The 86,430-nt window shown below is 36.5% G+C and carries 83 protein-coding genes, 2 tRNA genes, 1 rRNA gene and 8 pseudogenes; 29 read left to right on the top strand and 65 right to left on the bottom strand.

The features are described from left to right. Positions 1 to 1,120: 1,120 nt before the first annotated feature. The gene (locus J2Y03_RS26335) at positions 1,121 to 2,266 is read right to left on the bottom strand and encodes a M20 metallopeptidase family protein (RefSeq protein ID WP_310199971.1); all 1,146 of its coding nucleotides are present in this window, start codon (positions 2,264 to 2,266) and stop codon (positions 1,121 to 1,123) included. Between the two features lie 256 nt (positions 2,267 to 2,522). Here J2Y03_RS26335 and J2Y03_RS26330 point away from each other — a divergent pair. Further along, positions 2,523 to 2,729 (top strand): annotated as a pseudogene (locus tag J2Y03_RS26330) (hypothetical protein); the annotation flags it as partial. A 329-nt stretch (positions 2,730 to 3,058) separates the two neighbouring features. Here the strand turns inward: J2Y03_RS26330 and J2Y03_RS26325 are convergent. Together J2Y03_RS26325 and J2Y03_RS26320 are read right to left on the bottom strand one after the other, a co-directional pair. Beyond that, entirely contained in the window at positions 3,059 to 3,238 is a 180-nt protein-coding gene (locus J2Y03_RS26325; protein ID WP_310199969.1) for a hypothetical protein, read from the bottom strand. 106 nt (positions 3,239 to 3,344) lie between these two features. Further along, positions 3,345 to 4,349, bottom strand: a complete 1,005-nt coding sequence (locus tag J2Y03_RS26320; protein WP_310199968.1) for an NAD-dependent epimerase — start codon at positions 4,347 to 4,349, stop codon at positions 3,345 to 3,347. 250 nt (positions 4,350 to 4,599) lie between these two features. On the opposite strand from J2Y03_RS26320, the gene J2Y03_RS26315 reads away from it, so the two are divergent. Next, a complete protein-coding gene (locus J2Y03_RS26315; protein ID WP_310199967.1) occupies positions 4,600 to 5,067 on the top strand; it encodes an NUDIX hydrolase in 468 nt (155 codons plus the stop codon). Between the two features lie 254 nt (positions 5,068 to 5,321). On the opposite strand, the gene J2Y03_RS26310 is transcribed toward J2Y03_RS26315, so the two are convergent. Then, positions 5,322 to 5,921 carry a serine/threonine protein kinase gene (locus J2Y03_RS26310; RefSeq protein WP_310199965.1) on the bottom strand — a complete coding sequence of 200 codons (600 nt, stop codon included), beginning with the start codon at positions 5,919 to 5,921 and terminating at the stop codon, positions 5,322 to 5,324. Positions 5,922 to 6,235: 314 nt separating this feature from the next. Here J2Y03_RS26310 and J2Y03_RS26305 point away from each other — a divergent pair, with 314 nt between their 5' ends. Genes J2Y03_RS26305 through J2Y03_RS26295 form a run of 3 tightly spaced genes read left to right on the top strand, consistent with a single transcriptional unit; the run spans position 6,236 to position 7,995 of the window. Then, on the top strand, positions 6,236 to 6,838 hold the full coding sequence (locus J2Y03_RS26305; protein ID WP_310199963.1) for an AarF/UbiB family protein: 603 nt from the start codon (positions 6,236 to 6,238) through the stop codon (positions 6,836 to 6,838). Then, complete coding sequence (locus tag J2Y03_RS26300) at positions 6,825 to 7,418, top strand: RIO1 family regulatory kinase/ATPase domain-containing protein (RefSeq protein ID WP_310199961.1); 594 nt, start codon at positions 6,825 to 6,827, stop codon at positions 7,416 to 7,418. The genes J2Y03_RS26305 and J2Y03_RS26300 overlap by 14 nt, the downstream gene beginning before the upstream one ends. After that, a complete protein-coding gene (locus tag J2Y03_RS26295; RefSeq protein ID WP_310199959.1) occupies positions 7,411 to 7,995 on the top strand; it encodes a protein kinase domain-containing protein in 585 nt (194 codons plus the stop codon). The genes J2Y03_RS26300 and J2Y03_RS26295 overlap by 8 nt, the downstream gene beginning before the upstream one ends. Positions 7,996 to 8,024: 29 nt before the next feature. On the opposite strand, the gene J2Y03_RS26290 is transcribed toward J2Y03_RS26295, so the two are convergent. Beyond that, on the bottom strand, positions 8,025 to 8,558 hold the full coding sequence (locus J2Y03_RS26290; protein ID WP_310199957.1) for a 5' nucleotidase, NT5C type: 534 nt from the start codon (positions 8,556 to 8,558) through the stop codon (positions 8,025 to 8,027). 169 nt (positions 8,559 to 8,727) lie between these two features. Between J2Y03_RS26290 and J2Y03_RS26285 the strand changes: the two genes are divergently transcribed. From J2Y03_RS26285 to J2Y03_RS26270, 4 genes are read left to right on the top strand one after another with little or no spacing between them, the layout of a single operon-like run. Then, positions 8,728 to 9,330, top strand: a complete 603-nt coding sequence (locus J2Y03_RS26285) for an AarF/UbiB family protein (RefSeq protein ID WP_310199956.1) — start codon at positions 8,728 to 8,730, stop codon at positions 9,328 to 9,330. After that, positions 9,323 to 10,477, top strand: a complete 1,155-nt coding sequence (locus tag J2Y03_RS26280) for a hypothetical protein (protein WP_310199955.1) — start codon at positions 9,323 to 9,325, stop codon at positions 10,475 to 10,477. Before J2Y03_RS26285 ends, J2Y03_RS26280 begins: the two co-directional genes overlap by 8 nt. A gap of 5 nt (positions 10,478 to 10,482) precedes the next feature. Continuing rightward, positions 10,483 to 11,580, top strand: a complete 1,098-nt coding sequence (locus tag J2Y03_RS26275) for a glycosyltransferase (protein ID WP_310199953.1) — start codon at positions 10,483 to 10,485, stop codon at positions 11,578 to 11,580. Further along, positions 11,577 to 12,665 (top strand): glycosyltransferase, encoded by a 1,089-nt coding sequence (locus J2Y03_RS26270; protein WP_310199951.1) that lies wholly within the window; start codon positions 11,577 to 11,579, stop codon positions 12,663 to 12,665. Before J2Y03_RS26275 ends, J2Y03_RS26270 begins: the two co-directional genes overlap by 4 nt. A 77-nt stretch (positions 12,666 to 12,742) precedes the next feature. On the opposite strand, the gene J2Y03_RS26265 is transcribed toward J2Y03_RS26270, so the two are convergent. Beyond that, positions 12,743 to 13,573: an NAD-dependent epimerase/dehydratase family protein gene (locus J2Y03_RS26265; protein ID WP_310199980.1), complete on the bottom strand. Its 831-nt coding sequence runs from the start codon at positions 13,571 to 13,573 to the stop codon at positions 12,743 to 12,745. A 24-nt stretch (positions 13,574 to 13,597) separates the two neighbouring features. Continuing rightward, a pseudogene (locus tag J2Y03_RS26260) lies at positions 13,598 to 14,362 on the bottom strand (HipA family kinase); the annotation flags it as partial. 839 nt (positions 14,363 to 15,201) lie between these two features. On the opposite strand from J2Y03_RS26260, the gene J2Y03_RS26255 reads away from it, so the two are divergent. After that, positions 15,202 to 16,371: an MFS transporter gene (locus J2Y03_RS26255; protein WP_310199949.1), complete on the top strand. Its 1,170-nt coding sequence runs from the start codon at positions 15,202 to 15,204 to the stop codon at positions 16,369 to 16,371. A gap of 78 nt (positions 16,372 to 16,449) precedes the next feature. On the opposite strand, the gene J2Y03_RS26250 is transcribed toward J2Y03_RS26255, so the two are convergent. After that, the gene (locus tag J2Y03_RS26250) at positions 16,450 to 17,043 is read right to left on the bottom strand and encodes an amidohydrolase family protein (protein WP_310199947.1); all 594 of its coding nucleotides are present in this window, start codon (positions 17,041 to 17,043) and stop codon (positions 16,450 to 16,452) included. Positions 17,044 to 17,129: 86 nt separating this feature from the next. Then, on the bottom strand, positions 17,130 to 17,300 hold the full coding sequence (locus J2Y03_RS26245) for a hypothetical protein (RefSeq protein ID WP_310199945.1): 171 nt from the start codon (positions 17,298 to 17,300) through the stop codon (positions 17,130 to 17,132). Between the two features lie 195 nt (positions 17,301 to 17,495). On the opposite strand from J2Y03_RS26245, the gene brnQ reads away from it, so the two are divergent. Continuing rightward, a complete protein-coding gene (gene brnQ / locus J2Y03_RS26240; RefSeq protein WP_310199943.1) occupies positions 17,496 to 18,839 on the top strand; it encodes a branched-chain amino acid transport system II carrier protein in 1,344 nt (447 codons plus the stop codon). A gap of 551 nt (positions 18,840 to 19,390) precedes the next feature. On the opposite strand, the gene J2Y03_RS26235 is transcribed toward brnQ, so the two are convergent. The 5 genes and pseudogenes from J2Y03_RS26235 to J2Y03_RS26215 form a co-directional block, all read right to left on the bottom strand. Then, positions 19,391 to 19,699 carry a Fic family protein gene (locus tag J2Y03_RS26235; RefSeq protein ID WP_310199941.1) on the bottom strand — a complete coding sequence of 103 codons (309 nt, stop codon included), beginning with the start codon at positions 19,697 to 19,699 and terminating at the stop codon, positions 19,391 to 19,393. 80 nt (positions 19,700 to 19,779) lie between these two features. After that, positions 19,780 to 19,860: pseudogene (locus J2Y03_RS26230) on the bottom strand (Fic family protein); the annotation flags it as partial. Between the two features lie 271 nt (positions 19,861 to 20,131). Then, positions 20,132 to 21,209: pseudogene (locus J2Y03_RS26225) on the bottom strand (alpha/beta fold hydrolase). A 160-nt stretch (positions 21,210 to 21,369) separates the two neighbouring features. Continuing rightward, positions 21,370 to 21,528 (bottom strand): hypothetical protein, encoded by a 159-nt coding sequence (locus J2Y03_RS26220; RefSeq protein WP_310199939.1) that lies wholly within the window; start codon positions 21,526 to 21,528, stop codon positions 21,370 to 21,372. A gap of 239 nt (positions 21,529 to 21,767) precedes the next feature. Further along, on the bottom strand, positions 21,768 to 21,992 hold the full coding sequence (locus tag J2Y03_RS26215) for a hypothetical protein (protein ID WP_310199937.1): 225 nt from the start codon (positions 21,990 to 21,992) through the stop codon (positions 21,768 to 21,770). Here J2Y03_RS26215 and J2Y03_RS29085 point away from each other — a divergent pair. Continuing rightward, entirely contained in the window at positions 21,898 to 22,194 is a 297-nt protein-coding gene (locus J2Y03_RS29085; RefSeq protein ID WP_396954271.1) for an MFS transporter, read from the top strand. The genes J2Y03_RS26215 and J2Y03_RS29085 overlap by 95 nt on opposite strands. Positions 22,195 to 22,937: 743 nt before the next feature. On the opposite strand, the gene J2Y03_RS26205 is transcribed toward J2Y03_RS29085, so the two are convergent. The 5 genes from J2Y03_RS26205 to J2Y03_RS26180 all read right to left on the bottom strand — a co-directional run bounded on the left by J2Y03_RS26205 (position 22,938) and on the right by J2Y03_RS26180 (position 27,048). Then, a complete protein-coding gene (locus J2Y03_RS26205) occupies positions 22,938 to 23,504 on the bottom strand; it encodes an SF0329 family protein (protein ID WP_132096804.1) in 567 nt (188 codons plus the stop codon). Positions 23,505 to 23,829: 325 nt separating this feature from the next. Further along, positions 23,830 to 24,090 carry an SDR family NAD(P)-dependent oxidoreductase gene (locus tag J2Y03_RS26200; protein ID WP_310199935.1) on the bottom strand — a complete coding sequence of 87 codons (261 nt, stop codon included), beginning with the start codon at positions 24,088 to 24,090 and terminating at the stop codon, positions 23,830 to 23,832. A 773-nt stretch (positions 24,091 to 24,863) separates the two neighbouring features. Beyond that, entirely contained in the window at positions 24,864 to 25,766 is a 903-nt protein-coding gene (locus J2Y03_RS26190) for a DsbA family protein (protein WP_310199934.1), read from the bottom strand. A gap of 104 nt (positions 25,767 to 25,870) precedes the next feature. Next, a complete protein-coding gene (locus J2Y03_RS26185; RefSeq protein ID WP_310199933.1) occupies positions 25,871 to 26,614 on the bottom strand; it encodes a pirin family protein in 744 nt (247 codons plus the stop codon). Then, the gene (locus J2Y03_RS26180; RefSeq protein WP_310199931.1) at positions 26,611 to 27,048 is read right to left on the bottom strand and encodes a MarR family winged helix-turn-helix transcriptional regulator; all 438 of its coding nucleotides are present in this window, start codon (positions 27,046 to 27,048) and stop codon (positions 26,611 to 26,613) included. Before J2Y03_RS26180 ends, J2Y03_RS26185 begins: the two co-directional genes overlap by 4 nt. Before the next feature lie 377 nt (positions 27,049 to 27,425). Here J2Y03_RS26180 and J2Y03_RS26175 point away from each other — a divergent pair, with 377 nt between their 5' ends. Continuing rightward, complete coding sequence (locus tag J2Y03_RS26175; protein ID WP_310199929.1) at positions 27,426 to 27,884, top strand: cupin domain-containing protein; 459 nt, start codon at positions 27,426 to 27,428, stop codon at positions 27,882 to 27,884. A gap of 674 nt (positions 27,885 to 28,558) precedes the next feature. Here J2Y03_RS26175 and J2Y03_RS26170 read toward each other — a convergent pair. Then, the gene (locus tag J2Y03_RS26170) at positions 28,559 to 29,347 is read right to left on the bottom strand and encodes a 2-keto-4-pentenoate hydratase (protein WP_310199927.1); all 789 of its coding nucleotides are present in this window, start codon (positions 29,345 to 29,347) and stop codon (positions 28,559 to 28,561) included. Positions 29,348 to 29,519: 172 nt separating this feature from the next. Between J2Y03_RS26170 and J2Y03_RS26165 the strand changes: the two are divergent. The 3 genes and pseudogenes from J2Y03_RS26165 to J2Y03_RS26155 all read left to right on the top strand — a co-directional run bounded on the left by J2Y03_RS26165 (position 29,520) and on the right by J2Y03_RS26155 (position 34,213). Then, positions 29,520 to 30,949: pseudogene (locus tag J2Y03_RS26165) on the top strand (IS6 family transposase). A 643-nt stretch (positions 30,950 to 31,592) separates the two neighbouring features. Beyond that, complete coding sequence (locus J2Y03_RS26160; protein ID WP_310199925.1) at positions 31,593 to 32,660, top strand: dihydrodipicolinate synthase family protein; 1,068 nt, start codon at positions 31,593 to 31,595, stop codon at positions 32,658 to 32,660. A 155-nt stretch (positions 32,661 to 32,815) separates the two neighbouring features. Continuing rightward, the gene (locus J2Y03_RS26155; protein ID WP_310199923.1) at positions 32,816 to 34,213 is read left to right on the top strand and encodes an MFS transporter; all 1,398 of its coding nucleotides are present in this window, start codon (positions 32,816 to 32,818) and stop codon (positions 34,211 to 34,213) included. 95 nt (positions 34,214 to 34,308) lie between these two features. Here J2Y03_RS26155 and tatA read toward each other — a convergent pair whose 3' ends face one another. The 3 genes from tatA to J2Y03_RS26140 all read right to left on the bottom strand — a co-directional run bounded on the left by tatA (position 34,309) and on the right by J2Y03_RS26140 (position 37,067). Further along, positions 34,309 to 34,527 carry a twin-arginine translocase TatA/TatE family subunit gene (gene tatA / locus J2Y03_RS26150; RefSeq protein WP_310199921.1) on the bottom strand — a complete coding sequence of 73 codons (219 nt, stop codon included), beginning with the start codon at positions 34,525 to 34,527 and terminating at the stop codon, positions 34,309 to 34,311. Positions 34,528 to 34,592: 65 nt separating this feature from the next. Then, positions 34,593 to 36,308: a GMC family oxidoreductase gene (locus J2Y03_RS26145; protein ID WP_310199919.1), complete on the bottom strand. Its 1,716-nt coding sequence runs from the start codon at positions 36,306 to 36,308 to the stop codon at positions 34,593 to 34,595. 12 nt (positions 36,309 to 36,320) lie between these two features. Further along, entirely contained in the window at positions 36,321 to 37,067 is a 747-nt protein-coding gene (locus J2Y03_RS26140; RefSeq protein WP_310199917.1) for a gluconate 2-dehydrogenase subunit 3 family protein, read from the bottom strand. Positions 37,068 to 37,595: 528 nt separating this feature from the next. Here J2Y03_RS26140 and J2Y03_RS26135 point away from each other — a divergent pair. Continuing rightward, complete coding sequence (locus J2Y03_RS26135; protein ID WP_310199915.1) at positions 37,596 to 38,282, top strand: Crp/Fnr family transcriptional regulator; 687 nt, start codon at positions 37,596 to 37,598, stop codon at positions 38,280 to 38,282. 84 nt (positions 38,283 to 38,366) lie between these two features. Here J2Y03_RS26135 and J2Y03_RS26130 read toward each other — a convergent pair whose 3' ends face one another. The 11 genes and pseudogenes from J2Y03_RS26130 to J2Y03_RS26080 form a co-directional block, all read right to left on the bottom strand. Beyond that, the gene (locus J2Y03_RS26130) at positions 38,367 to 38,495 is read right to left on the bottom strand and encodes a hypothetical protein (protein WP_310199913.1); all 129 of its coding nucleotides are present in this window, start codon (positions 38,493 to 38,495) and stop codon (positions 38,367 to 38,369) included. A 195-nt stretch (positions 38,496 to 38,690) separates the two neighbouring features. Beyond that, a complete protein-coding gene (locus J2Y03_RS26125) occupies positions 38,691 to 40,145 on the bottom strand; it encodes an aldehyde dehydrogenase family protein (protein WP_310199911.1) in 1,455 nt (484 codons plus the stop codon). A gap of 156 nt (positions 40,146 to 40,301) precedes the next feature. Next, positions 40,302 to 41,231 carry an amidohydrolase family protein gene (locus J2Y03_RS26120; protein WP_310199909.1) on the bottom strand — a complete coding sequence of 310 codons (930 nt, stop codon included), beginning with the start codon at positions 41,229 to 41,231 and terminating at the stop codon, positions 40,302 to 40,304. 71 nt (positions 41,232 to 41,302) lie between these two features. Continuing rightward, the gene (locus J2Y03_RS26115) at positions 41,303 to 41,548 is read right to left on the bottom strand and encodes a hypothetical protein (RefSeq protein ID WP_310199907.1); all 246 of its coding nucleotides are present in this window, start codon (positions 41,546 to 41,548) and stop codon (positions 41,303 to 41,305) included. Between the two features lie 41 nt (positions 41,549 to 41,589). Then, positions 41,590 to 41,736 (bottom strand): annotated as a pseudogene (locus tag J2Y03_RS26110) (IS66 family transposase); the annotation flags it as partial. A gap of 698 nt (positions 41,737 to 42,434) precedes the next feature. Next, entirely contained in the window at positions 42,435 to 42,704 is a 270-nt protein-coding gene (locus tag J2Y03_RS26105; protein WP_310199905.1) for a dihydrodipicolinate synthase family protein, read from the bottom strand. Between the two features lie 205 nt (positions 42,705 to 42,909). After that, on the bottom strand, positions 42,910 to 43,422 hold the full coding sequence (locus J2Y03_RS26100; RefSeq protein WP_310199903.1) for a hypothetical protein: 513 nt from the start codon (positions 43,420 to 43,422) through the stop codon (positions 42,910 to 42,912). A gap of 45 nt (positions 43,423 to 43,467) precedes the next feature. After that, a complete protein-coding gene (locus J2Y03_RS26095) occupies positions 43,468 to 43,938 on the bottom strand; it encodes a flavin reductase family protein (RefSeq protein ID WP_310199901.1) in 471 nt (156 codons plus the stop codon). Positions 43,939 to 44,133: 195 nt separating this feature from the next. Beyond that, positions 44,134 to 45,324, bottom strand: a complete 1,191-nt coding sequence (locus tag J2Y03_RS26090) for an acyl-CoA dehydrogenase family protein (RefSeq protein ID WP_310199899.1) — start codon at positions 45,322 to 45,324, stop codon at positions 44,134 to 44,136. A 45-nt stretch (positions 45,325 to 45,369) separates the two neighbouring features. Continuing rightward, positions 45,370 to 46,197, bottom strand: a complete 828-nt coding sequence (locus tag J2Y03_RS26085; RefSeq protein WP_310199897.1) for an alpha/beta fold hydrolase — start codon at positions 46,195 to 46,197, stop codon at positions 45,370 to 45,372. Positions 46,198 to 46,208: 11 nt separating this feature from the next. After that, on the bottom strand, positions 46,209 to 47,159 hold the full coding sequence (locus tag J2Y03_RS26080) for a VOC family protein (RefSeq protein ID WP_310199895.1): 951 nt from the start codon (positions 47,157 to 47,159) through the stop codon (positions 46,209 to 46,211). Positions 47,160 to 47,418: 259 nt separating this feature from the next. Here J2Y03_RS26080 and J2Y03_RS26075 point away from each other — a divergent pair, with 259 nt between their 5' ends. The 3 genes and pseudogenes from J2Y03_RS26075 to J2Y03_RS26065 all read left to right on the top strand — a co-directional run. Next, positions 47,419 to 49,206 (top strand): XylR N-terminal domain-containing protein, encoded by a 1,788-nt coding sequence (locus J2Y03_RS26075; protein WP_310199978.1) that lies wholly within the window; start codon positions 47,419 to 47,421, stop codon positions 49,204 to 49,206. Positions 49,207 to 49,238: 32 nt separating this feature from the next. Beyond that, a complete protein-coding gene (locus J2Y03_RS26070) occupies positions 49,239 to 49,901 on the top strand; it encodes a YczE/YyaS/YitT family protein (protein ID WP_310199894.1) in 663 nt (220 codons plus the stop codon). Positions 49,902 to 49,993: 92 nt separating this feature from the next. After that, positions 49,994 to 50,191, top strand: a pseudogene (locus tag J2Y03_RS26065) (tyrosine-type recombinase/integrase); the annotation flags it as partial. Between the two features lie 563 nt (positions 50,192 to 50,754). On the opposite strand, the gene J2Y03_RS26060 reads toward J2Y03_RS26065, so the two are convergent. Then, positions 50,755 to 51,516 (bottom strand): 3-hydroxybutyrate dehydrogenase, encoded by a 762-nt coding sequence (locus J2Y03_RS26060; protein ID WP_310199892.1) that lies wholly within the window; start codon positions 51,514 to 51,516, stop codon positions 50,755 to 50,757. Between the two features lie 127 nt (positions 51,517 to 51,643). Beyond that, positions 51,644 to 52,963: a GntP family permease gene (locus J2Y03_RS26055; protein WP_310199890.1), complete on the bottom strand. Its 1,320-nt coding sequence runs from the start codon at positions 52,961 to 52,963 to the stop codon at positions 51,644 to 51,646. A 463-nt stretch (positions 52,964 to 53,426) separates the two neighbouring features. Here J2Y03_RS26055 and J2Y03_RS26050 point away from each other — a divergent pair, with 463 nt between their 5' ends. Continuing rightward, positions 53,427 to 54,338, top strand: a complete 912-nt coding sequence (locus J2Y03_RS26050; RefSeq protein WP_310199888.1) for a LysR family transcriptional regulator — start codon at positions 53,427 to 53,429, stop codon at positions 54,336 to 54,338. 722 nt (positions 54,339 to 55,060) lie between these two features. Here the strand turns inward: J2Y03_RS26050 and J2Y03_RS26045 are convergent. Together J2Y03_RS26045 and J2Y03_RS29080 are read right to left on the bottom strand one after the other, a co-directional pair. Further along, on the bottom strand, positions 55,061 to 56,950 hold the full coding sequence (locus J2Y03_RS26045; protein WP_310199886.1) for a hypothetical protein: 1,890 nt from the start codon (positions 56,948 to 56,950) through the stop codon (positions 55,061 to 55,063). 252 nt (positions 56,951 to 57,202) lie between these two features. Then, positions 57,203 to 57,304 (bottom strand): annotated as a pseudogene (locus J2Y03_RS29080) (hypothetical protein); the annotation flags it as partial. Here J2Y03_RS29080 and J2Y03_RS26040 point away from each other — a divergent pair. Next, the gene (locus tag J2Y03_RS26040) at positions 57,261 to 57,587 is read left to right on the top strand and encodes a restriction endonuclease (RefSeq protein ID WP_310199884.1); all 327 of its coding nucleotides are present in this window, start codon (positions 57,261 to 57,263) and stop codon (positions 57,585 to 57,587) included. The pseudogene J2Y03_RS29080 and the gene J2Y03_RS26040 sit on opposite strands and share 44 nt — an antisense overlap. Here the strand turns inward: J2Y03_RS26040 and J2Y03_RS26035 are convergent. The 10 genes from J2Y03_RS26035 to J2Y03_RS25990 form a co-directional block, all read right to left on the bottom strand. Next, positions 57,584 to 58,045: a hypothetical protein gene (locus tag J2Y03_RS26035; RefSeq protein ID WP_310199882.1), complete on the bottom strand. Its 462-nt coding sequence runs from the start codon at positions 58,043 to 58,045 to the stop codon at positions 57,584 to 57,586. The genes J2Y03_RS26040 and J2Y03_RS26035 overlap by 4 nt on opposite strands. A gap of 66 nt (positions 58,046 to 58,111) precedes the next feature. After that, a complete protein-coding gene (locus J2Y03_RS26030) occupies positions 58,112 to 58,315 on the bottom strand; it encodes a hypothetical protein (RefSeq protein ID WP_310199977.1) in 204 nt (67 codons plus the stop codon). Positions 58,316 to 58,464: 149 nt separating this feature from the next. Further along, positions 58,465 to 58,710 carry a hypothetical protein gene (locus tag J2Y03_RS26025; RefSeq protein ID WP_310199880.1) on the bottom strand — a complete coding sequence of 82 codons (246 nt, stop codon included), beginning with the start codon at positions 58,708 to 58,710 and terminating at the stop codon, positions 58,465 to 58,467. A 135-nt stretch (positions 58,711 to 58,845) separates the two neighbouring features. Beyond that, positions 58,846 to 59,178, bottom strand: coding sequence for a hypothetical protein (locus J2Y03_RS26020; RefSeq protein ID WP_310199878.1), 333 nt, complete (start codon positions 59,176 to 59,178; stop codon positions 58,846 to 58,848). A gap of 22 nt (positions 59,179 to 59,200) precedes the next feature. Further along, positions 59,201 to 59,395 (bottom strand): hypothetical protein, encoded by a 195-nt coding sequence (locus J2Y03_RS26015; protein WP_310199876.1) that lies wholly within the window; start codon positions 59,393 to 59,395, stop codon positions 59,201 to 59,203. 39 nt (positions 59,396 to 59,434) lie between these two features. Beyond that, positions 59,435 to 59,605, bottom strand: coding sequence for a hypothetical protein (locus tag J2Y03_RS26010; RefSeq protein ID WP_310199874.1), 171 nt, complete (start codon positions 59,603 to 59,605; stop codon positions 59,435 to 59,437). 303 nt (positions 59,606 to 59,908) lie between these two features. Beyond that, positions 59,909 to 61,066: a tyrosine-type recombinase/integrase gene (locus J2Y03_RS26005; protein ID WP_310199872.1), complete on the bottom strand. Its 1,158-nt coding sequence runs from the start codon at positions 61,064 to 61,066 to the stop codon at positions 59,909 to 59,911. Between the two features lie 715 nt (positions 61,067 to 61,781). Further along, positions 61,782 to 62,699 (bottom strand): tyrosine-type recombinase/integrase, encoded by a 918-nt coding sequence (locus J2Y03_RS26000; RefSeq protein ID WP_310199870.1) that lies wholly within the window; start codon positions 62,697 to 62,699, stop codon positions 61,782 to 61,784. Next, entirely contained in the window at positions 62,699 to 63,880 is a 1,182-nt protein-coding gene (locus tag J2Y03_RS25995; protein WP_310199868.1) for a tyrosine-type recombinase/integrase, read from the bottom strand. The genes J2Y03_RS26000 and J2Y03_RS25995 overlap by 1 nt, the downstream gene beginning before the upstream one ends. Position 63,881: 1 nt before the next feature. Then, positions 63,882 to 65,567, bottom strand: coding sequence for a tyrosine-type recombinase/integrase (locus tag J2Y03_RS25990; protein WP_310199867.1), 1,686 nt, complete (start codon positions 65,565 to 65,567; stop codon positions 63,882 to 63,884). 653 nt (positions 65,568 to 66,220) lie between these two features. Between J2Y03_RS25990 and J2Y03_RS25985 the strand changes: the two genes are divergently transcribed. From J2Y03_RS25985 to J2Y03_RS25975, 3 genes are all read left to right on the top strand, one after another. Next, positions 66,221 to 66,445 carry an excisionase family DNA-binding protein gene (locus J2Y03_RS25985; protein WP_310199865.1) on the top strand — a complete coding sequence of 75 codons (225 nt, stop codon included), beginning with the start codon at positions 66,221 to 66,223 and terminating at the stop codon, positions 66,443 to 66,445. A gap of 136 nt (positions 66,446 to 66,581) precedes the next feature. Further along, complete coding sequence (locus J2Y03_RS25980; protein WP_310199863.1) at positions 66,582 to 67,718, top strand: site-specific integrase; 1,137 nt, start codon at positions 66,582 to 66,584, stop codon at positions 67,716 to 67,718. A 477-nt stretch (positions 67,719 to 68,195) separates the two neighbouring features. After that, positions 68,196 to 69,236: a site-2 protease family protein gene (locus tag J2Y03_RS25975; protein ID WP_310199861.1), complete on the top strand. Its 1,041-nt coding sequence runs from the start codon at positions 68,196 to 68,198 to the stop codon at positions 69,234 to 69,236. Positions 69,237 to 69,840: 604 nt separating this feature from the next. Here J2Y03_RS25975 and J2Y03_RS25970 read toward each other — a convergent pair. Beyond that, the gene (locus J2Y03_RS25970; RefSeq protein WP_310199859.1) at positions 69,841 to 70,509 is read right to left on the bottom strand and encodes a DNA alkylation repair protein; all 669 of its coding nucleotides are present in this window, start codon (positions 70,507 to 70,509) and stop codon (positions 69,841 to 69,843) included. Between the two features lie 579 nt (positions 70,510 to 71,088). Next, complete coding sequence (locus J2Y03_RS25965; RefSeq protein WP_310199975.1) at positions 71,089 to 71,742, bottom strand: 2OG-Fe(II) oxygenase; 654 nt, start codon at positions 71,740 to 71,742, stop codon at positions 71,089 to 71,091. A 452-nt stretch (positions 71,743 to 72,194) separates the two neighbouring features. Here J2Y03_RS25965 and J2Y03_RS25960 point away from each other — a divergent pair, with 452 nt between their 5' ends. Next, positions 72,195 to 73,406: a site-specific integrase gene (locus J2Y03_RS25960; protein WP_310199857.1), complete on the top strand. Its 1,212-nt coding sequence runs from the start codon at positions 72,195 to 72,197 to the stop codon at positions 73,404 to 73,406. An 82-nt stretch (positions 73,407 to 73,488) separates the two neighbouring features. On the opposite strand, the gene groL is transcribed toward J2Y03_RS25960, so the two are convergent. Then, entirely contained in the window at positions 73,489 to 75,120 is a 1,632-nt protein-coding gene (gene groL / locus J2Y03_RS25955) for a chaperonin GroEL (RefSeq protein ID WP_310199855.1), read from the bottom strand. A gap of 52 nt (positions 75,121 to 75,172) precedes the next feature. Further along, positions 75,173 to 75,460, bottom strand: a complete 288-nt coding sequence (gene groES / locus J2Y03_RS25950) for a co-chaperone GroES (RefSeq protein WP_132096808.1) — start codon at positions 75,458 to 75,460, stop codon at positions 75,173 to 75,175. A 493-nt stretch (positions 75,461 to 75,953) separates the two neighbouring features. Between groES and J2Y03_RS25945 the strand changes: the two genes are divergently transcribed. Then, on the top strand, positions 75,954 to 76,676 hold the full coding sequence (locus J2Y03_RS25945; RefSeq protein WP_310199853.1) for a CPBP family intramembrane glutamic endopeptidase: 723 nt from the start codon (positions 75,954 to 75,956) through the stop codon (positions 76,674 to 76,676). Further along, entirely contained in the window at positions 76,673 to 76,873 is a 201-nt protein-coding gene (locus J2Y03_RS25940; RefSeq protein ID WP_132096810.1) for a YdiK family protein, read from the top strand. The genes J2Y03_RS25945 and J2Y03_RS25940 overlap by 4 nt, the downstream gene beginning before the upstream one ends. Before the next feature lie 40 nt (positions 76,874 to 76,913). On the opposite strand, the gene J2Y03_RS25935 is transcribed toward J2Y03_RS25940, so the two are convergent. From J2Y03_RS25935 to moaC, 5 genes are all read right to left on the bottom strand, one after another. Continuing rightward, on the bottom strand, positions 76,914 to 77,621 hold the full coding sequence (locus J2Y03_RS25935; protein ID WP_310199852.1) for a bactofilin family protein: 708 nt from the start codon (positions 77,619 to 77,621) through the stop codon (positions 76,914 to 76,916). Positions 77,622 to 77,633: 12 nt separating this feature from the next. Beyond that, a complete protein-coding gene (locus J2Y03_RS25930) occupies positions 77,634 to 78,350 on the bottom strand; it encodes a polymer-forming cytoskeletal protein (protein ID WP_310199851.1) in 717 nt (238 codons plus the stop codon). Positions 78,351 to 78,363: 13 nt separating this feature from the next. Further along, the gene (locus J2Y03_RS25925) at positions 78,364 to 78,987 is read right to left on the bottom strand and encodes a YhbD family protein (protein ID WP_310199849.1); all 624 of its coding nucleotides are present in this window, start codon (positions 78,985 to 78,987) and stop codon (positions 78,364 to 78,366) included. 122 nt (positions 78,988 to 79,109) lie between these two features. Then, entirely contained in the window at positions 79,110 to 79,763 is a 654-nt protein-coding gene (locus J2Y03_RS25920) for a redox-sensing transcriptional repressor Rex (RefSeq protein WP_132096814.1), read from the bottom strand. 32 nt (positions 79,764 to 79,795) lie between these two features. Continuing rightward, positions 79,796 to 80,293 (bottom strand): cyclic pyranopterin monophosphate synthase MoaC, encoded by a 498-nt coding sequence (gene moaC / locus J2Y03_RS25915; protein WP_310199847.1) that lies wholly within the window; start codon positions 80,291 to 80,293, stop codon positions 79,796 to 79,798. 188 nt (positions 80,294 to 80,481) lie between these two features. Here moaC and J2Y03_RS25910 point away from each other — a divergent pair, with 188 nt between their 5' ends. Next, positions 80,482 to 82,401 (top strand): ABC-F family ATP-binding cassette domain-containing protein, encoded by a 1,920-nt coding sequence (locus J2Y03_RS25910; RefSeq protein ID WP_310199844.1) that lies wholly within the window; start codon positions 80,482 to 80,484, stop codon positions 82,399 to 82,401. Positions 82,402 to 82,437: 36 nt separating this feature from the next. Here J2Y03_RS25910 and J2Y03_RS25905 read toward each other — a convergent pair whose 3' ends face one another. From J2Y03_RS25905 to rrf, 8 genes are all read right to left on the bottom strand, one after another. Next, complete coding sequence (locus J2Y03_RS25905; protein WP_310199842.1) at positions 82,438 to 82,911, bottom strand: Gmad2 immunoglobulin-like domain-containing protein; 474 nt, start codon at positions 82,909 to 82,911, stop codon at positions 82,438 to 82,440. A 334-nt stretch (positions 82,912 to 83,245) separates the two neighbouring features. After that, positions 83,246 to 84,268: a tRNA (adenosine(37)-N6)-threonylcarbamoyltransferase complex transferase subunit TsaD gene (tsaD, locus tag J2Y03_RS25900; RefSeq protein WP_310199973.1), complete on the bottom strand. Its 1,023-nt coding sequence runs from the start codon at positions 84,266 to 84,268 to the stop codon at positions 83,246 to 83,248. Continuing rightward, positions 84,265 to 84,714 (bottom strand): ribosomal protein S18-alanine N-acetyltransferase, encoded by a 450-nt coding sequence (gene rimI, locus J2Y03_RS25895; protein ID WP_310199840.1) that lies wholly within the window; start codon positions 84,712 to 84,714, stop codon positions 84,265 to 84,267. Before rimI ends, tsaD begins: the two co-directional genes overlap by 4 nt. 12 nt (positions 84,715 to 84,726) lie before the next feature. Beyond that, positions 84,727 to 85,434: a tRNA (adenosine(37)-N6)-threonylcarbamoyltransferase complex dimerization subunit type 1 TsaB gene (gene tsaB / locus J2Y03_RS25890; RefSeq protein WP_310199838.1), complete on the bottom strand. Its 708-nt coding sequence runs from the start codon at positions 85,432 to 85,434 to the stop codon at positions 84,727 to 84,729. Next, positions 85,415 to 85,888 carry a tRNA (adenosine(37)-N6)-threonylcarbamoyltransferase complex ATPase subunit type 1 TsaE gene (gene tsaE / locus J2Y03_RS25885; protein ID WP_310199836.1) on the bottom strand — a complete coding sequence of 158 codons (474 nt, stop codon included), beginning with the start codon at positions 85,886 to 85,888 and terminating at the stop codon, positions 85,415 to 85,417. Before tsaE ends, tsaB begins: the two co-directional genes overlap by 20 nt. 181 nt (positions 85,889 to 86,069) lie before the next feature. Beyond that, positions 86,070 to 86,146 (bottom strand) — tRNA-Asp (locus tag J2Y03_RS25880). A gap of 36 nt (positions 86,147 to 86,182) precedes the next feature. Continuing rightward, a tRNA-Met gene (locus tag J2Y03_RS25875) sits at positions 86,183 to 86,256 on the bottom strand. 82 nt (positions 86,257 to 86,338) lie between these two features. Then, positions 86,339 to 86,430, bottom strand: a 5S ribosomal RNA gene (gene rrf, locus J2Y03_RS25870); the annotation flags it as partial.

Genomic DNA, 86,430 nt, shown 5'->3' with positions numbered 1-86,430 from the left:
TAAGATGGAACGCCTAATGCGGTGAAAATCGCACGTTGGGTGTGGAGCAGGGGAAAAGATGGAGATTACATCAAAATCTTACCTATTGCTATTAAACTAACGGGTGCTTTACTTGAATTAGACGTTTTAAATTTATTGGGGACAGAGAATCCATAATAAATGAAAAAAGCGTGTCAAATCTGTTGTCAGATTACACGCTTTTTTCATTGTCATTTACAGGATATGCACCTGAAAACGGAACGGTTTAAAATTTTGTAGGAAGTGGTTTTTGCTATTGATATAAATTATTTATATGACTATTGCTCAAATGTTTGGCTTAGAAGCCTTACATCTTGCCGCCCGTAAGATGAGAGTGTGTAATATCTTAAACGATATATGCAAAAGGTGCGGTAAATCAAGGTTATGCTAAGTTTCATCTGTAACATCTTTAACGATAGTTTATTGTTTTTCACTAGATTGCGTTAGCAAAATGTTAGCATAAATTCGCCAACATGATTTGACCATGTTAGCAGATACGTATAGATATAGTAGTGTTTGCGTTTGATTTTCAGTATGCAATTTTTTATACACTTTCCACGCTGCATTAACTACTTCAAGTAATACATTGGCTCCAGCTACTAAGTCTGTGGATTATGACTAATACCTTCGATACTTGGAACAAAAATCATAGCTTGTAGGGCAAATATGAGCTGTAAACTAGGTGGGGATTATTCGATACCATCAAAAGCATTCCATCATTATAACTAGATCCTCTTTTCGAAAATTTTCTTTCTACTAAGGAGGAAGAAACTCAGGTTTGACAACATTTATGGCTTTTCTAATCAATCGTTTAGTTAAAACTGATTTAACTAATTAATCATTTGATTAAATAGCGGGTAAACCCTTTAAATAAACGAACTTTTAGATGTTTTCAAGTGAATTAATTGTCGTATAAAAGTTGTGTTTGTTAAGAATTGTCTTCAAAACTGACAATAGAAACTAACGAAATACATATTCTAACAAAAAGAAACAAATATTATACTAACTAAACGTTTGATTGAAAGTGCAGTAAACCCTTTTAAACCTAACTTTTACCCATTTTCCAGAAAATTTTTTTGTCGAAGGAAACTCTTGTATATCCTTAGTAATAATTTTTTATGATTTCGATAAATAGCTTAATAGCATTCGGAAACACATCTTCATCTAAATCGAATTTTGGGTGATGGTGTGGATATTGACTCTTTTCACCGCCCATTCCTACAAAAATAAATGCCCCAGGTTTTTTCTGCAGGTAATAAGAAAAGTCCTCTCCTCCCATTACAGGGTCTACTAATGTAAACACCTCACCATCAAAGCATTGACGGATTACCGATTCAACAAACAATGCTACCTCCCGATCATTGACTAGCGGTGGTGTTCCATAAATGAAGTCAACGTTACCTTTGGCATCGTAAGTCAGGCAAATTCCTTCCGTAAATTTTACCATTTGACGTTGAATTGTTTGAACTGCGTGTGGTGTCAGGGCTCTTATCGTCCCAATTAATTTAGCCTGTTCAGGAATAATGTTATAGCTTGTACCTGCTTCAATTTTTCCAACGGTAATGACTCCCGCATCGATGGGATTTAAATTTCTGCTAATAATACTTTGGAAAGATTGGATGACCTGGGTAGCCACATAGATGGGATCTACTGTTTCATGAGGCATGGATCCATGTCCTCCAGAACCTTGAATCGTAATTTCAAAATCATCAATGGAAGCCATCATTGGTCCGTGTGTTAATCCAATTTTTCCTTTCTCCAGACCCTGCCATAAATGAATACCAAAGATCGCATCTACTTGTTCTAAGACACCTTGTTTTATCAGTTGATCTGCACCACTCGGAGTAATTTCCTCTGCCGATTGAAAAATAAGAACAATATTCGGCCCGACTTCATTTCTATTGTTCGATAACCAATGGGCGACAGCTAATAACACTGCAGTATGACCATCGTGGCCACAGGCATGAGAAACCCCGTGATTTTTGGATATATACGGCTTATCACCTTCTTCCATGATAGGAAGGGCATCGATATCTGCTCGTAAAGCAATGGTCTTACTCCCGTTTGTTCCTTTCACATACCCGACTACACTAGGTGGTTGATAATTTAGAATTTCAATATTTAAAGACTCCAACCGATTTCGAATAAATGTATACGTCTCATATTCTTTCCCAGAAAGCTCCGGATGTTGATGTAGATGGCGTCTATCCTCAATTGCTTGTTTGACTAAGTTGTTATCAATATGCATTGAAAAATCCTCCTATTAAAGTGATCCATACTTGATGAACTGAGCAATAACAAGTACCTTTTTGCGATTTGGTACTTTTATTCTCAATGTGCCCATCCTTTTTTAAATTTACTTTTATTAATTATATTGAATAAAAATAAAAATGAAAAATAGAGTAACTATTTAAAAATTTTTAGATAAAGCAAAAAAGGCAACCTCCTGGTCACCTTTTACAATTCCGTCCATAGCCTTTAAACGGTTCTCCTCTTTTCTATAACTAGGAGTAAAGGAGATTCAACAGCGTTTAGGGCTTACAGACATTGCCACAACAATGAACATTTATGCTCATATGACCTCTAATATGGAAGAAAAGGCCTTCCACCAGTTCAGTGAACTGATGAAAGACCTTCTCCTAATTCGGTGTTTTTTAAAAACAAGGACAAATCCGAGGACAAGAAAATTATATTATCATTTTAGACGTTGATATAACAAGATTTTAAACCCCTTATTACATCATGCCGCCCGTAAGGTGAGAGTGTGAACACCGAGAAAATAGATTAGTAATTCTTCGATTCGTTCCAATGTTTCTAAAGTCATGTTTCATTCCTTATCCTTTATTATGATATTTGCCACTTATTCTCTCGTTCCCTCTATTTTCCTATTTATTATAAGAACTATTTTTTTGCTATTCTATAAAAAAGAAGAAATTGGTTATTTTGTACCGGTCATCCACCAGAATTTATTAAAAATAACGCCTGAAGACCCAGGCGTCATGTTTCCTTCCGTTTATATCATCTTTCTAAAAAAAACGTATTACGACCTTAGAAGTTCTTCAACTTCCCTCTTATTGGGCAGAGCAGAGATAGCTCCTTTTCCTGTTGTAGTGAGAGAGCCGCTAGCATTGGCAATTTGGAGGATAGAGGCCTGGTGGTCTCGCAGCACTTCTTCAATGTTTTCCGGATTGGCATGCCGAATAAAGGTGCCAGGCACCATCCAAAAAGTGGATGGTGCCTGTGTATTGAGCCCATGATAGTAGACACGAATAATTCCGGAAATCTATGCCCATAATTGGCATATAGGAGTAGAAGTCCATATAAGTTCACTCTATTTGATAGAACTCTTTATACCAATCTACGAATTTTCCAAGCCCTACATCAATATTTATTTTCGGCTTAAATCCTATATCTTTTTCTAAATCTTCAACATCTGCATATGTGGCTTGAACATCACCTGGCTGCATTGGCAGAAATTCCATGATTGCTTTTTTCCCAATTTTCTCTTCTATTACTGAAATGAAATGCATCAGTTCTTCCGGTTTATTATTCCCTATATTATATATTTTGTAGGGAGCTTTACTCCAAATAGCAGGTAATTGCATTCGTTCAGGTTTTTTTTCAATTAAACGAGCGATTCCTTCTACAATATCATCGATATAGGTAAAATCTCTCTTCATATTGCCAGAATTAAAAACTGGAATTTTCTCGCCATTCAATATTGCTTTTGTAAATTTAAAATATGACATGTCAGGTCTGCCCAATGGACCATAAACGGTAAAAAATCTTAATCCTGTGGTTGGTAGATTATATAAATGACTATAGGTGTGTGCCATTAATTCATTCACTCGTTTGGTAGCTGCATACAAGCTTATCGGAAAATCAACATTATCATTGGTTGAAAATGGCATTTTTAGATTTGCACCATATACCGAACTTGATGAAGCGTATATTAAATGTTCAATTCGATACCGATGGCAGCATTCCAAAATATTCATAAAACCAAAGACATTTGATTGAATATAAGCATATGGATTTTCTAAGCTATAACGAACCCCTGCTTGTGCAGCTAAATTAATAACAATACCTATATCATTATGAGAGAAGATTTTTTCCATTGCTTCTTTGTCGTCAATAGAAGCAAATACAAAAGTGAAATTTTTATATTTTTTCAGTAAATTTAATCTAGCATGCTTTAAATTCACATCATAATAATTATTCAAATTATCTACTCCAATAATCGAATAACCATCTGCAAGCAAACGCTTAGACAAGTGAAATCCAATAAAACCTGCGCAGCCAGTAATTAAAATAGTTTTTGAGAAAGCCATCTACTATTTGCCTCCTTTCTATTTTTCCACTTAAATAATATGCATTATTAATTTATGTTCTTGCATTTATAAGGAAGCGGCTAATCACTAGTTTTAAAAATTTATAGAATAATTCACCTATTTTCAAAAATACGTAGAAAAATATGTATTTGTCCATGTCAAATCTTGTCGATTTTGAATTTAATATATAGGGAGCTTTAGATTTAATAGTTTCTAAGAAAGGGAGAATGTTATAGAAAGGAGAAATGATATGGGATACATTGAAGAACTACGTGAACTCGTTGGGACAAGACCTTTGATTCTTACAGGTGTCACTGCTTTGGTTATTGATCAACACAGACGCTTTCTAATGGTTCAGTCAGGTAAAATATGGAAAATACCAGGCGGATTTATCGAATTAGGAGAAACCGCGGAAGATGCCTGCAGACGTGAAATATTTGAGGAAACAGGAATTAATATTGGAAACCTTCAACTCATTGGAGTTTTTTCAGGAAGGGACTTTTTTACAAAGCTGCCTAATGGGGATGAATACTATCCAATTACGCTTGCTTATGTCACTGAAGACATTCGCAGCGGGGATATAAAAGCAGATGAAGTCGAAATTCAAAAGGCGCAATTTTTTAAATGGTCTGCTTTTCCAAAGGAATTAACTCCACGAGATCGGCAAATATTCCAAAGCTTTGTTGAAAATTTAATCTTAGAAAGAAGGAGGGGATAAAAACATCGAAGATGATCCCCTTGTTGTGATGTTTGTGGTTAAAAATATTAATAAATAAAAAAGCATCAACCCTGAATGAATCAAGGTTTGATGCTTTTTTTGATATCATTTATGCTGAATGGCACAAAGGAAATTTCATATCCAATAATGCTATTCAGCATATTTTTAACCCCTATCTACTCATTCCTTAGTCTAGGTTCAATTATTCTATGAAAAATAAACCACGTAAAATAGAGTAGCCTTATTTGCTGCGTTTAGTCTTCATATTGGCTCCGTCGGGCATGGACATAGTTTTTCCATTCGGAATAGAATTCCTGGTCCATGTCTTTGACCTGCTGCAAAAAGAGGTCAATTAGTCCAAGTTCGGATAATGTATTTAACAACCGGATCGGTATGGGTTTCTGTTTATATACATTTGCATGATCGACGGTTTTCAAAATCTGCTGATTATCAACAAAAATGTGGCGAGAGACGCAGATATCCAAATTGGTAAAACCCAATCGTTTCATTTCCCTTTTCATAAAAACAATCTGCCGGGTAATCGATTCTGTTATCGTACCATGATCCTGAAGATAATCCCGTAATGAAGGACCGTCGATGTATTCCATGACGATATAGTTGTGGCCGGATTCGAAAAGCTTCGGCATGGAAGGTAATCCTCGCCCTTTTAACATCGCTTCTTTTTCCTGTTTAGCGACCTCCCGTTTAAAAAAAATTTTTACACAGCTGTCATCCGACAGCTTGAATACTGCCCCCTGAAGCCCTTTTCCTATAAAAGGGTACGAAGTCGGATTATGGATAACCAGTTCTTTTTGTTCATTACGGGTGACGGTAATGGAGTGGAAATCTCTCATGCTGTTTTTCTCCTTTTCTATAAAGGTTGTCCTACAATTTAAGATGATTCATTATATGCAGACAAGAGGATAGGAGGAAACGGCGTGTAACCAGTGTAAGTTCATATCCTTTATATAAAAAAAACAAAGCCGTTAGTTAAAGACATCATTCTTTCTGAACAATATGAAGAAAGTAAATTAAAAAATATTAAATTACCACTATTAAACGGGTAGAAGTCTAGAGCATTTTCTATCATTCACCATAAAATATATTAAAGCGGTGAACAACAGCTCATAGAGTCAAAAAACTATAATTCCAAAGGAGGAAAAGACTAGTGAATGATATTAATTCTATACGTGTGATCAGGGAAGGAGAGAATAATATAGAAGTTGTGGACAATCCAACCTCATATCCGCTAATTGGAACGGGTAAGCATGGGGCTGTTTTTAAAATTTCTTCGGATCAGTGCGTAAAAATTTACACAAAACCCAAAAATGTCTTGAGAGAGAGTGAAGCTTTAAAAAACGCACAAGACTCCCCCATTGTTCCAAAACTTTATGAAGTTGGAGACAACTATATCATTATGGAGTTCATTGAGGGTCCTACTTTACTAGAACATCTACAAGCAAAAGGCAATATAACACAAGATATTACCCAAAAAATCCTGTCCTTGATTCTAGAAATGAAGCGATTGAACTTTGTCCGGGTGGATCCGAAGTTAAAGCAGGTCATCGTAACCAAGGAAGAGGAATTTAGAGTAATAGATCATGTTTTCTCATATTCGAAGAAAAAGGCTGACATCCCAGTGGGTTTGTTGGCAGGTCTAAGCAATTTGGGTTTATTATCTACGTTTTTGGAACAGGTAAAGCTTATCGATCCTGAGTCCTATGAAGAATGGAGAAATTTTAAGGAGTTGGAGAAAAATGGAGGATTTTAAAGCTATTCAAGTGAGAAGAGAAGACGACAATGACGTAGAAGTTGTTCATAATCCAACCTCGTATCCGGTCATTGGAAGAGGGCATCATGGCGCCGTTTTTAAAATTTCTTCGGATAAATGTGTGAAAATTTTCGTAAAACAAAAGCACTTTTTGAAAGAGGTCGAATCTTTAAAAATCGCACAAGACTCTCCCGTTTTTCCAAAGCTTTATGAAGTTGGAGAAAACTATATCGTCATGGAGTACATTGAGGGTCCCACATTAGAACACTATCTTGTATCAGAAGGTGAAATTACAGAAACTATAACTCAGAAAATCTTATTCTTGTTACAAGAAATGAAGCGGTTAAACTTTCTCCGATTGGATGCAAGCATATATCACATCTTCGTTACCAATCAAGGGGATCTAAGAGTAATAGACCTTGTGAGTCATATGAAAAAACGGTTTGACCGGCCGGACAAGCTTATGAATGGCCTGATGAAATTGGGGTTATTACCGGCGTTTTTGGAACAGGTAAATAAGTTCGATCCTGAGTCCTATGAAGCATGGAAAGATTTCACGGGGTGGACAAAAAGTGAATGACTTTAAATCTATTACTGTTACTAGGGAAGGCGACAATGAAGTGGAAGTTGTTCATAATCCGACCCCATTTCCGTTAGTCGGAAGAGGGAAGCATGGTGCCGTTTTTAAAATTTCTTCGGATCAATGCGTAAAAATTTACGTAAAACAAAAGAACATCTTGAAAGAGAGCGAAGCTTTAAAAGCTACGCAGGATTCGCCCATTGTTCCAAAGCTTTATGAAGTAGGGGAAAACTATGTCGTTATGGAGTATATTGAGGGTCCTACTTTAGAACAATATCTTGAAGCCAAAGGCATTATAACAGAAGGTATCACTAGCAAAATACTATCTTTGATACAAGAAATGAAGCGGTTAAATTTTGCCCGGCTGGATCCGCGATTACGTAACATCCTGGTAACAAATCAAGAGGAACTTAAAATAATAGACTTGGTGCATTCATTTAAGACGAAGAAAGACCGCCCTGACCGGCCAGAGTACCTCATGGCAGATTTAAAGAATTTGGGAATATTATCTTCGTTTTTGGACCAGGTAAAACATCTCGATCCCGAGTCCTATCAGGAATGGAAAGATTTCATATAGAACACATAAACTCCCTACTTATAGGGAGTTTACGTGCTCTCATTTAAAAAATATGCCCTTACTTCCTTCCAATTATTAACCCTCACATATCCAGTTTCATGGATATTATGCGGAGCGGTAAACAAAATTCCCTGCCCAATAAATCGTTTCAGATTCTTTGGGCTGTCGTCAATGAGATAATCGGCACGGATGATGCTCTTATCACCGCAAAATACAAAATGAGCATCCGACAAAAACGGAAAGTGCTCTTTAAGCCATTCATACTTCGCAGTAAATGACGCAGGGTGTTTCATAGCCGCAGTTGCGATGAAGACTTCATATTGCTTATGCAATTCCCGGATGACTTCCTGGCTATCATCCATAACCCTTAAATCACGGAAAAATGTTGGATCATCCATATAGGCAGAAATTTCTTTTGCGCTATGCGGGCGAAAGTTCCATAATCTTGTTCCCTGTAAATCTGAGATGGATAGAACCTCGTTAAATTTTTCATTATATAATTTCAGGTGTTTAAAAAGAAAATCTGCGATTACTTCGTCCATATCAATTGCAATCCGTTTCATTGTAATCGACCTCCAATGGTTATTGTTACGGTTATTATATGGGGATAAGAGAGTATAAAGAAACGGCGTATAACCAGAGCAAGTCCAGTGGGTTAACATAAAATATATTAGAAAAATGAAACACAGATAATAGATTCATATTACACATTATTAAAGGAGTTGAAGAAACGTGGAGGATTTTAAATCTATTCGTGTGATTAGAGAAGGTGAAAATCAAGTTGAAGTTGTTCATAATCCGACCGTCTACCCATTAATTGGCAAGGGGAAACAAGGTGCCGTTTTTAAAATTGCTCCGGATAAATGCGTAAAAATTTTCGCAGATCCCAATAAGGTCATAAAAGAGAAAGAAGCTTATAAAGCCACAGAGGGATCGTCCATTGTCCCTAAGCTATATGAGGTTGGAGAAAACTATCTTGTTTTGGAATATATTGAAGGTCCTAATTTACAAGAATATCTTGCGTCAGAAGGTACTCTGACAGAAGATTTGACGAAAAAAATCCTGGATTTGCTGCAAGAAATGAAGCGATTAAAATTTATCAGGGTCGATGCGAGGTTAAAGCATATTTACCTTACCAAGGAAGGAGTCCTTAAAGTCATCGATCATGCAAACTCTTTTAAATTAAAAGAACGTCCCAAGCGGCCTGAATTGCTCATGACACGTCTGAATAGATTGGGTTTATTACCTGAGTTTTTGGAACATGTAAAGCATATTGAGCCCGAGTCCTATGAGGAATGGAAGGATTTCATACGGGAGTTGAATCAAAGTGAATGATTTCAAAGCTATTTCCGTTGTCAGAGAAGGTGATAATGAAGTAGAAATTGTTCACAATCCGTGCCTCTATCCGCTAATTGGCAAGGGAAAGCAAGGTGCTGTTTTTAAAATTTCCGCGGATCAATGCGTGAAAATTTACGCAAAACAAGAGCACGCGTTAAGCGAGGGTATAGTTTTAAAAGCTGCACAGGAATCGGGTATTGCAGCTAAACTTTATGAGGTTGGAGAAAAATTTGTCATTATGGAATACATTGAGGGTCATTCTTTAAAGCAATACCTTGAATCAAAAAGCGATATCACAGAAGATCTTGTCTGGAAGATCCTATTTCTCCTGAAAGAAATGAAGCGATTACAGTTTACCCGGTTGGATGCGAGATTAGATCATATCATCATAACGAAGGAAAACGAGCTTAAAGTCATAGATCTTGTGTACTCATTTTCATTGGAAAAACAGTGTTCCCTGCCCGAGAAGCTCCTGAACGGTCTAAGAAAATTGGGTTTATTATCTTTGTTTTTTGAACAGGTAAAAAAGCTCGATCCAGAATTCTATCGGGAATGGAAAGTTTTTGAGGATTATAAATCTATTCGTGTTGCTTCTCTTATCAAAGGGGAGAAAGTAGAAGTACTTCATAATCCAACTTCATTTCCGCTAATTGGAAGAGGGAATCAAGGGGCTGTGTTTAAAATTTCTAAAGATCAATGCGTAAAAATTTACGCAAAACAAATGCACGTCTTGAGCGAGAGCACAGTTTTAAAAGCTGCGCAGGAATCGTCCATTGTTCCAAGACTGTATGAGGTTGGAGAAAACTTTATTGTCATGGAGTATATTGAGGGCCCTTCTCTTAAAGAATATCTTGAGGAAAAAGGCACGATAACAGAAGATGTCACAAAAAAAATTCTTTTCTTGCTAGAAGAAATGAAGCGGTTAAAATTCACCCGGCTGGATTCGAGGTTGAAGGAAATCATCGTAACGAAGCAAGGGGAAATGAAAGTCGTAGACCTTGTAAGTCATTTTACAAAAAACTACGATCGACCTGTGAAACTTATGACAAATCTATATCAGTTGGGTTTATTATCTTCCTTTTTGGATCAGGTAAAACATCTCGACCCCCAATCTTATCTTGAATGGAAAGATTTCTCATGTTAAAACCAATGAAAAACATATGTATGTATCGCCGACTTTACTTGCCTTTAAGTGAAACGTTTATTTACGAGCAAATAACCAATATGACCGAATACTACCCGCATGTTTTTTATCGTGAACTCCTTGCTGAGTCTGCTTCGTTTCCATTTTCAACTCTAATACCTTATCGGGATCTTGAAACCACGATTAAGCATTTCTATGCTCATAATATCAGATTGATTTATGCCCGCTTCGGCACTGGTGGATTGCAAATGCTTCCAGTGAAACAAGCGACAAACCTGCCGATGCTTACCTCATTCCATGGTTACGATGTTTCCAGGAAGGCAGAAACTTTCATAGAGGACTATACCGCGAAATTGCCGGAACTCTTCATGAAAGGCGAGATGTTTACCGTAGTTTGTGAGCATATGCGAAATCGGTTAATGAACCTAGGCTGCCCCAGTCATAAAATTGTAGTGCTCAAATCGGGTATCGATTTGGACAAGTTCCCCTTCCATCCCAAAGCACCCGCAAAGAAGGATGAGATTGACATCCTAAGCGTCGGCCGTTTAACGGAAAAAAAGGGGATGAATATTCTCATTCTAGCCTTTGCCCGGATTGCGGAAAAATATCCGAATTCAAGGCTGACGATTATTGGGGATGGCGAAGAAAGAGTAAATCTTGAGAGCTTAATCGAAAAACTGCAATTACATGGACGCGTAAAGCTAGTAGGAAAAAAGAGTCATTCGGAAGTGAGGGAACATTTGATGAACTGCGATTTGTTCTCTATCGCTTCCCTTACCGGATCGGACGGGAATGAAGAAGGAATTCCAAACGTGCTCATGGAAGCTCTGGCTGTGGGCAGGGTTGTTGTAAGTTCCGCACATGCGGGAATCCCGGAACTGATTCACCACGGTGAAACAGGATATTTGGTTCCGGAAAAGGATGTCGACGCACTTTCCGCAATGCTCATTTATGCTATTGAACATCAAAGTGAATGGATTCAGCTGGCTGAGAAGGGCCGCAGGAAGGTAGAGCAGGAGCACGACATCCGAAAACAAGTCCGAAAGCTGGAACAAGTATTTACCCATCTCATAAATTCTCCACAAAAGGAGGATGAAACATGATCTCATTTGTAGTTGGCAGAAATATGGGGCATCTCAGCAGGTGCGTTAGCATAACGAAAAAATTACTTCAATTAGATCTTCCGGTTCAAGTGTTCGGCTTTGAGGGAACACATGATTATTTATTGGATAATCTGAAGAGCAATGTCTCTTTAAAGGCCTATGAAGAATCAACACAGTTCGAAGAAGGCAGAAAAACCCAGTTATTAATAAATGATTGGCGGTCCGAAGTGGTTAGATTTCGTACAGAGGGTTTGCTCGACATAAACACAAAAATCGTTACGATCTATCATAGTGACTTTTCAATGAGTAGAAATGATTCGATTGAAATGCAGGAATATAAGAAAAAGATCCTAAATATCGCCAATCATTCCGATATCTTTCTGCACATGAACCTTTTCCCGCCCAAGCCGGTTAATCCGGGATTAAACTGTATCTATATCCCTATTCCTATCATCACCAGGGAGATCAGCCAGTCGCCGGAAGAAGTCAAGCGCCAATTGGGGCTTCAGGAGGACGAGCAGTTTATTCTAGTCCAAATGGGAGGCGGACTCGGCATACACCGCTATCAGCAGATTGAGGAGTGGTATAAACATATTAACGGTCTTGCCGGAAGATATCGATTTGTGGTGGCCGGGCAATTGCAAGAAGAAGATTACCAATTTGATAAAAGGATTATCAAAGCCCCTCTTTTCCCTAACGGTAGAAATCTTGTCAATGCGGCCAGTCTGGTCATCAGCAAACCGGGGATGGGCATTTTAGCAGATTGCATATCGACAGGGATCCCATTGCTTTTTCTCCCGGCTGATGATGCGGAACGCGAGCAAAAAATAAGTATGCTTAGAAAGATATTAAATAATGACTTGGGAACAATAAAAAAACCGGAAGAAATCGTAACAAAGATCGAGCAAGCTTTAGAAAATAAACATGAAATTCAAAAAAAATTCAAGCAAATCCCTTCTAATGGCGCTGAGGTGGCAAGCCAAATTATTGAAATGGCCTATCGGACACCATTGTCGGAATTGCCAAATATACGGGAAGATCTCCTGCGCTTGACTCCGTTTAGCTCCTATGGAAATAAGGGCTGATTTGCTGAATTTATCCTTGGAAGCCAACAAGAAGACTCCCTTAAGTAGAGGTTACATTTCTACTTAAGGGAGTCTTCTTACTTTGCCTTACTTCCATCATCGGCACGGCCTGTTATTGCATGCCTTCCGCCTTGAAAGGGTATATTGTTTTGAGGCAGTGTACCGAGACGTATCTCTTCTTCCAACAAAGCTTGAGCGTTGTCCTCCGGTTTATAACCGATCAGATCCTCCAGGTAGCCGATATCATAGTAATTGGATGTGTTCGCAGAGGTTCCATACAGGCTGAGAAAATCGATAGCCGGATCAGCCTCGATGCAGCAAACTGTCAACTGGACCATATCCCGGCCGGAAATCCAGATGCGGGACGCTCGCTCAGAAAGAGGGCGGTCATCTCCAGAAAAGTTGCCTATCCGGATATTAATCGAGGAGATACCGTATTTATCAGCGTAGTACCGTCCGAGCAGCTCAATATAGCTTTTACTGAGACCGTATAAGCTGTCCGGCCGATAAGGGTCTTCCGGCTTAACCTCCTCCCCAACTCGATAAAATCCAGTGACATGGTTCGAGCTGGCAAAGATGATACGTTTCACCCCGTTCTTGCGTGCCGCTTCGTATAAATGATACGCACCGGTTATGTTAAGGGGAAGCACTTTTCCGAGAAAGTCCTCTTCGTCTTTCGCCCACGCAAAATGCAGTACCGTATGCACACCGACGGTCAATGCTTCAAGCCTGGCCATGTCCGTTACATCGAGCTGCACTACATTACGATCCTGGTCAGGCTCAATGTCCACCCCCAAGATGTCGTAATTCCCGCGTTTTTTCAGCTCCTTGTGCAGTCGGCGGCCAATTTTTCCGTTCGCTCCTGTGATCAGAAGTTTCTTTTTCTTATCCGTATAGTAATTGATCATACCGTCTATAACATTAAGCAAGTGATTTTTCTGTTCTACAAGAAATTGGTAAAGGGCCTCTCTATCTTGCAGAGATACCTGCCATTCCTCAGGAATGGATTTGATAACTTCATCGATTAATTTGTTTGGCAAAGATATAATTTTTTCCACAAAAGAATGAAGTTCTTCCCAATCATTGAGAATGGAGAAGATCCATTGGTAAGTTTCTTGATAAAATGGTTTATATTCCCTGTACACACTAAGCGTTTTTGAAGACCATTTGTATTCTCCCGGAAAACATCTGCCATGATCAATCATATGAACATAAAAGTAGCCTCCACTAAGACGCTCCAGAAGTAAATTGTTCACAGTCCGATCGAAATTATGCACCCACTGGTCGAATACCGCCATCCCAGCAAGCATTTCCGGATTTTTTATTTCGCTCTTGGATGGAGGATTATCAAATACATCATAAAATACAAAACTGTTTTCGATAAATAAACAGCAAATATGATATCCGGAACTAAAATTGTATTTATCGGATTGTAATTCAGGAGTTTTCTTTATAAATTCCTCCGGTATAGAAATAAGCTCGAAGGGGACAACGGGAAGTGAAAGGAGCTCCGCCAATTTACCGATCACATATTCATTAACTGCTTCTCTGGCTCTTTTTTCTCTAGTGCCGTTCCATTTCACTACATATTTATTTCCGTCACTGAAAAGGATGACATGGGCGGTTCCTCCCTCTAATGTTTGTATAAATTGAACCGGATTTATTCGCTGTCCCAAGGAGTCTATGCCTTGTTCCATAGTCATTGACCTCCTTTTATTTTCTATTTTTTTAACTACAATACTCTCAAAGAGGAGCTACCATGAGCTAATCTCCTTATATTTATTAAATGCAAAATAATAACAATCTGAATGGACAACTTCATCAAAAATTTACATAAATTAAAAAAAACATGCTGAATTTACTACTTGATTATCGATGCAGTAATCCACGAATTTTCCTAAAAGCATTTTATAATTTTTGAAATTCGTCTTAGTTGTATTCTTGAAACGTCTGTCATCTAAAAAGTCTTGATACGCAAATTTTAACAACAAAAAAACCACTCCCTAATTTTTATAGGAAGTGGTTATTGCTATTGATATAAATTATTTCCATGACTACTTCTCAGAATTGGCGAAAAACGGGGTAGAAACATCCTTAACTATTTCTCCAACGCAAGGCTTGAAAGCCTTACATCATGCCGCCCCTAAGGTGAGAGTGTGTAATATCTTTAACGGTGTGTAAAAAATGTGAGGTAATCAAGGTCTTGCTAAATTCTGTCTGTAACATCTTTAACGATAATTCACTGTTTTTCATTTGGTTGCGTTAGCAAAATGTTAGCAATTTCAAGCAGATAGGCTTTTACCGTTGTTCACACACTCCACATGGTTCAACCCAGAATGGATGATTATCAGTTGTTTCTATTACTTTATTACCAATGGAAACCTTGTAGGTGGTATCTGTTTTATTTTTGGAACAGTTGAGTTACCTAATTATACCATTATGTAATTATGTTATTGTGACATTATTATCTTATTCTTGAGTAAACTCTCATCAAAAGATAGTATATAGTTTGGGATATAATTAGGAAGGAGACAACATGGATAAGCGTATATATTTTTTAATGATCATATCCTTTATTATAGGTCTGGTTGAACTGATCATTAGCGGAATTTTAGATTTGATTGCAGAGGATTTACATGTAAGCATCGGCCAAGCCGGTTTGCTGATCACTGTTTTTGCTATCATTTTTGCAGTTGCAGCGCCAATATTACTTGTCATGACAGCTAAAATAGAAAGAAAAAGGCTAACATTAGTTTGCTTGTACATCTTTTTAATTGGTTGTATCGTAACAGTATTTGCACCTACTTTTTCTATTTTGTTTATAGGAAGAATTATTTTAGCGTTAAGTGGAGCGCTATTAATCATATTGTGTTTAGTTATGGCTCCTAGCTTAGTAGGAGAACAGTATAAAGGCAGGGCCATTGGGATCGTCTCTGTGGGAGTAAGTGCTTCGTTAGTTTTAGGGGTACCGCTCGGGCTTATCATCGGAGATAGTTTTGGCTGGAGAGCACCATTCGTACTTATAACTATTTTAACAGCATTATCAATTATTGGCGTTCATGTATTAATGGGAAGAATACAACCAAAACCCCAAATTCCATTGAGGCAGCAGCTTGCAGCATTTAAAAATCACAAAATCACATTAGGGCTAACAACGACATTCCTCTATATGACAGGCCATACGATTATGTATGCCTATTTTAAGCCTTATTTAGAAGCAACCACTGGTTTTAATGCTACTTGGATTAGTGTCATCTATTTCATTTTTGGTTTTTCTGCTGTAGTCGGTGGAGGTCTTGGCGGTGTAATGGCAGATTTATGGGGATCAAGAAAAACAATGGTTATTGCCCTAGTCTTTTTTAGTGCTATATTCTTTATATTTCCATACTCAACAGATTTCTTTCCAGTATTTCTCACCATCATTATCATTTGGGGGATCCTCAGTTGGGCGATTTCGCCGGCCATGCAATCTTATTTGATTGAAATAGCGCCTGAATCATCGGAAATTCAGCAAAGCTTGAATAATTCAGCTCTTCATTTAGGTGTCGCTGTTGGTTCAGTGATTGGTGCTGGAATTGTAGATACACTTTCAGTCGAAGTAAATCCATTTGCAGGTGGAATATTCATCATCTTATCATTCATTACTGTCGTCATTTCTATTAGCAGTAAGAAAAAGACTGCTTATAAAACAAAGAGCGCAATTTGAGTTATTTCAAGTTGCGCTCTTTTAATGTCTTTCTTTTCCTACATGGTAGTTTAAAAAAGGGTATTAAAAAACTTATGACTATTTAAAAAAATCTATTTCAATTTCATTTTTTCGTGGTTCACGTTTGAAGAGATATTCACCGTTGCGAATGGATGCAAGTACTTCTGCACGTTCACGAATTGCTTCATAAGCACCTTGTGCATCTAAAACGATAAAGTTAGCAGGCTTTCCAGCTTCAATGCCATACTCATCGTTCACTCTCATAATGTTTGCTCCGTGGTATGTGATCAAGTCAAACGCCTTATTGATTTCATTAATGTGTGTATAATGAGCTAAATGAATCCCATTGTCTAAAATATTCATCATGTTACCATTTCCTAATGGATACCAGTAATCTGCAATTGAATCCTGGGCAAACGCGACATTATTTCCGTTATTTAATAACTCTTTAACTCGTGTGAGGCCACGACGTTTAGGATAAGTGTCACCACGACCTTGTAAATGAGCATTTTCAGTTGGACACGAAATAAAGTTAATTTGTGATTCTCTAATTAAACCTAACATTTTATTCGCATAACTGTTTTCAACGGAACCAAAGCTACATGTATGACTTGCTGTGGTGTATTTGCCATAGTCTTTTTTCATAACAAGTGCATTTAACACCATGTTCATACGAAATTTCGAAGTGAGGGATTCCTCCTGCTACGTCAGCACCCATTTCAAGTGCTTTTTCCATTAAACGTTCTGCTCCCTCATATCTAAAGAATCCTTCTTGAGGAAATGACAACATCTTTTAATTCTTCACGCAGTTTAATTAAGGCCCTCATCCCTGTTAAATTGGGATCCGTAATATCTACATGTGAACGAATGAATTGCACCCCTTTACTCAATTCTTTTTGAATCCCTTTAATCGCACGGTTACGCACCATTTCTTCCGTTAATGATTTCTTATTATCACTCCAACGCTGTATACCTATAATAAAAACTTAAAAATTATATTGAAAAAATAATATTATCTGGTTATAATATGATAAATTCTTATATATTTAAATCTTGTATAATTTTCAGAAAATTAATTATTTTCCTGAAATAGTAAATTTTAGTTATTTCATGGAGGTTTTAACATGTCAAATAAAATACCGTTTTCATTTATAGTAGTTATTGGTTTAATGCTATTTGCTCTATTCTTTGGGGCAGGAAATTTAATTTTCCCATCGATGCTGGGGCAATCAGCAGGTGAAAATATCTGGTCAGCTAATGCAGGATTTTTAGTAACAGGAGTTGGATTGCCGTTACTTGGTGTGTTAGCATTTGGATTTTCGGGGAAAGATGATTTACAGTCGTTAGCGAGTCGTGTACATCCTTTATTTGCTATTGTTTTCACAACCGTTCTTTATTTAGCAATTGGTCCTTTATTTGCTATCCCAAGAACAGGAAGTGTTTCTTTTGAGATAGGTGTCAAACCTTTTTTGTCGGAAAATTCAGGCCCCTTACCTTTACTTATTTTTACAGTCATCTTTTTTACCATTACGTTCCTTTTTTCTCTCAATCCTGCGAAAATTGTCGAAATTGTTGGGAGAATATTAACGCCAATCAAGCTAGGGTTTATTGGAATCCTAGTAGTAGTTGCTTTTGTTAATCCAATTGGTAAATTCCAAGCACCTAGTGAGCATTATGCAGTTCAACCATTTTTTAATGGATTTAAAGAAGGATATTTAACAATGGATACTCTTGCATCTTTCGTTTTTGGTATTATTATTATTAATGCTATTAAAGAAAAAGGTGCAAAAACAAAAAAAGAAATTATGATTGTTTGTGGAAAAGCAACTGCAATTGCTGCTGTTATCCTAGCGACTATTTATACATCTCTTTCTTATATGGGTGCTTCAAGTGTAGAAAAGCTTGGCCGCTTAGATAATGGAGGTGCTGTCTTAGCAAAAGTTTCGGATTACTATTTTGGATCTTATGGTGGGGTATTATTAGGATTAATGATGATAGTAGCTTGTTTAACAACGAGCGTAGGACTTGTTACAGCTTGTTCTTCATACTTCCATGTACTATTTCCAAAGGTATCTTACAAAACATTTGCTATTAGTTTGTCTATTTTTAGTGCAATAGTTGCTAATATTGGACTAACACAGTTAATTGCTATTTCTGTACCTGTATTAACAGCTATTTACCCATTAGCTATTGTTTTAATTTTCTTAACATTTTTTCATTCCTTATTTAAAGGGAAAGCTGAAGTTTATCAAGGAAGCTTACTTTTAACATTTATTATTAGTTTCTTTGATGGATTAAATGGAGCTGGTATACACCTTTCATCTATTAATAATTTCTTTAATGCAATTCTTCCTATGTACGAGGTTGGATTAGGGTGGATTATTCCTGCTATTGTTGGAGGATTCATAGGGTATGGCAGTAGCCTATTACGAGTGAAATTCATTCCTAATCATCCAAAACTAGATTAATTAATAAATAAAAAATAATATATTTTAAAAAGAGGTCTAGGAATAATGCCTATACCTCTTTTTTATGAATATGGAGATAATGGTTAATTATATAAAAATTTAATTAGTTACATTCTGAATTTGAGTCAATATTTTGTACATATAATATCAAATTTTATTTAAATGCGTTGTTTAGTCACACCTAAAACATCTATCTTCACGTTACCAAAGAAATGAAAAAAGAAGCTTCCCAAAAGTTCAACGAACTCATGAGAAGCCTCCGTTAATATCCTCAATATTAGAAAACCACTCTCATCTTACTTGAAAATCCAATCATATCAAGGGTTGGATGGGCAAATTACATCATGCCACCCGTAAGTTGAGAGTGTGTAATATCTTTAATGAGAGGTGCAAAAAGTGCGGTTTATCAAGGTATTGTTAAATTCTTACTGTAACATCTTTAACGGAGTTTTACCGTTTTTCATTGAATTGCGTTAGCAAAATGTTAGCATTTCAGATAAAAAATGGTGTAGGTGTCTAACTTAGGACTGACAACTCTACAGTATGTTTTACTAGGTGTTTCTATTTATTGTACTTAAATATAGGTTTAATGAATCTTCTACTTCGTTGATGACTAACTTAATAAAGTCATCATATTCTTTTTGTGTATGTGCTTTATCTAATGCTTCATAATAAGCTATTCGATTTTCCACTTTAATAACAATTGGTGGAAAACCATCTTTCATGAGTTCTAAATTTAATAACAAACGTGATGTCTGACCATTCCCATCAATAAATGGGTGAATTCCAACAAAAATAGCATGTAGTATAGCTCCACGAGCAACCGGATGCAATTTTTTCGTTTCTGCTTGATCATACATGCCATCAACTGTTCCATCTCGTCTTTTATAAGGAAGGGAGCTGGAGGTATATGTTTAGCACCAGAAATAAAAACTTGCTGGTCCCGATATACACCTGCATATTCATCATCAATTCCTTTTAGTACAAGTCGATGTAGATTCTTAATTTGCCACTCCGACATAGGTTCATCCTTTTGTACAATCTCCTCTACATATTTGATAGCATCCCGATGATTAAGAACCTCCAAGTGTTCACGTAGCGTTTTGCCACCAACGGTAATTAAAAATGCCATTCGGATAAAAGGCCAAATGGTTACCATGTTCAGGTTGCTCAATTTCGGGGATCTCATGAAATATGGAGGGAAGGCTGTGAAACCACTAAGCTGTCACCATTTGGGAATACTTAAAATAGGAGAAGGTTCCTGTCCCCTTGTCCCCCACAATTAGATAAAATTATGACAAAAATTCTGCTACTTGATTACTAAATAAATGTGTATCGAATACTCCGGCCATATGCCCTTTCATGCTTTCTATCTTATATAGTCGAGCATCTTTCCCTTGATTTTGTAATATCTCAACCATCTGCTGATTATAAACTGTTGGGAATAGCATATCACTTGTACAGGATACCATTAATACCTTGGCTGTAATTCTATTTAACACTTCCTCTAAGGAATGAAAATCATGTGCAATATCCTGCAACATTGTAGCACGGCTAGTATAATACCAATGGCTTGCATCAACCGTAACTGAACTTACATTTTTGATTAATTCATATAATTGCTTTTCATAGGATGTTTTAGCTTTAATATCGAAATAAGGATCAGTTTCACTACTATCACGTTTAAAAGTTTGCTCAAAATATTCTGATGTATATGCGCCAATATTCATTAACTGGCAAGCTAAACGAGTCGCCTCATCTGGTCCATCGTTATCCTCATAATCACCATTATTCCATTTTGGATCCAACTCAATAACCCGCATGGCGTGTTGACATACATTGAATGCTGTATGAACTGGAGTTTGTGAATTGGTTATGACACCAATTAATCTCTCCACCATTTCAGGATAGAGAACTGACCAGTTAATAGAGATAATACCACCCGCAGAGGGTCCCATAACAGCATACAATTTTTTAATGCCTAGTTGTTTTGTTAAAAATTCATGTTGAATTCTAGCCATATCTCTTTCCTGTTTCTGGATTAATTGAACGTGGACCAGTAGTGATAACCTTTGTATTTTTCACATGTACATTCGCAATATTATCTGTACTGATTACAAAGAATCTATTTGTATCGACAGCTTTTCCAGGGCCAATTAAATCATCCCAGTATCCTGGAAGAGGATCTTCCGGTGTATATTTCCCTGCTGAATGAGAAGATCCACTAAAATAATGATTTACTAGGATAACATTAGATTTGTCTTCATTTAATTCACCATATGTTTCATAACCTAATGTAACCGGAATGGTTTTTCCACTTTCAAAAGTAAAGTTATCGACAGTAAAACTTTGCTTTTCAACATAATTCATATCCATTTTTTGTTCCTCCTTTAAATGGAAATATTATATTTGATTGAAAATTCACCACAGAAATAAATAATGATTTGTATGGTATATTTCTAACTAGGTTTATACCAAAGATGTGATACAGGATTACTCAAGTATATTTTCAGGGTTGAACTTCTTAATTTCAAGATAAGAATTCTTCTAGTTTTTCACTAAATAGATGAGTATCAATTACTCCTCCCATATGCCCTTTTATACTATCTATTACATAATGTTCAGCATCTTTACCTTGTTTTTTCAGTCTATCAACTGTTTGTTGATTATAAAACGTAGGTTGCAACATATCTCTTGAACTTGAAATTATCAAAACTTTTGCCGATATTTTACTTAAGGCATCTTCTAATCAATCGTAACCATATGCAACATCGCGCATCATTGTTGCGCGGCTTGTATAATACCAATGACTTGCATAACTAATGCTGATCCATTTTTAATAGCTTCATATAACTGTTTTCCAAAAGCAGTTTGATTGTGAATATCCATATAAGGTTCTGTTTCTATGCTATCACGTTTATAAGTTTGTTAATAGAGTTCTGAGGTAAATGCTCCAACGTTCATCATTTGTACTGCTAAACGTAAAGATTCAACCGGTTCTTCACCATCTTCATAATATCCATTAGTCATTTTTTCGTTGATCGCAGGGATTGTTTCAATGATTCTTTTTGTCCTTCGGCAATTATCAATGAAGGAGCCAATTCTTAATGTAAGAGTATTTAGACAGCCCATGTTTTCATTAGGGATCTTCATTACGCTTTTATGTAACATGATTATATTCGCCTCTACCATACTACTGCCGTTGTATATGCAGGGGGGACTTGGTTTTTCTTCAGCACAGGCGGGGTTGTTACTGCTACCAGGTGGAATTATTAATGGTCTCATGGCACTGATAACCGGACGTATTTTTGATCGATTTGGACCTAAATGGCTGGTGATTATCGGTTTTATTTAAAGCACTGCTTCTGTATTTGTTTTTACGAATATATCAAATACAACCTTAAGTTGGACGATCATTGTTTTTAACACCTTATTAATGGTTGGAATGTCCATGATCACAACTCCTTCTCAAACAAGCCTCCCAAAAGTTTACTCCAACTTAAGAGAAGCCCCCGTTATTAAATCTCCATGTTAACATTCCACTCTCATCTTACAAAAACCCTTATAATTCAATGGGTGAAGCCGCCTGTATTACATCATGCGGCCCGCAGATGAGAGTGTGTAATATCTTTCACGATGTGTTCCAAAAGTGCGGTATATCAACATTTGTAAACATATTCATTGCAACATCTTTAACGGAATTTTATCTTTTTTCATTTGGTTGCGTTAGCAAATCTATTCACACACTACTCCTGTGTTACTTGTAGGTCACAGAGGTATTAAATGATGTAGCCTAGTTAACCTAACTAAAACTACATCTTGAGTTCAGCATTTACTTTATAAAATGCTCTAGAGTTCTTCCTCCTGAGTTAACCACTGATTTTCCCGAATTTATTACTCTAATTGCTAGCTCAGTAAACTCAATACCAAATGTATAGATTCTCTTGGATTGAACACGAAGGAAATCAATAAGTAATGAAAGGTTTTCAGGAGATGGGAAGGGTTCCATTCTTCTGACAACCGGCTCATGGATAAAACTAAAATCTACATGGCGTTAAATTTTTCACAATAAGTGATGTTCAGGTGATGAGTTATTTATTATAACGTACTAAGCCGTAGTTCATAAAAATACTGCACAATTGGATGCTTTAACTTCATCTTCTCAGTCATGTTTAAAATTCGTTTTTTTCCTACTCGTCTGTCCACTAAAGCTAGAATATTCAATAGGATATCATTGCTCTCTATGCTTTCCTCTATAGAAGTCGATAAAAACTTATTAGCTACAACGATAAAATTTGATTTACTTAATGATGACTGCGCTGACAAAAGCTCCTTTGCATATTCTGATAATTTTCTACCCCTTGCAATTACTTGTAGACGATTCTCAGGAACTATCCCCTTGGTTTCTTTTCTTACCGCTTCAATTTCCTCATTGTTGATAGGAATTTGGATACCTGAATCATTCTTAATTTCCAGCTCCGTCTGATACCATCTGATTAAAGTTATATCACTCATATTGAGTACATTCTTTTTATCTACCGCAATATAACAAAGTCCTGCTTTATCAGGTAAATAACGGTAGCTGGTTGCACGGTATTCAACCCTTCCATATAATGCAGGACAGAGAAAACTCTCCAGATTTTGCTTCAATTTGCTCCAGGCCATGTAATTCTCCTTAATTTTTATATTATAAATATTTATTGAGGCAGTCGTTCTATTATCTATAATACAATAACCAACTCATCGCTCATACTAAATACAAGGTGATTGTAGAAGTTATCAGGTTTGATCTTGTAAACTTCCTGACAACTAAAAAGTATTGATAAGCAAATTTTAGAAGCAAAAAAATAACCACCTCTCTAATAATGAGAAGTGGTTATAGCTTTATTAATTAATTATGAATTACACAGCATCACAGAAACCCGGAAAGCGATGTAAAAAGCCTACATCTTCAGTTATCTATAAAGTATCAACTATTTTATAGACCTATTTAGTGAATTATAAAGTTGACCCAACATCTATAATATTCTGTTCCAGTTGAGTAACTAGATTCATCTGAAGCGATATAAAGGACTAAATTTGAAACTTCTTCCGGTTGTGCAATTCTCTTTAATGGAATTGCTTTTGTTGCTTCTTCAAGAATATCCGAAACTTTTGATACACCCAGTATTGGTGTATTGATTATTCCTGGATGTACTGAATTTACACGAATATTGTATTGAGCAAATTCTAAAGCAGCTACTTTTGTCATACCTCAAACAGTAAACTTAGAAGCTGCATATGCTACTTGGAGTCGGTCCCTGTCACCCTCCGAGTAATCTTGTTTCACAGTAATGTTTCACAGTCTTTAAAGACATGTGCTTCAAAGGGGACTTTTTTGTAATGACTCCATCGCCTTTGGAACCCTCTCTGGCTAGAGTTAATTAGGAATGGATTTTTTATTAATTAAACGTTTGATTAATAGCAAAAAAAAGCTTCTCAATTGTCCAATGACTAATGAAAAGCTTCTTTTTTTGGTAAGGCGTTATCACATCATGCCGCCCGTAAGATGAGAGTGTGTAAAATCTTTAACGATGTATGCAAAAAATGCGTTATAACAAGGTTTTGCTAATTTTTGTCTGTAACATCTTTAATGGCATTTAATTGTTCTTCATTTGATTGCGTTAGCAAAACGTTAGCAATGTATCAATGACTATTTCCTTAACATCAATAATAATCGAATACCAGTTTATTTTATTCAGTTCCCATCAAAAAATTGAGCATAGACAGAATTACATCTGTAAAATGCCCCAACCTGTATTATTATTCATTCAGATTGAAATTTCTTTATGCTTGATATTTCTTAATTAATTCAACAAATACATCTTTAAATTTGCCATTGCCATCAAATAATTCAATTGAGTTTGCAAGGTAAACTTCTGGTTGTTGAACGATTGGCATGTTTAAGAATGTTAGGACTTGACGTAAATGATGATTTGCACTAAATCCACTTAAATTCCCCGGTGATTATTGAAAGCTACACTATTAAATATGGCAAATCCCCGTTTCAGGGTCACATGCTAATGGTGATTTTTTCATTTCCACATAAAATCCATTAGCAATAGGCTTTACCGTAATTAAATTTTTGTCCTCTAATTGTTGAAGAATTTCATCTAATTGCGTGTCTTGTAAATCAAAGCTTACTTTAATTTCATGTTTCACTACTCGATCATATTTTTCAATGAAAGCTAAAATATTTTCTTCTGTTGCGTCTTTCTCTTGACCTTTGACAGTATGATCAGACAAGTGATCAATGATGTTTTTAAAATTGTCAAATACTTGATAACCTCTTAACATGACACCTTTCTCACCAAATTGTACAAGGAAGCTTGGGAATCCTTGTGCTTTATATTGATAAGTTGTTTTTAAATCTTCTTGGAAAGCTTCCTCCGCAGAACCATCTGTAAAGTGCTGTAGAAACTTTCCGATATCAAGTCCTGATTCCTGCGCTAGTTCAATTAGTTTTTCGGTTTGATTTGCTGGTACTGCTTCCGCTGCAACAGCTTCACGCATTCTTCTTAAAAACTTATCTGCTAATTCATAATCCTCAAACTGTGCAGCTTTATACGCAATATTTATTGGAAAGGTAGAAGGATTTTCATCAGAAAATAGCGCAAATCCTTCAGCTTGAACTGGCATCCCATGTCTTTCTGAAGCCTCAAGCCAATGAGAAGCAACACTTTTATTGGATTCATTCGCATTTCCACCAATGTTATTGTATGAATCGAAAAATTCACGAATATCTGGTACTAACCCACCCATAATAAATTCATTCTGAATTTGATCCCCATAATAGGTTTCTAGTTTACGCAAAATCGGTTCACTACCCCAACACCATGTACAAGCTGGGTCTGTAAACTGGAATACTCTTACCTTAGTATTAGTCATCAGTGTATCCTCCTTTTATTCGTTATCAATTTATACCTTAAATGATAATTTCGTCAATTATTTTATTCCCATCATACGAGAAAGCCCTGTTTTATTTCTATATCTTAAAAGTGTTTGACACCACTAAAATTACCAGCAAGTGTCATTGGTGCCTCTAGGTCGACTAGGAATAACACAACGGTTGTATCCTTTGACATTTGGATTGTTGTTAGCCCTTCCGCAGTATCTGAAATTGCATCGCCTTTACGTAGGCTTTCCCCATGTGCAGTAATTTTGCCGTCCATTACATACAGCCAGGGTGTATAGCCGGCCACAACCGGTAATGTAAAAGCTTCGTCTGTTTTTCCATGTACATCATAAACAATGATTTGCTGACGAAGTTCAAGTGGAGCATTCGATTCTGTTGGTCCTGCAATTAAACGCCATTTACTGACTTTTGGTAGTTGCATGTCCGCAAATTGAACGCATGGCTCTAAATCTTTTTCTGACGGACGTATAAATACTTGGAGCATTTCAACAGGACCTGTTGGTGTCGATTCCTGATGAAAGAAGCTTTTTCCAGCACCCATTAGCATTTGCTTTGTTGGTGAACAAGATTCTTTCAAGCCTGTTGAATCTTCATGCAGCATTTCGCCTTGCCACATATAACTTAAAATTTCATCGTTTATGTGTTCATGCATACGTATCGTTGCACCTTGTCCGATTTTTGCGTGGTCAATTCGACTAAGTGGCCCAAATGCATGGTCCTCTTTTTCCAAATTCCCATCAATTAAACCTGGTCGACGAATTTGTAGAGAAAAAACACCTCCACCGTTTGAATAAGCTTGTTCATTTCGCAAAATATTCACTCTTGATACACTCCTTGATTTGCTTTTTTTAGGAGTTGAATCAGTTGTTCAAGTTCATCTTCTGTTAAATCCGCAAATTGCTCTGCTCTGAATTGTTCTTGTGCAGGGACAACTTCGTTTCGTAGTGCTACCCCAGTTGGTGTGAGTGAGATATATTTTGTCTTCCACTCTTGTTCGCGTTGAATATAGCCCGCATCTTCTAACTTGCTTAAAATTTGCGTAATATTTGAATTGGTCACTGCAAGACGACTCGCTAATTCTGATTGTGTAACCCGCTCACCCTCTTTTAAATGGCTAATAATATCAAACTGACCTGTTCTTAATCCCCACTTGGCTAAATGACGATTGCTGCAGGTCATACTGTGGTTAAAATAACGTGTGTAACGAAACCATGCCAGATAACTTAAACGAATTCTTCTTAATGAGTATTTCATAATATCGCTCCTATCATTTAATATATTAATTGATATTTATTGTAATTGCAAACTATTGATTTTATCGCTCATCGGAATATTTCCATTTCCCACCATATAGGTGATTTCTTCTCCATTTTACAGTATTGAGAAATCTATTTGGTAATGCATACGTAAATTTGTCATGAATTCTCGCCTGTTTGTATAATTCATAAACATTATATCAATACCCATATAACCAAACTAATTCCGCTTTATTACAAAGGAATAGATTCAAGTCAATTCGGAGGGCGTGCCGCTTGAATATCTGTCATTTAATATATAAAATGAAAATTGTAACGGATCTTTTTATTTAGGAAAACTATTACACATCGTTATCGACAAAAGGAGAAAATGATATGACTGAATTATTGACGAGTGAACATTATATTTTTTTAGGCGCTCGCGTAAAACCTTTATTATTAAGCACAGAATCTGAGGGGAATTTCTCAGTATTTGAGTTTAATGAAGTAAAAGGCTTAGAAGCTCCCTTTCATATTCATGAAAACGAAGATGAAATTTGGCGTGTGGTTGAAGGAGAAATTACATTCTATTTAGAGGAACAAGAAATTCATACTGTTGCAGGTGATACAGTCTTTGTACCAAGAGGGAAATCTCATACATTCCGATTAAAAACTGAAACGGCAAAAGCAATATTGTCTTTAACTTCAACTGACTTTGAAAATGTCATTCGTGATATCGCTAGACCTGCTACTTCAGCAACTGAATTGCCAAATCAACCTATTTCAAAAGAACAAGCAGAACAATTAATTGCTTCTGGCAAGAAAAATGGATTAACAATTTTGAAACACAAATAGTGAAACTGTAACTATTTGGTTATTTAACATGTAATTTATCAGTAAGATTAACTTAAAAAAATCGTTCTACTTCATACAGAGAAGAGAGCAATTTTTTGGTTTTTGCTGAAAAAGATAAGCACATACAATAAGAGCTGCTATCAAAATCATGGATAGATTTGGCCATTCAGATGATCAATTCACCAAGAATGTCTATCTCCACGTACCCCAGAAATGAAAAAAGAAGCTTCCCAAAAGTTTTCACAACTAATGAGAAGCCTCTTTTAAAATCCACTATGTTAGCATTTCACTTTCACCTTACATACAAACCCTTGACATTAAAGGATTGTAACGGCTTATTACATCATGCCGCCCCTAAGGTGAGAGTGTGTAATATGTTTAATGGTGTGTGCGTAAAGTGCGGTATATCAAGGTTTTATCAATTTAGAATTGTAACATCTTTAACGATAATTTACTGTTTTTCATATAATTGCGTTAGCAAAATGTTAGCATTTTATTTTTTAAAGGTTATAGGATGATTATTTTAAATTTTGTTACTACTCCACTTAGTATAAGTAAACGGATGTAAATTTTTCAACAAGATTATTTTTACTGAAAGGAGTGAAGAAGTAACGGGGGCAGGGAAATCATCAAAGTATTTTATATCATTTTATTGAATGGTGTTGAGTCTAATTTTATTCTACAAAGCTAACATTTACTTCACCAATTTGTGTAAACTTGGCTGTAAAATGATCTCCTTGTTCTACTACTATCGCTGCGGATAAGGCACCTGATAAAATAACCTCTCCTGCTTTAAGTGTGACACCATATTCCGATAATTTATTCGCTAACCAAGCAACACAAAGAGCAGGGTCTCCTAAAACATCCGTGCCTTTACCTTCATTGATAACTTGGTTATTTTTTATAAGTTGCATATGAATACTCTTTAAATCCACATTGTTAATGTTGACTTTATTAGATCCAAGAACGTAGAGTCCACAAGAGGCATTGTCGGCAACTGTATCCTCAAGTTTAATTTTCCAATCTTTAATACGACTGTCAACAACTTCTAGGGAAGGTACAATATAGTCAGTTGCACGTAGAACATCATCTACAGTAATATTTGGGCCAACTAAATCTTCCTTCAGTACAAATGCAATTTCGCCTTCGATTTTTGGTTGAAATAATTGGCCTAGGGAAATTGCAGCACCCTCTTCTACATACATAGACTCTAAAAGATGTCCATAATCCGGTTGATCTACACCTAGTAGATCTTGCATTGCAAAGGATGTTAAACCAATTTTTTTACCTGTGATACGATCACCTTGCATTGTTGCGAGTTCAATTCGTTTAACTTGAATTGCATAGGCATCATCAATAGTCAGCGTCGGCTCTTGTAATGTAAGTGGTGAAATAGATTGATGTTTTAAATGTGCTTCGTCAAGCAATTGTATAACATTAGGTATTAATTGCCCAGTTACCATAACTACCCTCCTGTGTAAATTAACGTATTGTCAAAACTTTTATATTAAAAAAGTTAATAATCCTTGATTTAAAGGGGTTTAAACGCAAAAACTTGCCACCCCCATAGTTTTAGGATAAAAGTGAGGTTACGACACCGAACACTTAATCCTAAAAAACTAGGAAGTGACAAGTTTGTACCCTCAATTATTAACTTATTTAATGGAATTTATCAAGTATCAAGATCAGGCAATTCGAACATTACTTACTCTTCTTATTTGGAAGGGCATGTTTGAAAAACCTGATGAAACTCCTGTAAATAAACCTTATCGTAAACTTCAGGTGGATGATCTTCCGATCATCGAAACCATTCAGAAGCTTGATTATCAAAGCCTTCTTGCAGAATACCTAGAGAAAAACGGTAAGCATTTAAAGCCTGTTCAAAGGCGGTTGAATTCAAAGACAAGCGTGCCCAAATCTATGAGCTGTCCGAAGTGTGGTGCTCCATCGGATTATCTTTACGCCAATAATGGAGACAAAGGACAGTATCAATGTAAGGTGTGTGCGTGTAAAAGTCGTTATCTTAAAGAGGCTATACTAAAGTGCCCTCATTGTTCTAAGACAATTGAGAAAGTCAAAGAACGAAAAGACTTTGATGTGTTTAAATGTAAAAACAATGACTGTTCTTATTACCAAAAGAAACTGAATGGAATGTCATCGAAGGAGAAGAAACAGTTTAAAAAGGATACTCAATCCTTTAAGTTACGATACATTTTCCGTCAGTTTCGCATTGATTTTCAGCCATTGTCTAGGTCTTCTCTTCAAAAGCCCAAGGTAGATTTAGCAAGGCTTTATGTGTCACCACATACACTGGGGTTAATTTTAACGTATCATGTCAACTATGGCCTTTCGGCCCGTAAAACAGCTGCACTCATGAAAGATGTTCACGGTGTATCCATATCGCATCAGAGTATTTTAAATTACGAGAACGCAGTAGCCTTGTACCTTAAACCTTACGTTGATAACTATCCCTATGAACTCTCTGATCAGTTTTGCGGGGATGAAACCTATATTAGGGTGAACGGAACGGCCGTTGGCATTACTTGTTTTTCTTCTTTGATACGGTAAAAAGGATTATTCTGTCTTACCCTGTATCGCCAAATCGGGATACGGTGTCAGCGATTCGTGCCATTGATGATGTCTTAATGAAACTGAAGGAGATTCCTAAAGACCTTACATTTGTGGTGGATGGGAATCCAATTTACCTTTTAGCACAACACTTTTTTGCCCAACACGATATTCACTTTGATATCAAACAAGTTATCGGGCTAACGAATGAGAATCCAGTATCAACAGAGTATCGCCCACTCAAACAAGTGATTGAAAGATTAAATCGCACGTTTAAAGGCAATTATCGCTCAACACACGGGTTTGGTTCTGAACACGGATCTGTTTCTTTCGTAACTCTGCTTGTGGCTTACTTTAACTTTTTAAGGCCTCATTCTGCATTAGACGGTAAAGTTCCAGTGCTCAATCCAGAGTTACTGCAGCTCCCCAATATGCCAGCACGATGGTCTAAGCTTATTGGTTTAGCACAAGAATGGCTTATTGAACAATCAGCCTAACTTTTTGTTTAGCAGAGCCCTTGGAAGAAATAGCAATTGGCGAAGCGAACTCTTGACAAACCGAACTTGCCAATGGTTTAAAATGGAAATAACCAAGGGCTATTTAGCATGCCTTCTTTTTGTCCCCATCGCCCTTGTTAAAAGAAAGTCAAACCATTGGCGTGTTTGTCAAGAGCGATTGCGTGGCCTACGCACCCAGTAAGTGGAAAAGAATCTAGACAACTAATGAGTTTTCATAGAACTTTTGACACTACCTTAAAATCATTAGTAGTTTTTACTATTACTCGAAGTATCTTCAACCATTCTAATATGATTATAAATTAGAAAAATTTCAAATAGTTGTTTAAATTGTATTACTAAATACAGAGTTTTGGGACTTTTTCCAGTAATATAAACACTGAAGGTAAGATATTAAACAATAGAGAGGAGAATTTTCAATAGACAAATAACACAATTTTAGCTTTATGGCGCTTTGTTCCCCGCAAATCGGAGTCTTAAATTACTTTAGAAACGCAAGAAAAAAAGAATATGACACTAAGAAAATATTCTCTAAACTATGAATAGAGAATACTCTTACGAACAACTCATTACGGCTTTCCTGTTTAATCTTGAAAAAAATAATTTAATTTTTGGAGATGAGTTTATGAATATTACTGATAGACATTATTATGACCGAAATTATTGTGCCATCATCACTCCCTTTAAAGCAGATAGTCTGGAAATCGACTATGACGCTTTCAGAGAACACATACAATATTTCACTCGCGATCCTCAATATGCCAAACAGAAAGGCTCCTTTATCGTTAATCCTGAAGCAGCCGAGATGTTCTACATGACAAGAGAAGAACGAAAAAATCTTATTAAGATCATGATGGAAGAGCGACTGGATGATATGCCGATTTTCGCTGGAGTATTTGGTGTAACTGTAGATGAGGCCATCGAATGCGCACTAGACGCTAAAGAGTTAGGTGTGGACGGTTTATTTATTTTTCCTCCTACGGGGACAATGGAGGTTAGCATAGCTATAGATAACGTAAAATACCCTGAAGTCTGGACAAGATGGGTAATGGCAATTGACGACGCTGTTGATTTGCCGATCATTTTACATCCAGCAGCTCCGTACAGCAATAATTGGGGGCTATCCCTACCTATCAACTGTATCAAAATGTTGCTGGACAATATTCCAAATATCGTTGGGTATAAGATGATTTACGGAAATGATGCTGTTAGCTTTCGCGTGGCACATTTCTTAAGATCCTATCCTAGACATGTTTCCATCCTTAACGTACCTTTTTATGGATGGTTGGAAGCAGAGATGTGTGGTTTGGTGGACGGAACCGTTCAAGGAGCATGGAACTGGGGTAAGGAAGTATACTACGCTCTTGCAGAAGCCAAAGAGAAAAATGATTTTACAGAAGTAGGAAAGGTAATGAGCAAACAAATTATCCCACTTTTTGAGTACATCTATGAAGGAGGCGCCCGTGTCCATATCCGGTACAAACTAGCTACGTGGCTCCGTGGTAACATATCCCATCCTTACATGTTACCACCAATGGGTCCTCCAACAAAGGAAGAAGCCGAGACTCTATATACGATTATAGAAAATAGTGGGTTAAGTCTAATAAGTAGGGAAGAATTCAAAACGGTGCTAGCTAAACAGGAAGCTATACTATCAACCGGAATTAAAAGAAATAAACAATCGTACGTTTAAAAAACCATTTCTTTGAACAATAGCCCCAAAATTTTCGGGGCTATTGTAAAACCGCTTCATTGTTCAGAACTGGGGTATCCAAATTAAACCAATAGATGAAAACGCTTTATTCTGATGGTAGTATAAGATTACAAGTTTTGAAGGGGGATAAAATTATGAATATACAAGGAGAACCTTCAGCTAATTTTTCATTAAAAGAAAGTCAGCGCAATAATACGGTTCATTCAATAAATAGTATACCTGATAGACTTGACCGTCTTCCATTTTCAGGATTTCATAAATATTTATTGTTGGTTTGTGGTGCTGGAACATTAGTCGATGGAATTGATATTGGTTTAACAGGATCAATAATGGCTTCTTTAGGGGGTGAATGGAACTTACAACCTAATCAACTGGGGTTGATTGGGAGTGCTGGTTTTGTTGGTATGTTCTTAGGAGCTCTTTTTTCAGGGCCTTTGGCCGATCGATTTGGACGTAGAAAAGTCTTTTTAACCACCATCCTATTTATAGTTCTCTTTACATTCATGAACGGTTTGGCTTGGAATTTAGAATCTTTTTTACTTTTTCGACTTTTAACAGGCATCGGTTTAGGGGCAGAAGTGCCTCTTATGATATCGTATTTTAGTGAAATGGTTCCCTCGAAGTCACGTGGAAAACTAATTACGATTTTTGAAGGATTCTTTCCAATTGGATTGATTCTAGCAGCTATTCTAGGTTTTATTCTTGTACCTCGTTTTGGATGGTCTAGTCTGTTTTTTGTTGCTGCAGCTCCAGGTATCTTTATATTTTTAGCCCGTTTAAAACTATTTGAGTCTCCTAGATGGCTTTTATCAAAGAACCGAATTCAGGAAGCAGACCATATTACTACAGCAATAGAAAATACTATTATTACAGAACAAAAAATCCTTTCAGAAGTTACTACAGAGCAAAAGTTAATTGAAGGTGTCAAAAAAGCACCAATTATGGAAATTTGGACGAAACAATATGCAGGTAAGACTTTAATGCTATCTGTGGTATGGTTTAGCTGTTTTTATGGGACATATGGTTTTCTTATATGGTTACCTACTTTATGGGTGCAACAAGGATTATCACTTTCCCAATCTCTATTCTTCACGATGTTGTTAACAACTGCATCAATACCGGGTATTTACTGTGTGGTGCCCCTAATTGATAAAGTAGGAAGAAAAAAATTGTTGATTGCTTCGTATCTCATAGGGATTGTTGGAATTCTAGGTTTTGGACTAATCGGCAATTTCACTTCGCAGATCATTTTTGGATTCATCTTTAATTTTGCTACTTCTATGAGTATGGTTTGCCTATATGCGTATACTCCTGAATTATTTCCAACTAGAATGCGAGCCACCGCTGTTAGCTTTGCGTCGTCTGCAGGAAGAGTTGGTGGGATAGTTGCTCCTATAGTTGCAGGCTTAGTTATAACATCTTTAGGAAATAACTCTGCTATCTTTTTAATTGTGGCTGGGCTTTTCCTTCTATCAGTCATTACGATATTTTTATTCGCTAGAGAAACAATGGGAACAAAACTAGAAAACTGAAGTATTTTGGATTATATCTATGATACTTTTCGGACACAAAATAAGCCTTAGGCAATTGCCTAGGGCTTATAAATATTCATTTATTCCGGTCAGGGTCAAGTTTTTTCAACCGTTGAATCAATTTTTTGCTTGTTCTTTTGTTGTTCTTGCGTTGATTCTTCATCACTCATCAAGTCATTAGCAGATTTCTTAAATTCCTTCAGTGTCTGTCCTGCAGCTTTACCAATCTCCGGTAATTTCTTTGGTCCAAAGATGATTAAAGCTAGAACAATGATAAGTATTAAACCTGGAATTCCTATATTTGCAAAACCCATATGGTGTCACCTCCATCCAGTTTGATGATCGATTAAACCAATTGTTTCGCTATTTTAACTTGAATTTATTGACTGCCGCCGTTTTTCAGATATTCAATCATACCTTCTGCTGCACGGTATGTGAGTGCACCCGCTGTATTTGTTGGGTTTCCAACACCGTGGTGAGGAAAAGCACTAGCCCCACAAACAAACAAGTTGTCCATATCCCACATTTGCATATAACTGTTTACCGCTGATGTTTCAGGGTCTTCTCCCATAATCGCTCCACCAGCTGTATGTGTTCCAATGAACTGATGAGGATGCTCAGGAACAATCCCTTTATCAAGGATATCGACACCCATAGCTTTCAATAATTCCTCTTGTTTATCTAAAACTAATTGTGCTAGTTTTTTATCGTTATCGGTATAATCGTTTGTTATTCGAATCAACGGATCACCGTACTCATCTGTATAGGTGGGATCCAAATCAAGGTAATTATATTTGGAAGGAATAAATCCTATTTGTCCAGACAAAACAACGTTCCGATATGTGTAATGCAATAGGTTCTTTTTAAATTCTTTCCCCCAAGTTGGAGTTCCATACGGTACAGTTGAGTAGTACCCAATTGGAAGCAATCCAAGTTGAGAACAGGTAATTTGTATACCATGAAGGTAATCAAGTTTAGTGTGATCCACGTTATCTCCTGCAAAATCGGTAACGGCTATCACATTGCTTCCGCTTCCTGCATAAAGATTAAATTTTTTATCTTCAAAGTATCCGACTGATGCTGGGTAAAGTGTATGATCTGTATAGTTCCTGCCAATGACTCCAGTTCCATTTTTCGGATTATACGGTTTTCCAATTCCAGATAATAATAGTAGACGAACATTATTCATTTGAAAAGCAGTCAAGGCGACAATTTCAGCAGGCTGTTCGAATTCTTCTCCTGTTTGAGTATCAACATATAAAACACCAGTCGCTTTATTACCATTATACAAAATACGTTTGACGTAAGCATGTGTTCTCACTTCATAATTACCTGTTTTCTTAGCTAGAGGAACGACATGGACGGCGGGGTCTGCTTTCGCGCCATATTCGCACGAAAAAAACATACAATATGCACAATATTGACATGCGCCATACTGAGCTCCGTCTGGATTTTTATACGATTCAGTTGCGATTGCCCCAGGGCTTGAAAAAGGATGATACCCTGAACTTTTAGCAGCTTCTCTAAACAGTTTTAACAATGGAGTGTCCGGCATAGGCGGATTTGGATATGGATTCGATCGTTTTACGCCAACAGGGTCTTCTTCACCAGATACGCCAAGCGTTTTTTCCATTTTGTCATAATAAGGTTCTATTTCGTCATAGGTTATACCCCAGTCTTGTAGTGCCATCCAGTTTTCAATCCTACCTACACCATATCTTTCAATGGTTTTCGACCGGATCTCAAAATCATAAGGATAAAATCGAATAGCTTGACCTTGCCAATGTGAACCGCTCCCCCCAACATCAACACCCATTGTAACTGACATCTTGCTACGAAACGGTCTAGCTGATTGATTTTCATTGTGTCGATGGGTAAACGTATCTTTTGCTGGGTCGCGAAGCAATTCTGCTCGAAGGCCATAACCATAACGAAGCTCGTCGTGTTGATGTAAGTTATCTGCAATGGAACGGTCTTTACCGCGCTCTAAACCAACTACTTTATAACCTGCTTTTGTTAATTCTAGTGCAACAATGGCACCCATCCAACCTACTCCAACTGTTACAACGTCAACTTTCGGTAATTTTGTCACCATATTATTTCCCTCCTACATATTAAAATGGTCGCTAACACTTTTTGGTGGAATGACTTTAAAATCATTTTTAATTTCGTTTATATAACTCATTTGTGCTCCAGGGAACTCTCTCATTTTCCAACCTTCCATGTTCTTGTTTCCTCCGTATAATGGGTCACTGAAACAACCTTCGATAGTGCTTTGCTTTAATAAAGAGAAGAAAATAGCAGAATTAGCTTTACCCATATCGAGTTTTCCAGATTCACAGTCTTGGAGAATTCTAATCTTTTCCTCCTCTGTTAAATCTTTAAAAAGAACACCTTTATTCAATTGACTTATTTCATTGAGTTTTCTTAATCCAATCATAAAAATGTCCACACGTGTTAATAAACTTTCTCCTTCTTGGAAGGGAAATTTACGATATTCTTCGGCGTTCTTGCCCCAAGGACCTGCTAATTGTTTGTCAATATAATAAGGAACACCAAGAGCAATAGCACCAGAACCATTTTCATCTTCTGGGAAAATCGATTCGGAAGCGGCAGATAAGCAATCAAAGTCTTCTTTGCGTTTAAAAAATTGTAACGCTTCTGTATAATTGACTGACTTCTGAGTCACCGCTGTTTTGGTAGTAGTTGAAAATGTACCTAAGAATCCCCCTAGTACAGCGCCCCCAACAACTCCACCTGTTACTATTCCAGTATTTTTAAGGAATTTCCGTCGTGAAGAATCTGGCACTCCCTTGTTTAAAGATGAATCTTTATTCATTTCTTTCTTTGCCATTGTAATTCCCCCTTGTTTTTCTAAAATTCAGTACCTACAAAATTAAACAAGAACATATAAATAATATAGCGCGACTGATAATCGCAATCACTGTGTTACCGCTTACATCCCTGTGCGAGCAAACATTTCAAAATATACAGCCATAAATAATACTGATGCCAGTAGGATCCAGAGTAAACTGTAGCTAAACGAAGCCCCGGACAAAACAGATAAAAACACAGAACCGGTTCCTATGGCTCCTGCTACAATTATTAATGTGGACTTAAATATCAACCTCCTAAAATCTTTTATTTGATAAATTATATTATGAATGAATGAAAAGTTCTGTATTGAAAAATACAATCCATCTAATAAATCTCATGTTTTGTTATAGCTTCAGTATTGGTATACAAAATAATTGAATTTTAAGATATAATACAATCATAATCCTTCTTCAAATTATGTTTGGTTTTATTTAGGATCTTGTTAAAAGGGACTTGGACAACCTTAATACTTAATCCAAAAATAAAGTGAGGTGCTTTTAAAAACATGATAAATTATACAAGCAATGAAAAACAAAACAATATCCATGATAAAATTAACAATGAACTTCAAAATTTCTTGAAGAATTACCCTCAGTTTTTTAAGGAGAAGAGCTTTAAAAAGAGAGAAATTATTTTTAGAGAAGATGATAAAGGAAATAAAGTTTATATACTGTTAAGTGGTTTGGTTGTGGGTTACAAAACGATGCAAGATGGTCAGAAAAGGATCCTTAATTTTAGTTCAAGTAATTCTATTTTGGGAAATGTTTCATTGACTGATTACTCATTATACAATATGACAGCTGAAGCTATTATCCCTAGCAGGTGTTTAGAAATAGATAATTTCTCCATAAAAGAAGTTGTTACTGAAAACCCTATTTTTTTTTGGTACCTATATGAAGACACGGTATATAAACTTAGAGGTGCAAATAAAATTATAGAAGAGTCATACTTGTCGGCTGCACAAAAGATTGCCAAAGGTTTAATTCATATGAGTCAACAGTTTGGTTATAAAACAGAAAATGGGATTGAAATTAGAACGAATTTTACTCAAGAATACCTTGCCCAATATACCGGAACAACACGGGTCACAGTAGCAAAAGTATTTGCAACACTAAACCAACAAGGTATTATTAACAGTAAATCAAAGCCTTGGATTATTAAGCGGTTGAATGAATTAATTAATTTCTCTTAATCTGAAATATTTTTAGAATAAGATTGCATAGGTTAGGGCAAGTCATTAATGAAGACTTGCCCTGTATGAACGATTTTAAAAAAATTATTTAGTTAATTTAGAAAGAACTTTATTAACCACATCCTCTAAAATCGTTCCTAAATTTGCTTTACGCAACAATTTGATAAGATGATTAACTTCTTCTTTAAATGGCTTTGGCTGTGGAGGTCTCATAAAAGGTTCCTCTACCCCATGCAGCTATTTTATAACGATGCGCGTCTTCCCAAACATATTAAAAAACATTAACCTTTCCATTAGATTACAGAAAGAATAGCATTTTTCACTTGGGGAAATGATTTGCTTAACTTGACGGATACGGCAGGATCCCCAATTTAAATATTAACAAAATTCTTTCTTTAATAGAACCTTTTAAAAAGGAAATGGTCTTGGTTGTTTCTGAACTGAGGTCCATTTCACCGTTGTAAATTCTTCGAATGAAAACTCGCCGCCAAATCTTCCTAAACCTGATGATTTTTCGCCGCCAAACGGTATATGTGGCTCTTGATTGATAGTTTGATCATTTACATGAATCATCCCAGTATGAATTTGGTCAGCCACTCTTATTCCTCTGTCCAATGAACCAGAAAATACAGCACCACTTAATCCGAATATAGATGCATTCGCAACTTTGATTGCTTCTTCTTCATTATCTACAGGGATAATAGAAGCTACAGGACCAAAGACTTCATTTTGTGATACGGCCATTTCAGGTGTAACATCAGTTAAGACAAACGGTGAGATGACATTTCCTTCTACTTTTCCTTCTATTTCTACTTTTGCTCCTTCTGAAACGCTCCTTTGAACTAGTTCTAACACCTTATCGACTTGTTTACGATTGATTAGTGGTCCAATAAAGGTCTCTTCCTCTCTCGGATCTCCTACTTTCATTTTTTGTACTTTTTCTTTAAATGCTTCGACATACTGAGGATATATCTTTCGATCGACAATAATTCTGTTAACGGATAAACAAATTTGTCCTTGATGAAAGAACCTGCCAAATGCCCCCGCTGATGCGGCTTGTTCAATATCCGCATCGTCTAGTACGATAAATGCATTATTACCACCTAGCTCTAGAATCACTTTTTTCAGATTTTGAGTCGCGATGGTACCGATGTGTTTACCAGCCGCAGTTGAACCTGTAAATGAAATTAATCGCGGAATTGGATGCTCAACAAAATAGTCCCCTACTTCTTCAAGATCCGTTACAACTAAATTTAAAACACCTTTTGGAAGGCCTGCTGCTTCGAATGCTTCCACAATAAAAGAACCACCAATGATATACGTTTGTGAATCAGGCTTAAGAACAACCGTGTTACCTGTCGCTATCGCTCCCGCAACAGAACGCATTGCTAAAACTAGCGGAAAGTTCCATGGTGCAATGACCCCGACAACTCCTAGTGGTAGCCTTGACACCCGATTTTCCTTATCTGGAATGACCGAATGGTAAATTTCTGTTTGCATTTTATCAGGGTATGTAATAGCATCCCGTAGAATAGCTATCGTGCCCCAAACTTCAGCATTTGCTTTTGCGATTGAACTCCCTGATTCCTCTATCATCAAACGGACAATATCTTCAAATCTACTTTCCATATGAGCAATTGCTTTTTCAAATATCGCTACCTTTTCGGCATTATCTACTTGTTGCCAAGCTTTTTGTGCTTGTGAGGCAGCATTATATGCATCATCAATATCTCTTTTATTTGCTAACTTAATGGTAGAAAGAACTTCTCCATTATATGGGTTGGTATTTTCATATAACTTTTCACTTTGACCGTCTTTCCAAACCCCACCAATATAAAGTTTGTTTGAATTTGCGTATTTCATTGTACCCCTCCTCTAACTTGATATTGATTGGCATTGCTAAGTTAAAGTTTTGATTTTGAAGATTCATAGGATCACACACTAGTTAGAAACGTGTCGCACTGTCTTGAAATTCATCAAATATGATGAATTGATAACGTTTTTGATATTGGCTAAGAGTTACGCCAAACGTGGGAAGAGGGCTTCTGCGTTACCTCTGTTGATTGCATGGTGGTCGGCGTTCTTATAGTTGTCCAGCTTCTGCGTAAACCATGTGGCAGTTTCCGAGACTGCATATGGAAAATCACTTCCAAAAGTGATGCGACTAGGGTCCGCAAAAGTCAACAGGCTCGGTAGAGCAGATGTTGCTCCAGTCAACGCAGTATCAAAGTAGAACCGCTTCAAAGAGTTAATCACACCATCGCGAGTAAATTTCTCCGGCATTGCCTGTTCAATAGTGATTCCGATTCGATCAGCAGCATACGGAATGAAGCCACCTCCATGTGAAAGAATTATTTTAATGTTCGGAAAGCGCTCCAAGGTGCCATTAACCACCATGTTGGTTGCTGCACGTGTCGTATCAAGTAGAAAGTCAGAGACATATGCCGGTATGCCAGGAACTGGAGGAGCGGCTAAAGCTGAAGGATGAACGAATACTACCGTATGACGGCGATTCAGCTCTTCCAAAAGAGGATCAAACAAAGGATCCCCCAAGTAAGTGCCCTTGCTGTTTGCCAGAAGTACAATGCCATCTGCATTTAACTCATCGAGTGCATAAGCAGCTTCACTCAATGCACCGTCAACATCAGGCAGAGTCAATGTAGCCCAAAAGCCAAAGCGCCCCGGGTTATCTGAGACCACCTGTGCACAGTACTCATTAAGCTCTCGAGCCATTTTCCTGGATTCTTGTAGGCTTCCTCCAGGTTCTACTCCAGGAGTAGTGACTGATAGAATGGCAGTCTCAATCTGATTTTTCCCCATCATATCAAGTGATGTTTCAGAGCTCCATTCCGGAATAGCGGGTACACCTTTATTATTTAACCACTCAGAATATTTCGAAGGAACAATATGGTGATGTGTGTCAATTCGTGCAAAATTGGATTTTTTCAAAAACAATCTTCTCCTTTAAGTTTGTTTTTGTATTAGGTTTTATACATCAAAGGACAGAATGTTGGGATTTGTCACGGGCGTGCAGCACCTCTTGGGATATCTACAGTCGCCGTTAAGTCCCGACATGTGGCATGTCCTTTCATCATTGCTTCAAAAAGATCTGTTCCATCAGGAATTTCATTGGCTACCAGGTAAAGTATTCTTCCATCTTCGCCTCCTAATGTACAGGCAGTTGCATGTCCTTTTACAGGGATCTTGTGCGTTACGTTTCCGTTGCGGTCGATGCGAACAAAAACTTCTGGTCCAAGTTTAGACACTAGCTTTTGGAGCTAGTAGAACTCGAAGGGCTTGATAAACCACGGTTATTATCTATCTCCAAACGCCCATCCTGTAAAAATGCCTCTAGTCTCTCCCTCTGGTTACGACAGTATTTGATTGCTTGGTCGAGTTCACTTTTCGGCAGTACTCGCGGTGTTTGTTCACGAAGCCATGCTGGAAACTTGCCCTGTATGTGCGATTTAAGAAAAACTATTTAGTTAATTTAGAAAGAACTTTATTAACCACATCGTCTGAAATCGTTTCTAAATTTGCTTTACGCAACAATTTGATAAGATGATTAACTTCTTCTTTAAAAGGCTTAGGCTGTGGAGGTCTCATAAAAGGTTCCGGAACTCTTCTTCTACCCCATGCAGCTATTTTATAAAGAATGTGAAGACTTCCGGGGTCCGAATAAACTTAATCAATAAGATCCATATACCCTGACTGCTCAACTTCTAATGCTTTCTTATAATCTTGCTCTTTGCAAGCTTGTATATGATCTACCATTGGTTCCATAGCAAAGCAAAGACCTCCAACGACAGTCCCGTCAAATTCGTCATTTAAAATATTTTCTTTATAATAATTTGGAGGGCCTGCTAAAACAGCAACATGGTGATCTAAAGTAAGGATAAATCATCTTCCAACCAACAATGTTTGGTATTTCCGTACATACTTTCACAACAGTTTCTACAGGAAATCCAATGCCGAAAGTGGGAGAATAACTCGCTGAAGGATGCATAATGATCGGCATGTCTACTGATTCGTCAATCTCTTTCAGGAGGTCAACGAGATTTTCCGGATATTTTACAGGGTCCCATGAGAGTGTAATATCTTGTGTCCCAATGGGCGGAAGCAAGAATAGTCCATCAGTACCGCATTCCTTTGCTATTTTGCTTGTTCAATATAACCTTTTGATCTTAAATCCATAAACCCTGAAAAAACAGGCACCATTCCATTCACTTCTTGTAAAGTAATTTCAAGAAGTTTCTTTCTTTCATCTGATGTGAGATAGAAAATTTCTGCTGCTTCGGGGTTTACAATACCTACATCAACAAATTTATCTTGCAAAAAATACTGAACAAACTTTCGATATTCATCGAAGTCGATGGTGTAAGTATCCCCCTCTTTAAAGGGAGTAACTAAACCCTGTCCCACCTGTTATTGGAGTTATTTGTCGCCACTATCAAATCCTTTCATGAATTGTGTTTACACCTTCATTATCAATGAATTTATTTTTAAATTCTGTATCTGTCGATACAAATCATTGCCAAAATTAAATTTGGCAATAGAGCAATTACCAATGAAAAATGACAGTGTCATACTTAGTGAAGGTTACCTATTGAAAAAAACATTACAAGATTTATCCTGTTGAACTGATTTTTTCACCGAGATAGTCCACACATTTTACCTCAGTTACAGTAATTTGATTTTTTGAGTCATCGGGAATATGATGAAGTTTTCCTGCCCCCTTAAATCCATAAGAGAAATCAAATCCTGCAACTGCATGGGTTACCCCAAGTTTTAATAAATAGGTCTCGACAAATTGTTTTGGTGACAATGCCGCAAAGTCAAGTGTGAAATCGACAAGATAAAATATGTCCACCTCTAAACCATTAAGCAGCATTTCTATTTCAGAAAGTGTTGTTAAATGGGGAATACAACGCTTCCCACCTGATAGGATGTTGATAGGATGCGGTCTAAAACTCATGAGTGCTAATGGAAATCCACGATTATTTGCTTCTTTACGGGCAATTTCTATGACACGCTGGTGCCCTAGATGGACACCATCTAAATAGCCGAGTGCCATTATACAAGGAGTTGCCTGACTATAGATGTCCTGTAAATTTTGAGCATTAATTAAAATCGTTTTCATTAGCACAACTCCTTCAATCATCCTTGTTAAAGATTCATATTTTTCTTATACCTCTACTAATTCCTCAAGGCTGCGATATTTTCCACTAAAGAATAGTAATGGATCACCATCTTCAATCGTAATGTTCGTTACTTTACCAATAAACAATGTGTGGTCACCTTCAACATGTTCAGCAGAAACTTCACAAACTACTTGAGCAATAGCCCCTGGGATAACAGGTACATCCATTAAACGATTAATTGTTACTTCTTGTTCTTTTATTTGACCAGCAAATATTTTAGAAATTTCTTCTTGTTTGGAACTTAAAATATTGACTGAAAACTTTTTAGCTTCTTGGATTTTAGGAAGCATACGTGCGTTTTCTTTTATCGAAATTACTACTAATTTTGGATTAAGTGAAACGGACATAAAAGCATTTGCTGTCATTCCATGTGTTTCATCATCTGTTTCCATCAAAATGACTGTCACACCCGTTGCAAATTTACCCATTGCACTTCTAAATAAACGATCATCCATTTTTGGAACCTCCCCTGATGAAATCTCTTGTTTAAATGCTTTTATTCGATCGGCTACCTGATTTGGAAGTAGGGCACCTGCTGGTGGGAGATAACTGCCCGTAACAGCCCGATTGGTTCAACTAACAATCTGTGGGGGATGAGGAACATCCCCACTGATTGAAGTTTCACTTTATTATCGCGATATTTCGGGAAATCAGCCCCAGCCAATTCCTTCAAAGCCATATAAATTACGACCGTACGTGTATAGTGCATCCTCATATAAAGATGTTATATGGACAGCTACTGAAATAATGTCTCGTACAGTTACTTCAATTATGTCATTCTTTTTTAGTGATGATCCACCTAATGAAACCATTACTGTCGTAGCGATATCCTGACAAATTTTAATGATTTCCGCACGTATAGCAGCAAACTCCCCTTTATCGTAAGGTCCGTCTGTTTCATATGATTCTAGTAAATCGTAATATTGTTCCAGTAACCCATTTGCCTTTTTATATTCCAGCATAAGATGAGCTAGAAGTCTCTGACTACGTGGAGAATCCTTTTCGATATCTCCATCAATACGCACCCGAGCTTCCGTTCTCTTATTAAATTCATCGATTAAACGTTTGGCCCCACCTAATACCATATTGGGGAATCCAATATAGAAAGCAGAGAAGTATGGCACATGATAATATGGATAATCTGGATCATAATTGGACCCTTCCGGTGGACGACGTGTATCATTCGCAACTTCAAGTCTTACAATACGACTTCTTGGAATAAATACGTCTGTTGCAACGACTTGGTTACTACCTGTACCACGTAAACCAAATGTATCCCAGTTTTCATTTACTTGCACTTCATCTCTACGCATGAAGCCCATGATAAATTCTGGACGATCCGATTCAGGTAATTGAGCAATTGCCCCTAAACCAATCCACTCAACAAAGTTAACCCCGCTTGCATAGTTATAAGTACCAGTTAACCGAATGCCGCCTTCTACTACAGTTACTTGTGCAATAGGTGGGAAAACATCGGCAATTAAGCCACCGGAATTTACAATTTCATCTCGACCTTCTTGTGGAAGGTGTGCTGGTAAACTGTTGTGTAATGGATAGAAATAACCTACCCATGCAGCTGAGATATTATGGTACGAAATAGTGCGTACAATTTCTCCAAAGCCACGTAATGAGATTTGTGGACCACCGTATTCTTTTGGAAGAATTGCACGTGTAATCCCTGCATCAATCAACTTATTTACAAAGTTTTGAGAAACGGATGCATTTAGTTCTGAAGCTGATATTTCTGATTCTGCTAGTTGACCTGCTTCCCGTGCTTTTTCAATCAACTCTAACTCAACTTCTGTAAACCCTTTAAATTTTTGAATTGTTTCAACTGACATTTGTAACCCTCCCATTTTAAGTTTTACTTTTTAAAATAAGTTGAACTAGAAGAACTCCCTTGCTGCTTTAATGAAATCTTCGCGTTTTTCTACCTGTACCCAATGTCCACACTGTGTAAATAAACGAAGCTCTGCATTAGGTAAATGTTCCATCAAATTAATACTGCTCTCTTTTGGAACAAATTGGTCATTTAAACCATGCATTAGTAATACTGGCTGCTTCATTTGACGCAGTGCATTAGGTGGTATTAAAATTTCACCTGGCATCGGGAAAAAGTTTTGTACATAAGAATTGCAAACGTCTTCACGTTGAACCGTTGCATAGCGAGTTTCTAAAATATCTGCCAATGAATCTTGTATCGATGCCGGATCATAGACAAACCAAGTTGTTAAATTTCGTAAGTTTTCAAATGTTGGATTTTTATAGAATCCGACCAAACGTAGAATTTCTGGCGTTGGAGGTGTTTCACCACCGCCACTTCCCATAAGTAATACCTTTTTCACTCGTTCAGGTGCATGCATTACCACGTTTAGAGATACAAACCCCCCCATTGAGTTTCCAACGAGACTAAACTGTTGAATATGTTTCTTATCTAATAGCTCTAATAGCTGGTCAACTCGGCATTGCGTCCATTCCCAAAATGTTTTTGGGTATACCTCTGGATGTTTTGTATTCCCAAATCCATATATATCAGGCGCAATCACATGATAGTCCTTTGCAAGCTCTGGCAAAATATGTTGCCAATTACTAACTGAATCTGCGCCAGGACCAGACCCGTGTAGGAATACGATCACTTCCTCATTTTCCTGCCCTGCTTCACAGTAGAATGTTTTAAAACGCCCTGTATCTAAAATTTCTGTTTGATAGCTCATTCTTATACCTCCTATGCTTCGGTTGAGTCTTGATTACCTGCTACAGCATCTTGTCCCCAATATGTCATTCCTACGTCTAAATCTTCAACTGTCCATCTAATTGGCTCCCAATCCGGTTCAAAAATTAAGTAACCGTTGGAAAACAATTTTACTCGGTGGCCACTCCCTGGATCCTTTACATAAAGATAAATTGCTTGTGATGCACCATGTTTACCTGGCCCTACAAATTTAAGGCCTTCTTCACTTAAAATATCTGCGGCACGTAAAATATCCTGTGCATTATCAAACCAATAGGCCAAGTGATGTAGACGATTTGGTGTTTCAGCATTCGGCTCACTTACAACTGCTATATCATGAACTAACGGTGTAACACTTAACCAGCCAGCCATAACACCCGCGTTCCCTAAATCGATATATTCACGCATTTTAAATCCTAAATTATCAATTAACCATTTATGAATTACGGCTGGATTTTGTGAAGTCGCTAGATTCACATGGTCAATACGGCGTGGGGAAGCACCTTTCCTCCAAGCTTTATACGTTTGGTTTTTTAGCACGGATTTACGATCTTGATCTGGTTGAGTTTTTTCCATTTCATAATAAATTTCAAATGGATGCTCACTTGGTAACTTAAAGCGAATGGCTCTTCCTTGACCTGCTTCTTGACCAGCTTCAATCCACTTTACATCTGCTCCTGCCTCAGCTAATAATTCAGCATATTTCTCTACATCTTCAGGACGTTTTGTACGCCAGCCAATGTGATCTACTTTAGATTTTTCCCCTTGTTTTAGCGACATAGTATGGTGCTCAAAATCACCCCATGCACGTAAATAATGTGTACCATCCACTACTTCAGTTACTTCTAAACCTAAAACCTCTGAGAAGAACCATAGTGATTTTTTAAAATCTGGTGTGATTAAAGCAATATGACCTAGTTTAGCGATTTCTGGTAACATTATCATTTCTCCTTTGTGTAAGTTTTTTCATTTACATATCCAATGTATTAAATTTAAAATATTCTGAAAAAAGACTATTTGTTTTAACTCGAAAACGTTTTCAGTGCGATTCGTTTGGTTTTTTTTACTTGTATGATATTTTAGTATAAGAGAGAAATAATTATATTTTTGAGATATTTCTTACAATTAAAGGAGGGGTCTCATTTGGAACAACGTGTTTTCCTATAAATAAGACTACTTTTCATATTGAAGATGGAAAACAGACATTGATAACATTTCAATTGCTAAAGCTTTAAGTTTTCTAAGAGCAGATCTTATTGAAATAAATGGGTTAGAGAAAGCAACTGAATTAATGTTCAATTATGGGTATCAATTAGGGGTTTCAGACGCTCAACAAATGAGAGAGAAATATTTCGATATACGAGATCTTATTAAACAAGGACCTACTCTTCATTGTAAAAAAGGACATATAAAAGGTTTAATCTTCGAGGGATATATCGAATTATATGATGACAAATCCGTTAAGACTGTTTATGGTACGGGAACGTGGTTACATTCCTACGAGGCAAAAGTTCATCTAGATTATTTCGGACAAAGTGATACACCGGTTTGTCATACACTTATGGGGTTTTCAACTGGCTATATGAGCACCATTTTTCAATTTGAGGTAAAGGTAGTGGAGAAAACCTGTGTGGCACGAGGGGATGAAAGCTGCACATGGGAGGTTTATACGGTTAATCAATTACTTGATGAATCAAAGGAACGCTCTGAAAACCAAGTATCGTTTGATTTAATCGAAATAGGTAATATTCAAAGTAAAATGATTCAGGCGATTATAGACGGGGCAACAGTAGAGGATATTTTAAAAGAAGCTGAAAAAACTTTTGGCAGAACTTTTTTAATAGAAGATATATTTTATAACTTTGCTCATTCGACTATTTTGTCAGAGAGTGATAGACAATTTATTGAACAGGATATGAGGATTTATGACCAAAAGGAAAGAGAGCAATTAGGGACGTATTTTTTTGAAAAGCGTCAGCAACTTTCCTTTACGAAAAAGGTTATACAGTTAGATAAGCATGTTCGTTTAACAAATACGGTTGTTGTAAAAAATAAAGTCGTTGCCTATTTGTCAATGATATCGATGCATTCAAAAACATTCACATCCTATGACTATTTACTATTATCAAGAATGACAAACGTCATTTCTGTCCTACTTATGATGAATTCTGTTTTAGCAAAATCAAAAGCAGAGGATGAATCCAAATTTACTAATGAAATTTTGCATCAACGGTTAACAGATAAAAATCAGATTCAATCCAGGTCTCGCTACTATGGTATTGATATTAACCAATTATATACCGTTGCTATTTTGAGATGGAGTACTAGTATAGTAAAGATTCAAAAAGAGATTGAAAATTTTATTCGTAGACACTTGAAAAAACAACGTACCCTTATATCTTTTAAGGAACAGGAACTAGTTATTTTGTTATTTCATCCTTTAAAAGACCATGCTTTCATTCTAAAAGTTTTTAGTAATTTAAGAGAAGCTATAATCGAACAATTTCCTAATTATCCTGTTCAAATTGGTTACAGCGATATTGGACAAAGCATTTGGGAGGCAAGTTCTCACTATAATGAGGCTGCGATTGCCCTAGTTTCTAGTCCCAACGCATCCATTACCGCGTTCAAAGATATTAGTATTTTGTCAATTTTCATTAATGATTTAAATACAGAACATATTAAGCAGCTTGCGAAAAATCGTTTTGCAGGAATCTTTTCCTTAAAGGAACAAAAACGTAATGAGCTCTTAGAAACTCTCTATATATATTTAAATAACAATTTGAAAATTGAAACCACGATGCGCTTATTAAACATTTCAAAAAGCGGACTTCTCTATCGACTAGAAAACTTAAAAGAGTATATGAATACAGATTTTAAGGATGTTAACGAGAATTTTCAAATCCTTCTTTTATTGAAAACAATCGATATTTATTCTAAGTCTAGTAATATTCAAAATGGTGATTTTTTAGTGGATTTTAGAGACAGTTAAAAGGTAATGGCGAATAGTGTGGAGGCTATGGGATGGATCATGAAAGTGTAACAAACAGAAGAATATTGTTATACGTACTTTGCTTGTTTTTATTATCTCTGGGTGCGAGCTTTTCGATTCAAGCAAATCTAGGTGTATCACCTGTAGTTTCGTTAGCCTATGGTGTTTCACTAACGTCAGGTTTGTCAATCGGTATAACTACAGTCATTGCTAATAGTATATATATTATTCTACAAGTTATATTGCATAAACGATTTGAGCTTAAAAGATTTTGCCTTCAGCTAACTATTTCTTTTTTGTTCGGTCTTTTTAATGACATAACGCTATTTGTTTTACAACTATTCCCAACACCTGAGACGCTTTTTGTTAGATGGATCTATTTGATATTTAGTTTATTCGTAATAGCAGCAGGGTTACTTGGATATATCACAGTAAAACTACCTTTTATGCCTTATGATGCGTTAATATATGCCATCATCGAACGTTTTCATCAACCATTTGGTAGGGCAAAAATTATATGTGATTTTATCAATGTAAGCATAGGTGGGATTATTTGTTTACTATTCATTCAGTCATTTGGTTCAATCGGAGTTGGGACACTTATTTCAGCCTACTTTACTGGGAAGATTTTAGAATGGATGATGATATATTACCAAAAAAATCTCCAAAATTGGTCACAAACTACAGTACAATGACTTATATAATTAGGCATTTGTCTATTGATAGTAAAGATAACTAGGGTTGTTAACGGTTATATTTCCATTTTTAAAAGCGGAATTGCAATAAACTTACTCCACACTCATTTCGACATACCCATACTTCATTATTTATTGAAGCTGGAGTCGGCATTAAAGAAAAACAACAGCGGCTTGGACATACAGATATTAAACTACAATGAATATCTATGCACATAAATAAGACCTCTGATATGGAAGAAAAGGCCTCCCAACAGTTTAGAAAACTGATGAAAGGCCTTCTCCTATAGTTAACTATTCTTGCATGGTTTGCCTTGTTTTTTAGAAAACGAAGACAAAACCGAGGACAAAGCATATTATCATTTTAGACGTTGATATAACAAGGTTTTAGAGCTCTTATCACATCATGCCGCCCCTAAGGTGAGAGTGTGTAATATCTTTAATACTGAGTGCAGAGTGTGCGTTATATCAAGACTTTGCTAATTTCTGACTGTAACATCTTTAACGGGAATTTATCGTTTTTCACTGGATTGCGTTAGCAAAATGTTAGCAAAATCAAATAGATAATCTGTTGGCGTAGTTCACACACTCAACATGCTTGATTGAAATAAGCATTTGCTCAACTCGTTTTACAAATGCTAAGTTTTCCCTAATTCAAATCAACGAAAACAATAAAGGTAGTTATCAAGATAATGATTGAAACATGACCAGTTAAATAAAGCCCAATAGCCTGCCCTGGGGTTCCAAAATTAAGCAATTGACGTGGTGTCTCTAATGTACTTGCAGATACAGATGGCTCCCTAGCATCTTTAAAAATTCCATTGTTCTAGTTGTCCAACTGGTCTTTGGATGATTATTCCCCGCCAGTAACACCTAGTGCTTCACCAGTGATTGCTGCTGCGCCGTCTGAAGCTAAGAATAGAGCTGTTGCTGCAATTTCTGAAGGTTCAAGTAAACGTCCTAACCATTGGCTACCAAGGATATGTGTTTTCAACGCTTCTTCTACTGTAGTTCCATCTTTTTCTGCAAGTACTGGTAATTGTTTTTCAATAAGGCTTGTACGAGTTGGTCCAGGTAAAATTGAATTAGCTGTAATACCGTATTCAGCATTTTCCATTGCAACTACATTTGTAAACCCAATTTGTCCGTATTTTGCTGCAACATATGCAGATTTATATTTATCAGGTCTTCTACCGTGTCCTGAAGAAATTGTAATGATACGACCATATTTTTGCTTCTTCATTGCTGGGAGTACATGTTTCGTTGTTAAGAATGTCCCTTTTAGAATAACATCAACCACTAAATCCCATTTTTCTTCTGGAAATTCATCAGTAGGTGAAATAAACTGAAGACCTGCATTGTTTACTAGTACGTCTACTGTTCCTCGGTCTGCGATAACCTGTTCAACTGCTGTTTTCACACTTTCTTCATTTGCTACATTTGCTTTGTATCCTTTTGCATTTCCTAATTTTTCAGCTGCACCATTTGCTGCTTCTTCATTTAAATCAAAGATTGCAACAAAGTCACCATTTTTTACAAATTCCTCTGCGATAGCATAGCCGATTCCTTGAGCTGCACCTGTTACGATTACTGTACGTTCTTTTTGAGTTGTCATTGTTATTTCCTCCTGCATTTCGAATGTTTTATTAAAATTTATAATTTAGTCTAAAAATGATTAACTACTTAATTGTGTGGAACCTTCTCTTTTGATCCACCTCCTCAAATGGAACATTTTTATGATATTAATAAATAATAATGGCTGTAATTAATACTGCAATTAGTGCAAGTAAATTAGCACCCGTTACTGCGATAAATTGATACTTAAAGCCATTTTGATGAGTAAGTCCTGTTAAAGCTAAGAATGTTAATACCGCACCATTATGCGGCATAAGTGTAATCACTGAAGATGCAACCGCTGATACTCTATGGATTACTTCAGGGTTAAGTCCCATATCTAAGTAACTTTGACCGAATGCTTGCATAACAATTCCCAACGCTCCTGATGCAGAACCTGTTATCCCACCAAAAAGAGCGGAAGCAACGGATAAACTGATAAGCGGATTACCCGGAATGTTTAAAATAAAGTCAGAAATATACTTAAAGCCAGGAGAAAAGGTGATAATCACACCAAAAGCTACGGCTGAAGAAGTGAAGAAAACCGGCATAATAGAACCACTTGCACCTTCATTAATCACTGCTTTTTGGCTTGGGATATATTTTTTAAATAAAATTGCTGAGACAATAACAGCAGCAGCTAATCCGATTACAATAATATTTGGTACTTTTAAAATACTACCAACGATGATAATAGCAATCAAAAGCAAAATGGGAATGATACTTAAGAAAAAGGAGGGGATTTCCTTTTTTAATTCTTCATCCGATTCTTTCACATTAAAATCAGCAAATGTCTCTCCGTTTGCTATACTTTTATTTAAAGTAAATTTCATATACCATAAACCAAAGGCAGCTGCTACAACCGCTCCAATAATCCCCAAAAGTGGTGCTGCCGTAAGGGTTGTACCAAGATAGGCCGTAGGGACAACATTTTGAATAGATGGTGTAGCAGGTAACATGGTCATCGTAAACGTACCTAAACCAAGCTGAATAGGAATTGTTACTAGGTTCCATGCAATATTTAATTGTTTAAATAATGGTTTTGCAAGCGGAATAAGTACAAATATAACTACAAATAAGCTAACCCCACCGTACGTTAAAATAGCCGTAATGATGAGTAGTGCTACTAATACTGAAAAAGGATTTTTTGTTCCTGTTTTTTCAAGTATTTTTTGCGCAATAGATTGAGCAGCTCCACTCTTATCGATATATTTAGCTAAAATTGCTCCTAAAAGAAAGACAGCAAAGAAATTTATTACAAAATCTGTTAAACCCGTCATATAGGAATGCTCTTTTCCTATTAAGGAAGTGAAAAAGTCTAGCTGGTTTGTTATGATCACGATAATCGCTGCAATTGGAGCAACTATCAAAATACTAAAGCCTTTCATTGCTCCATAAATGACTACTATTATTCCAAGTAATATACCAATAACCTGAATGATATCCATAATTATCTTCCCCCTTATATTTTTATGTTAATATTTCCTGAAATCTTTCGTTCGTTTATCTTTAATCCATGTATCTCGAAGTCGAGATATATAGTAAAAAAACTAGTTAAATTCAATTCCTACATTAGTAATCGGTTTCTAATAGCATAATCATTCCTAAAAATTAAAATCCCCTTTATTAAAGCAATAAATGCTAATGATATCTCCCATTGACTTTGTTTTCTGTACTGTATTAATTCCCCAAAAATGTTTTTCCCTAACGGTTCCACTACAGTATGTCACAAAATATTCACATTTAGAAATACTAATAAGGTTATGGTATGTATACCTGCTAGGTTATAAATCGATAAGAAATGCCTTCGTGCTTATTTTGTTATAATAATATTTTGAAACTAAATTACATAACACTATCCTATTAGAAATGTAAATAGGACAAAAAGGTCAATAAGGGGGCTATAGAAAGATGAAGGATCTTTCTGGAAAATATTTAAAGTCAATTGCTGAATACGGGAATTTCTCACATGCTGCCAAGGCCTTATATATATCACAGCCATACCTTAGCAAATATATTAAGAATTTGGAGGATGAACTAGGAATTGAGTTAGTAAACCGGAGAGTAAATCCTATAACGCTAACATATGCAGGGGAACGATATTTATCTTATATGAATGAAATAGAACAGACATATACAAAATTGCAACATGAAATTGAGTCAATTTCTAATATGGAAAAAGGGCAGCTAAAGCTTGGTATAAACCCAATATTAGGTTCTCATACCCTCTATAATATTTTACCTGAATTCATCTTGAATTACCCTGGGATTGAAATTGAACTGGTTGAGGAAGCTGCGAATGATATGGAATCTCTGCTTTTAGAGGGAAAAATTGATATATGTTTAAACATGCTTCCCATATTTAATCAAGAAATTGTTTATGACATCCTTTATGAAGAAAAACTGTATCTTGTTATTTCCCCTAATCATAAGCATTATAATCCTGATAAAAAACCAATAGCCCATATTCCATTTAATCCCCATCTTCTGGACGGGGAAAAATTTATTTTACTTAAAAAGGGGCTTGGTTTAAGAAGACTTACAGATGAGATATTTAAAGAATACTCCATTAATCCTAATATCGTGATTGAAACGCAGAATATCGAAAGTGCGTTCCGGTTAGCAAATAGAGGTGTTGGTTTAACCATTATTCCTGAGAGTGTGGTTACCCGGGATAATATAATTACTGATTCTATTTTCTACACCTTAGGAAACCCAGTTTATAAGAATCATGTAGTGGTCAGTTATAAAAAAGGGGAATCCTTGTCTTCCCCAGCCCTTACATTCCTGAATATTGCAAAAGAAAAGTATAGGCAATTTTAATGTATGGCCCTTTGAATCTTTAGGGGCCCTTACATTAATACCGAACATGTTATTATTTATGCTTGATTCAAAGTTATCCATTTGAAAAAGATAAAGAATACTTACTCAAACACTTGTTAACGCATTCCCAAAAGACAATAGAAAAGAACAGCAGGATTTGACTCAATTAAGGATAAGTCTATCTACTGTTCTTTCCTGAAAATTGTTGATTGATAATTTAACTAGGTATAACTTCTCTAATAGGTTTTGGGAGCTGTATCTTGCTGGTGGTTTTTAATTACTTTGTTATTCATATGGTAGAGTAAATACCGCAGGAGATTGCTTCCCGCGGCATTTGCTTTCATTATCGTTCGGCATATCCGGTCGTAACGGCTGCGTAGTAATACAATCGCGTAGCAAACAATATAACCAAAAAGAGACTTCCCAATAGTTTATACAACTAATAAGAAGCCTCTTTTATATTTATTTTATAACTTATGTTAGCATTTTGTTAGCAAATCACTTCAAACCCCATATATATCAAGGGTTTGAGCAGTCATCACATCATGCCGCCCCAAAGGTGAGAGTGTGTAATATTTTACACGCTGAGTGTAAAAAGTGCGGTAAGTCAGGGTTTTGGATATTGCTTACTGTAACATCTTTAACTATGATTTACCGTTTTTTACTGTAGTGCGTTAGCAAAATGTTAGCAATTACAGCATATCCGTTATATAAAACTAATCTTACGGAGTATCAAATGATAGCACAAGTTTTGCACCCATTCCTTTTACTTCTTTTATTCTATACCCTTTAGCATTATTATTAAGTACTTTTATGAATTTTCCATTTAAGTCCTTTTTCGCTTTATTCTCTGGGGTTTTTTTAGTGTTTTTTGATTCATGAAACTCTACTATGATTTTATTTTTATTAACTTTTATTAGGATAGAATCAATATCAGTTGCAATTCTTTCATTCGGTGGTTTTGTAATATCATATATCGTAATTCTTGCCATGCTGGCAAGAATAAAGCCCTCAAATGTACGCGTCGCTGATTTTTTTAACTGTAAAATTTCAAAAGCTCGATCACCATCTGGTTCATTTTCTATGGCATAATCAAAAATACGTTTTAAACTTGGACTTTTTCCATCAACGTTGAATATAAATTGTGGGTATTTCCTTGTTTGTATGTTCACATCCCAAATATATTGATCTTTAATAAAATACCTAAGAATACTCCATAGTAATTCTTTATATAACGGAATAATATCATTCATATACCTGCGATTTAACTCCGGAAAAGTTAACCTTCTTGATTTGATAATTATTTCAATTAATTTTTCTTTATCAAACTGGTGGTCTTCCCCCATTAAAATAACATTTTCCAAAACTCTATCAATATCAAAATTTGCATTTTGTTCTAGAATACTAGTTAAGCCATCAATATAATTACACATATTGAAAATGAATGATGGCAACTGTTCCTGTGAAAAATTATCCATACATAAAAAGAAATCGATATAGCGAAGTCCGCTCACAGGATTATAATCAATGCTAAATTCAGTATCCCTACACCCTGTTCGTACCTTGGCTAATTCATTTAATTCGGATTTGAAATCATTATCACTTTGTAAGGATTCCTTTAGCTGTAATCTAGCGAAATGTTTTAAATTTTTTTGGAGATCACTGTGCAAACCTTTTGAAAGTGCTAACTCAATTAATGTATCAATACCTTCTGCTTTATAAGCACTTAGCAAATTCTGTGATTCAATTTCATAATTTCTTTGTAGTTCTAAGACATTTTTATTTAAGTAGAGTTCATCATGGAGTAGTGAAAGTATGGGCTGTAACTGTTCAGACAAACTTTTATTATTATATGTATTATCGATTGAACCCAATGAAATAATCGATGCAATTAAATCAATTGTAACAGGCATATGAGAATAATGCCCATCAATAGAAATAATGGATAATCTTCTTATTACATTAAAAAGCCTTTTTAATTGTTCAAGTTTTTCCTCATTGACTCTAAAATTTAGTTGGCTTTTATCCAATAATAATAATTTAATTAGTTTAAGCAAATTTTCCCTTGACTTAATATTCCATGATGTTTCTTTGTAAATTCTTCTTATTGCTAAGACATAATGCATCTTAGAATAATCGTAGTCCATAATTACTCTAGCACACCAAGATTTCAGTTCACTGTCGTTAATTGGTCTAAGTAACTGGGTTTTAAATCCTTTTGACTTTATAGCATATAACATTATTGCTTTTTCATCACCAAAAGTAAATTTTGTATGTCCAAAGTTTGAAAGAAGAAACCAAGACTTTACTATGGAGTTACCCGAAATGCCCTCACCATCTACTTTTAGGTTCCCTAAACTTAAATTAGAAGAACCCTTATGAATATTATCAACTAAATCCACAAGGGCGCATTGTAACATTACATAATCAAACCGAGAGTGAGATGATCCTTCAAACACTTTAGAAATTAACCCCAAGTGTTTAATTTCTTTTTGACGTTCAAATTCCTTTGTTCTTTCAAATAAATTTATTACCTCTAAAGATATATCATAAAAATTGATATTAACTATTCCTAGTGTCGGAATAGTAACTGTATAAGTTATATTCTCCATATCAAACTCCAATTAAATGTTATTTCCTAATCCCTTAATAAAACGTTTTCTGTAGGAAAAATTTTGCACTATAACTATAATATTATTATATCTAATCAATTTTTTATTTTCTATAAAACTGGTAAAAAATACTTAAAGGGAGCTAAATAACTGGACTTTAAATCTATAGACTCACTTTAATCAATTGTGAATGTAGTAAATGAAGCTTGAATTGCAATACACGATAAAAAGAGAACAATGTTAAATAATCCTCTATATGCCACCCATACCGCTCATGTCAGGCATTCCGCCTTGACCAGCTGGTTCTGGCTTGTCAACAACAACTTCTTCAGTTGTTAAGAACATAGCCGCTAATAAAAAGGGTAAGAAAATAGCTATACAATGCAAGCGATATAAGGGGAAAATTACAAACAAAGCTATTCAAGAAGTTTTTTCTGGGAAGTTTGTTTATAGCTGCGATGAAGCTTATGTTATTACAATTTCATATTTTACCGAGAACGCTATCCAATTAGCGAAAAATCATAAAGTGAAATTAATTATTAGAGATCGATTATTTGATTTAGTTGAACAAGTTAACGAAAATCTTTCTGTAAAAAAAAATAAAAAAGCGTGCAATTTAGCACGCATTAATTTTTAATTAGTCCATATTGTTGAGAAATGTAAATGTGGTTTTGTGTAATTGCCAGTTTCAAGTTTTTGGTCAGTGTTAATTTCAATGTAGTTTACTTCAATATTTCCGAAATTAACTTCAAGTGTCTCTTTTGGTTTCAATGTTAAATTTTGAGATTTTTCATTTTGGTTTCCGTGTCTGTTTTTCCAAGCAACATAAGCCGTTCCTGCAACTTCAAAATCGTTTTGATTTGTGATAAATATAATCACATCATCTTTCTTTCGGAAAATGTCTTTAAGAGGCTGTATTTTAATTCCTCCAATTTCACTGATTTCACCTTTTGGTTTTTGTTTTTCCTTTTCTTTTGGTTTTTGCTCAGCTTTTTGTTCGACTTTTTCTTTTTCAACTGGTTTTTCATTTGTTGTTTCTTCAGTACAACCTACAAGCATTATTGATACAGCAATTATTGCTAACAATTTTTTCATTTTCTACTCTCCCTTTATAATCATAATTATGGCCAAGAGGTTTTACTCCAAGCCCCTTAAACAACTTCATATTCTCCACTTTTTTATTGAAAGCCGCCTTTCTAAATGTAATTGTTCGTGGAGTTTAGCAATATCCTGGTTTAGCTTTTCTGTGTGCTCAAAAAAGAAAACTTGGTACTTTGGATTTTCACTATTTCTACTGATGTATTCTAAATCGTAACCCATTCGGATTAATGACAGTGCAAGTGACTTTTTATAAATCAATTTCATTCCCACTTATACCAGCTCCTTCGAAATTTAGTTCAATCGAAGACAGTTGAATTTTGACATTTGGAATCAGCAAGTGCTTCAAGCATTTAGCTCCATTGGAATCCTAATACCAGTCCTCGTCATATCTGTGTTCATGTAATCCCTCCATGCTAAACAAACTCTAACCACAGTTCTAATTGCTTCACAGCTTCTTCATTTATCGTCCTCATTGGTTCTAATAATATTTCGCCTCGTTGTCGTTTTATCTCCTTTGCTAAAAGCGGAAGTTCTTCAAGCAAACCAAAATCAATAAGGTTCTCTAATGTGTTCATACGAAAGTATTCATTTTCAATGGTGTTAATCTCGAAGTGTTCGACTAACATTTCAACCATAATATCCAACGGATATTCTCTCATGTTTTCATCTCCCAAATATATAAACTAACTATATTGTAAGATGGCAAAAATTTGCCGTCCAGAGGAAATTTCCATCCCTTGGGATTACTGGATTTTTGAATTTTTGCAAAAAATAACCTCCGAATTTTCGAAGGTTTAAATCTTAAATTCTGCCCTATCCTCAAGTAATGATCTCATTCGCTCAGAAGGTATATAACAGCAAAAAGAAAAGGCCTGGTCCAATTCGAACCAAACCCTATCTTTCAAGAAATAAATAATATTTAATTTCCTTATACTAATTATATATTGTCTATACTCTTCAACTTTTCTTTGAAAATACAATCCTATTGCTCTTACTTCTTTATAAAAATCAAGATAATCATCGGCTTCAGGACCGCCGTTTTCATCCCAGATGATAATGGCAAATCCATCGGGATGATTGCCGAATTCGTAGGAACCGCGATACATGATCTGGCTATAGTCCGTCATTAAAGCGCCTCTCCCTTGTTGATTATTCTCCCTTCCACTTTCCGTGGTCTTTTAATATGCGTTTAAAGTGGTCGAATGCATGAAGATGGCTGCGCTTAGAATTAGGTTGGTCATTTATACTGGTAATGAAATCTTTTGTGGGTTCATCGCATGACATTTTGATATGACCTTTATCATCTTGCCAAATCTTTACCGTCATTTTCACATAATTAGCCATTTCTTTTCCCCCATAATCCAATTGAGCCACTTAATTCAATCAATAGCATCTACAGCTGTCTACAGATTTACGGCAAGACGTGCAAATATCTTGATACTCCTCTTCTTCTTCCAATTGTTCATCTAAGCAGCCCGAATGATAATCTCTGCCGTTGTGTTCAGAAACATCATCATCTTCATCAATACTACGATTGCAGTAAGCACACCACATTTTCTAATCCCTTCCTCTCAATTTTTTCTTTACTTTATTCTTCGCCAACTCCCGCTCCCATTCCTCCTGTTCGATGTCTCTTTTTATCTGGTACATTAATTGGTCAAGTAACGTAGTATCTACATAAATTTGATGCGATAAGTCGTATTCGCGTGGATAAGGACATGAGGTCGATACATTTCTTTGTATGACTTGATGCGAAATTAAAGTAATAAAGATAGTTTAATAGAAATAGAAATAAAAGAAGCTCAACCAGTCTGAGCTCCTTTAAAATTTGAATATATAAAGCTATAAAGCTGTTAATTACTCATTATCATTCTCCTTGCCAATGACTCCAAAGAGTTTAATTGATTTCACTGAATCCCAAAATTGTGCTGGCAAAAAGTGATAAAGTGTATCAACACTCTTGTAACCCAATTGCTTACTTATAAAGTAGAGAGGGATACCAGCCTTAACAAGCAAAATAGCATAGGTTTTTCTTAAATCGTGGAAGTTAATTTTACTAATATTGGCTTTATCAACTATCCGATTAAATCTAGCACGAACGGTCGCTGGTCTTTGGATCCCACCGACTTTATTAGGGAAAACCAGATCAAGTTCATCGTCGTATTGGCCACCAAGCTCTGCCTTCATTTTAAGCTGTTCTTCTTTGTGTTTTTGTAACTTAGGTAACAGATGTGAATGGATCATAACCTCTCGAAAATTATATCTCATTTCCACATTGTTCTGTTTGCCACCTACTCCAGTATCTACGGTTTTCTTAACAATTATCGTCTGGTGATCAAAATCAATATCACTCCATGATAGAGCCAAAATCTCTGCTAGTCGTAATCCTGTAGAAATTTCAAATTCATACATCATACCTTCACCTTCTGAGTAAGCGACTTCAAGTAACTTTTCTACTTCTGATTCACTCAAAATTATGGGAATACGATTCGGAACTTTTACCATATTCATAAAGCGCACAGGATTTTTATCAAGATATCCTTTCTTCACAGCCGAACGAAACAACGTTGATAAAAAGTAATGAACGCTACCAATTGTACTTTCCGAATATCCTTCATGCTCTTTTTGAGCGAGCAATTCTGCTATTTCCTGTTTAGTGATTTCATGAAGGTACTTATCACCAAAATAAGGAACAATATGTTTATTTAATAATGCTTGTCTCACTTTAAATGTCTGGTGTTTAATCTCATGAGCATATTCCCCATAAAACCAATCTTCTATGAATTCATTAAAGAGGACCTTTTTTGCATGTTGCTCTTTTGGTTCTGTTTCTATTAAAATACTTAATTCACTTGTATCGCTTCCAAGTTCATCAAGAAACTTACCGGCTTCTTCACTCGTAGGAAAAAATTTTTGCTTCATATAGCGTTTGCCAGTTTTAGAATCTAACCTTTCATCGTAAATCACTGCGTACCTAGTTTTCTTTTCATTTTCAATTACTACTTTCTTAGCCATCCTATTACCTCCAATTTTTAAGTATGTATGGGATCTATCAACAACAGCATTTCACATACATATTTGTTTATTTAATTCACATTAACTTTAATGCCAAATAACGTTTAACAATAAAACATTATTGATTGATTTTGACATACAGGAAACTTCTATTGTTTTACAGGAATCACCCCTTTCAATAATTGCCCTATGTAAAAATTTGCAAATAAAAAAGGGCAGACGGATAGTGAGGTCACTAATCCATCGCCCTGGTTCTTCCAGCCACAATGCATTTACATAAGGCAACAATATTCAATTACCTTCATTATATTGAAGGTATTACTACGTAGCAATTGTAAGCGATAAAAATTTTTACATTATTTATTAATTAGAAATATCGTTCACGAATTCCTAAAACAGTGATATAACTTACTTGTCCAGTGAAGTGATACTCCCGTAAACTCTACAACCTATTCAGGATTAATTATTCTTTCTTGCTGAATCTTTGTCGTGCCATTTAAGTGATAAAAGTTCACCTTGCCTTACTCCTGTAGCATGCATTACTAGAAGCAAATAACTCCACGGTTTCAATCGAGCATTTGAATTATTGTTCATTTTCCCCATTCCTTTCTTTGTTTTATTAAGATACTCTTTCTCAACAGCTAACCCATTTTAAGGGTAGTTAAAGATATTTCTTACAAATAACCACCCTTACTTATTCAAATTATCATTTAAACTAATCAAGGTACCCGTTTAGTTCAACATGAATCGGTAAGTAACCTAAGGTCGTTTTTAATCTCTTATGTCGAAGTTGTCTTTGAATCGACTTATAATCATTTCCCTCTTTATACAATAAATAGGCCATTGTTGCTCTTAGATCATGGTTGGTTACTTTCCGTGTTATTTTTGCCTTTTTTCTAAGTTTATCTAACAACTTATTAAGATCCGCAGGAGTAAAAGGCTTGTTTTTCATAAAAAACAACTCCTTATCTTTTTCCTTTGTCCAAGCTTTAAAATAGGGATGATTCATATAATCCCTAAGCTTCTTTCGGAGGGCATCTGTTATACGAACTGTACCAATTTTCGTTTTACGCCCTTTATCAATGACAATGACATTGTGTTCAAAATCTATTTGTGAAACCGTAAGCCTACATAATTCCCTGGCTCTTAATCCACAAGTGGTTTGCAGCAAAAGGATCAAATAGTATTGGTGAAAAAAAGGATCCAAATCGTAGGCTGCCTTTAGTAGTTTTAAACACTCTTCTTCACTTAACGCTCGGTTTCGAAACGATTCGTAGTAGAATGGATTTTTAAAATGTCTCAGTGGATTATATTCCATCAAGTCATAATCCACCAATAAGTCCATAAAGCTTTTTACGACGGTAAAACCAAGTTTCGCTTGTGATTTTGTTTTATTATCATGAAGAAACTCAATAAATCCATCCATAAAATCAAGGTCAATAGGGGCATACTTATCATGAATCTTGCTGTAATAAAACTTGTCAAAGTCAAGCTCCCCCATCCATCCCACTAATCCTAAATAGTCCTCAAAGACTTTTAAATAGCTTATATACATTTGAACAGAATTGGGCTTTAAGGTATTTAGTTCTTTCCACTTCTGAAAGTAGATAGACGAAAAGAGAATCCCTTCCACTAGACATCAACTCCCAAGTGTTTTAATTGATCTATTTCAAGCTGTGCAAAGGGATGTTTATCCATCGCTTTTTGGTACTGCTCATCAAATAAATCTAAATAAACTTCTGTGGATCCTATAGATTTGTGTCCCAAGAGTTCCTTGATCATATAAATATTCATCCCGCTCTCAAGGGCATAGACCGCAAATGAGTGACGGAACGAATGCGTCGAGTAGTTCACTTTCACTTCTTCTCCACGATCACTATCCCATACTTTATCCTGAATCACTTTGTCCTCAATAGCCTTGTCAATTAACCCCCTGACCATTTTTTGAATGGCCCGATTAGACAGGGCGTGTTTTCCATTGTCATCTGAAAAAACGTAAAGGCGATTGTAGTCCGTCTCACTTAACACATTCTTTAAGTGAGAGTAAGTGAAATTGACATAGTATTTCATCGCCTTGATGGCTCCTTTTGTCATGAACCGTTTCACTTTTGCTCGTTCTTTCCTTCCTTTCGCTTTGACTTTTATCCAACCCTTTTCAAGATTCACATCACCCATTTGAAAATGTAACTCGTCCACTCGAATCCCTGTTCCCACAAGCGTCCAAAGTATTGTATAGTTTCGAAGGGCACAACGTGTTAAGCGGGACAAATTAAGCAAATAATCAATTTGTTCCGCCGTAAAGGCTCGTGGGGGCTGTGGGTCTGGGGGCTTCAGGTGTAGTGCCCTTTTATTTAATTGATTGATTTTTTTCTCGCTTAGCAGATCTCTTGCTACTGAATCAACAAAGGTTCTCAAAAAAGCCGCCTTTTTTCTTCGCGTCGCTTCCGCTATATCTGGCTGTTGGATATAAGCCTCTAGCTTTTCAGGGGTTAAAACCTCTTTTAACAAAACATCCGTGGATAGATTCTTATCGATATTGACCCCAAAGTACTTGCAAAAACTTCTCGTTTCACTTTTATAGGAAGACTGTGAGGAAGGGGAAATACTTTGGTAGGTTGAAAATTCATCCTCTAAAAAGTGCTTTGCTGCCTCCAACAACGTGATTTCCTTATTTTTAGGATTCTTTTGTTCCGTTAAAAGGACACCTATGGAGCCAAGTTCTTTTTCCACCTGAACCTGCCCGTATTTTTTCAAAAGCGTTTGTATTTCATCCAGGATGATGAATTGAGGATGGTCCTCTTTTACATATGCCACGTTAATTCACCTCCCACGGAAACGAAATCTGTTGTGCTTTTTCTCCAACTTCGTCTTCCGTTCGATGGATATAGAGGGAAGTCGTGGCTAGGTCGTCGTGTCGAGCCAAACGTTTAAGCGCTTTAGGTGTTACCTCTTTCTCGGTTAGGCGCGTGATATAAATATGGCGCAACTGGTGCGGACCACTTGCCTCTTTCCAGTCTGCAATCAAGGTAAATATTCGGTACTTTAAAGACAATGTGGCTCTTAGTGGTTGTTCCTTCATTCTAAACACTAAACCGTTCTCTTGTTTTCCTACCTCTTGTAAGAGACTAATTAGCGGTGCAGGTAGCGGCAAGGAGTGTCCCTTTCCTCCCTTTGCTTCAAATTTTACGTCCTTAAGGCTCCAATTGATGTTTTCCCATTGTAATCTCGCCAGTTCACATGATCGAAATCCGAGATAGAGCATAAACCCGAATGCAAGTTTATCTAGTTGTGGTGTGTCGGAATATTGTTCAATGGCGGTAAAGAACTTTTCGATCTCCGTATCCGTTGGCATATAACGAGATTGATAGTCATCCCCCTCGATATTCCGTATGCCTCTTGTAATATCATTTTTAATAAACCTCATATGATAGAGGGTGCTAAAGAAGGTTTTGATATTTTTAAAATGTTTCATAGACCCATTTTCAGCCAACCGGCCGCTTTGGACCCCCTTGATGAGATAGTTTTTATACGTCTTTAAGTGTTCTTGTGTAAACAAGGTAATGGGAACTTTATCGATTGGATAAGAACTAAAGTCATTTAGAACATTGCAGGACCATCGTAAGAAACGGTGCAGTTCGTATCGAAACTTATCTAACCGCTCGGGTTTCGTTCCCTGCCGCTTTTTGTAAGTCAGAAACGATTGAACGGCCGGCGGCAGCACCACCTCTATCCGTTCTTTGGGTGTATACGTTAAAGACGATTCTGTAAAGGGATTCATTTGTTTGTAAAACAAAGCAAAGTTTTGGTAATAGAACTGACTCGTGATTACCTCTTCATAGAGTTCCTGATTTAAAAAGTCTTCTCGTCCAAGATCGAATGGTTTTTTTCGTGTTGCCTTACTGACCAACGACTCAAAGTCAGTAAACCGCAAGATTAATTGAAACAACGATTTATAATTAAGTTGTTTTGACCGCTTTACTAAAAAATGTTGAATAGGTTTGGCCTCTAGGTCACTGATCATCTTATCAATGAACCACTGCTTTAATCCTTCCTCTCCTAAAGGAATCACGTTCTTTTGATGAGAGGTTTTAAATAAGCTTTCCATAATGGAGATCAACTCTTCCTTTGTAAACTTATCTCCATTATGAGCTAGCAACTGTGATTTTAAACCTAGTTCCTGCGAATTTTTGTTCAGATAACTCCCGGACCATGCACTTATGTTCTTTTCCTCAGTTCCAGAAAAATACTTGTTCAAAAAGCCTTCTACACTGCTTATCCCGTCAAATTCCTCGATGGTCTCTTCTTCTTTCTCGACTAATTGTTTCTCTTCCTTATCCGCATCATCCTGTTTAAAAATGTCATGTGGAGAACCACCATGAACATCATTTTTGGAAACAGTCAAGTCAACTTCTAAAAAATGCTCGTCTAAGCTTTTCTGTTGATCCGCTTCTTCGAAGGTAAAATCAAATAAAGATAATTGAAGTGACTCTTGGTTTTGCATAATAAAATCCCCCTTAAACATTCTTTTTTAAAACTAAAACCGCAAATCATTTTTCTCGGTAACAACAAAAAAGCACTGTCCATATATCTGCAGAGGATACACGTATGGTGTACTTCTGCAGATATAGAGACAGTGCTTCTGCTCTAAATCTATTTAAATTAATAGATTATTAAATTTTCTAGTGATTTTATTTTTAACAAACTTGAATCTGAAATTGCTTATAATTAAACATTACAATGACAGATGTATTTTGTCAAACACCTAGAAAGAATTTTTTCAATAAAGATTTAATGTTAAGCCCGGACTTTCATTTTGAGCTTTAGAATAGAAGTTTCACTCAAAATATCTAGTAAAAAGGTATCTGATTTTCTATTATTCATTTACAATCATAGTCTTGAACATTTTTTGCTCAATCGCATTTTTGTGCTTGACAATTCAACATATAACAATTTATAGTTTGTTACATAATCAATTATTAATCAAAAAATTAAATCAAAACGGGTAAAACCCCATTGATTGGACCAGGAAGGACCTGCCGATCCCAATATAAAAGTTTATGAGTATAAAACTTATGATCTTTTATCTTGGGATGCAGTCTGTCTTTCTTTCCAAATCTTTGGGGTTTTTCTTTTTGAGATACGGAGGTAATGATAATGGAAAGAACAAAAAAATACACAACCTGGGAATCCCTACCAGATAATTTAACGGCATTACAAATTGCATCATACTTAGGTATTTCTAGAAGAAGGGTTTATGAACTGTTTCAGGTTAAAGTTGAAAATGGTGGAATCCCAGTATTTCAATTGGGTGCATCCAAAAGAGTAAAAAAGGATGCCTTTAGAAAATGGCATAATGAGTTAAAAATCGTCAATAAATAACATATCCATCAAATCTGTAAATTTTGCAGCAAATATAATTAACTTGAAAAAGAGGTTTCTTATGAAAGGTCATTATACAAAAAGAGGATGTACTTGCAATATAACTAATTGCAAGTGTAATAAGACTTGGAGCTTCGTGATAGATATCGGTCGAAATCCTAAGACCGGTAGAAGGAAGCAAGCAACAAAAGGTGGTTTTAAATCAGAGGAAGAAGCACAGTTAGCTGCGGCCTCTCTACTTAAGGAAGTAAAACAAGGCACTTACATCAAAGAGTCCCCTATCCTCTTTAAAGATTTTGCTCAAGAGTGGCTCTCCATATACAAAAAAAGAACGGGGGCTAAACAAGGAACGATACGTCTTAGAAAATACAGTATTAAAAAACTACTCCCTTACCTTGCTCATTTAAAACTGAAAGACATTACAGAAGAGGTGTATCAAGAAGCAATAAACGATTTAAAGGATAAAAAATTTGCAAAAAGCACCTTAGAAGGTTTTCATACCACTGGTAAAATGATTTTTAAAATGGCTTTTAGCAAGAGAATGATTATTATTAATCCAACAGAATATGCGTATATTCCTCGAGACCCTGAAGTTGTGAACGAGTCAGATGAAGAAGATATCCCTAAATACTTAGAAAAAGAGAAGCTTGCGCATTTCTTGAATACCGTTAAGAAATACGGTTTATTTATGGATGTACTAATATTCACTACTTTAGCCTTTACAGGTATGCGTGTCGGAGAGTTAGTCGTACTCAAGTGGAAAGATATCGATTTCGATAATCATACGATTCATATTACAAAAACCTACAATAATGAAACAAACAACACAAAGGAATACACGTTAGGAACTCCAAAAACTAAACGTTCTCGACGTAAAATCGTTGTAGATGAAATAGTGATTGAATTATTCAAAAAACATAAAGTCGAACAAGAGATGTTAAAAGAGAAATTGGGTGATGCCTATCTTGATCAAGATTATATATTTGCAAATTACAATCGTCATCCAGGCTACCCGGTCCTCACAAAGTTTGTTGGATCTAGAATTAATAGATTATCAAAGTGTTTAAAATTAGATATGAAAGTTTGCAACCATACACTTCGTCATACTCATACTTCTCTTCTTGCTGAAGCAGGAGTGGGTTTAGAAGAAATTATGGATCGGTTAGGGCATTTCGATGACGAAACTACAAGAAAAGTTTATCTCCATGTTACCACTACAATGAAAAGGGTGGCCTCTGATAAATTTGGGCAATTAATGCGGGGGCTTCTATAAAAAATTATGGATGTACCTACGAAAGATATAACAGAATATCAAACTATGCAAAACGCTCAAATAAAAGTCTGAGCGTTTTTTGATTTCTTCTTCTATGCAAGTCCTGCGGATTGTCGAGTTCTAAACAAAAACTGTATTTTAGATTGCATTTTCTCTTATTAGTTCTACACTTTCCATACCTTCTCGTGAGTTAATGGTTGGGCCTTTTGCTGATTTTTGTTTGTTCGGCTGCCTATGAGCAGGTTACTAAGCGAAAATGTATTTCAAGCTGTCCTCTCTTATCTATTAGCTCTTTTTACACTATATCTCCTTCAGGTCATTTTTAGAGGATAATAAGACCTCTTCAGGACTATCAAATATAAACAATTATTATACTCAAAAATAATACCAAAAAACCATAATTACAATTTTTCCCATTAAATACATAAGCACTCTAGCTCGTACATATATTTTATGTAATATAATAGGAGGTGTTTTATGTATTTTCTAATGGTTATGGCACTTACTTTAGCTTCGATGGGAATGATAATTAAGGCAGGAATATTACTGACAAAGGAGGTCATTGGAAAAAACAACAAGGATGATTACATAGGTAAAGCTCTGAAACTTGCTCTATACGGCATTGTCTTAGGCTCTTTATCCAGTTATCTCTTAAAATCTCCACCCTTAACATTAATGGAAATAATGCTTATTTTAAAACTAATCTTCATTCTTTTCTTAGTCGTGACGCTCCATGAAATGGGTCATTACCTTGCTGCACGATTATTTAATGTTTCAGTTTCTACCTTTTCAGTTGGAGTCGGTCCTAAGCTATTAAGGTTTAAATACTCAAATACTGATTTTCAATTCCATGTTATTCCGATAATGGGATATGTAAAACCTGACTCATCAAATGAACAAGGACTTTCTCCCATTAAAAAATGTATTTTTTATTTGGCTGGAATAGTTGTTAATATTATCTGCTTCTTTATTGGACTAACAGTTTTCTTTATTCAACAAGGTCAATCCGTCTATGACTCTTTTGTTATTGTATACAATAAATTTGTTTCTTTAATACCCATGTTTTACTCAGTCATAGCCAACCTGGAACTTTCAGATGTTATCACCCCAGAGCATGATTTAGAAAATAACATTGGAGTATATATCTCTATGGCAAATATTGCTCAAGAATTTTGGCTGGGTTTTGCCGTATTGAGTATAATGCTAGCTTTATTTAATATGATTCCTATACCTGTACTGGATGGTGGCCGTGTCGTATTAGCTATACTTGGATCCCTGTTCGCTCTTATTGGAATACCTAAAAAATACATTAACGCAAGCTTTACTTGGTTATTGCTCCTTGGGGCGCTAATCCTATATAGCCCAATAATCATCAACAACCTATGGGCCACTAGTATAGATGTTGGGATGACCTTTCCTGAATATTTGTTATGGATGGGTATCATTTTAACCGCTATTATTAATATTCAAATCTTCTTAGAAAACAGACGGAATAATAACACAAACCCTGTTGAATAAAACGTTCACGAAGAGAAGCGATTTTTATTACGAATCGCCCCTCCCTATTATATGATTTAGGGAAAATAGTCTCAGTGTTATTCTTTATCTATAACAAAAAAAGCTCGGTCAAATTGACTAAGCTTTTTTGCGAATGTGCGTTACTGGTATGTATACTAATCCTTAACAGAACTAATATGCCCCTGATTAATCGATTTAAAGCCGAACAAGGACAACACAGGTTCAAAAATTATAATAACACATATTACAATTTATGTAAATTAGTGGATTTTTTAAAAAGGCAACCTCCCACATTCAGCAAATGCACCCTATAGTTGAAGAAGGACTATTACCAATTTTACGGCTATCGTCCTTTTTTATTTCCTACTGAACAGTATCGTTGTACTGCCCAGCTGGAAAGTTGTTCTTCTTAAAGATAAGCGCCCTAAAGATCAAAAAGAGATATTGGGTTAATCCTTTACATCTTCCTTGCATATTTCACTAACTAGCTGCCAGAACGCGTTGATTTCTTTATTTTTCGGTACAAGCCTATTACGATTTTTCATATTGAGGCTTGAATTCCTTTATTTTTTGCATTAAACCTTAAAAAATTTTTCAGAGGTAACTAATTATTGTGTCGTTTGTTAACTTCAATTGTAATGAACTCAGGTAAATAGTTGGGAGTACATCCTTTTGCTACTTTTTCATCTTTGTAAAGACCTGTTTTCTCACCAAGTTTAATACAACGTGCACGATTCTTTTCATCATAAACGCCTATCCAGCCTGCGGTGAAATTCATAGCCCATTGAACTTCCGGTTCTTCCTGCGTAATAGTAGCTTCTAATGCAGATAGCAAGTATTCGGTGTTATCAGGCGGTGTTTGTCCAGTCCATCTCAATCGACCTTGATAATACCAGAAAGCTCGCCTTTGAAGAGCAGAAGGACTATTTTCCCATGACTCCATCAATGCAATGTTCTTCTTGTCTTTGGTGAGCTGATTAGCCATTAACCAATCCATTAAGTTATTTCGCTCATCAAAAGTGTGAGTCTGCATATCCTTATCAAGCTTATATAGCACATCTTGTGAAAGAAGTTTTTTGTCCATAATTAAAATTGCTAATAGTCTGGGCAAAAACTTTTCTGTTGACCAAAGTTCCATAGCAAGTTCGTGATCTTTTTTAATGTCCTTCGCAATTTTTCGTAAGTCGCCCAGCTTCGTTTTACTATTGATCTGAGCTAGAATGTTTTCTGCTTTTGAAGAGCGTTTTATTTCTGTGCCTTTATTTTCATTCATTTTATACAACTCCTTTATTAAGCACTGTTTCATAATATGTCCTTGACGGGATATATCAAGAACTTAATTTCGTATAAGTCTTATTGCAGTGGTGTGCCTCCAAAGTTTACCTTTTTTAATATTGTAGCATATATCGTATTAAAGCTTTCTCCACTTATAATAGAAGAGCAACCATCTTTAATATAAAAATAACATTTACTTCCTTTTAATTGGATACGAAAAGAGCATTCCTTTTTAATAAAAAGTGCCCCAATAAAGGCACCACCTATCTCAAAGTCTATTTATTCTCATATATGAGCTACCCGAAGAACCCAGAACCCTTCTATTTATGCATAAATAAGACTCATTTACGAGTCAAAAAAACCTTTAATATCAATATCTACAACGTAATGAAGACGGTTTAATCATTTCGGGATTAAATTGTATGTTACGAACATACACCAAAGTGGGATTGAAACAAAAAAGCTGCTCGGTAAGGGAAGATCCGGCAGCTTTCTATCCTTCAAAGAAACTATTAATTTATATTTTTTGCATCCCATTTAAAATAGCCCATCGAACGAATTGTTTTGCTTAATCGATTTAGTTTAATTTCTTTCTTCTCATCCATTGCGTTGCTATCCACTTTTCTCCCTTTACTACAGGAGCTCCTCCGTGCAACGTTAATTCGTTTAACATTTGCTCGTTATAAAAATATTCAAAGTACACCGCCATTCCTTTTTGCGGACAAACAGAAAAATTGAGTTTCGGGAAAAAGGTTTCGCCTCCCTCGTCCACATCATTTAAGTACATCACAAGCGTGCAGATTCGATTGTTGCTCGCCGCATTGCTTGTAGGAGCGAAATAATCTAAATGTTCTTTGTACTCTTGTCCCGGTTTGTAGTTCATAATATAAAGACCTTCCCCATGCTCTATTGGGATTCCCATAATGGTGGATACCCTTTTTTCTACCCTCGCAAGAATATCATTTTCGATGTCTGTTAAAAACGCACCGCTGCTTGTTCGTATATCACTGACTTCTCGTGTCCCTCCGATTTTCGAACGCTGAAGGCGGTCTTTTGACAAATGAATAAGTGCCTCGCATTCCTCTTCATCCAGTACCGATCCTAAAACTACGACTAATGGCTCTTCTAATCTAGCGATGATGTCAATCTCTCTGTCTTCTGTTTTCATTTTATTTCCATTATGGTTAAAAATAGTCACTTCCTTTTTTATATGTGGATCTTTAGCAATCATTGCCAACGCCCATCAACTCCTATAATTTTCGGAATATTTCTATATTCCACAAACCAGTTTCCATATCCTTTCGCTTGTTCATTTATCAAGAGCAAAAATAATAATAATTTTTTTTATATTAAGTTCTTTATTTCAAAATAGAGTTATTGTTTGAATACCTAATAGATATTGTAATTTCAACTAAACTGCCAAGTTAGTGGTTTAGTTTGAGTGAAATCATTCCCAAAATGCACTAAAATTGAAGGAGCTTATTGCGCAGTATAGGTCTACTACGTAATAGAATATTGACTCTCCCTAGATCCTCAATCCAAAAGGATTATCTACTTGTTCCCCTTTTTTATAAAAAATCCCCTCACTATTTTTCTTAAATTAATGTTATGAATTTTAAATCTTATCTTTGGTAATAATGGACTTTTAGCAACAATATATTTTTTCAGAAAGTGAGGATGCTGATGAAAGGACATTTTTACAAAAGAGGCTGTAAATGCAATAAGAAAAAATGTTCGTGCGGTTCAAAATGGGCTTTCACCATTGATATTGGATTAGACCCAATCACCGGCAAGAGAAAACAAAAGGTAAAAAGCGGCTTTAATACTAAGCAGGAAGCTGAAGAAGCTGCTGCCACTTTATTTCACGAATTAAACCAGGGAACATATTTAGAGGAAACAGAAAAAACGTTTAGTGACTTTGCAATTGAATGGCTTCCTATCTACAGTGATTCTAAAGATGTAAAGCCCGGAACGATTCGAGTACGCCTTCATGAAATCGGAAAGTTGTTGCCCTACTTTGCCAAATTAAAGTTAAAGGATATTACAAGAAAGATGTATCAGGACGCTCTCAACGATTTAAAGGACCAAGGTTATTCTGACAGCACAAGGGAAGGCATTCATCGAACAGGGAGGATGATTTTTCGAAAAGCTTTGGAACTAGAGATAATTAAGAAGGACCCAACTGAATTCGCTTATGTGAAAAAGGATAAGAAATCGATTGAACAGTTGGAAGAAGATGAAGTTCCTAAGTATCTTGAAAAAGAAGAGCTTGCATTATTTCTAGAAATTGCCAAAGCCAATGGCCTTGAACATGATTACTTAGTTTTTTTGATTTTAGCCTATACGGGAATTAGGGTTGGAGAATTAGTTGCTCTCAAGTGGAAGGATGTAGATTTTAAAAACCACACCATCAGCATTACCAAAACCTATTACAATCCAAATAATAATACGCTGGAATATCAGCTAGTCACACCAAAGACGAGAAAATCACGACGAAAAATCATTGTGGATGAAGAGGTGATTCATCAATTAAAGGAACATAAAAAAGTTCAAGAGAAAGTCATCGAACAGCTTGGGGATAATTATTATAGCAAGGACTTTATATTTGCCAAAATGGAACGGCAATATGGTTATCCCATCGTCATTAAAACCGTTCAAAACAGAATGGCAAGATTACTTAGAATTTCAGGACTAAATCCTGATTTAACACCACATTCCTTACGCCATACGCATACATCACTTCTTGCCGAAGCGGGTGTCTCACTTGAACAAATTATGGACAGGCTTGGTCATACCGATGATCAAATCACGAAAAATGTGTATCTCCACGTTACGCAAGAAATGAAAAAAGAAGCTTCCCAAAAGTTCAGCGAACTCATGAGAAGCCTCCGTTAATATCCTCAATGTTAGCAAAATGTTAGCATTTCACTCTCATCTTACTCAAAAACCCTTATATATCAAGGGCTGGAGGACATGATTACATCATGCCGCCCATTCCACCCATACCGCCCATGTCAGGCATTCCGCCGTGACCAGCAGGTTCTGGCTTGTCAGCAACAACTGCTTCAGTTGTTAAGAACATAGCCGCAACAGATGCAGCGTTTTGTAATGCAGAACGAGTAACTTTAGTTGGGTCAACGATACCAGCGTCGATCATGTTTACCCACTCACCAGTAGCAGCGTTGAAGCCTGTGCCAACTGCTTCGCGCTTTAAGCGGTCAACGATAACAGATCCTTCAAGACCAGCGTTGTGAGCAATTGTACGTACAGGCTCTTCCATCGCACGTAATACGATGTTAATACCTGTAGCTACATCACCTTCTGCTTGAATCTCAGCTACCTTGCTGTAAACGTTAAGAAGGGCAACACCACCACCGGATACGATACCTTCTTCAACTGCAGCACGAGTTGCGTTTAAAGCATCCTCAATGCGAAGCTTGCGCTCTTTTAATTCAGTTTCAGTTGCAGCACCAACTTTGATTACAGCAACACCGCCAGCTAATTTAGCTAAACGTTCTTGTAATTTTTCACGGTCAAATTCAGAAGTAGTATCTTCTAATTGAACACGGATTTGGTTTACACGCGCTTGAATAGCAGCAGAATCTCCTGCACCTTCAACGATTGTAGTGTTTTCTTTTGTAACAACAATCTTAGAAGCACGTCCTAAAGAAGTGATTGTTGTAGTTTTCAGTTCACGGCCAAGCTCTTCAGTGATTACTTCACCGCCAGTTAATGCAGCGATATCTTCGAGCATTGCCTTACGACGATCACCAAAGCCAGGAGCTTTAACAGCAACTGCATTGAATGTTCCACGAAGTTTGTTTAATACTAAAGTAGAAAGTGCTTCACCTTCGATATCTTCAGCAATTAACAATAATGGCTTGCCTTGTTGAACAACTTGCTCAAGAACTGGAAGGATTTCCTGGATGCTTGAGATTTTTTTATCTGTAATTAAGACATATGGATTTTCTAATACAGCTTCCATTTTGTCTGTGTTTGTTACCATGTAAGCAGATGTATATCCGCGGTCAAATTGCATACCTTCAACAACATCTAATTCAGTTGTAAAACCTTTAGACTCTTCAATGGTAATAACGCCGTCGTTGCCAACGCGCTCCATTGCTTCAGCGATTAATTGACCTACTTCTTTATCATCAGAAGAAATAGCTGCAACTTGTGCAATGGACTCTTTGCCTTCGATTGGCTTAGAAATAGTTTTTAACTCTTGAACAGCTACTGAAACTGCCTTTTCAATCCCTTTACGGATACCCATTGGGTTAGCACCAGCAGTAACGTTCTTTAAGCCTTCACGAATCATTGCTTGAGCAAGAACAGTTGCAGTTGTTGTACCGTCACCAGCAACATCGTTTGTTTTGCTAGCTACTTCAGCAACAAGCTTAGCACCCATGTTTTCAAATGCATCTTCTAATTCAATTTCTTTCGCGATTGTTACACCGTCATTAGTAATAAGCGGTGAACCAAATTTCTTTTCTAGAACGACGTTACGTCCTTTTGGTCCTAATGTAACTTTTACAGTATCTGCTAGCGCATCAACACCACGAAGCATTGCGCGGCGTGCATCTTCACTAAACTTAATTTCTTTAGCCATGTTCAAAAAACCTCCTCGTATTTTTTAGACTAATGATTGATTTAAAAAATCCTTATTCGCCTACAACAGCAAGGATATCGTTTTCACGTAAAATTAAATATTCATTTCCTTCAAACTTCACTTCTGTACCAGAGTATTTTGAGAAGATAATACGATCGCCTACAGAAACTTCAAGAGCAACGCGTTCGCCACTTTCTAGCACACGGCCAGTACCAACGGCAACAACTTTTCCTTCTTGAGGCTTTTCCTTAGCTGAGTCCGGTAAAACGATACCGCTTGCAGTTTTTTCTTCTGATTCAACAAGCTCAATGACAATACGATCACCTAATGGTCTTAACAAATCAAACAACCTCCTCAAATAGATATGTAATTCTGACTTATTAGCACTCTCTTTACCTGAGTGCTAACACAATTATTATCATAATAAATGCATGAAAAATTTGCAAGTATGAAGCTGTATTTTTTTTATTTTTTTAGGCACTTTTCTAATTGATAGAAAATGTCCTAACATGAATGGAATCAACAAGCCTTTTGGTTACCGCTAAACCTTAAAAATCATGCTAGCGGGAACCAAACAACCCTTTTGGTTACCGTCTAACACGAAAAATCATGCTAGTGGGAATCAAACTAGTACCTAATTCGTTCTGAACAGGTCTTCAAAAAACGTTTGCAAAAAATGGCATTTTTTTACAACCTTACAAGTATGTGAATTACGCGCTGGAATATACATTGTTTTTAAGATAATCTTTAATATTGATACAACCTTAATATTATTAGTAGAATGGAGAATAGGTTAAAATAATATGAAGGCTTCTCAAAGGAGACATATCAATTTGAAAAGAGAATATTGGATTATTTTAATTGTCTATATTGCCATGCAGTTATCGAGCATAGTAGGAATTCCAGGGATGATGTTTCTTTTTGGATACTTAGGGCTGAATCAAGGGCTGGTTGTCCCCTACTGGTTAATTTTCAGCTTTACCATTGCCTTGCTTATTATTCTTTTTCTATTACGAAAAGAAATGAAGAAACCTGGCCTGAATGAAAGAAGCAGTTCTTTCGGCTTTTCCGCAATATGGGCTGTATTTGGTGTTTTCCTAGCCTTATTTGCCCAAGCCCTTGCTGCTAATATCGAACAGTTTCTGGGAGTTAAAATGGGCTCAGAAAACACTCAGCAAATTCTAAGCATTATTGAATCCCTTCCGCTCGCCATGGTAGTCAGCTCAGTAATCGGTCCAATCTTGGAGGAAATCGTTTTTCGGAAAATTATTTTCGGTTCCCTTCATAAACGTCTTAACTTTTTTTTCTCTGCACTAATTAGCTCAATCATCTTTGCCTTAGCCCATATGGAACCGCAGCACATCCTACTCTATTCTGCAATGGGCTTTACGTTTGCCTTTCTCTATGTAAAAACAAAACATATCCTTGTGCCGATTTTTGCCCATGTCGCCATGAACACATTGGTTGTCGTTATTCAATCTGTTTATAAAGATGAAATTGACGAATTAATTCGTGAGGCTGAATCGCTTCAAAACTTTATCGGAGGCTTTCTATGAGACGTTCACCTTTGTTTTCCGGAATCATATATATTGTTCTAGGTGGTTTATTTACTTACTTTGCCGTTGAGGATGTTCAGAAAAACGGCTGGGGATTTTTCAGCTATCTCCTCGTTTTATTGGCTACCTTTGACTTTGGATCAGGTATAAGAATCATCTTCTTTAACAAAAAGCAAAAAGAAAAACGAAAAAAATAAGGTTGAAGCCTTTTCACTTTGAATGTGAAAAGGCTTTTCTTTAGAGCTTTATCTTTGTTTTAATCGTTGAACTCTGTTCTTGAGATAATTCTGTAGTATACTCCACTGACCCAATTTGGCAGCCAGTGCCGATTTTCACACGTTTACCGCGAACGATGTCAGCTTTTGTATTTTCTAAGTAGATGTCATCACCCTCAATCACTTTTGCCGTTAACGTTCCGGTGTCTTTTCCAAACGGAAGAAAAGAATTTTTTTTCTTAACCTTTATGACCCCTCCGCCTATTTCTTCAGCCGAACTTTGCCCAAAGCGTAATGAGACGATAATCTTATCCGCATTTAGAAGACCATTGATTTCAAAACCGCCTGTTGACTCAAAGGTTTCATATTCAACGTCTCCTTTGACAGAAATGCTTCCTTTTATATTTGCCTCTTCACCGGTTAATCGCTCGCCTACTTCAAGCGTTCCAAGGATTTTTATTCTTTTTAAAGCAGCATGGCCGCCGACCTCCATTGTGCCCATAATCAGCATTTCTTCTGCCTGTATATTCCCCTTTACTTCTGCCTCGCCAAAAACCTTTATCGAACCCGCTTTAACATTTTCCAAAGCCTCGCTTGTTCCATAAACATGAATGACGGAACATTCGACATCATTGGCAATCGTGCCGTCTCCTCTAATGCTGATTTTGTCATATTGACCGCCAGGATAACTACCAGACCCATTAATCGTAAGATTTTGTCCCTTTGTCATTTCCTTTCCCCCTTACACTTTTCTTATTTCTTTTACAACTGCTTTTTCATCAAGTGACAATTCCCCCGAATATTCAACAATCCCAATTGTACAGTTGGGACCTATTGTTACGTTGTTTCCTCGGACAATGTCAGCCTTCGTATTTTCAATTTCGATTCGATCTCCCTCAATTAATTCGGTTTCTAATTGTGTTTGGATGAAAGGTAGAAATAAGCCGAAAAGTGTAGCTTTTTGTTTAATCAGAATGGTTTGCCCGCCTATCTCTTTTGCTTTACAATCTGAAAAAATAGTAATATCAATAAGGTCTGCATTTAACAAGCCGCCAATCGTAAAGTGTGATTCCGCTTTAAAGGTTTCCGCTTCACAATCTTCTCCAACCGTAATTCTGCCTTTTATTTTTATGTCTTCACTTTTTATTTTTCCGCCAACAGAAGTTTTGCCGGATACTTCTAAATTTTTCACAATCACATTATTTTTTACCTTTGCGGTACCATCTATCGAAAGGGATTGACCTTCAATACTTCCGTTTATTTTCCCATTACCGCTAATATTTGCTGTAGTTGCAGCCAAATTTCCATTTACCGTTCCTAATCCATTGCAGTCAAAATTGGTGCATTCTACATCACTATTTACAGTTCCTTTCCCATTTAAGGTTACCTCGTTAAATTGTCCGCCATTGGATGACCCTAGACCATTTATAATGAGATCTCCCCGCTTTTTCGTTTCCATTGTCCATTCCCCTTTATACGAATCTCGATTTGATTTCTTCCATACATGCATTTAACGAAATCTCTGTTACCAGCTTCGTTCCTGAATCAAAATGGTATCCTTCTGTATTAATTAGCAATAAACAGTTTGAAACCCCTAATTTTCGTGTAATCACTAAATCAGCACTTTTTTGTTTGATCTGATCCTTATTTTCGATCATTACCATCAAGAGCATTTTCCCTTCATCCAAATTAATTGCTCCTGATTGAAGCAGTTTTTCTAAAACAAATACTTCAAGTATTCTCGAAAGGTTAAAATCGAGACTGCCTTTTTCATTTTCAAGATAGAAGTCGAGCACCGATTTTGAAACAATGTTACGTCTCACTAACTCTTCTCCTTTAAGCTGCAGATCGCTTAGATGTGGAGAAAACATATCCGCTAATTCATCTAAAGAAAGGTTTTCTTTCATGGTTTGAATTTTATCGATTCTTTCTAACATCTTTTGCTTGGGAAAAAAGGTTTCCTGTCCTGTAAACGTTGATTTTCGAATAAACCAATCTTCTGGTATTAAATCTTTTCGTTTCCATCTATATAACTGTCCATAAGAGATTCCGGCCAAGTCTAATAATTCCTTCTTTGAAATTAACTCCTCATTCATGTTTAAAAACCCCTTTCCAGATACAATGTAACATAACACTGTTACGCATGTAAAGTTTACCTCTTATCTTTTTGTCGACAAAAAAAGACCCTTTCACTTTACTAGTGAAAAGATCTCTACTCTTATTCTTCTGCTTCCTCGGTTGGATAGTGCTTTAGGAAGTAAATTAGTGATTGAAGCTCAACCGCTAAGTCTATATGATGCACGCGAATAGATGGAGGGACATTTAATCTCGCAGGTGTAAAATTCAATATCGCCTTAATATTAGAATTTACTAGGCGATCTGTAATTACCTGCGCCACTGGAGCTGGTACAGTTAGGATGGCAACATGAATATCATCATTACCTAAATATTTTTCTAAATCATCCATCGGATAGACAGGTACATCCCGGATTTTTGTCCCCATTTTGTTTGGATCCACATCAAAGGCACAATCAATTCTTGTATTATTATTTTTTAAAAAATTATAATTTAAAAAAGCTGTACCGAGATTACCTACACCAATTAACGCTACCTTTGTTAATTCATCTTGGTCTAGTGTTTTCCGGAAGAAGGTTAATAAATAATTGACATTATAGCCATATCCCTTTTTACCTAAGGCCCCGAAATAGGAAAAATCCCGGCGAATCGTTGCCGAATCCACCTTCACTGCCTCACTTAGTTCTGCTGACGAAACCCTCTGTTTACCGGAAGAATGCAGGTTCTTTAAAAATCGATAATATAAGGGCAGCCGCTTTGCTGTCGCTTGTGGTATTTTCATTGTCTCATTACTCATATTCTCCCACCCCCTATAAATAGTTTGTTCAATTATCTAACTTGTTCCGTTCTATGAAAATCTCCGTTTTTCCCTCCGGTTTTCTCAACCAAATAGGTTTTTCCAATAACCATACCTTTATCCACCGCTTTACACATATCATAAATAGTTAAAGCGCATGTGGAAGCAGCTGTTAACGCTTCCATTTCCACACCTGTATTCCCTTTTGTTTTGACAGCCGCTGCAATATTTAATGTATAAGCAGTATCGTGTTCCTTTTCCCAAGAGAAGGATATATTTACTCCCGTCAAATGTATTGGATGGCACATCGGGATTAGGTCCCAGGTTTTCTTTGCCCCCATAACGGCAGCAACTTGGGCCACTGCTAGAACATCGCCTTTTTTCATTTCATTATTTGTTATTTTTTCATATATTTCGTTACTAACAGTAATGCTGGAATGAGCAAGTGCCGTACGAGTGGTTTCTGGCTTATCGCTAACATCCACCATCTTCGCTCTTCCTTCTTCGTTAAAATGAGTAAAATCAGACATAAACAGTACCCTCCTACAAAAAATCATACTATATTTTTCACAATTTGTCTGTGAAACTTTGAACGAGTGATGAAAAAATTTACACCTTTTTCTTTCGATTTATCCCCTATTTTCTCCAACAACATGGCACTTTATTGCCGACATTGCTGGAATAAGGTACACTTATTTTAGTAATTGAGGTGAAAACAATGATATTATTACAGGTTAATCAACTAGCAAAATACTATGGTGCAGACCTTATTTTATCGAATATAAAACTAGAATTACAAACTCGCGACCGTGTTGCACTCGTGGGGCGAAATGGTGCAGGGAAATCGACATTATTGAAAATCATTGCCGGACAGTTGTCACACGATGGCGGAGAGATTATTAAGCCAAAGGGTGTGAGCATTGGGTATTTAGCACAAAATACCGGATTAGAATCGAATTTGTCAATTTGGGACGAGATGTTAACCGTTTTTGAATCATTAAGAAATATGGAAGCATCCCTCAGGCAACTCGAGGTACGGATGTCAGATCCTGCTGCAATGGAGGATACCGGCAGCTACGAGCGAATTCTAAAAGAATATGACCAGCTGCAAGTGCAATTTAAGGAACAGGGCGGCTATCAGTATGAAGCCGATATTCGCTCCATCCTCCACGGATTGAATTTTCTCAATAGCTCATTGATGATATCCAGCCTAAGCGGTGGGCAAAAGACACGTTTGGCATTAGGAAAATTGCTTTTATCTAAGCCTGATGTATTGATTCTGGACGAACCGACAAACCACCTTGATATTGACACACTTACTTGGCTGGAGCAATATCTTCAGGGCTATGATGGAGCCATCTTAATCGTGTCGCATGACCGTTATTTTTTAGACAAAGTGGTTTCTCAGGTTTATGAAATTTCACGTAAACAAATCCAAAAGTTTATTGGAAACTATAGCTCTTATCTTGATCAAAAGGCTGCTAATTATGAACGTGATTTGAAGTTATATGAGAAGCAGCAACAAGAGGTTGCCAATCTTCAAGATTTTATCCACCGCAACCTTGCCCGTGCCTCCACGACAAAGCGGGCACAAAGCCGGCGCAAAAAACTTGAGAAAATGGATCTGATGGACCGTCCGTCAGGAGACGAAAAGTCTGCCACCTTCTCTTTTGAAATTGAGAAACAAACTGGGAATGATGTTCTTACTGTGGATTCCCTAGCCGTTGGTTATGATGGACAAAAAGTCTCAGAGATGATTTCCTTCCGTGCTTATCGTGGTGAAAGTATTGCCTTAGTAGGTCCAAACGGAATTGGGAAGTCTACTCTTTTAAAAACCATTATCAAAAAACTTCCTGCCCTATCTGGTACGGTTCTATATGGTGCAAATCTAGCAATTGGTTACTATGACCAAGAGCAGGCAGAATTGACCTCCAATAAGCGCGTTCTCAACGAACTATGGGATGAATGGCCATTAAAAGGTGAAAAGGAAATACGTACCGTCTTAGGTAACTTCCTATTCTCAGGTGACGATGTATTAAAAATTGTATCTACCTTGAGCGGTGGTGAGAAAGCAAGGCTGGCCCTAGCCAAACTAATGCTGGAGAAAGCAAATGTACTCATTTTGGACGAGCCTACAAACCATTTGGACCTAGACAGTAAGGAAGTTCTCGAAAATGCCTTAATCGACTACCCTGGAACCATTATTTTTGTATCACACGATCGATACTTTATTAACAGAATTGCGACCAAGGTATTGGAGCTAAGCCCAAATGGCAGTACGGAGTATCTCGGGGACTATGACTATTATGTAGAAAAAAAGCTTGAGCAGGAGGAGCTAAAGGCTTTAGAAACTGCAAGCGTAAATAAGAAACAGTCTCAAACGGAAGTACAAGAGAAAAATAACTATCATCAGGATAAAGAAAGTAAAAAGCTCGAGCGGCAGCGAAAAAGAAAATTAGAAGAGATTGAAATACGTATAGAAGAACTGGAAGCATTCATCCAAGATTTCGAGGAGAAGCTATGCGAGCCAGAAATTTTCCAGGACCATGAAAAGGTTCTAGAAATAAATTTAAAGAATGAAAAGGCAAAAGCTGAACTCGAGCAGTTAATGGAAGAGTGGGCCGAAATGGCCGAATAAAAGGTTGGGGCTTGGATGATATCCAAGCCCCTTTTACTACTTTATAGGAATCGTTAAGATGTCTGTTTTTGACCCGTCTTTAGCTGAATAGACGAAAAGCTCCATTGAAACATTTTCTTTTGTTAATAGCTCCTTTTCAATCGTGATCCCAAAATCCCCCCATGCAGGGGCACCATCCGTTTGATAATGGTTTTCTAGTAATATTTCACCTCCAGCAATGACTGCATACTGAAATACCCCTTCAAAAACCCTTGCTTTTCCTTTTACCACTACCTGATCTCCTGATTTTAAAACTGTTACTTCAGCAAATGCCTCATTTCCATACTGTTTGTTCTCCTCTTTATCTTGATTACCTTCTTCATTTACAACATCAGGTTCTTTGTCTTGATTGTCTTCTTCATCCACAACATCAGGTTCCTTTTCACCTTGTGGCGAGCTAGGCTGTTGGCTACATGCTGACAACAATAGAAAAAATCCCATGAAGATAGCTACTAATAAATTTTTACTCATTTTAATCCTCCATTCTAAAGACTATGTTTATTTACTTTATTCATGTTTGAGGTAGATTCATATATCACCGCCTCTTTACATTTTCATTTATAAATCGACAAAATCCTTTGAAATTCGACTAAAACGCTAAATATATTCTTTTTCCACAGCTTTATTCACATAAGGAAACTAGTTGATTCAACTATTCAGGGACTTTTCCACATTATCCACAAAAAAAGCCTTACTTATCCACATTGTCCACAATTAAAGGGATACTTACCCACATTATTCTGTAATGTCCTATTTTTCAAAAAAAGTTATCCACAAAAAAAGCCCTTCTTATCCAGAAGGACTGCTAATTGTATAATTCTATATCTAATCCTGGATTTGCATTCAAGGTGAGATCCGCTCTAATTCCTTTATCGAACATTATACTTCCTGCCGCTCCTATCATCGCTGCATTATCTGTACATAAGTTTATAGGCGGTATAACTAATTCAATTTCAGGCGTATGTGCAAAAGCTTCCTCAAGCGCCTTTCTAAGACCTTTATTTGCGGCAACCCCGCCTGCAAGTAAGACTTGTTTAACCTTGTATTCAGCTGTGGCGTTCAATGTCTTTTTCACCAGCACCTCAATGACACTTTCCTGAAAGCTTGCCGCAAGATCCTCTGGAGCAATGATTTCACCCCGTTGCTCTGCGTTATGGACAGTGTTAATGACGGCGGATTTTAAACCGCTAAAGCTAAAATCATAAGATCCTTCTTCAAGCCATGCTCTTGGCAATTTAAGTGTATCACTGCCATCCTGAGCAAGCCTGTCAATATGCGGTCCGCCAGGATAAGGAAGTTTTAATGTCCTTGCAACTTTATCATACGCTTCACCAGCTGCGTCATCTCTCGTTTCACCAATGACTTCGAAATGTCCCTGTTCTTTCATGTAGACTAATTCCGTATGCCCCCCTGACACCACTAATGAGAGTAGTGGAAAGGTTAATTCTGTCACCAGCCGGTTTGCATAGATATGTCCAGCAATATGATGAACAGGAACAAGTGGAATGTTATGTGCAAACGCTAGAGCCTTCGCTGCATTTACACCTATTAATAGAGCTCCAACTAATCCTGGTCCTTCCGTTACCGCAATCGCATCCAGCTCAGGTATTGTAATATTTGCCTCTTTCAATGCCTCTTCAATGACAATTGTCATTTGTTCAACATGATGACGAGAGGCAATTTCAGGAACGACACCGCCAAATCGCTTATGACTTTCAATTTGTGAAGCAACCACATTAGCGGCAATCTCTCTGCCATTTTTAATAATTGCTACAGCTGTTTCATCACAGCTTGTTTCGATTCCCATAATCCACTGATCTTTCATTATATATTCACCCACATAACTAAAGCATTTTCTTGATTATCTGAATAATAATTTTTCCGAATGCCGCCATTTTGAAATCCTAATTTACGATACAGAGATTGTGCTACATGGTTGGTTACGCGGACTTCAAGAGTCATGCTCCTTGCTCCCATTTCCTTCGCAACGGTCATCATTTTGCGAAGCAATGCTTCCCCAAGCTTTTTGCCTCTGTAGGAGGGCAGTATAGCCACATTTGTTACATGAGCTTCATCTATGACAACCCAGGCACCACAGTATCCAATAATTTTATCATCTTCTTCTAAGACGATATAAACTGCAAATTTATTATTATAAATTTCATTATAAAAAGCTTCTCTGCTCCATGGTGTAGCAAAAGAGGCATGTTCAACCTCTAATATTTGGTCGATATCCTCTTCATTCATGTAGCGAAAAACAAAAGAATCTACCATATCTCTCTAATCCTATCCATTTAAGATTTTCCCATTTGCTTCTAACCATTTCGCTTCTGCCTCGGCTAAGCGAATATAATTAGGAACAAAGGAATGTATGTCTTCCCCTGGTTTACCTTTACCCAGCAGAGCAAGCTCTGACGGACGGGGATTATGTTCCGTAATCTCGGCAAATACTGCCTGTGAGCCTAGTGTGCCTTCTAGCATTGTCCGATGAAGTGGCAGATCATTACCTACAAATAAAATAGGTTTCTTTACTTCCTTTAATGCAACAGACCAATCGGCTGACAACACTAAGCGATCTTCTTTAACAACAGTAAGTTCCCCACTTTGATATTCATAAAGCCCTGTATAGACTTGTCCTCTTCTTGCGTCAATGAGAGGCGAAATATAACCATCAAAGTATCTTCCTGCCCCAGCTGCCATTATTTCAAGACTAGAAACTCCCACTAAAGGTACTTTTAACGACCAAGCCATTGTTTTCGCTATGGTAACGCCAATCCGAACTCCTGTATATGATCCTGGACCTTTAGCAACCACTACTTTGGTTAATTGTGCTGGGACTCTTTCACAATCCTTCATTAAGGTCTGGATCGCCGGCATAATTCGGACCGAATGATTCTTTTTTAAGTTGGTAATATATTCGCCGAGTACCTGGTTTTCTTCAATAAGCGCTACTCCTAATGGATAATTAGAAGTATCAATCGCTAATATGGTCATTTAGAAAAATCTCCTTACATAATTGCTCATATCTTTTCCCTTTAGGAACGAACACTATTTTTCTTTTCTCTAAACCTTCATGGTACAAATAGATGGTTAACAACTCCGCTGGAAGCTGTTCCTCAATTAAATGTGCCCATTCTACAACGGTTACACCTTCGCCTTCAAAGTATTCATCAAAACCTAAATCTTCGTAGGAATCGGCAACCCGATAGACATCCATATGATATAAAGGCAGCCTGCCCTTATATTCCTTTATTATGGTGAAGGTCGGACTGTTAACAGTTTTCTTTATATCTAACCCCTGGGCCAATCCCTTTGTAAAGGTCGTTTTGCCAGCACCTAGATCTCCTTCTAGACAGATCACATCACCAGGCTGTAATAATTCTGCAAGCTTAGACGCAAGCTGGAACGTTTCACTGGGGTCTATTGTATTTTTCTCATACTGATTCATATAATCACCTTTTACTATAACATAGCCATACACTATCTACATTCTACCTTATTTTTGTAAAAAAAATCCTTAGGATAACTCCTAAGGATGTCATTCAATATGTATTTTACCTAATTTTCGCTATATAAGCAAAAAGGCATAAAAAAAACGAAACTTAGTTTCGCAATTTCTAAAATATAGATGGCGGTCTGGACGGGACTCGAACCCGCGACCTCCTGCGTGACAGGCAGGCATTCTAACCAACTGAACTACCAGACCGAAGTTATTTCAAGTGTTTTTCTTGAAAATAACCAATTGCGGGGACAGGATTTGAACCTGCGACCTTCGGGTTATGAGCCCGACGAGCTACCGGACTGCTCCACCCCGCGACAGTAAAAATATTACATTATGTGCACTAATATAGTATATGCCAAAACAAGTAATATATGCACACATTTTAAAAATAAAACAGCCTGGCAACGTCCTACTCTCACAGGGACAAAGTCCCAACTACCATCGGCGCTGAGAAGCTTAACTTCCGTGTTCGGTATGGGAACGGGTGT

Source organism: Neobacillus niacini, assembly GCF_031457145.1.
Classification (GTDB): domain Bacteria; phylum Bacillota; class Bacilli; order Bacillales; family Cytobacillaceae; genus Neobacillus; species Neobacillus niacini_J.
Note: the sequence above shows the minus strand (reverse complement) of the source record. Positions and strands in the feature narration are given on the sequence as shown.

Excerpts from the sequence above, each read along its gene's own strand:
- J2Y03_RS26335 (WP_310199971.1), bottom strand. The coding sequence starts at position 2,266 with ATGCATATTGATAACAACTTAGTCAAACAAGCAATTGAGGATAGACGC.
- J2Y03_RS26325 (WP_310199969.1), bottom strand. The coding sequence starts at position 3,238 with ATGGTGCCTGGCACCTTTATTCGGCATGCCAATCCGGAAAACATTGAA.
- J2Y03_RS26320 (WP_310199968.1), bottom strand. The coding sequence starts at position 4,349 with ATGGCTTTCTCAAAAACTATTTTAATTACTGGCTGCGCAGGTTTTATT.
- J2Y03_RS26315 (WP_310199967.1), top strand. The coding sequence starts at position 4,600 with ATGGGATACATTGAAGAACTACGTGAACTCGTTGGGACAAGACCTTTG.
- J2Y03_RS26310 (WP_310199965.1), bottom strand. The coding sequence starts at position 5,921 with ATGAGAGATTTCCACTCCATTACCGTCACCCGTAATGAACAAAAAGAA.
- J2Y03_RS26300 (WP_310199961.1), top strand. The coding sequence starts at position 6,825 with ATGGAGGATTTTAAAGCTATTCAAGTGAGAAGAGAAGACGACAATGAC.
- J2Y03_RS26290 (WP_310199957.1), bottom strand. The coding sequence starts at position 8,558 with ATGAAACGGATTGCAATTGATATGGACGAAGTAATCGCAGATTTTCTT.
- J2Y03_RS26275 (WP_310199953.1), top strand. The coding sequence starts at position 10,483 with ATGAAAAACATATGTATGTATCGCCGACTTTACTTGCCTTTAAGTGAA.
- J2Y03_RS26270 (WP_310199951.1), top strand. The coding sequence starts at position 11,577 with ATGATCTCATTTGTAGTTGGCAGAAATATGGGGCATCTCAGCAGGTGC.
- J2Y03_RS26265 (WP_310199980.1), bottom strand. The coding sequence starts at position 13,573 with ATGATCAATTACTATACGGATAAGAAAAAGAAACTTCTGATCACAGGA.
- J2Y03_RS26255 (WP_310199949.1), top strand. The coding sequence starts at position 15,202 with ATGGATAAGCGTATATATTTTTTAATGATCATATCCTTTATTATAGGT.
- J2Y03_RS26250 (WP_310199947.1), bottom strand. The coding sequence starts at position 17,043 with ATGAACATGGTGTTAAATGCACTTGTTATGAAAAAAGACTATGGCAAA.
- J2Y03_RS26245 (WP_310199945.1), bottom strand. The coding sequence starts at position 17,300 with ATGGTGCGTAACCGTGCGATTAAAGGGATTCAAAAAGAATTGAGTAAA.
- brnQ (WP_310199943.1), top strand. The coding sequence starts at position 17,496 with ATGTCAAATAAAATACCGTTTTCATTTATAGTAGTTATTGGTTTAATG.
- J2Y03_RS26235 (WP_310199941.1), bottom strand. The coding sequence starts at position 19,699 with ATGTATGATCAAGCAGAAACGAAAAAATTGCATCCGGTTGCTCGTGGA.
- J2Y03_RS26220 (WP_310199939.1), bottom strand. The coding sequence starts at position 21,528 with ATGTTGCAACCTACGTTTTATAATCAACAAACAGTTGATAGACTGAAA.
- J2Y03_RS29085 (WP_396954271.1), top strand. The coding sequence starts at position 21,898 with ATGATTCTTTTTGTCCTTCGGCAATTATCAATGAAGGAGCCAATTCTT.
- J2Y03_RS26215 (WP_310199937.1), bottom strand. The coding sequence starts at position 21,992 with ATGAAGATCCCTAATGAAAACATGGGCTGTCTAAATACTCTTACATTA.
- J2Y03_RS26205 (WP_132096804.1), bottom strand. The coding sequence starts at position 23,504 with ATGGCCTGGAGCAAATTGAAGCAAAATCTGGAGAGTTTTCTCTGTCCT.
- J2Y03_RS26200 (WP_310199935.1), bottom strand. The coding sequence starts at position 24,090 with ATGACAAAAGTAGCTGCTTTAGAATTTGCTCAATACAATATTCGTGTA.
- J2Y03_RS26190 (WP_310199934.1), bottom strand. The coding sequence starts at position 25,766 with ATGACTAATACTAAGGTAAGAGTATTCCAGTTTACAGACCCAGCTTGT.
- J2Y03_RS26180 (WP_310199931.1), bottom strand. The coding sequence starts at position 27,048 with ATGAAATACTCATTAAGAAGAATTCGTTTAAGTTATCTGGCATGGTTT.
- J2Y03_RS26175 (WP_310199929.1), top strand. The coding sequence starts at position 27,426 with ATGACTGAATTATTGACGAGTGAACATTATATTTTTTTAGGCGCTCGC.
- J2Y03_RS26170 (WP_310199927.1), bottom strand. The coding sequence starts at position 29,347 with ATGGTAACTGGGCAATTAATACCTAATGTTATACAATTGCTTGACGAA.
- J2Y03_RS26160 (WP_310199925.1), top strand. The coding sequence starts at position 31,593 with ATGAATATTACTGATAGACATTATTATGACCGAAATTATTGTGCCATC.
- J2Y03_RS26155 (WP_310199923.1), top strand. The coding sequence starts at position 32,816 with ATGAATATACAAGGAGAACCTTCAGCTAATTTTTCATTAAAAGAAAGT.
- tatA (WP_310199921.1), bottom strand. The coding sequence starts at position 34,527 with ATGGGTTTTGCAAATATAGGAATTCCAGGTTTAATACTTATCATTGTT.
- J2Y03_RS26145 (WP_310199919.1), bottom strand. The coding sequence starts at position 36,308 with ATGGTGACAAAATTACCGAAAGTTGACGTTGTAACAGTTGGAGTAGGT.
- J2Y03_RS26140 (WP_310199917.1), bottom strand. The coding sequence starts at position 37,067 with ATGGCAAAGAAAGAAATGAATAAAGATTCATCTTTAAACAAGGGAGTG.
- J2Y03_RS26135 (WP_310199915.1), top strand. The coding sequence starts at position 37,596 with ATGATAAATTATACAAGCAATGAAAAACAAAACAATATCCATGATAAA.
- J2Y03_RS26130 (WP_310199913.1), bottom strand. The coding sequence starts at position 38,495 with ATGAGACCTCCACAGCCAAAGCCATTTAAAGAAGAAGTTAATCATCTT.
- J2Y03_RS26125 (WP_310199911.1), bottom strand. The coding sequence starts at position 40,145 with ATGAAATACGCAAATTCAAACAAACTTTATATTGGTGGGGTTTGGAAA.
- J2Y03_RS26100 (WP_310199903.1), bottom strand. The coding sequence starts at position 43,422 with ATGAAAACGATTTTAATTAATGCTCAAAATTTACAGGACATCTATAGT.
- J2Y03_RS26095 (WP_310199901.1), bottom strand. The coding sequence starts at position 43,938 with ATGGATGATCGTTTATTTAGAAGTGCAATGGGTAAATTTGCAACGGGT.
- J2Y03_RS26090 (WP_310199899.1), bottom strand. The coding sequence starts at position 45,324 with ATGTCAGTTGAAACAATTCAAAAATTTAAAGGGTTTACAGAAGTTGAG.
- J2Y03_RS26085 (WP_310199897.1), bottom strand. The coding sequence starts at position 46,197 with ATGAGCTATCAAACAGAAATTTTAGATACAGGGCGTTTTAAAACATTC.
- J2Y03_RS26080 (WP_310199895.1), bottom strand. The coding sequence starts at position 47,159 with ATGATAATGTTACCAGAAATCGCTAAACTAGGTCATATTGCTTTAATC.
- J2Y03_RS26070 (WP_310199894.1), top strand. The coding sequence starts at position 49,239 with ATGGATCATGAAAGTGTAACAAACAGAAGAATATTGTTATACGTACTT.
- J2Y03_RS26060 (WP_310199892.1), bottom strand. The coding sequence starts at position 51,516 with ATGACAACTCAAAAAGAACGTACAGTAATCGTAACAGGTGCAGCTCAA.
- J2Y03_RS26055 (WP_310199890.1), bottom strand. The coding sequence starts at position 52,963 with ATGGATATCATTCAGGTTATTGGTATATTACTTGGAATAATAGTAGTC.
- J2Y03_RS26050 (WP_310199888.1), top strand. The coding sequence starts at position 53,427 with ATGAAGGATCTTTCTGGAAAATATTTAAAGTCAATTGCTGAATACGGG.
- J2Y03_RS26045 (WP_310199886.1), bottom strand. The coding sequence starts at position 56,950 with ATGGAGAATATAACTTATACAGTTACTATTCCGACACTAGGAATAGTT.
- J2Y03_RS26035 (WP_310199882.1), bottom strand. The coding sequence starts at position 58,045 with ATGAAAAAATTGTTAGCAATAATTGCTGTATCAATAATGCTTGTAGGT.
- J2Y03_RS26030 (WP_310199977.1), bottom strand. The coding sequence starts at position 58,315 with ATGAAATTGATTTATAAAAAGTCACTTGCACTGTCATTAATCCGAATG.
- J2Y03_RS26025 (WP_310199880.1), bottom strand. The coding sequence starts at position 58,710 with ATGAGAGAATATCCGTTGGATATTATGGTTGAAATGTTAGTCGAACAC.
- J2Y03_RS26020 (WP_310199878.1), bottom strand. The coding sequence starts at position 59,178 with ATGACGGACTATAGCCAGATCATGTATCGCGGTTCCTACGAATTCGGC.
- J2Y03_RS26015 (WP_310199876.1), bottom strand. The coding sequence starts at position 59,395 with ATGGCTAATTATGTGAAAATGACGGTAAAGATTTGGCAAGATGATAAA.
- J2Y03_RS26010 (WP_310199874.1), bottom strand. The coding sequence starts at position 59,605 with ATGTGGTGTGCTTACTGCAATCGTAGTATTGATGAAGATGATGATGTT.
- J2Y03_RS26005 (WP_310199872.1), bottom strand. The coding sequence starts at position 61,066 with ATGGCTAAGAAAGTAGTAATTGAAAATGAAAAGAAAACTAGGTACGCA.
- J2Y03_RS25990 (WP_310199867.1), bottom strand. The coding sequence starts at position 65,567 with ATGCAAAACCAAGAGTCACTTCAATTATCTTTATTTGATTTTACCTTC.
- J2Y03_RS25985 (WP_310199865.1), top strand. The coding sequence starts at position 66,221 with ATGGAAAGAACAAAAAAATACACAACCTGGGAATCCCTACCAGATAAT.
- J2Y03_RS25975 (WP_310199861.1), top strand. The coding sequence starts at position 68,196 with ATGTATTTTCTAATGGTTATGGCACTTACTTTAGCTTCGATGGGAATG.
- J2Y03_RS25970 (WP_310199859.1), bottom strand. The coding sequence starts at position 70,509 with ATGAATGAAAATAAAGGCACAGAAATAAAACGCTCTTCAAAAGCAGAA.
- J2Y03_RS25965 (WP_310199975.1), bottom strand. The coding sequence starts at position 71,742 with ATGATTGCTAAAGATCCACATATAAAAAAGGAAGTGACTATTTTTAAC.
- J2Y03_RS25960 (WP_310199857.1), top strand. The coding sequence starts at position 72,195 with ATGAAAGGACATTTTTACAAAAGAGGCTGTAAATGCAATAAGAAAAAA.
- groL (WP_310199855.1), bottom strand. The coding sequence starts at position 75,120 with ATGGCTAAAGAAATTAAGTTTAGTGAAGATGCACGCCGCGCAATGCTT.
- J2Y03_RS25940 (WP_132096810.1), top strand. The coding sequence starts at position 76,673 with ATGAGACGTTCACCTTTGTTTTCCGGAATCATATATATTGTTCTAGGT.
- J2Y03_RS25935 (WP_310199852.1), bottom strand. The coding sequence starts at position 77,621 with ATGACAAAGGGACAAAATCTTACGATTAATGGGTCTGGTAGTTATCCT.
- J2Y03_RS25930 (WP_310199851.1), bottom strand. The coding sequence starts at position 78,350 with ATGGAAACGAAAAAGCGGGGAGATCTCATTATAAATGGTCTAGGGTCA.
- J2Y03_RS25925 (WP_310199849.1), bottom strand. The coding sequence starts at position 78,987 with ATGAATGAGGAGTTAATTTCAAAGAAGGAATTATTAGACTTGGCCGGA.
- J2Y03_RS25920 (WP_132096814.1), bottom strand. The coding sequence starts at position 79,763 with ATGAGTAATGAGACAATGAAAATACCACAAGCGACAGCAAAGCGGCTG.
- moaC (WP_310199847.1), bottom strand. The coding sequence starts at position 80,293 with ATGTCTGATTTTACTCATTTTAACGAAGAAGGAAGAGCGAAGATGGTG.
- J2Y03_RS25910 (WP_310199844.1), top strand. The coding sequence starts at position 80,482 with ATGATATTATTACAGGTTAATCAACTAGCAAAATACTATGGTGCAGAC.
- J2Y03_RS25905 (WP_310199842.1), bottom strand. The coding sequence starts at position 82,911 with ATGAGTAAAAATTTATTAGTAGCTATCTTCATGGGATTTTTTCTATTG.
- rimI (WP_310199840.1), bottom strand. The coding sequence starts at position 84,714 with ATGGTAGATTCTTTTGTTTTTCGCTACATGAATGAAGAGGATATCGAC.
- tsaB (WP_310199838.1), bottom strand. The coding sequence starts at position 85,434 with ATGACCATATTAGCGATTGATACTTCTAATTATCCATTAGGAGTAGCG.
- tsaE (WP_310199836.1), bottom strand. The coding sequence starts at position 85,888 with ATGAATCAGTATGAGAAAAATACAATAGACCCCAGTGAAACGTTCCAG.